We start from the raw sequence: 115,343 nt of genomic DNA, 5'->3' as shown, positions 1-115,343 counted from the left end.
AGCAGGTGTTCGTGCAGGGCAATGGGGTGCTGTTGGAGCGGATCGCGCTGAATCTGGTGCAGAACGCGGTGCGGTACAACGTGCCCGAGGGCGGTTGGGTGGAGGTGGCCACGGAGCCGCAGCCGGGGTGTGCGGTGCTGGTGGTCTCCAATACGGGGCCGGTGGTGCCGGCGTACGAGGTGGAGAACCTCTTCGAACCGTTCCGGCGGCTGCGTACGGAGCGGACCGGCAGCGACAAGGGCGTGGGCCTTGGCCTGTCCATCGTCCGGTCCGTGGTCCGCGCCCACGACGGCACCATCACCGCCGAACCCCGCGAAGGCGGCGGACTCGACATGCGCGTCGTCCTCCCGCTCTGAGACGGACGACAAGGCCCCTGTGCGGCCGCTGGCGGGGTCGTGCACCGCATCGGGAACTTTCCGGCTACCCGGTGGTACGGTCGCCCGTCCGGCGGCCGTACACCCGGATTCCACCCGGCCTCGTTCGACTTTCCGGTTTGACGAGGCGGGGGGTCTTTGGGGATCCTTCGCCGAGTTCGCTTTGCGCGGAATTCGGCGGGTCCGCCCGCCGCCTTCAGCGTGTGTGATCCCTCACAGAGGCCCCTTTCCGGCCATCTACCCTCCGTGATCGAATTGCCTGGTGGAAAGCCGGGAAAATCCGGGTTTCCCAAGGCCCTGATCACGGGAAGTACACGTGATGGGCTGCGCGAGGTGCGACATTCGGACCGTGTACGGTCCTGATCGCCATCCAAACCGATCACCTCTTCAGGGGTGCGGTTGGGTGTCGATTGAGTAACAGACCTTGATGTGAGGCAAAATCTCCGCCTCAGGTCGGGCACAAGTCCGGCCTCTCACGCGTTACGAGCGCTGAGACACCGCAGACACCCAGAGGGGGAGAGCGACAATGGCTACGGATTACGACACTCCACGCAAGACCGATGACGACCTCAACGAGGACAGCATCGAAGAACTGAAGTCGCGGCGGAACGACAAGTCCGCCTCGGCCGTCGACGTCGACGAGTTCGAGCAGGCCGAGGGCCTGGAACTCCCCGGCGCCGACCTGTCCAACGAGGAACTCGCGGTCCGTGTGCTGCCCAAGCAGCAGGACGAGTTCACCTGCATGAGCTGCTTCCTGGTCCACCACCGCAGCCAGCTGGCTGCGGAGGACAAGAACGGCAACCCGATCTGCCGCGACTGCGCGGCCTGATCGCGGCCTACGCCGTGCCGGGCGTAAACCCGTTCCGTAGGGGCCGCAAGGGCGGCAACGGTCCGGCGGCCGGCGCACGATCACGCGAGGAAACCGCGCCCGTGCCCGCCGACCCGACCGCCCTGCCCGAGGAACGGACCACCCGTGAACTCAAGCGGCGAGGCCGACCGGCCTCGCTCGCGGGCGCAGCCGTGCGGGGCGCCAGAAGGGGCCGCGACGGCGTACGGTCGGCGCTCGGCGTGATCGCTGACCGGATCATCGCCACCGCCCCCAGGATCCCGGTGCGCGACCTCGCCGCCCTGTGGGAACAGTTCCCCGGTCTGACCCCCGAGGAACTCGCCGACAAGCTGGTGGCGGGCGCCTGCGCGGGCACCGCCACCGTCGGCGCGGGCGTCGGTGCGGCCGCCATGCTGCCCGTACCGCCCGCCATGCCCGCCGAACTCGCCGCCGAGGTCGCCGGCATCGCCGCGGTCGAGATCAAACTGATCGCCGAACTCCACGAGGTCTACGGCCTGCGCCCCGCGGGGAACCTCACCCAGCGCGCCGCCGCCTACCTGACGTCCTGGACCCAGGAACGCGGCATCGACATCGCCGCACCCGCGTCCCTCAACGTCGCGCTCGGCGGGCAGATGAGACGCGAGCTCCGCCAACAGATCATGAAACGGACCCTGCGCAACCTCCCCAACCTCACGCCGTTCCTGGTCGGCGCCGCGGTCGGCGCGTTCCTCAACCGCCGCGACACCAGGAAACTCGCCCACACGATCCGCGCGGACCTGCGCCGCCACCAGATCCCCTGGGACGCCCTCCCCGACGCCCCGGCCGATCAGCCGCGCGCCGACGCCAGCGCCGCCACCAGCCGCTCCGGCTCCCGCGTCGACACATAGGCGTACGGCGTCGGATCCTCGGGATCGGTGATCTCGACCCGCACCGCCGTCGGCACATAGCTCCGCAGCACCATGAAGGCCCGCGCATCGGCCTTGTACGTGCGCCACGCCAGCGCCTCCGCCGCGTCCAGCGCCTCCGCCTCGCCCAGCGCCGACACCGGGATCTTCGCGTCCCCCGCGATCAGCGCGCCGCCCACCACCCGGATCCGCACCGAGCCGTACGAGCTCACCGCCACCGCCGACAGCGCCGCGCCGCCGATCAGCCCGCCGAGCATCGGGAGTGTCCCCAGCGGGAGCAACATCAGGGCACAGGCGACGCCGACGAGGGCGGCGATCACCCACCAGGAACGGGGCGCGGTGAGACGTTCTTCGTACGACTGCATGCCCCCAGCTTGGCACGGCGGCACTCACCCCTTATCCGCGCGGGTAGGGTCTGCACTCGTGAGTGGAACTGACCAACCCAGGACGCGGCTGACGCCACCCGAGGGCGCCACACCCCCGGTCCGGCACCCGGACGCGCCGGCCCCCGGAGAACTGCTCGGCGCGCACTACGACCGGTGCTTCGGCTGCGGCACGGGGCAGCCCCACGGGCTGCACCTGGAGGCCCGGGCCGGCGACGGCGTGAGCATCACCGCCGAATTCACCGTCAAGGAGGCCCACCAGGGCGCGCCCGGCCTGGCACACGGCGGCGTACTGGCCACCGCGCTGGACGAGACCCTCGGCTCCCTGAACTGGCTGCTGCGGGTGATCGCGGTGACCGGACGGCTGGAGACCGACTTCCTCGCGCCCGTCCCGCTGGGCACGGTGCTGCACCTCGAAGCGCGGGTCACCGCCGTACACGGCCGGAAGATCTATTCGACGGCGGTGGGCCGGATAGGCGCCCCCGACGGCCCGGTCGCGGTACGCGCCCAGGCGGTCTTCGTCGAAGTCAAGGTCGACCACTTCATCGACAACGGAAGGACCGAGGAGATCCAGGCGGCCATGGCCGACCCGGACCAGGTCAAGCGCGCACGTGCCTTCGAGGTGAACCCGTGAGTCAGCTACGGAATCCGGTGGACGTGCTCCTGCGCCGCCTGGACCCGGACGTTCCCGTTCCGTCCTACGCACACCCAGGAGACGCCGGCGTCGACCTCGTCACCACTGAGGCCGCCGAACTGGCACCGGGGGAGCGCACCGTCCTCCCCACCGGGGTGTCGATCGCCCTGCCCGACGGCTACGCGGCATTCGTCCACCCACGGTCCGGACTCGCGGCCCGCTGCGGATTGGCGCTGGTGAATGCCCCCGGGACGGTCGATGCCGGGTACCGTGGAGAGATCAAGGTGATCGTGGTCAATCTGGACCCGCGCGAGAGCGTGCGGTTCGGGAGGTACGACCGGATCGCCCAATTGGTCGTCCAGCAGGTCGAGAAGGTGCGCTTCCACGAGGTGGCGGAACTTCCCGGCTCGGCGCGGGCCGAGGGGGGATTCGGGTCCACCGGCGGTCACGCGGCGGTGGACGGCCCCACGGGCGGGAACGCATTCGCATCGGTCGGTGGCGACCGGGAAGGACAGTGACGTGTTCGGACGTCGCAAGAAGAACGAGGCTCCGGTAGAGCCGGCCGAGGACACGGTGCTCACCGACGAGGTCGAGACCGACGAGGGCGACGCGACGCACGCGCGGCTCAATCTCCCGCCCGCGCCGCGCCCCGACGGCCCCTGGGACGTGTCGGAGGTCAAGGAGCCCGGCGAGGGCCGGGTCGACCTCGGCGGCCTCTACGTGCCCGGCGTCGAGGGCATGGAACTGCGGGTCGAGGTCGCCGGCGACGCGATCGTGGCCGCCACGGTCGTCCTCCAGGACAGCGCCGTGCAGCTCCAGGCGTTCGCCGCCCCCAAGAACGAGGGCATCTGGGGCGAGGTCCGCGAGGAGATCGCCGGGGGCATCACCCAGCAGGGCGGCGTCATCGACGAGGTCGACGGCCCGCTGGGCTGGGAGCTGCGCGCCCAGGTCCCGGTGCAGCTGCCGGACGGCACCAACGGCGTCCAGGTCGTGCGCTTCGTCGGCATCGACGGCCCGCGCTGGTTCCTGCGCGGCGTGATCTCGGGACAGGGTGCGGTGCAGCCGCAGGCGGCCGGTGTACTGGAGCACATCTTCCGGGACACCGTCGTCGTCCGCGGCGAGGGCCCGATGGCGCCCCGCGACCCGATCGTCCTCAAGCTGCCCGACGACGCCCAGATGGTGCCGGACGGCGTTCAGCAGGAACAGGCCGAAGGGTCGCGCTTCGGCGGCGGCGTGGAGCGCCTGGAACGCGGACCGGAGATCACCGAGATCCGCTGACCCGCCCGCAACCCCGCAGGGTGCGAAAACGCCGCCGCGGCGGCTCAATCACGACGGTCACAAGGGGCCGTACTCCCGCACAGGAGTACGGCCCCTTGACGTTTGTGCAGGTCAGATCAGGAGGCGTAAGAAAACCGTCAACGGAACGCTAATGGCCGTAAGGGAGGCGTCAACAGCGTACAAGCGGCGCAGGAACGACGCTTTGCTCTAGGGGTCCCATTCCGTCTGCCCATCTAGGAGCACACGATGGCCGACGTGGCCTTCGTCGTCGCCACCCTCGCGGTCTTCGCAGTGGTGGCTCTCGTCGGCAAGGGGGTGACGAAGCTGTGACCATCGAGAACATCGTCGGCCTCATCGTGGCCGTCGCCCTCCTCGGTTACCTGGTCCTCGCTCTCGTCTTCCCGGAGAGGTTCTGAGGTGTCGACAGCTGCCAACGCAGCGGGCCACATGAGCCCCGCTCTCGCGGGCGTGCTCCAGCTCACGGCGCTCATCGCAGCGCTCGCCCTGGCGTACCGCCCCCTCGGCGACTACATGGCCGCCGTCTACAGTTCCCCCCGCCACCTGCGCGTGGAAAAGGTCATCTACCGCTGCATAGGCGCCAACGCGGACACCCAGATGCGCTGGCCCGCCTACCTCCGCGGCGTCCTGGCCTTCTCCCTCGCCGGAGTGCTCTTCCTCTACCTCATCCAGCGACTCCAGGGACACCTTCCGCTCTCCCTCGGATTCGCCGCCATCAGCCCCGACCAGGCCTTCAACACCGCCGCGTCCTTCGTCGCCAACACCAACTGGCAGTCGTACAGCGGTGAACAGGCCATGGGCCACGTCGTCCAAACCGGCGGCCTCGCGGTACAGAACTTCGTCTCCGCCGCCACCGGCATGGCCGTCGCCGTAGCCCTCGTCCGCGGCTTCGCCCGCTCCCGCACCGGCGAACTCGGCAACTTCTGGGCCGACCTGGTACGGGGCACCATCCGCGTCCTCATCCCCATCTCCATCATCGGCGCCCTCGTCCTCGTCGCCTGCGGTGCCATCCAGAACTTCTCCGGCATCCACGAAGTCGGCCAGTTCATGGGCGGCGCCCAGCAGACCAACGGCGGCGCCGTCGCCTCCCAGGAAGTCATCAAGGAACTCGGCACCAACGGCGGCGGCTACTTCAACGCCAACTCCGCCCACCCGTTCGAGAACCCCACCGCCTTCACCAACCTCTTCGAGATCTTCCTGATCCTCGTCATCCCCTTCGCGCTCACCCGCACCTTCGGCAAGCTCGTCGGGAACGTGAAGCAGGGCTACGCCATCCTCGCCACCATGGGCATCATCTGGCTCGGCTTCACCGCGCTCATGATGTGGACCGAGTTCGCCCACGGCGGCGCGGCACTCCAAGCCGCAGGCGCCGCCATGGAAGGCAAGGAAAACCGCTTCGGCGTCGGCTCCTCCGCGATCTTCTCGATCGCGACCACCCTGACGTCGACCGGAGCCGTCGACTCCTTCCACTCCTCCTTCACCGCATTCGGCGGCGGCCTCCAACTCCTCGGCATGATGCTCGGCGAAATCGCCCCCGGCGGCGTCGGCTCCGGCCTCTACGGCATGCTCGTCATGGCCGTCATCGCCGTCTTCATCGCCGGCCTCATGGTCGGCCGCACCCCCGAATACCTCGGCAAGAAGATCGGCACCCGCGAGATCAAACTCGCCGCCTGCTACATCCTCATCACGCCGACCCTCGTACTCGGCTTCACCGCCGCCTCCATGGTGCTGCCCGACGCACTCGGCTCCATGCTCAACACCAAGGCGGTCGGCGCCGGCCCGCACGGCTTCTCCGAAGTCCTCTACGCCTTCACCTCCGGCGCCAACAACAACGGCTCCGCATTCGCCGGACTCAACGCCAACACCCCCTGGTACAACACCACGATCGGCCTGGCCATGCTCCTCGGCCGCTTCCTCCCCATGGTGTTCGTGCTCGCCCTCGCCGGCTCGCTCGCCGAACAGCAGCCGATCCCCGAGACCGCAGGCACCCTCCGTACCGAGAAGCCGCTCTTCGCCGGGCTGCTCGTCGGCACGATCCTGATCATCACCGGTCTGACCTACTTCCCGGCGCTCGCCCTCGGGCCGCTGGCGGAGGGCCTGTCATGACCGCCCCCGTGAAACCGGAGGAGTCCGGCCCCATGTCCACCGCCACTCCGACCCGCGCTCCGCAGCAGGACGCCACCAGCGGGCAGCAGCCCGGCGACGGCCGCGTGGGCAGCGGTCTCTTCGACCCCAAGCAACTGCTCGTCTCACTGCCGGACGCCCTGCGCAAGCTCGACCCGCGTGTGATGGTCAAATCACCCGTCATGTTCGTCGTCGAGGTCGGCTCCGTCCTCACCACGATATTCGCCTGCGCCGCACCCACCGACTGGTTCGGCTGGGCCATCGCCGCCTGGCTCTGGCTCACCGTCATCTTCGCCAACCTCGCCGAAGCCGTCGCCGAAGGCCGCGGCAAGGCACAGGCCGACACCCTCCGCAAGGCCAAGACCGACACCGTCGCCCGCCGCCTCAACGGCACCGAAGAAGAACAGGTACCCGGCACCGAACTCCGCGTCGGCGACCTCGTCGTCTGCGAAGCCGGCGACATCATCCCCGGCGACGGCGACGTCGTCGAAGGCGTCGCCTCCGTCGACGAATCCGCCATCACCGGCGAATCCGCACCCGTCATCCGCGAATCCGGCGGCGACCGCTCCGCCGTCACCGGCGGCACCAAGGTCCTCTCCGACCGCATCGTCATCAAGATCACGACGAAGCCCGGCGAAACCTTCATCGACCGGATGATCAACCTCGTCGAAGGCGCCGCCCGCCAGAAGACCCCCAACGAGATCGCGCTGAACATCCTCCTCGCGTCCCTCACTATCGTCTTCCTGCTGGCCGTCGTCACCCTCCAGCCGTTCGCCATCTACGCCGGCGCCGAACAGCCCATGATCGTGCTGCTCGCCCTGCTGGTCTGCCTCATCCCCACCACCATCGGCGCACTGCTCTCCGCCATCGGCATCGCCGGCATGGACCGACTCGTCCAGCGCAACGTCCTGGCCATGTCCGGACGCGCCGTCGAAGCCGCAGGCGACGTATCGACATTGCTGCTCGACAAGACCGGCACCATCACCTACGGCAACCGCCGCGCCTCCGAGTTCGTCCCCGTCCACGGAGCCACCGAGGAAGAACTCGCCGACGCGGCCCAGCTGTCCTCACTCGCCGACGAAACCCCCGAAGGACGCTCCATCGTCCAACTCGCCAAGGAGAAGTACGGACTGCGCGAGGGTGACTTCACCGGCGACACGTTGACCGGCGCCGAATGGATCCCGTTCACCGCACAGACCCGCATGTCCGGCGTCGACGTCGACGGCCGCAAGATCCGCAAGGGTGCCACCGGATCCGTCCTCGCCTGGGTCCAGGAACGCGGCGGCACCCTCACCGACGACGCCCGGCAACTCGCCGACACCATCTCCCAGGCCGGCGGCACCCCGCTGCTCGTCGCCCTGGAAGACGAAAGCGGCCCCCGCGTCCTCGGCGTCATCCACCTCAAGGACGTCGTCAAGGACGGCATGCGCGAACGCTTCGACGAGCTGCGCAAGATGGGCATCAAGACGGTCATGATCACGGGCGACAACCCGCTGACCGCCAAGGCCATCGCCGACGAGGCCGGCGTCGACGACTTCCTCGCCGAAGCCACGCCCGAGGACAAGATGGCGCTCATCAAGCGCGAACAGGCCGGCGGCAAGCTCGTCGCCATGACCGGCGACGGCACCAACGACGCCCCGGCACTGGCCCAGGCCGACGTCGGCGTGGCCATGAACACCGGCACTTCCGCCGCGAAGGAAGCCGGCAACATGGTCGACCTCGACTCCAACCCGACCAAGCTCATCGAGATCGTCGAGATCGGCAAGCAACTCCTCATCACCCGAGGCGCCCTGACGACCTTCTCCATCGCCAACGACGTCGCCAAGTACTTCGCGATCATCCCCGCGATGTTCGCCGTGGCCTACCCCGGCCTGGACACCCTCAACATCATGCGGCTGTCCAGCCCCAACTCGGCCATCCTGTCCGCGATCATCTTCAACGCCCTGATCATCGTCGCCCTCGTGCCGCTCGCCCTCAAGGGCGTGCGCTACCGGCCCGTCAGCGCCGACAAGATGCTCCGCCGCAACCTCGCCGTGTACGGACTGGGCGGCCTCATCGCACCGTTCATCGGCATCAAAATCATCGACCTGCTGATCTCCCTCATCCCCGGAATCGGGTGACCGCCATGAACAACTCCGTACGCAACACCGCCCGGTTGCTGACCGCGGGCCTGCGCGCCCTGCTCGTCCTCACCGTGGTCTGCGGCGTGATCTACCCCCTGGTGGTCACCGGAGTCGCCCAGGCCGCCTTCTCCGGCAAGGCCAACGGCTCCGAGGTCACCTCCCACGGCAAGGTCGTCGGCTCCTCCCTCCTCGGTCAGCGCTACGACAAGGGCACCGACAAGCAGGGCAACCCGATCCCGGACCTGCGGTACTTCCAGCCCCGGCCCTCCGCCGGGCTGGGCAGCAACCGGAAGGCGACGCCCCCCGTCAACCCCCAGTACGACCTGCAGGTCTCCGGCGCCTCCAACCTGGGCGCCACCAACGCCGACCTCGTCAAGGCCGTCAAGGAACGCAAGCAGTGGGTCGCCACCACCTACGGCGTCCCCGAGTCCCAGGTACCGGCCGACGCCGTGACCTCCTCCGGCTCCGGCCTCGACCCGGACATCTCCCCCGAGTACGCGCTCCTCCAGGTCAACCGCGTCGCCAAGGAGAACCACCGCTCCGCCGACGCGATCGAGAAGCTCGTCCAGGACCACATCCAGGGACGCCAACTCGGCTTCATGGGAGAGCCCCGCGTCAACGTCCTGGAGCTGAACGTGGCACTCCGGGACCTGACACAGGGACAGCGGTGACGGACGGTGGCTTACTGAGACACCACACGCGACGCCTCACCGGCCGCACAAAGGGGCGGCCCCAGGGAAGCACTTCCCCGGGGCCGCCCCTTCGCGTGCCGCACCACCCGCAGTGTCCGGCGCTTCGCACACCCGCCGCGCCAGGACTACATCTGACCTGCTCTTTCTCCGAGTTGCCCCTGGGGCGCCCCCGGTCGTCCCAGGGTTATCCACAAGCGTTGCCGGCTCAAGTGCCCGATCCTCATACTGTTTCGCAACCGACGGACAACACGCCGACACGGGAGTCTCGTTCGGCCCTCTCCGAATCCAACTGAGGGGAAAGTCAGGTCAGTTGGAGGTGAAACGGGCGGTTCGTCGGCGAGACCAAGACGAGAGCGGGGGACGCATCATGGGCAGGAGCAGCAGGAGCAGCAGGAGCAGCAGGGGGAACGGCGGTACGGCGATCGCGGGCACGGCCATCGCCTCCGCCGACGTCGCGCCGGAGGAGGTGCAGGAGCAGGAGGCAGGGGAGGCGAAGGAGGCGGAGGCGATGGCCGTCGTCGAGGACCTCCACCGCAGCTACGGGACGGGTACGGGCGCCGTACACGCCCTGCGCGGCGTGACCTGCAGCGTCCCACGCGGCGAACTGGTCGCCCTGCGCGGCCGCTCCGGATCCGGCAAGACCACGCTCCTCAACCTCATCGGCGGCCTCGACACCCCGGACTCCGGGCGGATAACCGTCGACGGCACACCCTTGGCCGGTCTCAAGGAGAACGGACGGCTCACGATGCGCCGCGACCGCATCGGCTTCGTCTTCCAGACCTTCGGACTCATACCCATACTCAACGCCGCCGAGAACGTCGGAGTACCGCTGCGGCTGCGGAAGGTCCCAGCACGGGAGCGCGAAGCGCGCGTCGCACTCCTGCTGTCCCTGGTGGGCCTAGCCGACCACGCCGCCCAGCGCCCGGGAGAGCTCTCCGGCGGCCAGCAACAGCGCGTTGCCATCGCCCGCGCTCTCGCCAACCGTCCCGCGCTGCTCCTCGCCGACGAGCCGACGGGACAATTCGACGCCGAAACCGGTCTGGAGGTCATGGAACTGCTGCGTGCCGTCGTCCGCAGCGAGGGCGTCACGGCACTCGTCGCCACACACGACGCCACCCTCCTGACCTTCGCCGACCGGGTGCTGGAGCTGGAGGACGGGGTGGTCACGCTGGCGGGGGAGGGGTGAGGGGTGGGGTGAGAGGGGGGAGGGGGGAGGGGGGCTCCCCCGTGGGAGCCCCCCTGAGCCAAGCCCCCGCCCCCCCCGCTCCCCCTACCAAACATCCCCCTCACGCCAATCGCACGTCAGCTCACCCTCGAGGTCCAACGGCGCGGAGGTGGCGAGGACGTGGAGGGCGCCGTCCTCCTCCGGGGTGCGCTGGATGCCGTCCGGTGTGAGGGCCGAGGAGGGGCCGCGCCAGAGCTGCCAGCCGCGGGCGGCGTAGAAGGTGGCGGCCTCGTCGGCGGCGCCGAGCGCGCCGAGGTCGTAGGCGTTGTGGATGACCTGCTCCAGGGCGTCCATCATGGCCGCGCCGTGGCCCTGTCCGCGGCGGTCCGCGCGGACCCCGACGCCCTCCACGTAGCCGCAGCGCAGTGCCCGGCCGTTGTGCAGCAGCCGGCGCTGGACGACGGCGGCGTGTCCGATCAGCTCGCCGCCTTCGTGGACGAGGGCGTGCAGGCCGCCGAGGGAGTGCTCCCAGTCCTCGGCGGTCATGTCGTCGAAGACATCGTAGAGGAGGATGCGGGCGGCCTTGAGGGTGGCGGTGTCCAGCTCGGCGGTGTGGGCGAGGTGTATCTCGGTCGCTCCGGCGGGGCGTTCGGAGGGTGTGGGGGTCATGCGGGCATCGTTACAGCGGCCGATCGGCGGGCGCGATGGTTTTGTTTCGGCCAATCGCGCCGCTGGTGGGCACTTCTGAGGGGCGCCCGGCCGCCCCCGCACGCCACCCCGGCCGGGCATTGGGCCCGCCACCCACCCGTGCACCCACCCGCTCCCGTCGAGTCGCCCGCGTGGTCCTTTCGGCGGTCCCGCCGGGACCACTCCTTCCTCGCCGCCTGCCCTGCTCATGCCGTCGGCGTCACCCTTCTGCCCCGTCGTCACCCCTCGGCCGCCGACGTCCCTCCGGCCGCGGACGTTCCCCTCGCCCGCCGTGCCCCGCCCACCCCCGCAATCCCTGCCCGCAAGGGCCCGCCACCCCCGATCGGCCCCAGGTCAGAGGCTGTATCAGAGTCGCGTCAAGACCGGGCGGGAAGCCGCTACCTGGGCGTTTTTTCCAGGGAAGGGTCGGTAGGGTCGCATCAGGTCCAGCCCGGTGGGGGCGACCTTCACGTAAGACAATGGGGCCATGGCACGCGGCAAGCTACGGATATATCTCGGCGCGGCACCGGGCGTCGGCAAGACGTACGCGATGCTGTCCGAGGCACACCGGCGTGTGGAGCGCGGTACGGACGTCGTGGTGGCGTTCGTCGAGCACCACGGCAGGCCCCGCACCGAGGTCATGCTGCACGGGCTGGAGCAGGTCCAGCGCCGGGAGCTGGAGTACCGGGGTTCGACGTTCACCGAGATGGACGTCGATGCGGTGCTGGAGCGCAAGCCCGCCGTGGCGCTGGTGGACGAGCTGGCGCACACCAATGTTCCCGGGTCCCGCAACGGCAAGCGTTGGCAGGACGTGGAGGAGCTGCTGGAAGCCGGGATCACGGTGATCTCGACGGTCAACATCCAGCATCTGGAGTCGCTCGGGGACGTCGTCGAGTCGATAACGGGCGTGCGGCAGCGGGAGACGGTGCCGGACGAGATCGTCCGCCGCGCCGATCAGATCGAGCTGGTCGACATGTCCCCGCAGGCGATCCGGCGGCGGATGGCGCACGGCAACATCTACCAGTCGGACAAGGTCGACGCGGCGCTGTCGAACTACTTCCGGCCGGGCAACCTCACCGCGCTGCGGGAGCTGGCGCTGCTGTGGGTGGCCGACCGGGTCGACGAGTACCTCCAGCAGTACCGGGCGGAGCATTCGATCCGTTCGACCTGGCAGGCGCGGGAGCGGATCGTGGTCGGCCTGACCGGCGGTCCGGAGGGGCGGACGCTGATCCGTCGGGCCGCCCGGATGGCCGCGAAGGGCTCCGGCAGTGAGGTGCTCGCCGTCTACATCGCCCGCAGTGACGGGCTGACGTCGGCGTCGCCGAAGGAGTTCGCCGTTCAGCGGACGCTGGTGGAGGACCTGGGAGGGACGTTTCATCACGTCATCGGGGACGACATACCGGGTGCGCTGCTGGAGTTCGCGCGGGGGGTGAACGCCACCCAGATCGTGCTGGGGTCGAGCCGCCGCAAGACGTGGCAGTACATGTTCGGGCCGGGCGTGGGGGCGACCGTGGCCCGGGAGTCCGGGCCGGATCTCGACGTGCACATCGTGACGCACGACGAGGTGGCCAAGGGCCGGGGGCTGCCGGTGGCGCGGGGGGCGCGGCTGGGACGGTCCCGGATCATCGCCGGTTGGCTGATCGGTGTCGGCGGTCCGGTGCTGCTGTCGTTGCTGCTCACGCGGCTTTCGAACGGTCCGGGGCTGGCCAATGACGTGCTGCTGTTCCTGTTCCTGACGGTGGTGGCGGCGCTGCTCGGTGGGCAGCTGCCGGCGTTGGCGTCGGCGGCGGTCGGGTCGTTGTTGTTGAACTTCTACTTCACTCCGCCCACCCATACGCTCACGGTCAACGACCCGAAGAACATCGTGGCGATCGCGATCTTCTTCGCGGTGGCGGTGTCGGTGGCGTCGGTGGTGGATCTGGCCGCCCGGCGGACGCATCAGGCGGCCCGGTTGCGGGCCGAGTCGGAGATCCTGTCGTTCCTGGCGGGGAGCGTGCTGCGTGGTGAGACCACGTTGGACGCGCTGCTGGAGCGGGTGCGGGAGACGTTCGGGATGGACGCCGTGGTGCTGCTGGAGCGGCGCAGCGAGGTGGAGCCCTGGACGTGTGCCGGCCGGGCCGGCGGTGAGGGCGGTGTGTCGCCGCTCGCGCGCCCGGAGGACGCGGACGTCGATGTGCCGGTGGGGGACCACATGGCGTTGGCGTTGACCGGTCGGGTGCTGCCGGCGGAGGACCGTCGGGTGCTGTCGGCGTTCGCCGCGCAGGCCGCGGTGGTGCTGGATCGGCAGCGGTTGGTGGGGGAGGCCGAGCGGGCCCGGGAGCTGGCCGAGGGGAACCGGATCCGGACGGCGTTGCTGGCCGCGGTCAGCCACGATCTGCGGACGCCGCTGGCGGGCATCAAGGCGTCGGTGACGTCGTTGCGGTCGGACGACGTGGCGTGGTCGGAGGAGGACGAGGCGGAGCTGCTGGAGGGGATCGAGGCGGGCGCCGACCGGCTCGATCATCTGGTGGGCAATCTGCTGGACATGTCGCGTCTGCAGACCGGTACGGTGACGCCGCTGATTCGGGAGATCGATCTCGATGAGGTGGTGCCGATGGCGCTGGGCGGGGTCCCGGAGGGCAGCGTCACGTTGGACATCCCGGAGGAGCTGCCGATGGTGGCGGTGGATCCGGGGCTGCTGGAGCGGTCGGTGGCCAATCTGGTGGAGAACGCCGTGAAGTACAGCCCGGACGGTGAGGCGGTGCTGGTCGCGGCCAGTGCGCTCGGTGACCGGGTGGAGTTGCGGATCGCGGACCGGGGTCCGGGTGTGCCGGACAGCGCGAAGGACCGGATCTTCGAGCCGTTCCAGCGGTACGGGGATGCTCCGCGGGGCGCCGGGGTGGGGCTGGGGCTGGCCGTGGCGCGTGGTTTCGCGGAGGCGATCGGTGGGACGTTGGCCGCGGAGGACACTCCGGGGGGTGGGATGACGATGGTGCTGACGTTGCCGACCGCCGCGGGGGTTCCGCCGGTCCGTCCTGATCTTCCGGCGCAGGCGACGACATGAGTCGTGGCCACGGCGGAGGTACCTGCGGCGGTATACGGTCGCGTTCCGGTGACGGTGCGTGTCCGCCGCGCGGCCCGGGAGGGGGCCATGACACCGGCCGGGCGGTACCGGCCGCACACACCACTTGGCCGGCGGGCGTCGCCCGTCGGCGACCGACACCGCGAGGAGAACGCCAGTGAACCGGGTGCTTGTGGTTGATGACGAGCCGCAAATCGTTCGCGCCCTTGTGATCAACCTGAAGGCGCGCAAGTACGAGGTGGACGCGGCCCCCGACGGGGCCACCGCCTTGAAGCTTGCCGCGGCCCGCCATCCCGATGTCGTGGTCCTGGACCTGGGACTGCCCGATATGGATGGTGTGGAGGTCATCAAGGGGCTGCGGGGCTGGTCCCGGGTGCCGATCTTGGTGCTGTCCGCGCGGCAGACGTCGGACGAGAAGGTCGAGGCGCTGGACGCGGGGGCGGACGACTATGTGACCAAGCCGTTCGGGATGGACGAGCTGCTGGCGCGGTTGCGGGCGGCGGTGCGCCGGGCGGAGCCGACGGGGCCGGCGGACGACGAGGTGATCGTGGAGACCGAGGGGTTCACGGTCGATCTGGCGGCGAAGAAGGTCAACCGGGGTGGCCGGGACATTCGTCTGACGCCCACGGAGTGGCACCTGCTGGAGGTGCTGGTGCGCAACCAGGGCCGGCTGGTGAGCCAGAAGCAGTTGTTGCAGGAGGTGTGGGGTCCGTCGTACGGGACGGAGACCAATTACCTGCGGGTGTACATGGCGCAGCTGCGGCGGAAGCTGGAGAGCGATCCCTCGCATCCGCGGCACTTCATCACGGAGCCGGGGATGGGGTATCGCTTCGAGGGGTGAACGCGGGGGCGGTCCGGGTGCGGCCGGCGGTCGGGGCTGTTCGTGGGGGACGGCCCGGTGGCCGGTCCGTGGGCCGGTCGTCCCTTCGAGGGGTGAACGTGGGGGGTGGGGGGCTGGTGCGGGGTGCGGGGGAGGCCGCGCGGGCCCCGGTACGCTGGGTTTATGAGTGCTGGGACCCGACCCGAGAAGCCGGCCGGCCGGTTCCGCCGGATGCTCGACAGGCTGTCGTCCTCCGAGGAGGAGCTGCAGTCCGCCGAGTTGCAGGAGGATGCGCAGGCCACGGGGTGTACCCGGATATGCGACTGCGACGACCGTCAGATAGTGAAGGTCTCCGGCACCCTGCGGCATGTGACGCTGCGGCCGCGTGCCGGTGTGCCCGCGCTGGAGGCGGAGCTGTTCGACGGCTCCGCGGCGCTCGACGTGGTGTGGCTGGGTCGCCGTTCCATCGTCGGGATCGAGCCGGGCCGTAAGCTCATCGCCTCGGGCCGGATCTCGTTGAGTCACGGGCGCCGGGTGCTCTTCAATCCCAAGTACGAACTGCGACCGCTCGGACAGGAGTAGCCGGTGACGTCGTACGACCGACCGACCACTGAGCCTGAGGCTTCCGCCCCCGTTGATCGTCCCGTGGGCGTTCCGGCCGCCGCCGCACCGCCGGCGTCGGGTGGGGGCTCTGATGCCGAGGGCAGGCAGGTGACGGAGGCGGCGCTCTTCGAGGCGTTCGGTGGCGTGCGCGGCATGGTGGAGACGGTTCTGCCGGGTCTGCTGTTCGTCGCGATCTTCACGGTCAACAAGGATCTGCATGTCTCGGCGATCGCGGCGCTGGCCGTGTCGTTGGTGCTGTGTGCGGTGCGCCTGGTGCGGAGGGACACCGTCAAGCACGCCTTCAGTGGAGTCTTCGGGGTGGCCTTCGGCGTGGTCTTCGCGATGATGACCGGCAACGCCAAGGATTTCTATCTGCCGGGGATGCTGTACACGCTGGGCCTGGCCCTCGCCTACATCATCACCACCCTCGCGGGGGTGCCGTTGATCGGGTTGATCCTCGGGCCGGTGTTCAAGGAGAACCTCTCCTGGCGGACCCGTAATCCGGGGCGGAAGAAGGCGTATGCCAAGGCCAGCTGGGCGTGGGGCCTGATCCTGCTCGCCAAGTGCATGGTCCTGTTCCCGCTGTACTGGTGGGCGGACACCACGCAGCTGGGGTGGGTGCTGGTGGCGCTGAAGATCCCGCCGTTCCTGCTGGCGGTGTATCTGACGTGGCTGTTCCTGGTGAAGGCGCCGGCGCCGATCGATGTCTTCGCGGAGATGGAGGCGAAGGAGAAGGCCGAGCAGGACCTGCGGGAGCGGTTGGCGAAGCCGGGGCCGGCCGTCGCGGACCGGTCGCAGGAGGGGCCGCGGCATCGCCGCTGAGCCGCCGCGGCAGGTGTGACGAAGGGCCCGGGAGCCGTGTGGCTTCCGGGCCCTTCGCGTGGTGCGGGGCGGCTCAGCTGTCGTCGCGGCGGACCGACAGCAGGTCTTCGAGCTGTTCCTCGCGGGACTGGGCGGCGACGAAGAGGAGTTCGTCGCCGGCTTCGAGGGCGTCGTCCTTGTTGGGGGTCAGGACGCGGGTGCCACGGATGATCGTCACCAGGGAGGTGTCCTCGGGCCAGTCGACGTCGCCGACGCGGGTGCCGGCGAGGGCGGCCTCCGGGGGGAGGGTGAGTTCGACGAGGTTGGCGTCGCCGTGGCTGAAGCGCAGCAGTCGGACGAGGTCGCCGACGCTGACGGCCTCCTCGACCAGGGCGGACATCAGCCGGGGGGTGGAGACGGCGACGTCGACGCCCCAGGCTTCGTTGAACAGCCACTCGTTCTTGGGGTTGTTGACGCGGGCGACGACCCGCGGCACGCCGTACTCGGTCTTGGCGAGCAGGGAGACGACGAGGTTGACCTTGTCGTCGCCGGTGGCGGCGATGACGACGTTGCAGCGCTGGAGCGCGGCTTCGTCGAGCGAGGTGATCTCGCAGGCGTCGGCCAGCAGCCATTCGGCGAGCGGTACCCGCTCGACGGAGATGGCGGTGGGCGCCTTGTCGATGAGCAGGATCTCGTGACCGTTTTCCAGGAGCTCGCCGGCGATGGAGCGACCCACTGCGCCGGCGCCTGCAATGGCGACCCTCATGCGTGCGCCTCCTCGGGGCCCTGGGCGAATGCCGCCTCGACCTTTTCGACTTCGTCGGTGCGCATCATCACGTGCACCAGGTCGCCTTCCTGGAGGACCGTCTGGGAGGTCGGCAGCATGGCCTCGCCCAGGCGGGTGAGGAAGGCGACGCGAACTCCGGTCTCCTCCTGCAGTGTGCTGATCTTGTGGCCGACCCAGGACGGGGCGGTGTGGACCTCGGCCAGCTGGACGCCGCCGCTGGGGTCGCGCCAGAGGGGTTCGGCGCCGGAGGGGAGCAGCCGGCGCAGCATCTGGTCGGCGGTCCAGCGGACGGTGGCGACCGTGGGGATGCCCAGGCGCTGGTAGACCTCGGCGCGGCGGGGGTCGTAGATCCGGGCCGCGACGTTCTCCACGCCGAACATCTCGCGGGCCACTCGGGCGGCGATGATGTTGGAGTTGTCGCCGCTGGAGACGGCGGCGAAGGCGCCCGCCTCCTCGATGCCGGCTTCCCGGAGGGTGTCCTGGTCGAAGCCGACGCCGGTGACGCGGCGGCCGCCGAAGGCGGAGCCGAGGCGGCGGAACGCGGTCGGGTCCTGGTCGATCACCGCGATGGTGTGGCCCTGGCTCTCCAGGGTCTGCGCGAGCGCGGAGCCCACCCGGCCGCACCCCATGATGACGATGTGCATGCTGATTACCCCGTGCCCTGTACTAGCGCGCTGACCTGCCCAAACACCCTGCTCACTACTTCCTTCTCCGACGTACCGGCGACGCGGGGCCGCGGTCTGTGACCTCGGCCCGGTGCGTCAGACGGGAGCGCCGGCCGCACCGTGGTCCGGTACAACCGTAGCCGTAATGGCGGGTCCGGTAGGGGGCGCGGTAGGACCCGGTTGGTGGTGCGGGCCGGCGGCGGGTGGTGTGGGATCGTGCGGCGTGGCTGCGCCGGGGCGGGCGGGTAGGGCACGCTACGACGTGTGCCACAACTGCCACATCAGCCCCAACAGGGCTCTCCTGCGCCGCACATGGTGGTGTGCGGCGATGATGCGTTGGCCCATCGACTCGCCGTCGAGCTGCGCGACGTCTACCGCGAACGGGTGACGCTGATCGTGCCGTCCGCGCGGGAGCCGCAACGGCCCCGCGTCCCCGCGTCGTCCCGTGGTCTGGGCCGGGCCTCCGCGCTGCTCGGCCGGATGTCGGCGGCGGTGGCGCGGACCGGCCCGGGGGCGGCGCCGGGTCTGCCGCCGCCCACGGTGGCGCGCGAGGACGGCGAGGCGCCGCCGGAGCCGATACGGGTCCAGGTGGCGGCGCAGGTCGACGAGGCTGCGCTCACCGAGGCGGGCATCGCGGAGGCGGGCGCCCTGGCGCTGGTCCACGACGACGACGATCTCAACATCCATGCCGCGCTGCGGGCCCGCCGTCTCAATCCCCGGCTGCGGCTGGTCATCCGGCTCTACAACCGCAAACTCGGCCAGCATCTGGAGGAGTTGCTGGACCAGGCCGCGGCGGTCGCGGCGAGCGGCGGTGGGGGCGGTGCCCGGGCGCCGCGGGTCGATGCGTCGACCATGGTGCTGTCCGACGCGGACACCGTCGCGCCGGCGCTGGTGGCCACCGCGGTCGCCGGTACCAGCAAGGTCATCGAGGCGGACGGGCTGATGCTGCGCGCCGTGGAGCGTGCGCCGGGGCAGTCCGGTCCGGCGGGGGCGCGGCGGCTGTGCACCCTGGCGCTGCTGTCGCCGTCGCCCGGCGACCCGCCCGGTGATGCGGCCGGCCCGCCCGCCGCCGCGCCCGGCGCGGCACCCGGGGACGAGGGGCCGGTGCTGCTGCCGGACGACGCCACCGCCGGGGCGGCCACCGGCTGCGGCCGGGTCGTGCTGGAGACCGTCGCCTATACGGGGCGGACGGTGCGGCCGCGCCGGCTGCGGGGCCGGGGCGCGCCGCTCGCCTCCTTCTTCTCCCGGCGGTTGCGCTGGCCGCTGGCCGGCATCGTGGGGGCGGTGCTGGCGCTGGCCGTCGCCGAGTCGCTGACGACCCGTGTGCCGCCGTGGCACGCCGCGTACCTCACGCTGCTGGACCTGTTCGCGATCAACGAGCCGGCGCTCCGGGAGCCGCTGGCCCGCAAACTGCTCCAGCTGCTGTCCGGGCTGGTCGGGCTGTTGCTGCTGCCGGTGCTGGTGGCGGCGGCGTTCGAGGGGCTGGGGACGTTCCGCAGTGCCTCGGCGCTGCGCCGGCCGCCGCGCGGGCTGTCCGGGCACGTGGTGCTGCTGGGTCTGGGGAAGATCGGTACCCGGGTGTTGGCGCGGCTGCACGAGATGCGGATCCCGGTGGTGTGCATCGAGGCCGATCCGGAGGCACGCGGGATCGCCCTGGCGCGGCGGCTACGGGTGCCGACGGTCGTGGGGGACGTGACGCAGGAGGGGGTGCTGGAGGCCGCGCTGGCCGACCGGGCCCGCACCCTGCTGGCGTTGACCAGCGAGGACACCACCAATCTGGAGGCCGCGCTGTACGCCCGGTCGGTCAATCCGCGGTTGCGGGTGACCCTGCGGCTGTTCGACGACGGGTTCGCCGCCGCCGTGTACCGGACGTTGCGCGCGGCGCATCCGGGCGCGCGGACCCGCAGCCGCAGCGTCTCCTTCCTGGCGGCGCCGGCCTTCGCCGGGGCGATGATGGGCCGCGAGATCCTGGGGGCGATTCCGGTGGAGCGGCGGGTGCTGCTGGTCGCCCGCGTCGAGGTGCGCGGCCATGCCGCCCTGGAGGGGCGGACGGTGGGCGAGGTGCTGCGGCCGGGCCGGCTGCGGGTGCTGGCCGTGGACAATTCCGCGCCCGACGAGTCGGCGGTGGAGCCCGAGGCGGGTGCGCCGCGGCCGGGCGACGGGCCGGAGCCGGCGCACCTGGCGGACGAGCTGGACGACTACGTCCTGCGGCCGCAGGACGTGGTGCTGCTGGCGGCGACCCGGGAGGGGCTGGGCGATCTGCTGTCCCGTCGGCCGCGCCCGGCGTTGCGCGGGGAGTGAGCGCACGCCCCGCGACACGCCCGGGCGCCATGACGTCCACCACGGGATCCGGGCCCGCGGGGTTCCCTGTATCGACGGTGCCGCCGTGCACAAATCGTGTAGATGCTGTGGAGGTACCGCGCACCGGATGCGGAGTCGAGGGGTGTTGTGCATGGTGGCGCATTCGAGTGCCTCCACCCATCCGGGTTGCGGGTGGGCGCAGACCTTGACGAAGGCTTAGCATCCTCTGGTGTCCAAACTGACCGACGTGCCCAAACGGATCTTGATCGGGCGCGCACTGCGCAGCGACAGGTTGGCGGAGACCCTTCTCCCCAAGCGCATCGCACTCCCCGTCTTCGCCTCCGACCCGCTCTCCTCCGTGGCGTACGCGCCCGGCGAGGTGCTGCTGGTCCTGTCCGTCGCGGGAGTCTCGGCGTACCACTTCAGCCCGTGGATCGCGGTCGCGGTCGTGGTGCTGATGTTCACCGTCGTCGCGTCGTACCGGCAGAACGTGCACGCCTACCCGAGCGGCGGCGGCGACTACGAGGTCGCCACCACCAACCTCGGGCCGAAGGCGGGCCTGACCGTCGCCAGCGCCCTGCTGGTCGACTACGTCCTGACCGTCGCGGTCTCCATCTCCTCAGGAGTGGAGAACCTCGGCTCCGCGGTCCCGTTCGTCGTCGAGCACAAGACGCTGTGCGCCATCGCCATCATCGTGCTGCTGACCTTGATGAACCTGCGCGGCGTCAAGGAGTCCGGCAAGCTCTTCGCGATCCCCACGTACGTCTTCGTGGCCGGCGTCTTCATCATGATCCTCTGGGGCGCGATCCGCGGCCTGGTCCTCGGCGACACCATGAAGGCGCCCACCGCCGACTACACCATCCACGCCGAGCAGGGCGGCCTCGCCGGCTTCGCCCTGATCTTCCTGCTGCTGCGCGCCTTCTCCTCCGGCTGCGCCGCGCTCACCGGCGTCGAGGCGATCTCCAACGGCGTGCCCGCCTTCCGCAAGCCGAAGTCGAAGAACGCCGCGACCACCCTCGCCCTCATGGGCGGGCTGGCCGTCACCATGTTCTGCGGCATCATCGCGCTGGCCATGACCACCCACGTCCGGATGGCCGAGAACCCGGCCACCGACCTGTTGAACAACGGCAAACCGCTGGGCTCCGGCTACACCCAGAACCCGGTCATCTCGCAGGTCGCCGAGGCGGTCTTCGGCAAGGGCAGCTTCCTCTTCGTCGTGCTGGCCGCGGCCACCGCGCTGGTCCTCTTCCTCGCCGCCAACACCGCCTACAACGGCTTCCCGCTGCTCGGCTCGATCCTGGCCCAGGACCGCTACCTGCCGCGCCAGCTGCACACCCGCGGCGACCGGCTGGCCTTCTCCAACGGCATCGTCCTGCTGGCCGGCGCCGCCACCGTCCTGGTCTACCTCTACGGCGCGGACTCCACCCGCCTGATCCAGCTCTACATCGTCGGCGTCTTCGTCTCCTTCACCCTCAGCCAGATCGGCATGGTCCGCCACTGGAACCGCCACCTGGTGGGCGAGAAGGACCCCGTCAAGCGCCGCAAGATGTACCGCTCCCGCGCCATCAACGCCTTCGGTGCCTTCTTCACCGGCCTCGTCCTCGTCGTCGTCCTCCTGACGAAGTTCACCCACGGCGCCTGGGTCGCCCTCCTCGGCATGGTCATCTTCTTCGTGACCATGACCGCGATCCGCCGCCACTACGACCGGGTGTCCGACGAGATCGCCGCCCCGGACATGCCCGACGACGACGTGGTCCGCCCCTCCCGCGTACACGCCATCGTCCTGGTCTCCAAGCTCCACAAGCCCACCCTGCGCGCCCTGAACTACGCCAAGCTGATGCGCTCGGACTCCCTCGAAGCGGTCAGCGTCGACGTCGACCAGGCCGACACCCGGGCCCTGCGCGACGAGTGGGAGCGCCGCGGCATCGAGGTCCCGCTGAAGGTCCTCGCCTCCCCGTACCGCGAGATCACCCGGCCGATCATCGACTACGTCAAGTCGCTGCGCCGGGAGAGCCCCCGGGACGCCGTCTCCGTCTACATCCCCGAGTACGTCGTCGGCCACTGGTACGAGCACCTGCTCCACAACCAGTCCGCACTGCGCCTGAAGGGACGTCTCCTGTTCACCCCCGGCGTCATGGTCACCTCCGTGCCCTGGCAGCTCGACTCCTCCGAGGCCGCCAAGAAGCGCGCCCGCAAGCGCGCCGAGTGGAACGCGCCCGGCGCGGTCCGGCGCGGCCAGGTCACCGGGCCGAAGCAGGAATCCGCGGCCACCAAGAAGTGACCCGGTGCGCCGGCCCTCCGCCCGGGCCGGCGCACCGCACCACACCCCGTAAAATTGACGGTCGGCCTTCCTCCGAAGGCCGACCTTCACAGTTTTCGTCCCCCATCCCCAGGAGCTCCCCGCCATGCAGCCGGACACGCCGCCGGAACCCAGGAAGTCGCTGGTCGGCGAGGAGTACGAGGTCGAGATCGGCCCGGTCGCGCACGGCGGGCACTGCATCGCCCGCACGGAGTCCGGACAGGTGCTCTTCGTCCGGCACACCCTGCCCGGCGAACGCGTCCGTGCCCGCGTCACCGACGGCGAGGAGGGCGCCCGCTTCCTGCGCGCCGACGCCGTCGAGATCCTCTCCCCCTCCAAGGACCGCGTCGAGGCACCCTGCCCGTTCTCCGGCCCCGGCCGGTGCGGCGGCTGCGACTGGCAGCACGCCGCGCCCGGCGCCCAGCGCCGCCTGAAGGCCGCCGTCGTCAGCGAGCAGCTGGCCCGCCTCGCCGGCCTCACCCCCGAGGAGAGCGGCTGGGACGGCACCGTCGAACCGGCGCCCGGCGACAAGGTCGCCAAGGGCGAGGTCCCGGCCTGGCGCACCCGCGTCCAGTACGCCGTGGACGCCGACGGCCACCCCGGCCTGCGCAAGCACCGCTCGCACGACATCGAGCCGGTCACCCACTGCATGATCGCCGCCCCCGGCGTCTCCGAACTCGGCATCGAGCGGCGCACCTGGCCGCAGATCGCCACCGTCGAGGCGATCGCCGCCACCGGCTCCCACGACCGCCAGGTCGTCCTCACCCCCCGCCCCGGCGGCCGCCTCCCGATCGTCGAACTCGACAAGCCGGTCTCCGTCCTCCGCGTCAACGAGAAGGACGGCGGCGTCCATCGCGTCCACGGCCGCCCCTTCGTCCGCGAACGCGCCGCCGGCCGCACCTGGCGGGTCGGCAACGGAGGCTTCTGGCAGGTCCACCCCAAGGCCGCCGACCTCCTCGTCGAGGCCGTCATGCAGGGCCTGATGCCCAAGAGGGGCGACATGGCCCTCGACCTCTACTGCGGCGTCGGCCTCTTCGCCGGCGCCCTCGCCGAGCGCGTCGGCGACAAGGGCGCCGTCCTCGGCATCGAATCGAGCAAGCGCGCCGTCGAGGACGCCCGCCACAACCTCGCCGACCTCGACCGCGTCCGCATCGAACAGGGCAAGGTCGAGCAGATCCTCCCCCGCACCGGCATCACCGACGTCGACCTCGTCGTCCTCGACCCGCCCCGTGCCGGCGCCGGCAAACAAACCGTCCACCACCTCGCCACCCTCACCCCGCGCCGCATCGCCTACGTCGCCTGCGACCCGGCCGCGCTCGCCCGCGACCTCGCATACTTCCGCGAGGTCGGCTACGCACCGCGACGGATGCGGGCATTCGACCTCTTCCCGATGACGCACCACGTCGAGTGCGTGGTGATCCTGGAAAAGGTCGCAAAACGCTCCTGACCCGAGCTTTCGGCGTCGCCCCGACGAGCGCACCGCACCCCGCGGTGCGCTCGTCGCCGTTCCGCGGCCGGTTGCCTGCCCGCCTGGCACGTACGGCACGCACGACAGCCCTCAACGCTTGGATCCCTGGCCTTCCAGCGCCAGGAACCCCAGCCCAGACACCGCCCGTTCCCGGAATCTCCGGCAACGCAGAGGCGGCGGGGCGCCATGAAACAGGAAGAGCACTCCGGCCTCCGCCCCATGAGGAGCGGCCCCCTGCGGCAGCCCTTACGACGTGCGCCGGGGCCGACGAGGTCGCCGAAGCGAGACACAAGGCCCCTCGCAGCTGGCCCATCCCCGCGAGAGCGCTGACCGAGGACAGAACATCGGGCTGCGCCATGCCTCATGGGTGCCCGCTGACCAGGTGCTTTGTCGGCCAGGCGGACACGGCCCGGCGGTCCGGGCTCTCTCGAACCACCGCGGACAGGCCCCGGGTCGCGCCGCACCCATAGGATCGTGTAAGTTCTTCGAGTTGCCGCGGAGCCGACAGGCTCCACGGCGGCCATTCCGCCGCATCAGCGGCACACCACTACCGAACGGCCCCTCACCGGGAACAATTTCGGCATGCCGAAATTCGGAACGGGACTCGATTATGAGTCGCCGAGGGAATCCGCTAAAGTAGTGATCACGCCGAAAGGCGAACCCCTCCGACGAAAATCGGAACCGAATTCGAAGCTGGTAGCGCCCCTCGGGAAGCGGCCCGGAAACGAAAAAGGATCTGATAAAGTCGGAACCGCGAGGAAGCCGAAAGGCCGAATCGCACCGGCGAAAATCGGAGCCGAAAGGATCTGATAGAGTCGGAGACGCAAGACCGAAGGGAAGCGCCCGGAGGAAGCCCGAGAGGGTGGCCGAAGGAAGCGTCCGTTCCTTGAGAACTCAACAGCGTGCCAAAAGTCAACGCCAGATATGTTGATACCCCGTCTCCATCATGGAGATGAGGTTCCTTTGAAAAGTCCTTCCAATAGCTTTGGGAGGCGCACAGCGAGGACGCTGTGAACCGCGAGGATCATTCCTCCTTGTGGTTCCGCTCAACGCGAGTGTTGATACCGGCAGTTTTTAATTAAACGCAGGCCGGTAAGCATTCACGGAGAGTTTGATCCTGGCTCAGGACGAACGCTGGCGGCGTGCTTAACACATGCAAGTCGAACGATGAACCGGCTTCGGTCGGGGATTAGTGGCGAACGGGTGAGTAACACGTGGGCAATCTGCCCTTCACTCTGGGACAAGCCCTGGAAACGGGGTCTAATACCGGATATGACACGGGGTCGCATGATCTCCGTGTGGAAAGCTCCGGCGGTGAAGGATGAGCCCGCGGCCTATCAGCTTGTTGGTGAGGTAGTGGCTCACCAAGGCGACGACGGGTAGCCGGCCTGAGAGGGCGACCGGCCACACTGGGACTGAGACACGGCCCAGACTCCTACGGGAGGCAGCAGTGGGGAATATTGCACAATGGGCGAAAGCCTGATGCAGCGACGCCGCGTGAGGGATGACGGCCTTCGGGTTGTAAACCTCTTTCAGCAGGGAAGAAGCGAGAGTGACGGTACCTGCAGAAGAAGCGCCGGCTAACTACGTGCCAGCAGCCGCGGTAATACGTAGGGCGCGAGCGTTGTCCGGAATTATTGGGCGTAAAGAGCTCGTAGGCGGCTTGTCACGTCGGATGTGAAAGCCCGGGGCTTAACCCCGGGTCTGCATTCGATACGGGCAGGCTAGAGTTCGGTAGGGGAGATCGGAATTCCTGGTGTAGCGGTGAAATGCGCAGATATCAGGAGGAACACCGGTGGCGAAGGCGGATCTCTGGGCCGATACTGACGCTGAGGAGCGAAAGCGTGGGGAGCGAACAGGATTAGATACCCTGGTAGTCCACGCCGTAAACGTTGGGAACTAGGTGTGGGCGACATTCCACGTCGTCCGTGCCGCAGCTAACGCATTAAGTTCCCCGCCTGGGGAGTACGGCCGCAAGGCTAAAACTCAAAGGAATTGACGGGGGCCCGCACAAGCAGCGGAGCATGTGGCTTAATTCGACGCAACGCGAAGAACCTTACCAAGGCTTGACATACACCGGAAAACCGTGGAGACACGGTCCCCCTTGTGGTCGGTGTACAGGTGGTGCATGGCTGTCGTCAGCTCGTGTCGTGAGATGTTGGGTTAAGTCCCGCAACGAGCGCAACCCTTGTTCTGTGTTGCCAGCATGCCTTTCGGGGTGATGGGGACTCACAGGAGACTGCCGGGGTCAACTCGGAGGAAGGTGGGGACGACGTCAAGTCATCATGCCCCTTATGTCTTGGGCTGCACACGTGCTACAATGGCCGGTACAATGAGCTGCGATACCGCGAGGTGGAGCGAATCTCAAAAAGCCGGTCTCAGTTCGGATTGGGGTCTGCAACTCGACCCCATGAAGTCGGAGTTGCTAGTAATCGCAGATCAGCATTGCTGCGGTGAATACGTTCCCGGGCCTTGTACACACCGCCCGTCACGTCACGAAAGTCGGTAACACCCGAAGCCGGTGGCCCAACCCCTTGTGGGAGGGAATCGTCGAAGGTGGGACTGGCGATTGGGACGAAGTCGTAACAAGGTAGCCGTACCGGAAGGTGCGGCTGGATCACCTCCTTTCTAAGGAGCATCTAGGCAGTCGCAAGATTGTCCAGAGCCACTACGTCGGCGAGTGTTCGACGGTGGTTAGCTCATGGGTGGAACGTTGACTACTCGGCACACAGGGATCGATCGGGACGCTAGTACTGCCTTTGGGCGTGGAACGCGGATCGGGTCGGGTCTGGGTGTCGGGCACGCTGTTGGGTGTCTGAGGGTGCGGACTATGGTCTGAGCCTTCGGGATGCCGGCCCCAGTGAACTCAGCCTTCGGGTTGGGGTGGTGGGTGGCTGGTCGTTGTTTGAGAACTGCACAGTGGACGCGAGCATCTGTGGCCAAGTTTTTAAGGGCGCACGGTGGATGCCTTGGCACCAGGAACCGATGAAGGACGTGGGAGGCCGCGATAGGCCCCGGGGAGCTGTCAACCGAGCTTTGATCCGGGGGTGTCCGAATGGGGAAACCCGGCAGTCGTCATGGGCTGTCACCCGCTGCTGAACACATAGGCAGTGTGGAGGGAACGCGGGGAAGTGAAACATCTCAGTACCCGCAGGAAGAGAAAACAACCGTGATTCCGGGAGTAGTGGCGAGCGAAACTGGATGAGGCTAAACCAGTCACGTGTGATACCCGGCAGGGGTTGCGTGGTTGGGGTTGTGGGAGCTTTCTTGATCGGTCTGCCGGCCGGTCGGTGAGTCAGAAACCGTTGATGTAGGCGAAGGACATGCGAAAGGTCCGGCGTAGAGGGTAAGACCCCCGTAGCTGAAACGTCAGCGGCTTGCTTGAGAGCCACCCAAGTAGCACGGGGCCCGAGAAATCCCGTGTGAATCTGGCGGGACCACCCGTTAAGCCTAAATATTCCCTGGTGACCGATAGCGGATAGTACCGTGAGGGAATGGTGAAAAGTACCGCGGGAGCGGAGTGAAATAGTACCTGAAACCGTGTGCCTACAAGCCGTGGGAGCGTCGCCATGCAGTTTGCTGTGTGGTCGTGACTGCGTGCCTTTTGAAGAATGAGCCTGCGAGTTTGCGGTATGTTGCGAGGTTAACCCGTGTGGGGAAGCCGTAGCGAAAGCGAGTCCGAATAGGGCGTTGGAGTAGCATGCTCAAGACCCGAAGCGGAGTGATCTAGCCATGGGCAGGTTGAAGCGGAGGTAAGACTTCGTGGAGGACCGAACCCACCAGGGTTGAAAACCTGGGGGATGACCTGTGGTTAGGGGTGAAAGGCCAATCAAACTCCGTGATAGCTGGTTCTCCCCGAAATGCATTTAGGTGCAGCGTCGTGTGTTTCTTGCCGGAGGTAGAGCACTGGATAGGCGATGGGCCCTACCGGGTTACTGACCTTAGCCAAACTCCGAATGCCGGTAAGTGAGAGCGCGGCAGTGAGACTGTGGGGGATAAGCTCCATGGTCGAGAGGGAAACAGCCCAGAGCATCGACTAAGGCCCCTAAGCGTGTGCTAAGTGGGAAAGGATGTGGAGTCGCAGAGACAACCAGGAGGTTGGCTTAGAAGCAGCCACCCTTGAAAGAGTGCGTAATAGCTCACTGGTCAAGTGATTCCGCGCCGACAATGTAGCGGGGCTCAAGTACACCGCCGAAGTCGTGTCATTGCAGCATGAGGGCTAACGCCTGTTGTGATGGGTAGGGGAGCGTCGTGTGCCGGGTGAAGCAGCCGTGGAAACGAGTTGTGGACGGTTCACGAGTGAGAATGCAGGCATGAGTAGCGATACAAGAGTGGGAAACTCTTGCGCCGATTGACTAAGGGTTCCTGGGTCAAGCTGATCTGCCCAGGGTAAGTCGGGACCTAAGGCGAGGCCGACAGGCGTAGTCGATGGACAACCGGTTGATATTCCGGTACCCGCTTTGAAGCGCCCAATACTGAATCAGGCGATGCTAAGTCCGTGAAGCCGCCCTGGATCCTTCGGGTGAAGGGGAGTGGTGGAGCCGACGGACCAGACTTGTAGTAGGTAAGCGATGGGGTGACGCAGGAAGGTAGTCCAGCCCGGGCGGTGGTTGTCCCGGGGTAAGGGTGTAGCCCGAGAGATAGGCAAATCCGTCTCTCATGCAGGGTGAGACCTGATGCCGAGCCGATTGTGGTGAAGTGGATGATCCTATGCTGTCGAGAAAAGCCTCTAGTGAGTTTCAAGGCGGCCCGTACCCTAAACCGACTCAGGTGGTCAGGTAGAGAATACCGAGGCGTTCGGGTGAACTATGGTTAAGGAACTCGGCAAAATGCCCCCGTAACTTCGGGAGAAGGGGGGCCATTTCCGGTGAGGGAACTTGCTTCCTGAGCTGGGGGTGGCCGCAGAGACCAGCGAGAAGCGACTGTTTACTAAAAACACAGGTCCGTGCGAAGCCGTAAGGCGATGTATACGGACTGACGCCTGCCCGGTGCTGGAACGTTAAGGGGACCGGTTAGCTCCATTTCGGTGGGGCGAAGCTGAGAACTTAAGCGCCAGTAAACGGCGGTGGTAACTATAACCATCCTAAGGTAGCGAAATTCCTTGTCGGGTAAGTTCCGACCTGCACGAATGGCGTAACGACTTCTCGACTGTCTCAACCATAGGCCCGGTGAAATTGCATTACGAGTAAAGATGCTCGTTTCGCGCAGCAGGACGGAAAGACCCCGGGACCTTTACTATAGCTTGATATTGGTGTTCGGTTCGGCTTGTGTAGGATAGGTGGGAGACTTTGAAGCGCCAACGCCAGTTGGTGTGGAGTCGTTGTTGAAATACCACTCTGGTCGTGCTGGATGTCTAACCTGGGTCCGTGATCCGGATCAGGGACAGTGTCTGGTGGGTAGTTTAACTGGGGCGGTTGCCTCCTAAAGGGTAACGGAGGCGCCCAAAGGTTCCCTCAGCCTGGTTGGTAATCAGGTGTTGAGTGTAAGTGCACAAGGGAGCTTGACTGTGAGACTGACGGGTCGAGCAGGTACGAAAGTAGGGACTAGTGATCCGGCGGTGGCTTGTGGAAGCGCCGTCGCTCAACGGATAAAAGGTACCCCGGGGATAACAGGCTGATCTTCCCCAAGAGTCCATATCGACGGGATGGTTTGGCACCTCGATGTCGGCTCGTCGCATCCTGGGGCTGGAGTCGGTCCCAAGGGTTGGGCTGTTCGCCCATTAAAGCGGTACGCGAGCTGGGTTTAGAACGTCGTGAGACAGTTCGGTCCCTATCCGCTGCGCGCGTAGGAGTCTTGAGAAGGGCTGTCCCTAGTACGAGAGGACCGGGACGGACGGACCTCTGGTGTGCCAGTTGTTCTGCCAAGGGCATGGCTGGTTGGCTACGTTCGGAAAGGATAACCGCTGAAAGCATCTAAGCGGGAAGCCTGCTTCGAGATGAGGGCTCCCACCCACTTGATGGGGTAAGGCTCCCAGTAGATGACTGGGTTGATAGGCCAGATATGGAAGCGCCGTAAGGTGTGGAGTTGACTGGTACTAATAGGCCGAGGGCTTGTCCTCAGTTGCTCGCGTCCACTGTGTTGGTTCTGAAGCCACGAACAGACCAACGGTTGTTTAGTGTTTCATAGTGTTTCGGTGGTTATAGCGTTAGGGAAACGCCCGGTTACATTCCGAACCCGGAAGCTAAGCCTTTCAGCGCCGATGGTACTGCAGGGGGGACCCTGTGGGAGAGTAGGACGCCGCCGAACTAATTTTAGAAGAAGCCCTGTTGGGAACCTCGGTTCCCAACAGGGCTTTTTTGCGTTTCGGAACGGGGACCCGCGGCACGAGGTGGTGCCGACTTGGCAGTCCTGCTCCACTTGCTCCTCCGGTTCCATATCGCCGAGCCTTTGTGCCTCTCCCCTGGGAAGAGGCAACCAGGAAGCCAACGCGGCCTGAGAGGCCGGCTCCTAACGATCCGCCGGTGAAACCGTCCTGCCGCAGTACCCGACATTCGCGGGGAGGTCCGGGTGACCGGTCTGTTCGTCGCGGCGCGGATGCGTCTACCGAACCTGGGCTGGGCCGGAGTCTCCCCCGGGGAGGGGCGGCGCGCAGCCGATGGGTCTCAACGTGCGCTTGGTGACGGGGTGTTGAAGGCAGGGGTGGGGTTGGGGGGGGTAGGCGTATGGGCTGGTTGAACCGGATAGTTCAGGGTATTGGGGGCGTAGGTATGCTGGCGGGGTGAGTGGAGCCAATCTCTCAGCGTCCTCGGCCTCACGGCGGGCCGGGCGTGGGCGGATCGACAAACGTCACGCCATCCTCGATGCGGCCTTCGTCGTGTTCGCTCGTGAGGGCTACGGGAAGGCGAGCGTCGATGCGATCGCCGATGAGGCCGGTGTGGCCAAGCCGACGCTCTACAACCACTTCGGGGGCAAGGAGGACCTCTTCCGGGAGGCCATGGCCGCCACCGCCGAGCAGGCCACCGCCAAGAGTCTCGCGGTTGTCGCGGGTCTCGCCAGTGACGTCGAGGACCTGTCCGGTGTGCTCGCCGACGTCGGGTACCGCCTGCTGCTGTGCCACTCCAGCGACGAAGCCTGGGCCCTGCGACGGTTGCTGTACGCGGAGATCTCGCGGTTCCCGGAGCTCTTCGACAAGGTGTGGGGGCACGGCCCGAACCAGCTGTCGGAGGCGCTCGCGGACCGGTTGGCCCGGCTGGCTCTGGCCGGCCGACTGCGCCTGACCGATCCGGTGCGGGCCGCCGAGCAGTTCGTCGCGCTGCTCACCGGCCCGCTGGAGGGGCGCACTGTCCTCGGCACCCGTACTGTCTCCGACGATGAACTGCGCGCCACTGTTGCCGCCGCGGTGGGTACCTTCATCAGCGCGTTCGCGGTGGCGGTTGAGTAGGCCGGTGGTGAACGGCGGGGGAGTGGGCGCGGCCGGTGTGGCGCGTCGTGCACATGCTTGACGAGCCGCCCCGCGACGGCTCGTCAAGTCAGGCTCACTGCCCAGGGATTCGAGCTGCGTGCTCCGCGGCTCAGTTCGGCGACGACGTCCAGGTGCCCAGGGACATTTCCGCGGTGATGCCGGGGCCGAAGCCGGCCAGCAGGCCGCGCTGACCGTCCTGTGCCGACGCCTCGTCGAACATGCGGGCCAGGGCGTCGAGCACCACCGCACTGGCGATGTTGCCGTACTCGGTCAGCGTCGCCCGACTGAAGCGGAATGCCTCGGGCGGCACTTCCAGGAAGCGGCAGAGGTCGTCGAGGATGCGCGGGCCGCCTGCGTGGATGATGTAGAAGTCCAGGTTCCCCGCGTCCCACTTGTGCTCCTCCGCGAGGGCGCGGAGCGCCGGCGCGAGCGGCTCCATGGTGCCCGGGACCCGCTTGTCCAGCTGGAAGTGGAACCCGGTGGAGCGCACCGCGTAGGAGATCCAGTCCTCGGTGTGCGGTATGAGGTACGAGGCGTTCCGCTGCAGATGGACGCCCGTACCGCCCTTGCCGCGCATCACGGCCGCCGCCACCGCGTCCCCGAACAGGCCGTTGGACAGCAGCGATCCGACTCCGTCATCGTCGGGCTGGTAGCACAGCGAGCAGAACTCGCACGCGACGATCAGGACGTTGGCGTCCGGATACGCCTGGCAGAAGTCGTGTGCGCGATTTACCGCGGCACCGCCTGCGGCACAACCGAGTTGGGCGATCGGAATCTGACGCGTGTCCGACCGGAACCCCATGTGGTTGATGAGCCACGCCGTCAGCGACGGCATCATGAAGCCGGTGCACGACACGTAGATGATCAGGTCGATCTCCCGTGGCTCCAGCTCCGCGTGGTCGAGTGCCCGGCGCACGACAGCGGGGACGCGCGCCTTGGACTCCTCTTCGTAGATGGCGCTGCGGGCGTCGAATCCCGGATGCTCCAGCACCTTGTCGATCGGCTGGATCAGATGCCGCCGTACGACGCCCGTGTGCTCGATCAGTCTCAGCACGAGATTCAGCTGCGAGTGGTTGGCGTGCAGCTGACGTGCCAGTTCGAGGGTGTCGTCCCTGGTGATGATGTATTCAGGGACCGCGATTGCCGGCTTGCACAAAACGGCCATCGGATGCACTCCTTGCAGACTGTGGTCCGCTCAGTGCTGTTCTCGCGCTGCATTTCGCGTCTTTGTCGCTTCCATGTCGACCGGCGAAATCTTCGTCGATTCCGTCGATCTCACGACACAGACCCCTGGAAGGACGCGAGCGGGCCATCCGTCGAAGAATGAACTCTCCCCGTGCAGATGGGTCATTCCTAGACCGTACGCCAAGGGAGTGAGTTCCGCATTCTGCAGCCGGGGCCGCGGAATTACCGCGGCCCCGACAACTCACCACACCACCGGCAAAGCCAGCGGATAGCGCCAGATCGCCGTGGTGTTCCACCGGACTTCCTCGGCCGGCTTTGCCAGCTTCAGGTCGGGGAACCGCTTCAGCAGGGTGCTGAGTGCGACCTGAAGCTCCGTGAGGGCCAGCGGGGCCCCCAAGCAGTGGTGCGCGCCCCAGCCGAACGTCATGTGCCCGGTGGGCTCGCGCGAGAGGTCCAGCTCGTCGGGGCGTTCGAACTTCGCGCCGTCCCGGTTGGCGGTCAGATACGAGACGTGCACGATGTCCCCGGCCCGGATCGTCACCCCGCTCAGCTCCACGTCCTCCAGCGCGACGCGTGGGATGCCAACTCCCTTGCGGAACGGGATGAACCGCAGCATCTCCTCGATCGCCTGAGGCAGCGCCTCGGGGTGCTGCCGCAGCATCGCCAGGTCCTTGGGCCGGGTCAGCAGCGTGTACGAGAGGTTGCCGATCTCGTAGGTGGTGGTGTCCTGGCCGGTGATGAGGAGCACCATCGCCATGACGGTGAGTTCCTTCGCGTCGAGGACCTCGTCCCCGACGCGGGCCGTCGCCAGCGCGCTGATCAGGTCGTCCCCGGGGTCACGCCGGCGCCGTGCGGTCAGCTCCGTGAAGTACTCGCGCATCTCGGACTTGGCGCGGATGGCGTTGTCCTTGTTGTCGAGGCTGACGTTCATCATGGTCCGGGCGTACCCGCGCAGCTGCGCGCGCTCGTCCTCCGGGATGTCCAGCACCTCGCAGATCGTGGTCAGCGGCAGCGGCTGCGCGAGGTTGTCCATCAGGTCGCCCGGCGCCCCGTCCTCGGCCATCCGGTCCAGCAACTCGTCCACGACGCGCTGCGTGCCCTCCCGCATGCGTTCCACCTGCTTCGGGGCGAACGCCTTGGCCACCAGGCTCCGCAGCCGGCTGCTCGCGGGCGGGTCCATCACGTTGATCGCCTCGTCCTGGACGATCGGTTCCGGCGTCATCCGTGGGAAGTCCCGGCCGATGATTGCGTGCCGGCTGAACCGCCGGTCCGTCGTCACCGTCCGCACATCCTCGTACCGCGTGACCAGCCACGCCTCGCCCTCGCCGTAGGGCAGTCGAATACGTGCGACCGGTTCTTCGGTCATGATGCGTCGGAGCGTCGGATCGAACTCCAGCGCCTCGGCGTAATCGAATGGGCAGTTCCAGACGGTGTTATCGGCTTCCTGTGCCATTCCGGACTCCTGGAGTGAGACGGACGGGGTGGATTCGTCGGAGAGCTGAATTGTTGCGAGCGACGAGCGAATTGCCGCCCGCGGTCACGGGCGGCAAGAAGGCATGCGTGCCCTCGCTGGTCGGCCAGAAAGGCCCTTTTCGTCCCGGTTATCGTACGCAGGCGGTACCGGCCCCGCCTTGGCCGTTCCCGTGCGGGACCGGTGGGCGCGGCGCGTGACGACCCCGCTTCACCCGTTACCGCCGGGGCACTCGACGCCGGGTGCCGGTGACCGCCCTGCTACGCCAAACGGGTGATGGGGTGGCCGGAAGCCCGGCGGGCGGGCCGTATGACCCTCTCCACCGTGAGGACGGTCGTCGCCCCGAGCAGCGCTCCGATGAGCGAGATGGCGATGCGCATGCTCTCCACCGTGATCGTTCGGCGGACCGGACGGCGGGTGGTGCTTGTCGGGCAGGTGACCGCTGTTTCGTGGCGCCGTTCCCGTACTGACGACACCAGGGCCATCCCGGAGGGCCGTGGTGATGGTCGACGGGGCCTTCGCCGGGTGGGGCCCGGTGGCGCGTAGGTCGTGGTGATCCGGTTGCGGGGCGTTTTAGGTGCTGTGGCGACGTCTACGAGTTCGACGGGTTGCGGGGACGTACCCAAGGGTTGCGGGGACGTACCCAACGGTCGCGGGCCAGCGAGATCGCCCCGTTACCGGACAGCCTGGACTGGAGGAGCTCGACCTGGCGGCAGTGGCGCATGCGGTGGTCGCCGACCCGGAGTGGGCGGACGAGGCGCTGCACGGCCGGCTCGGCGAGGTCGCCCCGTGTGACGCGGAGATCCTCGACCGGCTCGTGTGAGGATCCGGGGTATGGGGCCTTCGGGGCGCGTTCTCTCCCCGCCTGGGGGTGCTCAGTCTGTCTGGTGTGCGTCCCGGGCCGAGTCCACGAAGTTCTCCAGCGCCTTCCAGAAGGGGGTGTACGCGGCGTTGAACACCTCCTGGCAGTCCGCGCCGTCCGCGCGGCCCGCCCTGAGCGCCTCGTAGAACGGTCCGGTCGCCTTCTGGAGGGCGAGTGCCGCGGCCGCGGCCGACGGCGGGCCCTCCAATTCCACGACCCGCGCACAGCGGCGGATCTTCGCGTACTCCGCGATCTCCCGGTCGAGCAGGGCGTCGAGCCTGGTGTTCCGCGTCGACGAGGCGGACTCCCGAAGCTCCGCGGAGATCTCCCAGTACAACTCGCCGATGCGGTGGGTCTGTTCGATCAGGTCCAGATAGGCGGTGCGTCGGCTCTCCCGCAGCCTCTCCGCGCGCTGCGAGCGCGCCGCCGTCTCTGCCTGGATCTTGGCGGCCTGCGTACTGCCGCGACTGGTCACCCAGCTGGCCAGGACCGCCGTTCCGCCTGTCACTGCCGCAATTGCCAAGGTCCACACCGTGCTGTCGCCCACGCGGCGCCACAATACCCACTGGATGCCCCGCGGTTGGCTTCCCGGCCTCCTGTTCCTTGCCTGGTCGGACTTTCCGTCGGTGCCGTGCCACCGATGTGCTGCCGCCTTCCGCCTCCTGACTGATCTGTCCCCGCGTCCGCCCACCGCCACTCCCTCGCCGGCCCTGACGCATCCCTGAGTCGACCCTGATCCCCACCCGAACTCCGACCCCGACTCCGACCCTGACGCCTCCCTTTGCCAACCAGCTGGTTCCCGCACCAGCACCTCACACTCGGCGCCCGCACCCTGCGCCCGCACCGGCCCCTCTCGCCAACTCCTTGGCCACGGAAGGAACGAAAGGGCCGGTGCGCAACCACCCGCGCGCCCGTAGAGTCCCGCCATGGCAGCTCTGAGCGATCTCCTCCCCGTCGCGGCGGTGCGCCTGGACGTACCGGTTCCGGACTGGCGGGCATCGATCCGGGTGGCGGGCGGACTGTTGGTGGAGACCGGCGCCACCACCGCCGCGTACACCACAGAGATGATCGGGAACGTGGTGGAGAACGGTCCGTACATCGTCATCGCGCCCGGCTTCGCCCTCGCCCACGCCCGCCCCTCGCCCGCCGTGCTCCGGACTGCGCTGTCCTGGGTCCGGCCGGCGCGACCCGTGGAATTCGGGCACGAGTCGAACGACCCGGTGTCTCTCGTCGTGGCCCTGGCCGCGCGGGATCAGGGCGCCCATACGGCGGCGCTCGCCGCTCTGGCGCGGTTGCTTGCCGACCCCGATATCGCCCGGGCGCTGCGGGAGGCTCCGGACCCCGCATCGCTGCGCGCGCTGTTGGCCGCGCCAGAGGCGCGCAGCCCGGCCGAAAGCGCCGAAGTTCCCGTCGTGCACAAGATCTTGACGGTCTGCGGCAATGGACTCGGCACCAGCCTCTTCCTCAAGACCACGTTGGAGCGGGTACTTGCCCAGTGGGGCTGGGCCCGCCACGTCACCGTGGAGGCGACCGACACCATCTCCGCCAGGGGCAAGGCGGCCGAGGCCGTCGCGATCCTCACGTCCCGGGAGATCGCCGGGACGTTGGGCGAGATCGACGTCCCGGTGGTGGCCGTCGAGGACTTCACCAGCGCCGGAGAGGTCGACCGGGTACTGCGCGACATCTATGACGTCTGACGCCGATATGGCATCCGGAAGCAACACGCTTCCCGGAGGTGGTGCGTTGTGCGGAAGTGACCTGACGTCCGAAGCCGACGGCGCTCGTCGCCGCGCCGAGAGGGGAGACCGCCCGTGACCGTGCTCCTGTCCATCGCCACGTTCCTCGTCGACGAGGTGCTCAGCCGGCCCGCCTGCCTGATCGGCCTGATCACGGCGGCGGGGCTGATCGCACTCCGCAAACCGGTCGGGCAGATAGCCGGTGGTGCCCTCAAGGCCACGCTCGGCTTTCTGCTCATCGGTGCGGGGGCGGGGCTGGTCGTCAGCGCGCTGGGTCCACTGGGCGGCATGATCCAGGGCGCCACCGGGGCACACGGGGTGATCCCGGCCAACGAGGCGATCGTCGGCATCGCCCAGGAGCGGTTCGGTGCGCGGGTCGCCTGGTTGATGATCCTCGGCTTCGCCGTCGCCCTGTTGCTGGCCCGGTTCACACCCCTTCGCTACGTATTCCTGACAGGGCACCACATCCTCTTCATGGCCACGTTGCTGACGATGGTGTTGAGTGCCGCCGGGCAGCCGACGTCGGTAGTGGTTGCCGTCGGCGCCGTCCTGTTGGGCATCCTGCTGGTCGCGCTGCCCGCGTTCGTCCACCCCTGGACCAGGCGCGTCACGGGCAACGACTCGATCGCCATCGGCCACTTCGGCACCGCCGGTTACCTCCTCGCCGGCGCCACGGGGCGGCTCGTCGGCCAGCGCAGCCGCAGTACCGAGGACATGAAGCTGCCCGAGAGCCTGCGCTTCCTACGGGACTCGATGGTCGCCACCGCACTGTCCATGGTGCTGATCTACGTGGTCATGGCGCTTGCCTACCTGGCCAAGGCGGGACGGGGCGCCGCCTTCCAGGCGTTCGCGGTCGCCGGTGGCAGCATGGCCGGGAACCTCGGCAACTACCTCATGCAGTCCGTCATGCAGGGACTGCAATTCGGAATCGCGGTCGCCGTGATCCTCTTCGGAGTCCGAACGATCCTGGGCGAACTCGTCCCCGCCTTCCAGGGCATCGCCGGCAAGTTGGTGCCCGGCGCGGTGCCGGCCCTGGACGCGCCGATCGTCTTCCCGTACGCCCAGAACGCGGTGCTGATCGGCTTCCTCGCCAGCTTCACCGGGGGCCTGGCCGGTCTTGCTCTCCTCACCTGGCTGCTCCATCCCGCCCTCGGACTCGCGCTCGTTCTGCCCGGTCTCGTACCGCACTTCTTCACGGGTGGTGCGGCCGGCGTGTACGGCAACGCGACCGGCGGCCGGCGCGGCGCGATCGCCGGCGCCTTCCTCAACGGCGTCCTGATCACCTTCCTGCCCGCGCTGCTGCTCAAGGTGCTCGGCGCGTTCGGGAAGGCCAACACCACCTTCGGCGATGCCGACTTCGGCTGGTTCGGCACCCTCATCGGCTATGCGGCCAAGGCGGGGCCCACGGGCGGGGCGATCATGATGCTGGTGATCGGCGGCGCCGTACTGGGCGGCGCGATCGTCTTCCAGAAGCGGGTGGTGGACTCGGGGTGGGACCCCGGTGCCGGGCGCCCCGTGACCCGTTCGGGCACCGTCGCGCCCGCTGCTCCCGAGGGGGCCGATGCGCGCACGTCACTTCGTCGTCACCGCAGGATCGCGCCGCCCGTAGGAGCTCCGGCCCCGCCTCCTCCTCCGGGACACTGACCGGCGAGGGACGGCCGGGGTGGGTCGGCGACCGTCAGCCGTCGGCGTGTTAGTCGGGCGTCGCCCTGCCCGCCCCGGCATCCGCGGCGTCGGCGGACTCGGCGCGGAAGACGCTCAGTGCCTGGTCCACGGCCTCGATCAGGTACTCCCGGTCCGCGGCCTTCTCCATCACCCGCAGCCCCTGGGTGAACGTGACGAGGAACCGCGCCACGCTCTTCACGTCCGTACCCGGCGCGAGTTCACCGTTGGCCCGGGCCCGCAGCAGCAGGGCGGTGTAGGCGTCCTCCATCCCGCGCAGGGCGGCTCGCAGCCGTGCGGTGGCCTCGGGGTCGCAGGGAACGCGTTCCATCACGCCGTGGGTGACCAGGCACCCGTTGCGTTCGGGGTCCGTCAGGGCGGCGTCCACGTAGGACAGCAGGAAGGCGCGCAGGGCGGGCAGCGCGGGACCGTCGCCGGCGAGATCGTTCTCCGCCTTGGCCTTCTCGTCCGCGCTGTAGCGTTCCAGGGCCTTGAGATAGAGGTCGTGTTTGGAACCGAAAGCGGCGTACATACTGGAGCGATTGATCCCCAACGCGTCCACGAGATCCTGCACGGACGTGCCCTCGTACCCCCGGCGGCGGAACGTCTGCATCGCCACTTTGAGCGCGGCGTGCGGATCGAACTCTTTGGGCCTGGCCATGGAGCGCGATGCTACCGCCCTGCCTCGTCGCACCCGTGGTGGACGATGGGCCACGAGCGCCGGCCCGCCCCGTCGCCTACCGATCCGGCATCGGTACCTACCGCTCCGGGATCGGCCGGCGTCCCACCCCGTCGACGAGTCACCACCTGCCTTGCCTCTCAATGAGAGTTAAAGTCGATATATGGCTAATGGGGACCTCCCCGACGAGCTGGCCGACGTACTGGCGGGTATCCAACGCCTGATCCGCCGGCGGCTCCGGCCCGGCCTGCCCGGCCCTCGCCTGCGCGGCGCGGAGGTCGAACTCCTGCGGTTGGTCGCCATCCGGCCCGGCATCCGCGTCTCCGCCGCCGCGCAAGAGCTCTACCTGGCGGGCAACTCGGTCTCCACCCTGGTCAACCAGCTCAGTGGAACCGGGTACCTCCGCCGGGAGACCGACCCCGCCGACCGACGCTCGGCCCTGCTCTTCCCGACCCCGGCGGCCCGGTCGCGGCTGCATGACTGGGAGACCCGCCGCAGCGCCCTCGTCCGCGAACAGCTCGAACGCCTCCCGGAAGCCGACCGGACCGCGCTGGAGGCCGCTCTTCCGGCGCTGCGCCAGCTCGCCCGCAACCTGCATCAGCAGACGGAGGGACCATGACCAGCGAAGACCCGGTCCGGCCGGTCCCAGGGGCCGCCCCCGGCCAGTCCCTGCACGCCGCGCCGTCCCGGCACACCGCGGAGTACCTGCACACGGCGGGCACACCGACCGGCTGGCCGACGGCCCCCGACCCGGACCGGGCTCCCGACCCGGACCGGACTTCCGCCCCGGACCCGGCTCCCGTTCCCGACGCCCTCGCCTGTCGCGGCCTCCGCTACGCCTTCGGTGAGACCCGCGCCGTGGACGGGGTGGACCTGTCCGTCCGCCCCGGTGAGGTCTTCGGCCTGCTCGGGCCGAACGGCGCGGGCAAGACCACCGCCATCCGCTGCATCACCACCCTCCTGCCCGTCCCCACGGGCATGGTGCGAGTCTTCGGGCATGACGCGGCACGGGAGCGGATGGCCGTCCGGCGACTCCTGGGCTACGTGCCGCAGCAGCTGTCCGCCGACGCCGGACTGACCGGCCGGGAGAATGTCGCACTCTTCGCCCGGGTCTTCGACATACCCCGCCGCGAGCGCGCCGCCCGCGTCGGCCAGGCGCTGGAGGCTGTCGGCCTCACCGACGCCGCGAATCGGCTCGCCAGTACGTACTCCGGCGGCATGATCCGCCGACTGGAACTCGCCCAGGCACTGGTCAGCGCACCCCGCCTGCTGATGCTCGACGAACCGACGATCGGCCTCGACCCGATCGCCCGCACCACCGTCTGGGAGCACATCAACGTGGTCCGCGCCGCAACGGGCATGACCGTCCTGGTCACCACCCACTACATGGACGAGGCCGAGCAGTACTGCGACCGCGTCGCCCTGATGCACCGCGGCCGGATCCGCGCACTCGGCACACCCGCCGAACTCCGCTCGGACCTGCGTACCCGTCGGGCACAGGCCGCGCGCACCACCACGACGACACCGTCCGCACCCCGCACTTCTGTCTCGTCCGATGTCGAGCCGACGCTGGAGGACGTCTTCCGCGACGTCGCCGGCACCGGACTCGACGAGCAGTCAGGAGACTTCCGCGATGTCAGAAGCACCCGCCGCACCGCAACCAGGGTCGGTTGAGCCCCCGGCCGCCGCCCGCCACTTGGACCTGCTGCTGATTCCACCGCGCCCGCGCACGGGTTGGCGGGTGCTGCCCGCCAGAGTCGTCGCGATGTGCGTGGTCGAGCTGCAGAAACTGCGCCATGACCGCACGGAGCTCTACACCCGCGCCGTCCAACCCGCCCTGTGGCTCGTGGTCTTCGGCGAGACCTTCACCCGTATCAAGGCCATTCCCACTGGTGGCACCCCCTATATCGACTATCTGGCGCCCGGGATCATCGCCCAGTCCGCCATGTTCATCGCGATCTTCTACGGCATCATGATCATCTGGGAGCGGGACGCCGGGATCCTCACCAAACTCCTGGTCACCCCCACCCCGCGGTCCGCCCTGATCGCCGGCAAGGCGTTCGCCGCCGGACTGAAGGCACTGCTCCAAGCCGTGGTGGTCATCGTCATCGCCGCCCTGCTCGGTGTGGCCATGACCTGGAATCCGCTACGGCTGCTGGGCGTGGCCGTCGCCGTGATCCTCGGCTCCGCGTTCTTCTCCTGCCTGTCGATCTCGATCGCCGGCATCGTGCTGACCCGAGACCGCCTGATGGGCATCGGCCAGGCCATCACCATGCCGCTCTTCTTCGCCTCCAACGCCCTCTACCCCGTGGCGGTCATGCCCGGCTGGCTACAGACCGTCAGTCGGATCAACCCCCTCAGCTATCAGGTCGACGCCCTCCGTGGGCTGCTCCTGGGGACCCCCTCTCATCTGGCCCTCGATTTCGCCGTCCTCGTCGCCGCCTCGGTCGCCGGTATCGCCGCGGCCTCGGCTCTCCTCGGTCGTCTGGCCCGCTGACCCGCAGGCCGCCACGACCCGCCGAGCGATCCGCCCCGTCTCTCGCACGGCGGGCGCGACCCTGCCCACGCCAACCCTTCTCGGACACTCTCCGTACTCATGCATCCACCGTAAGAGACCCCACTGACAATGCCCTCGACCTGCGTCAACGCCCGGCCCGTCGTCTCCGCCCGGACCGTGCACCGCCGCGTGGTGGCAACGAACGTGAGTCCTCTACCGGTTGCGGACCGCCTCGGGTCCGTCGCCCGTCCGCCGCGCCGTCCCCGTGACGAACGACACGTCTTCCCTCGTGGCGGTGCACACCACACATCCGCCCGGGGGGCAGGAGCTCACGAACGCTCAGGGATGCATGGCGCCCGGCAGCGTGAGTAGTTGTCAGGCACGCCCGCAACATGGCCTTGGGGGCGGGCGCGTGCTCCGTCACAAGAGAGGATGAACAGGCATACAGAAACTCGACCCGGTGGATTCACCGAGCTGTCCGCACTGGTCAGGGCTATGAGGCAGGATGGGAACGGCTGCGCCGCCTCGTGTGTCGCAGTCAGCGACGTTTGTAGGTTTATCTCTAGAATCGTGCGATGCACATACCGCAGAAAGCCAGCGCTCCTCTGGGTGAGGTGATTCGGTGAACGGCCCCGATGCCACCGACGAGCAGTGGGAAGGGCTCGCTGAAGTCGTACCGCTACGCGGCGGCAGCGAATGGCCCTCGTGGCCCGACCACCGCGCGCTCCCGGACGACGAACCGACCGAAGAAACACGGCGGTTCATCGTCATCCGTGTCCAGACCTTCGCGGATGCCCGGGAAGTGGCCGAGTACCTCATGGCGCAGTTGCCGGTCCTGCTGGACCTCAGCAGCGCGGACACCGATGTCGCCAAGCGCATCCTGGACTTCGCCAGCGGCGTCGTCTTCGGCCTCGGCAGCGGGATGCACCGCGTGGACACCAATGTGTTCCTGTTGGCGCCGGTCGGCACCGAGGTCGCGGAACCGGCAACGGGCTCCGTCCCCCATTCGTAGGAAGAGCAGTTGGGCGTAACGGTTCTCCGTGCGTGCGACTGCGTAGCGTCCCCGCATGGATACCGACAGTCCGCGTCCGGCCGTCATCGAATTACGGCTGTCCGCCTTCAAGTCTCATCGCGGCACCACCCTCCCGCTCGGCCCGTTGACCCTGCTCAGCGGCGACAGCGGAAGCGGCAAGTCCAGTGTGCTGCAGGCGTACGAGATCCTCGCCCGGCTCGGCAGCGGAGACCCACTGGAACGGGCCGTGGGGGTGGTGGCGGGTGGGGCCTCTGCCTGCGTACCGGCCGGCGCGCGCCCCGATGACCAGGGGCGGCGCGGCTTCCGTCTCGGCTGTACGGTCGACGGCCCGGTGGGCCCCGTCCACCTCGACCTCGCCGTACAGGCCGAACCCGAACTCCGCATCGTCGGCGAGCGGTTGACGGGTCGCGGCGAGACCTTGCTCACCACCGCTCTCACCGACCCCGCCCGTCACGCCGTCCAGGCTGCCTGGCACACCGCGGGTGCGACGCCGGTGACCCGTGCGCCGCTGCCCGACGACCGGCTGGCCACCTCCCTCCTCCCGCTGCGTGTGGCGGGCAAGACGGAGGGGCAGCGCCTCGTCCTGGCCGCCGCGGAACAAGTCGTGGTGGCGCTGCGTTCAGCCTTTGTGTGCGATCCGCGACCGGAGGTCATGCGGGGCCAGCCGGCGGATGGCGGTGCGCCTGACGGCGGTATCGGAGGCGGTACGTCAGGCACGGGAGGCGCGGGGCGTGGTGCCGGCACGCGCGCCGGTGGTCGGGGTGGTGGCTCCGGCCGCCCGGGGAAAGGAGGGGGATCCGGCGGTTCCGGCGGTACGACGGGTACGCGCGGACGCAAAGGCGCACGGAACGGCGCTGGGGCCAGCGGTTGGGGTGAGGAGGCAGAGCGCGACGAAGGGCGGCTGCGATCGTCCTGCGACAACCTGTCCGCCGTACTGGAGCGCACCAGCCGCGAATGCTCCCGGAGGCACGCCGTGCTGGTGGCGGCCGTACGGGAGGCGTGTTCCGGGCCCGTTGACGGGCTGCGTGCGGTTCCCCGGCAGCCGGACGCGGCGACGGCGGCGGACGCCGCGGCCACCGGAGAAGCAGATGGTGCCGCGGTGCAGGGTCGGCAGGCGACTCCGGATCCGCGGGACCTCCGGACCGTCCTCGACCGTGGTGTTCTGGGAGAGATGCCCGTCGAGCAGCTCGGCGACGGCGAACTGAGGTTCCTCGCGCTGGCGCTGGTGCTCCTGACCGGTCCCGGGGTGCTTGCCATGGATCCGGCGGGGGAGATCCCGTCGGCGCTGCAGCAGATGACGGTGATGGCGGACGGCATGGACCGGTGCATGGATCGCCGGCAGGTGCGGGAACTGGTGTCGTTGGCGGTGCGGATGGCCGAACGCGGACACGTCAGGCTGCTGGGCACGGTGCGGGACCCGTCGGTCGCCGAGGGGCTGCCCGAGGTGCAGGTGCTACACCTAGGGGTATGAGTGAGGATCTTCATGCCCTGCAGCGACGCCTGGCCGAGTTCGCGGCCGCCCGGGACTGGCAGCAATACCACACACCCAAGAACCTGGCCGCGGCGCTCAGTGTCGAGGCCGCGGAACTGGTCGAGATCTTCCAGTGGTTGACGCCGGAGGAGTCGGCGAAGGTGATGTCCGACCCGAAGTCCGCCGGCCGGGTGGCGGACGAGGTCGCGGATGTCCTGGCGTATCTCCTGCAGTTCTGCCAGGCACTGGGGATCGACCCGCTGACCGCGCTCGCCGCGAAGATCGAACGCAATGAGACGCGGTTCCCGGCGGTTCGGCAGGCACCGCCGGACCGGCCGCGGGGCGACGAGTAGCCGTCGGACGGACCAGCGGCGGGCGTCGCCCGAGGGGATACGGCCGGCGGGGCGGGGCAAGGACCTCCACCCCGCCGGCTTTTTCGCGCCGGTCGTGGGACGGCTCGCGCTGCCTGCCGTGCGCCGGCCCGTGCGCCACTGCGGCCACTGCCGCCGCTGTCGCCCGCACCGCCACCTCCGCGCGGCGCGCCGTGAGTCGTGATTTATGCGGAATGGGAACGACGTCCAACGGCAGGGATTGCGGTGGCTGGTGTGTCGAAAGTGCTTTGAGTGCCGTACGTGGCGCGATTCATGCTGGGATATGGGTGGGAGCACAGTCACGTGAGGTGCCCGTGGGGGCCGAAACTTCCGCCGCGATCGTTCCGAAATCGCCTCTCGTCACTCTATGGAGTCATAGATCTTTCCACAGCGCCTTGGTTGTCCACAGATTTGCGAATTCCTCTGGCGTTTTTGGCTGTTGACCCTCACTCTGGGTAGTGGAAGGAGAGCGGGGTGAATGCACATGGAGAAGGAAGGAGGAACGCAGATGGACGCGGTGCGGATCATCGCGGCCAGTCGGCGCAGTCTGGCACAGGCGAACACGGTGCATGACGTGCTCGTCGAGGCGTGGCAGGCACAAGCCTTGGCAGAGGCGATAGGTAGCCATCTCGCGATATTCGGTCCGTACGAAGTGCGGTCCAGAGCCCGGGGATTGGGCGATGCGAGCGGGCGGTTCAGCGGGGGACTGCTGTGCTCGACAGCGACCACCGACGGGTTGCGGGCGGCTCAGCTGACCGAGATACGTGACGTCAAGGCAGTCCTTGTCGGCCTCTGCCAACTGCTCCGAGAGGTGTGCGAGGCGCTGGTGGGAGTGGTGATCTCGGCCGAGGAGGAGGGGATGTACTGGACCTGCGTCGAGGCCATGGACACCGCCGACGAATCGAGAGACCACGCCGCCGGAATACTGGAGAAACTGGAGGTACGCGACCGGCATCTTGCCTGACGAAGGGCGGGCCGCCTCCCGCCCTGCCCTCGGGAACCACCCTCGGCCCAGCTGGCACCCCATGCTGGCCGACCAGTTCAACCGGCTTGCCCGGGTAGAGGCGCGTCACCCGTGCCCCCGGCAGGCCATGCCCGGAACGGGCAAACGTCCGCGCCCCTCCTGCCCTTGCCCTCGCCTGTTCCCGCTTCCCCTGCACCCCTCCCTCCTCACCTCCGCGTCCCTCCGCGGCTTCGTTCCGGCGGCAGCCAGTAGGTGACACGGATCTGACGGGGCAGGGCCCCGTTACCGTCATCGTGCTCGTCGGGTTCCTCGTCACCGCCCGTTCCCTCTCCCGCTTCCTCCTCCTTCCACCTCCCGCTTCCTCTCATGTTTCTTCTGCGCCCTCGCTGCTTGTCGCTGCACCTTTGCTCGGGTGGGGCATGCGACCGGGGCCGGGGCCCGGAGCCGGGACGTGGGTTGAGGCAAGGGCGGAGTCGCCTCCCGCGCAGGGAGCCGCGCCGGCGGGTTCTCGTTCTTCACCTTCTTCACCTTCTTCACCGCACGCCCAGTCGCCCGCTCACCCCGCCGGCCAGGCAGCTTCGCTCCCGCCCACTCGGCATGCCGGACCGACTACGCACTCCACATATGCCAAAACGAGCCCACCCGATGGGCTGGTAGGCACCGGCGACTGTTTCGCCGACCACCATGCAGGATGGAGGTATGGATCTACGCATCTTCACCGAGCCCCAGCAGGGGGCTTCCTACGACACCCTTCTGAAGGTCGCCAAGGCCACCGAAGACCTCGGGTTCGACGCCTTCTTCCGCTCCGACCACTACCTGCGGATGGGCAACGTCGACGGGCTGCCCGGTCCGACGGACGCCTGGATCACCCTGGCCGGTCTGGCCCGCGAGACCAAGCGCATTCGGCTCGGCACGCTCATGACGGCCGGTACCTTCCGCCTGCCTGGCGTGCTGGCCATCCAGGTGGCCCAGGTCGACCAGATGTCCGGCGGTCGGGTCGAACTCGGCCTCGGCGCAGGGTGGTTCGAGGAGGAGCACAAGGCGTACGGCATCCCGTTCCCCAAGGAGAAGTTCGCGCGGCTTGAGGAGCAGTTGGCGATCGTCACCGGACTGTGGGCCACGGAGGTCGGAAAGGAGTTCTCTTACGACGGGACGCACTACCAACTGGAGAAGTCGCCCGCGCTGCCCAAGCCCGCCCAGGGCAAGGTGCCGGTGCTGATCGGGGGACACGGCGCGACGCGCACCCCGCGACTGGCGGCGCGGTACGCCGACGAGTTCAACATGCCCTTCGCCTCACTCGAAGACAGTGAGCGCCAGTTCGGACGGGTGCGGGCGGCCGCCGAAGCCGCCGGGCGCAAGGGCGAGGACCTGGTGTACTCCAACGCTCTGGTCGCCTGTGTCGGCAAGGACGACGCCGAGGTTGCGCGGCGGGCCGCGGCCATCGGGCGCGAGGTGGACGAACTCAAGGCCAACGGTCTGGCGGGCTCGCCTGCCGAGGTCGTGGACAAGCTCGGCCGCTACTCCGCCATCGGCGCGTCCCGGGCCTATCTGCAGATCCTGGATCTGGACGACCTGGATCACCTGGAGCTGATCTCCGCGCAGGTTCAGTCCCAGCTGAGCTGACGGCGGTGCCGTGGCGGCCGGGACGGTATGGCTGTCCGGTTGGGCGGTGCCGTGGGGCCGGCCGCTGTCGGTGCGTTGCCGTAGGGCGGGAGGCGGGAGGCGGGAGGCGGGAGGCGGGAGGCGGGAGGCGGGGTGTGGGGCGTGGAGTCGCGGGTTGCGGAGCGGGGGGGGAGGGGGAGGGGGAGGGGAGGGGCGAAGCAGGTGGCAGAGCTGGGAAAATCGGTGGGGAATCAGCGCCACACACATCGATACTCAAGGTGTGTTTCTGACCATAACCACCACCGGTACGACCGACCGCCCCGCGACCGACCTCGGGTTTCTGCTGCACAAGCATCCCGACCGGGCGCAACAGTTCTCGACGGCGCACGGCACCGCGCATGTCCTCTACCCGGAGGCCGACGCGGAACGGTGCACGGCGGCGCTGCTGCTGGAGGTCGATCCCGTCGCCCTGGTGCGGCGTGGGCAGGGCAAGGGGCGAGGCGGGGCCCCGGACGCGGCGCTCGGGCGGTATGTGAACGACCGTCCCTACGCTGCGTCGTCGCTGCTGGCGGTGGCGTTGCGGAGTGTTTTCGCGAGTGCGATGAAGGGGCAGTGTGCGGCCCGTCCCGAGCTGGTGGGGCGGCCGATCCCGCTCCGTATCGAGGTGCCGGCGCTGCCTGCTCGCGGCGGCGCGGCGCTGGTGGAGCGGCTGTTCCGGCCACTGGGTTGGTCGGTACTGGCCGAGCCGCTGCCGTTGGACGAGACGTTTCCCGAGTGGGGTGACTCGCGCTACGTACGGCTGGTGCTGGAGGGCGCATGTGAACTCGCCGTCGCGCTGCGGCACTTGTATGTGCTGCTGCCGGTGCTGGACGAGGCCAAGCACTACTGGGTGGCGCCCGACGAGGTCGACAAGTTGCTGCGAGCCGGTGAGGGCTGGCTGGAGCACCACCCGGAGCAGCGGTTGATCGTCGGCCGCTATCTCGCCCGCCGCCAGTCGCTGACGCGTGAGGCGATGGCGCGGCTGGAGCTGGAGCGGCTCGCCGAGGCGGATGACGCGGCCGTCGAGGAGATCGACAACGCGGTGGACGAGGAGGCGGACACCGAGGAGAAGCCGGTGCCGCTCGCCGTGCGGCGACGGGAGGCCGTCCTCGGAGTGCTGCGCTCGGCCGGAGCCGCCCGGGTCCTCGATCTCGGTTGCGGACAGGGGCAGTTGGTCGGCGCGCTCCTCAAGGAAGGACAGTTCACCGAGATCGTCGGGATGGACGTGTCGATGCGGGCCCTCCAGGAGGCCCGGCGCAGGCTCCGCCTCGACCGGATGCCGGAGCGGCAGGCGCGGCGCGTGCGGCTCGTCCAGGGTTCGCTGGCGTACACGGACAGCAGGCTCAAGGGGTTCGACGCTGCGGTGCTCAGCGAGGTCGTCGAGCATGTGGATCCGGAGCGGCTGCCGGCGCTGGAGCACGCGGTCTTCGGGGTGGCCAGGCCCCGAACGGTCGTGGTGACCACACCCAACGTCGAGTACAACGTGCGCTGGGAGTCGTTGCCCGCCGGGCGGGTGCGGCACGCGGACCACCGGTTCGAGTGGACGCGGGACGAGTTCCGGCGCTGGGCGGGGGAGGTCGCCGCGCGGCATGGCTATGCGGTGACGTTCGGCCCGGTGGGGCCGGAGGACCCGGAGGTCGGGCCGCCGACCCAGCTTGCGTGCTTCGTCCGCGAGGGCGGCGAGGAAGGCGTCAAGGGCAGCGAAGGTACGAACGGCAGCAATGGTGTGGGTGTGGGTGTGGGTGCGGGTGTGAGCGGAAGCGGGGGATGGGGCCGGGGCGAAAGTGTCGGTGGTGTGGCCGACGGGGGTCACAATGGTGACATCAGGGATGGTCAGGGCATTGAGGCTGGCGATGGCAACAGCGGACCGGGTGATTCCGGTAGTTCCGGCAGTCCTGGCAGTTCCGGCAGCGGGAAGGCGGTAGCGGCATGAGTGAGTCGGACCGTATGTCGCGGCCCCAGGCCGGGCAGCCGTCCGTCGGGCCGGCACCGCTTGAGCAGCCGTCCGTCGAGTCGTCGTCCGTCGAGGGGGCGGTTGGTGAACGGGCGGTTGGTGAGTCGGCGTCTCGTGGTCCTCGTGAGGTGTCGCATGTGCTTGCCGTGCCCGATCTGTCGCTGGTGGTGCTGATCGGGGCGACGGGCTCCGGTAAGTCGACCTTCGCCGCCCGGCATTTCAAGCCGACCGAGGTGATCTCGTCGGACTTCTGCCGTGGGCTGGTCAGCGACGACGAGAACGACCAGAGCGCCAGCGGCGATGCGTTCGAGCTGCTGCACTTCATCGTGGGCAAGCGGCTCGCGGCCGGGCGGTTGACGGTGGTGGACGCCACCAATGTGCAGACGGAGTCGCGTGCCCGGCTGGTGCAGCTGGCGCGCGAGCATGACGTCCTGCCGGTGGCGATCGTGCTGGACGTGCCCGAGCACGTCTGTGCCGAGCGCAACGCGGCGCGTGCCGACCGGGCCGGGCTGCCGCTCCGCGTCATCCAGCGGCACCAGCGTGAACTGCGGCGCTCGCTCGGCAAGTTGGAGCGTGAAGGCTTCCGCAAGGTGCATGTGCTGCGCGGCGAGCGGGAGGCCGAGGCCGCGGAGGTCGTCAGGGAGCGGCGGTTCAACGACCTGCGCCACCTCACGGGTCCGTTCGACATCGTCGGCGACATCCACGGGTGCCGCTCCGAACTGGAGACGTTGCTGGGCCGGCTCGGGTACGAGCTCGCCCGGGACGGCCAGGGGCGGGCCGTGGACGCGGTGCCCCCCCGAGGGGCGCACGGCGGTCTTCGTCGGCGACCTCGTCGACCGGGGGCCGGACAGCCCCGGCGTGCTGCGCCTGGTGACGGGAATGGTGGCGGCCGGTCACGCACTGTGCGTTTCCGGGAATCATGAGAACAAGCTCGGACGTTACCTCAACGGTCGCGCTGTTCAGCACACGCACGGTCTCGCCGAGACCATCGAGCAGTTGGAGAAGGAGGACGAGGCGTTCCGCGCCGGGGCCGCGGAGTTCATTCGGGGACTGGTCAGTCACTACATCCTGGACGGGGGTGGATTGGTGGTGTGCCATGCCGGGCTGCCGGAGAAGTACCACGGCCGCACGTCGGGCCGGGTGCGGTCCTTCGCGCTGTACGGCGACACGACGGGCGAGACCGACGAGTTCGGCCTGCCCGTGCGGTACCCCTGGGCGGAGGAGTACCGCGGCCGCGCCGCCGTCGTCTACGGTCACACGCCGACCCCGCGCGCCGGTTGGGTCAACAACACCATCTGCCTGGACACCGGTTGTGTCTTCGGCGGGAAGTTGACCGCGCTGTGCTGGCCGGAGCGCGAGGTGGTGGACGTGCCGGCGGAGCGCGTCTGGTACGAGCCCGCCAAGCCGCTGGCCACGGAGGCGCCGGGCGGGGCGGACGGCCGGCCGCTGGATCTGGGCGACGTGGCCGGCCGGCGGGTCGTGGAGACCCGTCACATGGGCCGCCTCGCCGTCAGGGAGGAGAACGCCGCTGCCGCGCTGGAGGTGATGAGCCGTTTCGCGATAGACCCGAGGCTGCTGCCGTATCTCCCGCCGACCATGGCTCCGTGCGCGACCGCCAAGCCGTCCGAGGAGGCGGATGCGCGCGGCGAGGGATTCCTGGAGCACCCGCGGGAGGCGTTCGCCGAGTACCGGGCGGCGGGCGTCCGCGAAGTGGTCTGCGAGGAGAAGCACATGGGCTCCCGGGCCGTGGTGCTGGTCTGCCGGGACGAGACGGTGGCCCGCGAGAGGTTCGGGGTGTCGGCGGCGGGGGTCTCGGGTGCGCTGTACACCCGCACCGGGCGTCCGTTCTTCGACGACCGGGAGACGACCGAGCGGATACTGCGGCGGGTCCGCGACTGCGTGGAGCGGGCCGGGCTGTGGTCGGAGCTGGACACCGAATGGCTCCTGATGGACGCCGAGTTGATGCCGTGGTCCCTCAAGGCGACGGGTCTGCTGCGCACGCAGTACGCGGCGGTGGGTGCGGCCTCCCGGGCCGCGTTCCCGGGGGTGCTCGGCGCGCTGGAGGCGGCGGCCGACCGCGGGGTCGAGGTGGCGGCGCTGCTCGACCGGCAGCGCGGCCGGGCCGCCGACGCCGCGGCGTTCACCGACGCGTACCGGCGCTACTGCTGGCGGGTGGGGGAGCCTGCGCCGTCGCCCGCGGAGGCCGGGCCGGGGCTGGCCGGGATCCGGCTCGCGCCGTTCCAGATCCTCGCGGTCGAGGGGCGCAGCCTGGCCGGCCTGCCGCACACCGAGCAACTGGCCCTGATCGACCGGCTGATAGCGGCGGATCAGTCGCTTCCGTCGGGGGAGGGCGCGACGGTGGCGGATCCGACGACGGACGATCCGACGGTGACGGACCCGACGGTGGGGAACGCGCCTGCCGGGTCCGCTGCCGACCGCATACGGTTGCTCGCGCCGACCCGGCGGTTGGTCGTCGACACGGAGGACGAGGCGTCGGTCGCGGCCGGTGTGGAGTGGTGGCTGGACCTGACCGCGGAAGGCGGTGAGGGCATGGTCGTCAAGCCGGTCCGGGCGCTGGTCCGGCAGGCGGACGGCCGGCTCGTCCAGCCGGGCATCAAGTGCCGCGGCCGGGAGTACCTGCGGATCGTCTACGGTCCGGAGTACACCCGCCCGGAGAACCTGCGGCGCCTGCGCGTCCGCCACCTCGGCCACAAGCGTTCGCTGGCCCTGCGCGAGTACGCGCTGGGGCTGGAGGCGCTCGACCGGCTGGCGGACGGGGAGCCGCTCTGGCGGGTGCACGAAGCGGTCTTCGCGGTGCTCGCGCTGGAGTCGGAGCCGGTGGACCCGCGGCTGTAGCGGGGCGAGGCGTGGCGGGCCGCGGCGAGGAGTCGCCGGCACGTACGACGCGCCGCGCCCCGGGTCTGGGCCAGGGTCTTGGTCTGGGCCTGGGGCGGGCAAGCCCCAGGGCCCAGGCACGGGGCGCCCCCGTTGGTCTCACGCCACCCGTGCCGCCCGGTACGTGCGTCGGTAGTCGACCGGGGGCACGCCCATCGCCCGGGTGAAGTGGCGGCGGAGGTTGGCGGCCGTCCCCAGGCCGGCGATCTCCGCCACCCGGTCCACGGGTAGGTCGGTGCTCTCCAGCAACTCCCGTGCCCGTGCGATGCGTTGGGACTGGAGCCACTGCATCGGCGTGGTCCCGGTCGTGGCGTGGAAACGCCGGACGAGGGTGCGCGGGCTGGTGTGCGCATGCCGGGCGAGGTCGGCGACGGTCAGCGGCTCGCGGAGCCGTTCGGCGGCCCAGTGCAGGACCGGCGCGAGGGAGTCGTCGCGGCGTTCCGGCAGCGGTGTCTCGATGTACTGTGCCTGGCCGCCGGGGCGGTGCGCGGGCGCGACCAGTTGTCGGGCGAGCGAGTTGGCGACGCCGGTGCCGAAGTCCTCGCGGATCAGGTGCAGGCAGACGTCGATGGAGGCGGTGGCGCCCGCGCCGGTGAGCACGTCGCCGTGGTCGACGTAGAGGACCGTCGGGTCCACGCTCACCGTCGGATGGCGCTCGGCGAGCAGAGCCGCGTACATCCAGTGCGTGGCGGCGGTCCGGCCGTCGAGCAGCCCGGCCGCGGCGAGGGTGAAGGCGCCCGAGCAGAACGAGACCACGCGCGCGCCGCGACGGTGGGCCTCGCGCAGCGCCACGACGAGTTCGTCCGGTGGGTCGCCGTGGACGTCGGCGGACGCCGGCACGATGACCGTGTCGGCGGAGACCAACTCCTCGACGCCGTACGGGGTCCGGGTGTTGAACCACGCGCCGGCGAGGCTCGTCTCCCCCGCCCCGTCGCCGATCACGCAGACCCGGACGTCGTACCAGTCCGGGGGCGGTTGGAGTCGGTCGAAGCCGAAGATGTGGCAGGGGACGGCGAGTTCGAAGAACGGCATTCCGGCGGTGACGGCGATCGCGAGGGAGGGCATGGCGTGAGTGTGGCAGAGCGCGTGGCAGAAATGTAGCGGGTGGTGGCAGTGCTGCCACTCGTGACGGGGGAGCGCACGGCCGATGCTTGATCGACATGACCACTCCTCTTCCGAGCGACCGGGGGACGGGTGCGCCCACGGGCGCGGCCCCCGTTCCCCGCCCCACCGATACCGACGGGCACCCCGCCACCCGGACCGCCGACCCGCGGACCGACGCCTCCTCCGCCCCACAGACCGACGCCTCCTCCGCCGCGCGCAAGGCCACTCGCGATCTGCCCGGCTCCACAGTCACCCGCGAAGCCCCCGACCCCCGCCGCTGGCTGATCCTGGCGATCGCCTCCGCGGCGCAGTTCCTCGCCGTGCTCGACCTGATCGCGGTCACCATCGCGTTCCCGGCCATCGGCCAGGACTTCGCGCCGGCGCCGGCCGCCGCGCGCTCCTGGGTGCTCAACGGCTACACCGTCGTGCTCGCCGCACTCCTCGTGCCCGCCGGCCGACTCGCCGACGAGGCCGGGCGGCGGCGCTGCTTCCTGGTCGGCATGGTGCTGTTCGGTCTGGCGTCGGCGGCCTGCGGGGCGGCGCCCACGCTCACCCTGTTGATCGTGGCGCGGGTGGTGCAGGGCGTGGCCGCCGCGGTACTGATCCCCACCTCGCTCTCCCTGGCACTGCCCGCCTTCCCGGCCCGCGAGCGGGCGACCGCGGTCGGCGCGTGGACGGCGGTCAGCGCGGTGGCGGCGAGTTCCGGCCCGGTGATCGGCGGGCTGCTCACCGCCGTCGACTGGCGGCTGATCTTCCTGATCAACGTCCCGGTGGTGCTGCTCGCGGTCGTCGCGGGCGTCCGGCTGCTGCCCCGATCGGTGCGCGGGCCACGGCAGGCGCTGGACCTGCCCGGCACGGCGCTGGTGCTGGTGTGTGTCGGTGCGCTGGTGACCGCGTTCGTGGAGGCCCCCGAGTGGGGCTACACCGCGCCGGCCACGCTCGCCGTCCTCGCCGCCGGCGTGCTGGCCGGCGTACTGGGCGTCCGCCACGTCCGGCGGGCCGAACACCCCGTCGTGCATCCGGCGCTCTTCCGCACCCCCGGTTTCACTCCGGCCACCCTGGGGCTGCTCGGCTACTTCGTCGCCTACGGGGTGATGATGCTCGCCGCGAGCCTGCTGTTCACCGACGTCTGGCACTACCCGGTGCGGACCGCGGGTCTGGCGATGGCGCCCTGGCCGCTGACCGTGCTGGTGGTCTCGGCGGTCTCCGGCCGGATCGTCGCGGCGGTCGGGAACCGGGGGACGGCGGTGATCGGCGCGGTGTGCTTCGTGGTGGCGGCGCTGTGGTGGTCCTTCCTGGCCGGCGACGGGAGCGGGGGGACGCACTACGCGACGCGGTTCCTGCCCGGACTGATCCTCGCCGGGTTCGGCACCGGGCTCTACCAGCCGGTGATGTTCGCCGCCACGGGATCGCTGCCCAGCGGCCAACTCTCCCTCGGTTCGGGCGTCCTGATGGTGTCCCGGCAGGCCGGTACCGCGCTCGGCGTCGCCGTCCTGGTCGCCGCCATGGGCGGCCAGCAGCATCCGGAGCTCGGGGCGCTGCGCGGCGGCTGGATCATCGCGGCGGTGACCGCGGCGGGCGCGGTGGTGGCGGCGTTGGCCCTGGGGCGGGACGGGCGGCCGCGGCGGTAGACGGGAGCGACGGGCGGCCGGGAGTGACGGGTAGGCGGGAGTGACGGGTAGACGGGAGCAGACGGGGCGAGGGGAAAGGGCGGGCCGGCCGGCCAACATCCCTCGACATCCCTCGACATCCCCCGACTCCCGGCACTTGGCGCCCGGAGCCGACAAGATGGGGAGATGGGATTCCATGTCGACTCAGAGGCCGGGCGGCTGCGCCGGGTGATCCTGCACCGCCCCGATCTGGAACTGAAGCGGCTCACCCCTTCCAACAAGGACACCCTGCTCTTCGACGACGTGCTGTGGGTGCGGCGGGCGCGGGCCGAGCACGACGGGTTCGCGGACGTGCTCCGCGACCGGGGTGTCGAGGTGCACCTCTTCGGGGATCTGCTGGCCGAGAGCCTCCAGATCCCCGAAGCGCGGACGCTCGTCCTGGACCGGGTCTTCGACGAGAAGGAGTACGGGCCGCTGGCGACCGACCACTTGCGGGCGGCGTTCGACGAACTGCCGGTGCCCGAACTCGTCGAGGCGCTGGTCGGCGGGATGACCAAGCGCGAGTTCCTCGAACGCCACCCCGAACCCACCTCGGTCCGCTTCCACGTGATGGACCTGGACGACTTCCTGCTGGGGCCGCTGCCCAACCACCTCTTCACCCGCGACACCTCCGCCTGGATCTACGACGGCGTGTCGATCAACTCCATGCGCTGGCCCGCCCGGCAGCGCGAGACCGTGCACTACGAGGCCATCTACCACCACCACCCGCTCTTCCGCGACGAAGCGTTCCACGTCTGGTCGGAGGGCCAGGCGGACTTCCCCTCGACGATCGAGGGCGGTGACGTCCTGGTGCTGGGCAACGGGGCGGTGCTGATCGGCATGAGCGAGCGGACCACTCCGCAGGCGGTGGAACTCCTGGCCCGCGGGCTGTTCGCGGCGGGATCCGCGCAGACGATCGTGGCGCTGGACATGCCCAAGCGGCGGGCGTTCATGCACCTGGACACCGTGATGACCATGATCGACGGGGATACCTTCACCCAGTACGCGGGCTTGGGCATGCTCCGCTCGTACACCATCGAACCGGGCGCGGGCGCGCAGGACCTCAAGGTCACCGACCATCCGCCGGAGCACATGCACCGCGCCATAGCGGCCTCCCTGGGCCTGTCCGACATCCGGGTGCTCACCGCGACCCAGGACGTGCACTCGGCCGAGCGGGAGCAGTGGGACGACGGCTGCAACGTGCTGGCGGTGGAGCCCGGCGTGGTGGTGGCCTACGAGCGGAACGTCACCACCAACACCTTCCTGCGCAAGCGCGGCATCGAGGTGATCACGATTCCCGGGAGTGAGCTCGGCCGGGGCCGTGGCGGCCCGCGCTGCATGAGCTGCCCGGTGGCCAGGGACGCGGTGCCGGGGCTGGGCTGAGCCGGGTTTCCGGGGAGGTCGGGCCGGCCGCCGGAGGGTATCCGTATACAGATGCGATGACTCGTATAGACTTCCAGTGCGGGAGGAGGTCGAGCGAGCTGTCGATGCGTCGAGTCACCGACTCGTCGAGCCGGCGGCCCGTCGATGAGGCGGTCCGCCACCCGCTCGACGCATCGGTGAATCGATGTACCGGGGGATCGATGTATCGGTGAGCCGGTAAGTCGACGTGCCGGTGAGCCGGTGAGCCGAAGCATCGAGGAACCGAGGAGTCGGTGAATCGGTGGCGCGTCGCTCCGATCCTGCCACCGGTCCGATTCCGGCATCGACCCGCTTCCCGTCCCTCCACCCGCCTCTCCCGCCACCCACTCGCCCACTCACGCACCCGCCCCACCCTGACCCGCCGCGAACGAGGAGCCCACCCATGGCGATAGACCTCACGGGCCGCCACTTCCTCAAGGAGCTGGACTTCAGCGCCGAGGAGTTCCGCCGACTGATCGACCTGGCCGCCGAGCTGAAAGCGGCCAAGCGTGCCGGCACCGAGGTCCGCCGCCTGAACGGCCGCAACATCGCGCTGATCTTCGAGAAGACCTCGACCCGGACCCGCTGCTCCTTCGAGGTCGCCGCCGCCGACCAGGGCGCGTCGACCACCTACCTGGACCCGTCCGGCTCGCAGATCGGACACAAGGAGTCGGTCAAGGACACCGCCCGCGTCCTCGGCCGGATGTTCGACGCCATCGAGTTCCGCGGCAGCCGCCAGGCCGACGTCGAGGAGCTCGCGGCGCACGCCGGGGTGCCCGTCTACAACGGGCTCACCGACGACTGGCACCCGACCCAGATGCTCGCCGACGTCCTGACCATGGTCGAGCACGGCGGCGACCGCCCCCTGGAGGAGACCGCCTTCGCCTACCTCGGCGACGCCCGCAACAACATGGGCAACTCCTACCTCGTCACCGGCGCGCTGCTCGGCATGGACGTGCGGATCGTGGCGCCCCGGCAGCTGTGGCCGGAGGACGCCGTCGTCGCCCGGGCGCGGGCCCTCGCGGAGGCCAGCGGGGCCCGGATCACCCTCACCGAGGAGGTCGCCGAGGGCGTCCGGGACGCGGACTTCGTCGCCACCGACGTCTGGGTCTCCATGGGCGAGCCCAAGGAGGTCTGGGACGAGCGGATCGCGCTGCTCGCCCCGTACGCGGTCACCATGGACGTGCTGCGCGCCACCGGCAGGCCCGGGGTGAAGTTCCTGCACTGCCTGCCCGCCTACCACGACCTCGGCACCGCCGTCGGCCGGGAGATTCACGCCCGCCACGGCCTGACCTCGCTGGAGGTCACCGACGAGGTCTTCGAGTCCGCGCACTCGGTCGTCTTCGACGAGGCGGAGAACCGGATGCACACCATCAAGGCCGTGATGGTGGCGACGCTGGGCCGCTAGGACCTGGCGCATAGCCATTCGGGGGCCCGGGCGCTCATGCGACCCGGGCGGTTACCATCGAGCCGCTGACGGGGCCCGGACCCACCGGTCCGGGCCCCGCTGCGTGCCCGGCCCACCCGCGCCGCGCGCCTCGCACCACCAGAGAGAGAACCACCCCATGCCCCGCTCAGGCGCGTCCGGACTGCGCATCAAGTCCCCCGACCTCCTCATCGCCGAATCAGGGGCGGACCTCCAGGGCCATGGCCTGCGGCGCAGCATGGGCCTGTTCCAGCTCATCTGCTTCGGCGTCGGTGCCATCGTCGGCACCGGCATCTTCGTCGGGCTCTCCGACACCGTCGCCCAGGCCGGCCCCGCGGTCGTCGCCTCCTTCGTGCTGGCGGCCGTCACCTGCATCTTCACCGCCTTCGCCTTCGCCGAGCTGGGCGGTGCGATCCCGGTCTCCGGCAGCTCGTACTCCTACGCCTACGCCACCCTCGGCGAGCGCGCCGCCTTCCTCGTCGGCTGGTGCCTGCTGCTCGAATACGGCGTCTCGGTCTCGGCGGTCGCGGTCGGCTGGGGCCAGTACCTCAACCAGCTGCTCGGCAGCCTGACCGGCTGGCAGTTGCCCGCCGCGCTCGCCAACCCGCCGGGCGACGGCGGCGTCGTCAACCTCCCGGCGGTGCTCGTGGTGCTGCTGGCCGCGGTGCTGCTGGTCCGCGGCGTCCGGGAGAGCGCCCGCGCCACCGCCGCGATGGCGGTGCTCAAGCTGCTGGTCCTGGTGCTGTTCTGCGTGATCGGCTTCGGCGCCTTCCGCAGCGGGAACCTCTCCCCGTTCGCCCCGGAGGGCCTGGCCGGGATCACCTCCGGCGCCTCCGTCGCGTTCTTCTCGTACATCGGCTTCGACTCGATCACCACCGCCGGCGAGGAGGCACGGAACCCGCGCCGCGACGTCCCCGTCGCGATCATGGTCTGCATCGGGGTGGTCACCGTCCTGTACTGCCTGGTCGCGCTCGCCGCCATCGGCGCGCTCTCCGCCGGGCAGGTCGCGGGCCGCCCCGCCGCGCTGTCGCTGATCGTCGACCGGGTCACGCACTCCGGCATCGGCGGCACGGTGATCGCCTTCGGCGCGGTCGTCGCCATCGCCTCCGTGGTCCTGGCCGTGATGTACGGGCAGACCCGCATCCTGATGTCGATGGCGCGGGACGGGCTGGTCCCCGGGGTCTTCGCGCGGGTCTCGCCCCGGACCGCCACGCCCGTCGCCAACACCTGGATCGTCGCCGGGGTCTTCGCCCTCCCGGCCGCGGTCGTCCCGCTGGACATGGTGATGAACCTGAGCAGCGCCGGCACGCTGGTGGCCATGGCGGCGGTCAACGTCAGCGTGCTGATCCTGCGCCGCAACCGGCCCGACCTGCCGCGCCGCTTCCGGGTGCCGCTCTACCCGCTCAGCCCGCTGCTCGGCATCGCCTTCTGCGGCTACCTCGTCTACGGCACCGGCCCGGCCACCTGGCTCCAGCTGGCCGTGTTTCTCGCCGTCGGCGTGGTCGGGTACGAGCTGTACGGGCGCCGGCACTCGCGCCTCTCGGCCGCAGCCGTCGGGGACGGAACCCCCGGGTCCGGGACGGGCACCGCCCAGGAGAGTCAGGAGGGTGCGGAGCCGCCCCGGGGAGGCGCCGCCGGTGCTGCACCGGCCACCGACCCGGACGGGCGGTCCGCTGGTGCGCCCGCGGTCACGGCAGCCGCGGCTCCCGCAGCGCCGGAAGCGTGAACCACACCGCCTTGCCGTGCGGCGTCCGCCGGCAGCCGGCGGCCGTGCTCAGCCCCCGCACCAGCCGCAGCCCCCGCCCGACGACCGGCGAGCGCTGACCGACCGCGGCCCCCGGACTCCCGGCGGCCGGACCCGCCGTGCGCCCCGTCCGCTCCGCGTCGCAGGCCGCGGCGAGCAGCCCCACCACCGGCGTGGGATCCGCGTCGTGCACCTCCACCTCGCAGCCCGCCGCCCGCGCCCGCACCACCAGGGCGACGGGCCCGGGGCCGCGGGTGTGCGCGACGGCGTTGGCGACGAGTTCGGCGGCGAGCAGCGCGGCGGTCGCCCGGTCCGCGGTGGCCCGCAGATCGCGGAGCGCGGCGCCGGTCAGCGCACGGGCGAGGGACACCGCGGACGGGGCGTGCGGCAGCTCGATCCGCCAGCACTCGGGGCCGGACGGCTCGGACCCGTGCCGCGCGGTCGGTTCCTTCGTCTGCGCCACCGGCATGCGCCGCTCCCTTCGCGGCGGGCCGGGGCGGGCGCCCTCGGCCCTGTGGACGCCTCCACGCTAGGCCGCGCGCCCCGGCCGCAGCAGGGCCGGGAGACCGTGGCGACCGGGACGTGCGACCCGCGGAGGACGGGACTTCCGGCCCGGTCGCCGCCCCGGCGTGCGGCACGCCGCACCCCGACCAGATATCGCGCCCTCGTGACGACAGTCACAGAGCGGTGATAGCTTCGAAGGGCATCTCGCACGTCCCGCACCGCATCCGCGGCCACCGCACGCACCAGCCGTCCGGCTGAAGGGGGCAGGCAGTTCGATGAGCCCGTTCGCAGGATCCGCCCGCAGCACCGGCGCATGGCAGCACATCCGGGTCAGCAGAGGGGACGGCGTCGCCACCGTCACCCTCGCCCGCCCCGAGAAGCTCAATGCGCTCACCTTCGAGGCATACGCCGACCTCCGCGACCTGCTCGCCGAACTCTCCCGGGAGCGCTCGGTGCGCGCCCTGGTCCTGGCCGGCGAGGGCCGCGGCTTCTGCTCCGGCGGCGACGTCGAGGAGATCATCGGTGTCACCCTCGGCATGGACACCGCCCAACTCCTGGACTTCAACCGGATGACCGGGCAGGTCGTCCGGGCGATCAGGGAGTGCCCCTTCCCGGTCGTCGCGGCGGTGCACGGGGTGGCCGCCGGCGCCGGCGCGGTGCTCGCCCTGGCCGCCGACTTCCGGATCGCCGACCCCTCCGCCCGCTTCGCGTTCCTCTTCACCCGGGTCGGCCTCTCCGGCGGCGACATGGGCGCGGCCTACCTCCTCCCGCGCGTCATCGGCCTCGGCCACGCCACCCGGGTGCTGATGCTCGGCGACCCGGTCCGCGCCCCCGAGGCCGAACGCCTCGGCCTGATCAGCGAGTTGGCCGAGGAGGGCCGCGCCGACGAGCGGGCCGCCGCGCTCGCCCGCCGGCTCGCCGAGGGCCCGGCGCTCGCCCACGCCCAGACCAAGGCGCTGCTCACCGCCGAACTCGACATGCCACTGGCCGCCGCCGTCGAACTGGACGCATCCACCCAGGCGTTGCTGATGAACAGCGCCGACTACGCCGAGTTCCACGCCGCCTTCACCGAGAAGCGGCCGCCCAAGTGGCAGGGGAAGTGACCGCGCCCGCCGGCCCGGGCCACCGGCCGCTGAAGGTCGCCGTCCTCGGCGGCGGCCCCGGCGGGCTCTACGCCGCCGCGCTGCTCAAACGCCTCGATCCGGCCCGCGAGATCACCGTCTGGGAGCGCAACGCCCCCGACGACACCTTCGGCTTCGGCGTCGTCCTCTCCGACGAGACCCTCGGCGGCATCGAACACGCCGACCCGGTCGTCTACCGCGCCCTGCAGGCGGAGTTCGTGCGCTGGGACGACATCGACATCGTGCACCGCGGCCGCACCCTCACCTCCGGCGGCCACGGCTTCGCCGCCCTGGGCCGCCGCCGGCTGCTGGCGGTCCTCCACGAGCGCTGCCGCGCGCTGGGCGTCCGGCTGCGCTTTCGCACCGAGGCCCCGCCGGCCGCCCATCTCGCCCGCGACCACGACCTGGTGATCGCCGCCGACGGAGTGCACAGCACCACCCGCACCGCGCACGCCGACGTCTTCCGGCCCCGGCTGACCACCCACCGCTGCCGCTACATCTGGCTCTCCGCCGACTTCGCCCTGGACGCCTTCCGCTTCGAGATCGCCGACACCGGCCACGGCATCGCCCAGCTCCACGCCTACCCCTACGCCCGCCCGTCGCCCGACCTTCCCCAAGCTCTCCACCCTGTTCGAGCAGGGGAGACCCCACTCCCCTCAACGACGCCTCAGCGGCACCCCCACCCGTCGCCCGCCCGGCCCGGCGCGTCCGACGGCGGCGCCAGCACCGTCATCGTCGAGATGCGCGAGGAGGTCTGGCGCGCCAACGGCCTGGACACCAGCGACGAGCACGCCTCGGCCGCCTGGTGCGCCGAGCTCTTCGCCGACACCCTGCGCGGCCGTCCGCTGCGCACCAACAACTCCACCTGGAGCGCCTTCCGTACGGTCGTCAACGAACGCTGGTCGCACGGCCGGATCGTGCTGCTCGGCGACGCCGCGCACACCGCCCACTTCTCCATCGGCTCCGGCACCAAGCTCGCCGTCGAGGACGCCCTCGCGCTCGCCGCCTGCCTCCGGGAACAGCCCACCCTGCCGGACGCCCTCGCCGCCTACGAGGACGAGCGCCGCCCCGTCGTCGCCTCCACCCAGCGCGCCGCCCGCGCCAGCCTCGCGTGGTTCGAAGACCTGGCCACGTACACCGCGCAGCCGCCGCACCAGTTCGCCTTCAACCTGCTCACCCGCAGCCGCCGGGTCACCCACGACAACCTGCGGCTGCGCGACGCGGGCTTCACCGACACGGTGGCCCGGGAGGCGGGCGTCCCCGACGGGACGCCGCCGATGTTCACCCCCTTCCGGCTGCGCGGGCTGACCCTGCGCAACCGGGTCGTGGTCTCCCCTATGGACATGTACTCCGCGGACGGCGACGGCACCCCCGGCGACTTCCACCTCGTCCACCTCGGCGCCCGGGCGCTGGGCGGCGCCGGCCTGGTGATGACGGAAATGGTGTGCGTCAGCCCCGAGGGGCGGATCACCCCGGCCTGTTCCGGGCTGTACGCGCCGGAACACGAACGGGCCTGGCGGCGCGTCACCGACTTCGTGCACGCCCAGGCCCCCGGCACCGCCCTCGGCGTCCAGCTCGGCCACTCCGGCCGCAAGGGCTCCACCCGGCGCATGTGGGAGGGCATCGACCAGCCGCTCCCGGACGGCAACTGGCCCGTCGTCGCCCCCTCCGCACTGCCCTACCGCCCCGACGTCAACCAGATCCCGCACGCCCTGAGCGCCGTCGAACTCGCCGCCGTGCGCGAGCAGTTCACCCGTTCCGCGGCCGCAGCGGCGCGCGCCGGCTTCGACCTCCTCGAACTCCACTGCGCACACGGCTACCTCCTCTCCGGATTCCTCTCGCCGCTGACCAACCGGCGCACCGACGCCTACGGCGGTTCGCTCGCCGGCCGTCTCCGCTTCCCCCTGGAGGTCTTCGACGCGGTACGGGAACAATGGCCGGCGGACCGCCCCATGACGGTGCGGATCTCCGCCACCGACTGGGCGGAGGGCGGCACCACCCCGGACGACGCGGTGGCCATCGCGGCGGCCTTCGCCGAGCACGGCGCCGACGCCATCGACGTCTCCACCGGGCAGGTCGTGCCCCATGAACGCCCCGACTTCGGCCGCTCCTACCAGACCCCGTTCGCCGACCGCATCCGCAACACCCTCGGCATCCCGGTCATCGCGGTCGGCGCCATCTCCTCCTGGGACGACGTCAACTCCCTGATCCTGGCCGGCCGCGCCGACCTGTGCGCGCTGGCCCGACCCCACCTCTACGACCCGCACTGGACCCTGCACGCCGCCGCCGAACAGAGCTACACCGGACCGGGCGCCCCCTGGCCGCTGCCCTACCAGGCCGGCAGCCGCACCCCGCCGACCGGCCGGACCGACGCGCCGAAGCCCCGCCTCACGCTGCACTGACGAACCGCATGGTCTGTTTTCCGGTGCCGGGAGCGCCGCCGACCTCGTCGGAGCGGCCACGGACGGGCGTTCAGCCGGCGACCTTCCGGGGCCGGCCCTGCGGGTCCAGACGGCTCAGTGCGCCCGGCGATGCCAGGCCGGGCAAGGTGTGTCTCCACAGCGCCGTGACCCGCTCGGGGAGGTCGGCGCGGTTGGAGGCGGCGTGCGAGTACAACTGCACGCCCAGGTACGCGGCGACGAAGAACTCCGCGGCCCGGTCCGGCGCGACGGCGGGCAGTAACTCGCCGTTGCTCTGGGCGTCGGTGAATATCGCGGTCATGATGTCGGTCCACGCCTGGTAGGGGACCAGCGGCTCCTCGGTGAACGTCGTCTCGACCGCGATCCGGGTGCCGGCCTGCAACATCGGGTCGCTGCGCAGGGCCAGCGCGACCTGGTGGGAGAAGTCGATGGCGTCCTGGAGCCGGGAGTCGCTGACCGGGGGGACGAACGGATCGGTCTGTTCCTCGATGACCGCACGCGCCAGCGCGTCCTTGGACCGGAAGTGGAAGTAGACCGCGCCCTTCGTGACCCCCGCGCGCTGGATGATCTTCGCGATCGTCGCCCCCCGGTACCCACGGGCGCCGATGACATGGGCCGCGGCCTCCAGGACGGTGCGTCGGGTGCGCACTGCGCGTTCCTGTGTGACCACCGGTCGTCCTCCGCATGCTGTCGTGATGGTGTTGCACCTGGGGAGACCTGCCGTCGTGGTCGCGCGATCTCTTGGCGCATCATAAGGAAGCCAACTGTGCGGTATGCGGGAGTCCGCGACGCCGACAGCCGGTGTACGCACGACCGTTGTGCCGGGATGCGGATATGACGGATCGTCACGTATCCATGTCGTCGCCGAGATGCCGCCGAGTGCGATGGATCGGGCCGGGCGAGCGGTGCTGCGCGGCCGCCGTCGCGGCGGTCGCCGGGGCCCCGCGGGCGTGGCCGACCGAGGCTTCCGGCGGTGCCCTCACATCCGTGAACGTGCCCACCGGCCCTACGGCAGGCGGGAGTTCACGGCAGACGACGAAGGGGGCGCCCCTCACGTGCCGCGGGGCGCCGCACGGCTGCGGGCGTGCGCACACCCCGGGCTGCCGGCGGAAGGGGCCGCGGAAGGCGGCCGAGGGCTGCGGGGCGGCTGCCTCGTCTTCTCGTGCGCGCCGCCGGTGGGTGAGCGGGGGTCAGGGTGCTCCGGCGCTCACCAGGGGGGTGTCTGGGGGCGGTCCTGGTCGGGTGGGGAGGCCGGCACGGAGCCGGGGTGCGGCGCGGACCGCCGGTCGCCGCGGGACGGTCAGCCGGCCGGGACCTGCGCCGGCGCGGGGATGTCGGCGGTCGTGACCCGGCCGCAGACGGTCGGCAGCAGGCCCCACAGTCCGGTGACCGCCTCCGCGTCCCACCATGTCTGGTCCCCGCCGCCGAGGTGCAGCAGCCCCACCACGATCGACGTCAACAGCTGGGCGGTGCGCCGGGGTTCGGCGTCGGAGGGGTGCGGGCCGGTGAGCCCGCCCCCGACGCCGACCGGCTCACCGGTGCCGCAGGTGACCGCCTTGTCGAGGAAGAGCGCGTACCAGCGCTGCTCCAGGGCGTGGATGTCCAGACCGGGCGCGGTCTCCGGGCGCAGCCGGAGCCCGGCGCGCAGCACCGCGTCCGACTGCACCCGGTCGAACAGCTCGACCGTGAAGTCCCGGACGGCGACGGTCAGCGGCTCGGGGGAGCGCTGGAAGCCCTCCTCGATCTCGTTGAGCGTGGCCAGGGCGGCGTCCCGTACCGCGAGGGTCAGGTCGTCCTTGGACGTGAAGTGGAAGTAGAGGGCGCCCTTGCTGAGGCGGGCCCGTCGACTGATCTCGACCATGCCCGCGGCGGGCACTCCCTTTTCCAGGAAGGTCTCTGCGGCCGAGCGGATGAGCGCCTGACGGCTCTGGATGGCGCGATGCTGCGTGGGCACGGTGTCCGTCCCGTCTCTCGTACGACTGCAACGTGAACGTAGTCTACAAAGAAAACCAACCGCGCGGTTCGCTACCCCCGAAGGGAATCGGCCAGATCCCCCCGCCTCTGTCGAGAAGTGATCGTTTGCCCTTGGTTCGGACCTGAATGGCGGACGGCTGGGCTCCGGCGCGTTCAGTCTGGCCGGGCGGGGAATGCTTGTCGAGCGTCAGGGAGGGGCTAAGGCGCATTGACAAACAGCGCAGGCGGTTTTTAAATCTCCGGAGGCGGTAAACGGGACGATCCCTCCCGATGCCGCCGCTTCGACGGGTCGCGTACCGCCCTTGGACAACGGTGCGCCCGGCGAGACCGACTCCGCCGCCACAGTCGTCGACCGCAGGCACGCCCGACCAGCTGAGCCCGCACAGTCACCCGAGCCCCCGCACCCATCGGAAACCGGAAAGGTCCCCATCCATGCGCGTATCAATGGAAGTCGGCGAACGTCCTGTGAGAGGCGCGCGGAGCGCCGGCGGCGAAACGCTCAGGGCCGCCGTCTTCGATCTGGACGGCACTCTCGCCAACACCCTGCCCGCGATCAGCAAGCTGCTGGTCAAGGTTGCCGCGGAGCAGGGCTGTTCGGTGACCGCGCGGCAGGCGGCCGCGGCCATCGGCAAGCCCCCGTCCGCCGCGTTCGGGCGGCTGCTGGGCCGGCCCGAGGACGACGGCCGGGTGCAGGCCGCCCTCACCCGCTACCGGGAGCTGTTCTCCTACGAGGTCCTGTGCCAGGGTCCGCAGCTGCTCTACCCGGGAGTGACGGCCGGTCTGTCCGCGCTGCGCGCCCACGGCGTCGAACTGGCCGTCGCCACCTCCAAGACCACCCGCAGCGCCGAGGCCCTGCTCGATGTGATGGGCATCCGCGACCTGGTCGGCCCGGTCGTCGGGCAGGACATGGTCCGGCGCGGCAAGCCGCACCCGGAGATGGTGCTGCGCGCGGCCGGCCGGCTGGGGGTCCCGGCCTGGCAGAGCGCGTATGTAGGGGACACCGTCGGGGACATGAGGATGGCGGTGACGGCGCGCATGGAGCCGGTCGCGGTCACCTACGGCAGCGGAACGTTCGGTGAGCTCGCCGCGGTCGCCGGGACGCGGATGTGCAGCTCCTTCAAGGACGTGGTGTCGGTGATCGCCGCCGCCCGGCCGCGCCCGGCGTCCGCCGCCGGTCCGGTCGTCCGGCAGCGCCGGGCCGCCGCCGTCCCGGTGGGAGCGCAGCAGCGGCGACGCTGACACAGGGGGCACGGGGAGTGTCCGCGGCCCAGGGGAACGGGGCCGCGGGCCGGCGGTGAGGGCGACGGGCGGATGGGGACGCGGGCGTGCTCCCGCTCCTGGCGGTGCCGGGAGCGGGGGAGTTCAGCCGGTGTTCCGGGTGCGGTACGACCCGTCCGTCGCCTCGCCCACATAACGGGCGCCCGCCGCCCACAGCTTGTCGTGCAGCCGGGCGAACACCTCCGCCGCGCGGCCGCCCGGCCAGTCCTCCGGCAGGAGGGCCGGGGGCAGACCGGGATCCGCATAGGGCAGGCGGCGCCAGGCGTCCAGGGCGAGCAGGTAGTCGCGGTAGGCCGGTTCGGGGGGCAGCGAGCGGCGCCGGGTCCAGCGGGACAGGACCGGTTCGTGCGCGGTCAGGAAGGCGCGGTGCCCGGCGGCGAGCGCGTCCAGGTCCCACCAGCGCGCCACGGCCCGCGCGGTGGGCGTGAAACCGGCGTGGGTGCCGGTGAACAGGTCGACGTAGTCGGCCAGTCGCAGTCGTTCCAGGGTGTGCCGGGTCTCCTCGTAGAGAGGGGCGGGGGCGATCCACACACCGGGTGCCGCGGTGCCGAAGCCCAGCCGGGCCAGCCGGGAGCGCAGCAGATGGCGCTTGTGCCGCTCCTCCTCGGGGACGGAGAAGACGGCCAGGACCCATCCCTCCGGCGAGCCGGCCGGCCGGCCGAATATCCGGCGGTCGCCGTCCTCCAGCAACTGGCGGCCCGCGTCGGAGAGCCCGTACGCGGCGGCGCCCGCGGGGGTGCGCTCCGGGATCAGCAGTCCGCGTCGCTTGAGCCGGGAGACCGCCGAGCGCACCGACGGCGGATCCACGCCGAGCACGCCGAGCAGCCGGATCAGCGCGGCCACCGGCACCGGGCCGGGCGCACCGCCGGAGCCTTCCGCGGTGCCGCGTCCGTAGGCCCCGTAGAAGGTGACGATCAGGGACCGCGGGGTGTGCTGGGCTTGCTCGTCGCTCACCGGTTCACTCTAGATCGCGGTCGCGCAGCCGGAAGCGCTGGAGCTTGCCGGTCGGGGTGCGGGGCAGCGCGCGGTGGAAGACCACCTCGCGCGGGCACTTGTAGGGCGCGATCTCGGCTTTGACGAACGTCCGCAGCGCGGCGACGGTCTCCGCCCCGGGCGGTACGCCGTCCCGCAGCACCACATGGGCGACGACCACCTGGCCGCGCTCCTCGTCGGGCCGTCCGACCACCGCCGCCTCGGTGACGTCCGGGTGCCGCAGCAGGGCGTCCTCCACCTCGGGGCCGGCGATGTTGTACCCGGCCGAGATGATCATGTCGTCCGCGCGGGCCACGTAGCGGAAGTAGCCGTCCCGGTCCCGTACGTAGGTGTCGCCGGTGAGGTTCCAGCCGTCGCGGACGTAGGCGGTCTGCCGGGCGTCGGCCAGGTAGCGGCAGCCGGTCGGGCCGCGGACCGCCAGCAGCCCCGGTTCGCCGTCCGGCACCGGCCGGCCGTCCGGGCCCACCACGCGCGCCTCGAAGCCGGGCACCGGCAGCCCGGTCGTCCCCGGGCGGATCGCCTCGTCGGCGGCGGACAGGAAGATGTGCAACATCTCGGTGGCGCCGATGCCGTTGATGATCCGCAGGCCGGTGGCCTCGTACCAGGACCGCCAGGTCGCGGCGGGCAGGTTCTCGCCGGCGGACACACAGCGGCGCAGCGAGCCGAGGTCGTGCCCGTCGAGGTGCGCCAACATCGTCCGGTAGGCGGTCGGGGCGGTGAACAGCACCGAGATCCGGTGGGCCGCGATGTCGCCGAGCAGCCGTTCCGGCCCGCCCCAGTCGGCCAGGTACGCCGAGGCGCCGGCGCGCAGCGGGAAGACGACCAGCCCGCCGAGCCCGAAGGTGAAGCCGAGCGGCGGACTGCCGGCGAACACGTCGTCCGGTCGCGGCCGGAGCACCTGCGCCGAGAAGGTGTCGGCCATGGCGAGCACATCGCGGTGGAAGTGCAGGCACCCCTTGGGGCGGCCGGTGGTGCCCGAGGTGAAGGCGATCAGCGCGACGTCGTCGGCGGCGGTCGGCACCGCCCGGTACGGCGCGCCGTCGGGCCGGGCGCACCGCGTCAGGTCGTCCGGGCCGTCCCCGCCGAACGTCGCGATCCGCAGCCCCGGGACCTTCGCCCGGTCCAGATCGGCGACCGCGGCGGCGTCGCACAGCGCGTGCCGGACCCGGGCGATCCGGCAGAAGGTGGCGAGTTCGTCCGGCCGGTGCGCGGCCAGGACGGTCACCGCCACCGCGCCGGCCTTCATGACGGCGAGCCAGCAGGCGGCCAGCCAGGGCGTGGTGGGGCCGCGCAGCAGCACGCGGTTGCCGGGCACGACGCCGAGCCGGTCGGTGAGCTGCCGGGCGAGCGCGTCCACCCGCGCCCGCAGCTCCCCGTAGGACCACACCAGGCCGTGTGCGTCGCGGAGCGCGGGCCGGTCCGGGCCCAGCCGGGCGATGGTGCCGTCGAGGAGTTCCGCGCCGCAGTTCAGCCGGTCGGGATAGCCCAGGTCGGTGAGGTGCGGCCACTGCTCGGGCGGTGGCAGCCGGTCGCGGGTGAAGGTGTCGGTGTGGGCCGAGGACCGTAGCTCCATGCGGGGTGTGCCCCCTTGCGCCGGAGGGCCGCCGGGCGGCCGGGGAGGGGTGGAGGTGTGGGGGAGGGGACCGGGAGGACTGCCGTACGGATGCTCGTCAGCGTAACGTCTTCGTGACGGCAGTCAACAGACCGCGATAGCCGGCCGTGCGAGCCGTCGCCGCGTCCGGTACCGCTACCAGGGGAGCCGCCTCGTGACCGCATTCGCGCTGGGACCGGAGGAACAGGAATGGTGCGCCCGGCTGCGCGCCCGGACGGCCGAACGGCTGCGTCCCCTGGCGGAGGAGGGGCAACCGGGCCGGGTCAACCGCCCGCTGGTCGCCGCCCTCGGCGAACTGGGCCTGCTGGCGCGGCTCTTCCCCGACGGCGGCAGCCCGCGGGCGCTGGACCTGTGCCTGCTGCGGGAGTCGCTGGCCCAGGAGTGCACGGAGGCGGAGACCGCCCTGGCGCTCCAGGGGTTGGGGACCTGCCCGATCGTGCAGTCCGGGACGGACGCCCAACGGGCCCGCTGGCTGCCGGAGGTGACCGCCGGCCGGGCGGTCGCGGCCTTCGCGCTGAGCGAGCCGGGCGCGGGTTCGGACGCCGCGGCGCTCGCGCTGGCCGCCGAGCCCGACGGCCCCGGCCGCTGGCGGCTGTCCGGCGAGAAGTGCTGGATCTCCAACGCCCCCGAGGCCGACTTCGCCACGGTCTTCGCCCGCACCGGCGGCGCCGACGGGGCCCGCGGCATCACCGCCTTCCTCGTCCCCGCCGACCGCCCGGGGCTGGGCGGCGAGCCGCTGGACATGCTCAGCCCGCACCCGATCGGCACCCTCGCCTTCGACGGCACCCCGGTGACCGACGCCGACGTGCTCGGCGAAGTGGGCGGCGGGTTCGGGGTGGCGATGCGCACCCTGAACCTCTTCCGGCCGAGCGTGGGCGCGTTCGCGGTCGGCATGGCGCAGGCCGCGCTGGACGCCGCGCTGGCGCACGCCGGCACGCGCACCGCGTTCGGCGGGCCGCTCAAGGACCTCCAGTCCGTCGGCCACCGGCTCGCCGAGATGGCCACCCGCGTCGAGGCCGCCCGGCTCCTGGTCTACGCGGCGGCCGCCGCCTACGACCGCGGCGCCCCGGACATCGCCCGCCGCGCGGCGATGGCCAAGCTCCTGGCCACCGAGACCGCCCAGTACGTCGTCGACGCCGCCGTCCAGATCCACGGCGCCCGCGCCCTGCGCCGCGGCCACCTCCTGGAACACCTCTACCGCGAGGTCCGCGCCCCTCGCATCTACGAGGGCGCCACGGAGGTCCAACGCTCCCTCATCGCCAAGGAGTTGTACCGCGACGCCGACCGACACCCGACGGACGTCGGCACCTGACCGACGCCGGCCGGGCCGCGCCACCGCCGGCCCGGACCCGTGCGCCGGTCCGCTCGCCGATCGTGTGCCGGATGCTCAGATGTACCGGGAGAGACCAGCGGATGCGGTGGCCTGCGGCGATGTGCGGTCGCAGGTCACTGACCTGAGCGAATGGCCCTTCGGATGTTTCACGCTCGTATCCGTTGATGCAGCCGGAAGTCCCAGAGAACTCCCCTACCGGCAGCCACTCTTTCGGCTCCATGCAGGGCGTGCGGGCCGTCTGGGCTGGTGTTTGTGCATCGGTGGTCCGCCCTGAACGAACGGCTCGCGGCCTGTGAAGATCCCGCGGCCCGGGATCAGGATCAAGCAGCCGCCAGTCTCCCGTGATCACCGCCGAAGTCAGGCGGTGGGGCGAGGTCGAGTGTTTGCAGGCGGTGTGCACCGAACTCCTCGGGATCGTCGCCAACTTCGGCTGCGTGATGACTGCTTCGTAGGTTTCCCAGGAACTGCCTGCCCTGCGCGGTGCCCAGGACGGCACCTCCGAGTGTGTGCTGGCAGCACTGTCTATGGCTCCTGTGCCCGAGGGGGCCCGCCCACAGGGCCTGCATCTGGACGGATAGCCGGTCGAGGCGCTGCGCCACGACGGGGAGCTGGCTTACCTGGACGGAGAATTCCTCAAATTGTCTGCGTAGACGGCGAGAAGAGGCCCGTTTGTCAGTGAGAACAGCAAGGATACGGTCACGGGGGCGATCACGAAGTGCCGTGAATACGAGGACGAGTACCTGGAGTTCCTTGAGAAGTTGCAACAATCCCGACGACATGACGGGGAATGGTCGTTCACGCGCCAGCGTGACCTGTGGCCGAAGGGCCGTCACCTGCTCTTGATCGCCTCCACGGACACTTACGGGCGGTACGAGATCACCGCGTGGGAAAGTCCGTTCGCCGACGCGGGGCCAGGGACCAGGAGCAGCAACTGCGCGTCACCCATGTGAGCCGGCTGCGCAGGCCCCTCCCGCTCGACGAGCTGCTTGACCGATTGACCGCGGCCCAGCGGCGCCATCTGGTCGAGGAGGGCCAGCAGAGCAAGAGGACCGGCGAGGCGATACGCGCCCTGCTGCTGCGGCGCCGGCCCGAACTGACCGAAGCGGTCAAACTGATCGAAGGGGTCATCGAGTCCTGGGGCTTCGGCGACTCGCGGGCTGCAGGGGAAGTGGCTCTGCAACGCGACGCGACACTGGCCGTCGCACGCATGGCCGGGACGCAGGCGGAAATCGCCGTCCTGACGAGCTGCTCGACCCACCGGAGCCGCTTCTACAGGACCGTCCCGCCCGCTCCGATATGCTGAGCGATCAGCCTCCACCCGAGGACCATTTCGTCATGCACGACACCCGTACGATGCACGGGTGGCTCGGCGACGAGACAAACCATGTGGCTTGGCGACAGTTCCGCGAGCACGGCCGCACGTTGCTGGTCGCGAACGCCAACCGCACCCCGGCGGAGCAGGCCCTCGGCTGCGACGTCTTCTACAACGTCACGCGCCACAGCCTCGTCCTCGTGCAGTACAAGAAGCTCAACGCCGAGCGGGGCGGCTTCTACTACCCGAACAGCGACCGGAACCCCGCCAAGGAACTGGTACGGATGAGGAGCCTGGACCGGTACGCGGAGATGCAGGCCGGTCTGGCCGACGAACAGCGGCTGGACCCCGGCCCGAGCTGGATCAAGCTCTGCCATCCGCGTTCCGTGCCGCCGCACACGACGGAGATGATCCGCGGTATGTACTTCTCCCGTCGGCAGTTCGAATCGCTTTGCGACGACGACCGATTGAAGGACGGGCGAGGCGGCGCGGTCCGGTTCGGCTACAAGAACGTTCCGGCCTACCTGGACAACACGCTGTTCACACGCCTAGCCGAGACGGGTCAGATCGGCACGACCGGTACGAGTACCGATCTCGTCCGCCAGCAGGTCATCCGCAGCTTCCGAGGACAGCGCAGCCTCGTTCTCGCCACGCTGAGTGGCGAGGAGGCGCCGCAGGCGGCGCGGAACGCGCAGCGCCGACAGGCACGTTGAGCGAAGAGCGCTCCCCGGAAGGGGTTGCGGCCCCGCTCAGACGGGCATCCAGGGGACGCCGCCTCAGCGGCTGATATCGAAGCCGAGGCCATCAAAGTGCCTGGCCACGTGCCTGCGCGACGACCTCAAACAGGAACTGAATCAGGGCAAGACGCTGATCACCCACGGCCGCGCCGGGCGGCCCGCTTCCTCGGCTGCGAGATCAATGACCAGCACGCAGACGCCAAGGTCTCCCGCCGGCCGCGTCAATCGCAGCCTGCGCTCGATCAACGGAGGTCCTGTCCACAGACGGGGTGCCTCTCGCACACGGGTCTGTCCGCCCTGCGGGGTACCCCGAGCCCGCCGACGAGGAGCCGCGATGCCCGGCTTCGCGCCCTGGCCCACTGTCCTGACCGATCGGGCCGTCACCGCGGGATCACGGACGGTAGGGTGAGGGCCGATCGGAGCGGACACGGTGATCCCGCATGGCATCAGGGGGAGGGCGACGAGACGACATGGCCGCGCTGGAGGAGAGCCAAGGGCGTACACGGGACCAACGGTCGGTGTTCGAGCGGTATCAGGACGCGGCGGCCGAGGTCGGGGAACTCGATTCCGTTCTGTTCTCCGTGGAAGTCACCGCAGACGGCCGGCCGACCGACATCGAGCGCGAGGAGGCCGAGGATGTGGTGATCGAACAGATCACCTCTCCCTTCGATCCCGAGCACATCGACATCGACACCCGGACGACGACCGTCGATCTGATGCTGTCCCGGCTGCGCAACGAGATGATCGACCTCGCCCCGGACTTCCAGCGCAAGGCGGGCATCTGGACCGACGGCAAGCAGAGCCGACTCATCGAGTCGCTGCTGCTGCGTATCCCCATCCCGTCCTTCTACGCCGCTGAGAAGAAGGACGGCAGTTGGGCCATCGTCGACGGCATCCAGCGCCTCACGTCCATCGCCCGCTTCGTGGAGCCGGAGACGGTCGGCGCCGACCCGCTGAAACTGACGGGCCTGGAGTACCTGCGCAACTTCGAGGGGGCGGGCTTCGCGAACCTCTCCGGAAAGCTCCAGATCCGGCTGCGCGAGACCGAGGTCGTCGTCCACGTCATCCGGCGCGGTACCCCCGAGCCGGTGATGTTCAACGTCTTCGCACGCATCAACACCGGAGGCGAGCCCCTCACCCGGCAGGAGATCCGGCACGCACTCATCTCGGGTCGGGCGCGCACGCTCCTCGCGGAGCTTGCGGGGACCGATGAGTTCCGGCGGGCCACGGGCTACAGCGTGGTCGGCGACCGGATGGCCGACCGCGAGATGGTTCTGCGCTTCCTGGCGTTCCGGATGACTTCTCCGCATGCCTACAAGCCCGGGGACTTCGACGCGTTCCTTGCCGAGGCGATGCACCAGGTGAACCGTCTCGACAGAGCGGAAGAGGACCGGCTGCGGACCGAGTTCCTCACGGCGATGCTTGCGGCCGAGAAGATCTTCGGCCACCACGCCTTCCGGAAGTACCGCCGGAACCAGCAGCGCAAGTCACCCATCAACAAGGCCCTCTTCGAGGCGGTCTCCGTCAATCTCGCCGGCCTTGGTGACGGTGATCGCCAGGTGCTGCGGCAGATCGACGTCCTCGACGCCTTCGCGGAGCTCATGGAGGACGCCGAGTTCGAACGCGCCATCTCCGTGGGCACCGGCGACGCCAGGAAGGTGCGGAAGCGGTTCGATGCCGTCAAGGAACTCTTCGAGGGCGCGCTCGACGGGGAACGGAGCGGGACCGAGCAGTGATCAACCGCATCGCACTGAGCAACTTCAAGGCGTTCCGCCGTCTGGAACTCCCCCTCGGCCCGCTGACGCTCCTCACCGGCCTCAATTCCTCCGGCAAGAGCAGCGTCCTGCAGGCGCTGGGGCTGCTGCGGCAGTCGTACGAGACGCAGATGCTCACCCGGACCAAGCGGGCCGGGGGCGGGCTGCTGCTCAACGGAGATCTTGTGGCCCTAGGCACGGCCCAGGACGTGCTGCACGAAGACTTCGGGCCCGTCGAGGAATTTGCCGCCGTCAACGAGCCGCTCGTCGGCTTCGTCATCGAGGAGGACGGCGAGCAGCGCACGTGGGCCGCCGCGTACGACATTCGTCATCCCGACCGGGACGTCATGCCGCTGGCGGAGGGATCGGTCCGCTCGCACCTGGCCGAGCAGCCCTTTCAGTACCTGCACGCCGATCGCATCACCCCGGCGGTCACCTACCCCCGCTCCCACCAGATCGCCGTTGCGCGCGGGTTCCTCGGCGTGCGGGGTGAGCACACCGTCAACTACCTGCGTCACCATACAGATCAGGAAGTACCGACGGAGGTGCCCGACGGTCCGCTCCGTCATCGCGGCGCCACCTCACCCCAACTCCTGGACCAGACGATCGCCTGGATGCAGGAGCTGTGCCCGGGCGTCAACATCGAGATGGACGCCATCGAAGGCACCGACTCGGTCCGTCTCTCCTACGGCTTCGGCGGCACCGCCGGCATCAACGCCACCCGTCGCCGGCGCCCCACCAACGTTGGCTTCGGCCTCACCTACGCGCTGCCCGTCGTCGTTGCCTGCCTCACCGCGACGCCCGAGAGCTTGATCCTGCTGGAGAACCCCGAGGCCCATCTGCACCCGAAGGGGCAGAGCAGGATGGCCGCGCTGCTCTCCGCGGCCGCCGCAACCGGCGCCCAGCTGATCGTCGAGACACACAGCGACCATGTGCTGAACGGTGTCCGCATCGCCGTGAAACAGGGTGTCCTGCAGCCGGAAGACACGGCAGTGCACTACTTCAGCGGCAATGGAGCGGGTGCCGAGGTCGTCACCCCCCGCATCGACAAGGACGGCATGCTCGAACAGTGGCCCGAGGGCTTCTTCGACGAGTGGGAGAACTCGCTCGACCAGCTGCTGGACTGACGCCACGGGCCGACACAGGGGGAGGAAAGCGTGCCACTGCTGTTTCTGAACGAGAAGTCCTGGGGCACGGCCTGCGATCCGGCGCGCGCCGAGCGGGCCATGGCCGACTTCGTGGACGCTGTGCGTGCCGCCGCGGCCGCGGGCGGATCGGGCACGGCGCTGGTGAGCGAGGTGGACGTCAAGGCGCTGGAGATCGCCGAGGGCTATCCCGTCAACAAGTGGATCGGCGCCAGCCCGCGCAACCGCGTGCTCTGGCAGCGCCTCCGGGGCTTACAGGGCAGATCTCCCGTGCGGAGCGTCTTCCCGGCGGAAGATGCCGCCGACCATCTCGAATACCGCCACGACGGTGAGGTGATCCTCGGCCTGGGCGCCGCGCACTTCATGGACGGCATCGCGGTCAGCCTTCCGGTGGCCCGGCAGTGGCAGGCCGATCGTGTCCCCCTGGAGCGAAGCGAACTCGTCGAAGACGACGACGGCACGCTGGAGATGCGGCACGATACCGTCGACGTCCGGCACCTGTCCGCCGAGCCGCATCTCGACGGGCACCTGGACTGGATCCGGGAGACCCGCCGGCAGGGTGTCACCACCGGCTCGCGGATCTGGGACGACCAGGCCGACCTCTACCCGCACCTCACGTTCCTGCCGCGCGTCGAGGGCCAGCTCCGCGGCCTGAATCCGCACTGGGTGGTGCCCGTACGGCGGGTTCTGGAAGGGCTGGAGGAAGCCGTCGCAGCCTGGGACCCGGCGACCATGGCTGAGCCCGAGTGGCGGACCAAGGTCACCCCGGAGGGCGAGACCCGCAAGCGCGTGTGCCGTTTCACCGATCTGGACGGGGAAACACGCACCTTCGACCTGCACGCCCGGTTCACCCCGGGCGCCGGCCGTATCCACCTCCGCCTGGTCCCGAAGGAACGGACGATCCGCCTGGCCCACATCGGCGGCAAGATCCGCCCGGACCTGTGACCCTTAGGCACGGCGAGCCCCGGCCCGCTGCTGGGAGGTCTGGCTGCTGCCGCCGGCCCCGCTGACCAGATGCCGATGGTGCGGCATCAATCCCTGGCGCATGACGGCGGCCGGCTACCGCGCGGCGGTCGCCCGCACCCCGCACGGCCCTGTCCCGGTCGCCTCACCGCAGCACCTTGGGGATCCGGCATCGACCCAGGCCATGACCGAGCACGGTACCGCTGTGGTCGAGGAACTGGTGGCTGACGTGGTACTGGAAGCCCTCGCCGGCAATTGGTCCCCAGTCCCCTGAGGCCGACAGGCTCTCGGTCCGGGCCCAAAGTCCCAGAGAAGTCCCACAGAAGCCGCCGAATCCCCTCCCGACTCGCATCCGTTCAGGTCAGGAGGGGCGTAGCGGCGTCGCTTCTGAAGACTTTCAGATGTCCCGGAAGATCTCGATCTGCGCGCCGATCGAGTTGAGGCGTTCCGCGAGGTCCTCGTAGCCGCGGTTGATGACGTAGACGTTGCGCAGGACCGAGGTGCCCTCGGCGGCCATCATCGCCAGCAGGACGACGACGGCGGGGCGCAGCGCCGGGGGGCACATCATTTCCGCGGAGCGCCAGCGGGTGGGGCCGTCGACCAGGACGCGGTGCGGGTCGAGCAGTTTGACCTGGGCGCCGAGCCGGGTGAGGTCGGTGAGGTAGATGGCGCGGTTGTCGTAGACCCAGTCGTGGATCAGGGTCTGGCCCTGGGCGGTGGCCGCGATGGCGGCGAAGAAGGGGACGTTGTCGATGTTCAGGCCCGGGAACGGCATCGGGTGGATCTTGTCCAGTGGGGCCTGGAGCTTGGAGGGGCGGACGGTCAGGTCGATGAGGCGGGTGCGGCCGTTGTCGGCGGGGTACTCGGCGCTGCGCTCGTGGTCCAGGCCCATCTCCTCCAGGACCGCCAGCTCGATCTCCAGGAACTCCACCGGGACCCGACGGATCGTCAGTTCCGACTCGGTGACGACCGCGGCGGCCAGCAGGCTCATCGCCTCGACCGGGTCCTCGGAGGGCGCGAAGTCCACATCGCGGTCGATCTTCGCCACGCCGTGGACGGTGAGGGTGGTGGTGCCGATGCCGTCGACCCGCACGCCCAGCTCCTCCAGGAAGAAGCACAGGTCCTGGACCATGTAGTTGGAGGAGGCGTTGCGGATGACCGTGACGCCGTCGTGTCGGGCGGCGGCGAGCAGCGCGTTCTCGGTGACGGTGTCGCCGCGCTCGGTCAGGACGATGGCGCGCTTGGGCGCGACGTCGCGGTCGACCTCGGCGAGGTAGGTGCCGTCGGTCGCGGTGATTTCCAGGCCGAAGTGCCGCAAGGCGGTCATATGGGGCGTGACCGTGCGGGTGCCGAGGTCGCAGCCGCCCGCGTAGGGCAGCTTGAAGTGGTCCATCCGGTGCAGCAGCGGACCGAGGAACATGATGACGCTGCGGGTGCGTCGGGCCGCCTCCGTGTCCATGGCGTCCAGGTCGAGTTGGGCCGGCGGCACGATCTCCAGGTCGTTGCCGTCGTTGATCCAGCGGGTGCGGACGCCGATGCTGCCCAGCACCTCCAGGATCCGGTAGACCTCCTCAATGCGGGCCACCCGGCGCAGAGTTGTGCGGCCCGCGTTGAGCAGGGTCGCGCACAGCAGCGCGACGCAGGCGTTCTTGCTCGTCTTGACGTCGATGCTGCCGGACAGTCGGCGCCCGCCGACCACCCGCAGATGCATCGGTCCGGCGTATCCGAGCGAGACGATTTCGCTGTCCAGGGCTTCGCCGATGCGGGCGATCATCTCAAGGCTGATGTTCTGGTTGCCGCGCTCGATCCGATTGACCGCGCTCTGGCTGGTGCCGAGCGCCTCGGCGAGCTGCGTCTGTGTCCAGCCACGGTGCTGCCGGGCGTCACGGATGAGCCTGCCGATGCGTACGAGGTAGTCGTCTGCCATGGGGTGACCGTATCTCAGATATGAGATTGATGTGTCGTTGGCGAGTGCTCTCCGGGTTGTTCTACTACTATGCGAACAACTGGAGGTTGTCATGAAGCGATCCACGCCGTTCGCCGGCCCCGTGAACACCCGCCCGCGGGGCTGGATAGCGGCCCTGCCGTTCATCCTCGTCACGCTGACCCTCGGCGCCTGTTACGCGTGCGTCGCCGGGCGGCTCCCCGAACGGCTCGCCACCCACTTCGCCACCGATGGCCGCCCCGACGGCTACTCCTCGCCCCAGGGCTTCCTCGCGGAGTGCCTGGTGGGCCTGCTCGTCCTCGGCGTCGGCCTCGGTCTGTTCGTCCAGCGGGGGCTGCCCGCGCGGGCCGGGCGCTGGATGGTCGCCACGGCCTACTTCACCGCCGTCTGCCTCGGTGGGGCGTCGGTGGCGATCCTGCTCGGCAACGCCCGAGGCGGTGACCCCGTCGGGCTCCGGCTGCCCGCCTGGCAGGTGGCCGTGATGCTGGGGGCGGGCCTGGTCGCCGGGGCGCTGGGCTGGCTGCTGGCCGGCGCCGAACCGGAGGCATCCCGTCCGCAGGGCGGGACCGTCCGCCGTCTGGACCTGCCCGCCGGGACCCGGGCCGGTTGGTCCCGCACCGTCAGTTCGCCGCCGATGGCCCTGCTGGCCGCCGCGATGACGTGCGCCGGGGTCCTGCTCGGGGTGTTCGCCGGCTGGGTGGGCGGCACGGTGATGCTCCTCGGCGGCCTGACGGTCGCGGTCCACTGCTCCGTGCGGGTGACCGTCGACCGGCGCGGGCTGAGCCTCACCCCGACGCTGCTGCCGGTCCCGCTGCACCGCATCCCGCTCGCCAAGGTGGCGGAGGCGACCAGCCGCCGGATCGGGGCGCTCGCCGAGTACGGTGGCTGGGGGTACCGCATCCAGCCCGGCCGCAGCGGCCTGTTGCTCCGTTCGGGCGAGGGTGTGGTGCTGCGGCTCACCAGCGGCCGGGAGTTCGTGGTGACGGTCGACGACTCCGCCACCGCCGCCGCGCTGCTCAACGCCTACCTCGACCGCCACCGCTCGGGAGAAGGGAGCTGACGTGCTGTTCCGTGTCGACCCCGGCTCGTCCGTCCCGCTCGGCGACCAGATCGCCGCCTCGGTGCGCGGCGCGATCGCCGACGGCTCGGTGCGCGCCGGGGAACGCCTGCCCGCAGCCCGGGCACTCGCCGCCTCCCTCGGCGTCAACGTCCACACGGTGCTGCGCGGTTACCAGCGGCTGAAGGAGGAGGGGTTGATCGAGCTCCGCCGTGGCCGCGGCGCGGTGGTCACCGGCGCCGCCTCGCCGGCCCGCGCCCGCCTCGGGGAAACCACCGAGCGGCTCATCTCCGAGGCCCGCGACCTGGGACTGACCGACGACGAGATCGTGCGGGTGGTGCGGCTGGGGCTGGACGGCGGGTGACCGCCGCCGGCCCGGCGCCGCACGGGGTTTGGGCCGGTGCGGGCGGGGCAGTGGGGCGGGGACGGGTACCCGGAGGCCGCTGCGGTGGCCGGGCAGAAGAGGACGGCGATGCAGTCGGCGATGCGGACGGCGACGGAGGCACGCCGACCGGCACCGGCACCGCCACCGTCCACCGCCGCCCTGCTCCGCGCCTTCCTGACGGGGCTTCAGGAGCGGGTGCCACTGCGGGCGCTGTGGGCGCACGGCTCGCTGGCCGGCGGCGACTACCAGGAGGGCCGTAGCGACCTCGACCTGATCGCGGTCCTCGCCCGCCCCGCCACACCGCAGGAGGAGCGTCGCCTGGCGGAGCTCCACCGCGGTCTCGCCGCCACCGGCGGCCCGCCGGCCCGCGCGCTGCACTGCGCCTATCCGGACCGCACCGCGCCGGACGACCCCGCACACCCCCATCTCGCCTGGGCCCATGACGAGTTGACGCACCGCCCCCTGACCCCGGTCACCCGCCGCGAACTCCACTCCTTCGGCCTGGTGCTGTACGGCGACGGCCCCGCCGCGCTCCTGCCCCCGGTGACCGACGCCCAGTTGACCGCCTTCGTCCTCGCCGACCTGCGCGGGTTCTGGCGGCCCGCGCTGGAGCACCCGGAATACTGGCTGCGCGACATCTGGGTGGACCTCGGGCTGCTGACCCTGGCCCGGGCGACGGTGACGCTGCGGAACGGCACCCTGATCAGCAAGGGCCATGCCCTGCCCGTCCTGGCGGGCCTGGGCGCGCCGGCACAGGTCCTCGCCGACATCCGGCACCGGCGCTACGGCCCGCCGGCCAGCTCGCCGGCGCCGGCCGCGGCCGCCACGGCCGGCGCGCCCGAAGCCCACCGCGCGGACTGGCCGGCCCGGCGCGCCGAGCTCACCCGGGCCTTCCTCGGCCCGGCCATCGACCGGACGCTGGCGGCGTACGGGAACGGCTGAGCCGTACCGGCAAGTGGTGGCGCAAGGGAGCGCGGCCCGGCGGAGAACCGTCTTCTCCTCCGACAGAGCTCAACACCCGAACGGAAGGAACTCCCGTGCCCGTCATACGCGTTCCCCGGCGGCCGACCGCGCCGCGGCTCATGGCCGTGACCGCCGCGGTCCTGCTCGGACTTGTCGGCTGGTACCTGTTCTCGGGCCGCGGCGCGGGGCTGCTGCCGCGGGACAGCTGGGGGCCGTGGCGAGAGAAGCGGGTGCACGACTGGTCGGTGCGGGTGCGGGTCAACTCCTGGAGCGACGCCGCCGAGGCGGACGGGCACTACGGCAAGGCGGACGGCTTCACGCTGAAGGCATACGGCACCTCGGCCACCACCACGTCCGCGATGGACGGCGTCCGGTTCACCCTGGCACCCGACGGCGAGCTCACCGTTGACGGGCCGCGCGCGAGCTGAGGCGCGACGCGTCGACATCGATGTCCGTGGCCGGCCCCAGTGACTCGACCGGCAGTCCCTCGGCGGCTGCCTCCTGGAGCCGGCGCGGCCGGAACGGCTGCGAGGCGATCCCGGCCGGGTTCGCCGGCAAGGAGGCCGAAGCGGCCGGGTTCGCCGTCGACGACTCGATTGGATGACAGCGGTCAGGACGGCAGGGCATGACCAGGCAGCAGCGATGTATTAGAGTTATCTCGACATCGAGATATCTGCCGGGAGGCGTACCGCGGCCGGATGAGTAAGGCGAGCCTAACTTAGGTTCACCTTAGCGGATCGGCGACGAACCTGTGACGGCAGGATTGCGGTGGTACGCGCGAAATCATTGAAGGAGACTGTCGTGTCGGCGAACAGCTTCGACGCCCGTAGCACGCTGCAGGTGGGCGACGAGTCGTACGAGATCTTCAGGCTGGACAAGGTGGAGGGCTCGGCCCGTCTGCCCTACAGCCTCAAGGTGCTGCTGGAGAACCTGCTTCGCACCGAGGACGGCGCCAACATCACCGCCGACCACATCCGGGCGCTCGGTACCTGGGACTCCCAGGCGCAGCCGAGCCAGGAGATCCAGTTCACGCCGGCCCGCGTGATCATGCAGGACTTCACCGGTGTGCCGTGCGTCGTGGACCTGGCGACCATGCGTGAGGCCGTGAAGGAGCTGGGCGGCGACCCGGCGAAGATCAACCCGCTGGCGCCGGCCGAGCTGGTCATCGACCACTCCGTCATCGCCGACAAGTTCGGCACCAAGGACGCGTTCGGCCAGAACGTGGAGCTGGAGTACGGCCGCAACAAGGAGCGCTACCAGTTCCTGCGCTGGGGCCAGACCGCCTTCGACGAGTTCAAGGTCGTCCCGCCCGGCACCGGCATCGTCCACCAGGTGAACATCGAGCACCTGGCCCGCACCGTCATGGTGCGAGGCGGCCAGGCGTACCCCGACACTCTCGTCGGCACCGACTCGCACACCACCATGGTCAACGGCCTGGGCGTGCTGGGCTGGGGCGTCGGTGGCATCGAGGCCGAGGCCGCGATGCTCGGCCAGCCGGTCTCCATGCTGATCCCGCGCGTCGTCGGCTTCAAGCTGACCGGCGAGCTTCAGGCCGGCACCACCGCCACCGACCTGGTCCTGACCATCACCGAGATGCTGCGCAAGCACGGTGTCGTCGGCAAGTTCGTGGAGTTCTACGGCGAGGGCGTGGCCGCCACCTCCCTGGCCAACCGCGCCACCATCGGCAACATGTCGCCGGAGTTCGGTTCCACCGCGGCGATCTTCCCGATCGACGACGAGACCCTGAACTACCTGAAGCTGACCGGCCGCAGCGAGCAGCAGGTCGCCCTCGTCGAGGCGTACGCCAAGGAGCAGGGCCTCTGGCTGGACCCGAAGGCCGAGCCGGACTTCTCCGAGAAGCTGGAGCTGGACCTGTCGACGGTCGTCCCGTCGATCGCCGGCCCGAAGCGCCCGCAGGACCGTATCGTCCTGGCGAACGCCGCCGAGCAGTTCAAGCAGGACGTCCGCAACTACGTGGACACCGCCGACGAGGCGGGCAAGGAGTCCTTCCCGGCCTCCGACGCCCCGGCGTCCATCAACGGCGTCCCATCCAACCCGGTCACCGTGACCGCCCCCGACGGCTCGACGTACGAGATCGACCACGGCGCGGTCACCGTCGCGGCCATCACCTCCTGCACCAACACCTCGAACCCGTACGTCATGGTCGCCGCCGCGCTGGTGGCCAAGAAGGCGGTCGAGAAGGGCCTGACCCGCAAGCCGTGGGTCAAGACCACGCTCGCCCCGGGCTCCAAGGTCGTCACCGACTACTTCGACAAGGCGGGCCTGACCCCGTACCTCGACAAGGTCGGCTTCAACCTCGTCGGCTACGGCTGCACCACCTGCATCGGCAACTCCGGCCCGCTGCCGGAGGAGGTCTCCAAGGCCGTCAACGACCACGACCTGGCCGTCACCTCGGTGCTCTCCGGCAACCGCAACTTCGAGGGCCGGATCAACCCCGACGTCAAGATGAACTACCTGGCGTCCCCGCCGCTGGTCGTCGCCTACGCCCTCGCCGGCTCCATGAAGGTGGACATCACCAAGGAGGCCCTGGGCGCCGACCAGAACGGCAACCCGGTCTACCTCAAGGACATCTGGCCGACCGAGGCCGAGGTCAACGACGTGGTCGCGAACGCGATCGGCGAGGACATGTTCAACAAGTCCTACGCCGACGTCTTCGCGGGCGACGCCCAGTGGCAGGCGCTGCCGATCCCGACCGGCAACACCTTCGAGTGGGACGCGCAGTCCACCTACGTCCGCAAGCCCCCGTACTTCGAGGGCATGGCGATGGAGCCGACCCCGGTCACCGACATCGCCGGCGCCCGCGTCCTCGCCAAGCTGGGCGACTCGGTCACCACCGACCACATCTCCCCGGCCGGTGCCATCAAGGCCGACACCCCGGCCGGCCAGTACCTCACGGAGCACGGCGTCGAGCGCCGCGACTTCAACAGCTACGGCTCCCGCCGCGGCAACCACGAGGTCATGATCCGCGGTACGTTCGCCAACATCCGCCTGCGCAACCAGATCGCGCCGGGCACCGAGGGCGGCTACACCCGCGACTTCACCGTCGAGGGTGCCCCGGTCTCCTTCATCTACGACGCCTCGCGCAACTACATCGACCAGGGCATCCCGCTGGTCGTGCTCGCGGGCAAGGAGTACGGCTCCGGCTCGTCCCGCGACTGGGCGGCCAAGGGCACCGCGCTGCTCGGCGTCAAGGCCGTCATCGCCGAGTCCTACGAGCGCATCCACCGCTCGAACCTGATCGGCATGGGCGTGCTGCCGCTGCAGTTCCCCGAGGGCACCTCGGCGCAGTCCCTCGGCCTGACCGGCGAGGAGACCTTCTCCTTCGCCGGCGTCGAGGAGCTCAACAACGGCACCACCCCGCGCACGGTGAAGGTCACCACCGACACCGGTGTCGAGTTCGACGCGGTCGTCCGCATCGACACCCCCGGTGAGGCGGACTACTACCGCAACGGCGGCATCATGCAGTACGTGCTGCGGAGCCTGATCCGTAAGTAAGCACCGCCGCACGTAGGCGGTACGGCAGGGCAGACGAGGGCCGCACTCCCCGGAAGGGGGGTGCGGCCCTCGCGTTGCACGCCGTCGGCAGTGCGGTCGGCGGGCCCGGCCGGCCGGGCCGGCCGGGCCCGCCGCACCGGTCAGGAGAACAGCTTGGTGTAGATGTTCCAGCCGGTGCCGATCTGGACGCGTGCCTGGTACGGGCTGGCGGCGTTGCCGGTGCCGTAGTAGACGAAGAGGCGGCCGGAGCCGTCGCGCGCGATGAAGTCGGTCTTGCCGTCGAGGTTCACGTCGCCGGAGGAGAGCAGGGCGTTGTAGCCGCCCCAGCCGGTGCCGATCTTCTGGCGGGCCGCGAACGGCGCGCTCGCGTTGCCGGTGCCCTTGTACAGGTACAGGTCGCCGGTGGCCTTCTCGCGGGCGATCAGGTCGGGCTTGCCGTCACCGGTCAGGTCGCCCTTGCCGGCGATCTGGTCGTAGATCTGCCAGCCGGCGCCGACCTTGGTGCGCGCGGTGACCTTGCCGTCGGGGTAGCCGAGGTACAGCCACAGCACGCCGCTGCGGTCGCGGGCGATGATGTCGTACTCCTTGGCGCCGCCCAGGTTGCCCGGGGAGAGCACCTTGTCGTAGGTGTTCCAGCCGCCGCCGATCCGGACGCTGTCCGGGGTGGCGTCGTTGCTGAAGTACAGGTCGCCGCCGGGCTCCCAGAGCCAGACGCCGTCGCCGATGCCGTCGGCGTCGTTGTCCACCGCCTGCTGGTTGGCGCGGACGTCGCCGAGGTCGTCGACCTTCTCGCGCGCCGTGTACTTGCCGGAGCCGTCGACGTCGTAGACGTAGGTGGCGCCGGAGGACTCCACACCGAAGAGGGTGAAGATCGGGTTGGCCGCGTTCCCGGTCGAGCCGGTGGTGCCGCTGGTGATCGCCTTCGGGGCGCTGGTGGGCGCCTGCGGGGCGCCCTGCACGGCGTTCTGGGCCGCCGAGCCGGGGTTGTCCGCCGCGTGGGAAGTGCCGGCAGCGGTGCCGGCGAGCGCGACGGCGATGGCCGCGGTGGCGAGACGGGACAGAGCACGTCCGCGCTTGCGGCCGGAGAGTATTGCCACGTAGTTCTCCGTGGTGGGGATCGATGGGATCCGGTACGACGACGGCGCGCCCCCGTGGGGCGCGCCGAAGGTGTCCGGAGCTCAGGATCTTGTCACGGCTTCTTCACCTGTCAACTACTTCGGCGGCAGGCGCGGAATCTCCCGTTCCGGCCGTACAACCATTTCCCGGGCGACAATTCGGCAGTGCTGGACGGAACCCCGCGAAACGCGCGAGAAGACCCGCGTCCGACACCCCCGGGCGCGGCAGGCCCCGGGCCGTCTGTCCGACTCCGCCCCTGTTGTTCCGCCCTGTGATCCTTCCAACACGTGCCGTCCGGGGGCCGTCCCGCGCCCGTCAGGGCCGCGACGCCCCGACTCGGGCGCCTCCCCCCAGCAGTTCCGTCTCGGCGAGGGTGGCCGGGTGGGGCAGGGTGAGGCGGTAGTGGCGGTGGGTGCTGGGGGTGGGCAGGGCGAAGGGGCGGGTCTGGTGGTCCCAGGGGAAGCGCTGGCCGCTCCGGTGGTCCAGGGCGACCCAGTGCTCGCCGTCGTCGGAGCCCTCCAGCAGCCACTCCCCGGGGGCCTTCCCCGCGGTGGCGGAGGTGAGGGTGTACGAGGAGACGGTGGCGCCGGCGGGGACGGTGAAGGTCGCGCGGGAGACCGTGGCGGCGGTGTCGGACGTGTCGTCGGTCAGCGGGCCGCCGTCCGGGACGGTCAGGTCGGTGGGCGGCGCGGGCACCTTGTCGTCCCCGGTGATCGAGGTGGGCGCGGCGTCCGGGCCGGTGGCCCAGCGGGAGGGGCGGGGGCCCATGGCGAAGTCCAGGGTCCCGCCGCGGGCGAGCAGCGCGTGCGGCAGGGCGGTGGAGTTCCACGGCTTCCCGTTCACCCGGAGGCCCTGCACATAGACGTTCCGGGCGCTGTTGCGGGGCGCGTTGACGACCAGGTCCCGGCCGTTCTCCAGGTGGACGGTGGCCTTGGTGAACAGCGGCGAGCCCACCGCGTACTCGCCCTGGCCCATCACCAGCGGGTAGAAGCCCAGGGCGCTGAAGACGTACCACGCGGACATCTCGCCGTTGTCCTCGTCGCCGGGGTACCCCTGGCCGATCTCGCTGCCGAGGTAGAGCCGGGAGAGCACCTCGCGGACCTTCTCCTGGGTCTTGTACGGCTGCCCGGCCGCGTCGTAGAGGTAGGCGATGTGGTGCGAGGGCTGGTTGCTGTGCCCGTACATCCCCATCCGCACGTCGCGGGCCTCGGTCATCTCGTGGATGACGTCGCCGTAGGAGCCGGCGAACCGCTTCGCGGCGGTCTCCGGGGTGCTGAAGTAGGCGTCCAGCTTCTTCGCCAGGCCGGCCCGGCCGCCGTAGAGGTTGGCCAGTCCGCGGGTGTCCTGCGGGGCGGCGAAGGCGAAGGTCCAGGCGTTGGTCTCGGTGTAGTCGTAGCCCCAGACGCGGGGGTCGAAGCGGTCCGGCGGCAGCCGCCAGCCGCCCCGGGCGTCCTTCCCCTGGAAGAAGCCGGTGCGGTCGTCGAAGAGGCGCACGTAGTTGCGGGCCCGGCCCAGGAAGTAGGCCGACTCCTCCTTGTAGCGGGGGTTGTGGGTCTTGGCGTAGAGGGCCTGTCCCATCCGGGCGATGCCGAAGTCGTTGAGGTAGCCCTCCAGCGCCCAGGACGCGCCTTCGCGGGTGTCGGTGCTGGTGTAGCCGAGGAACGGGGCGGTCGCCATGCCCTTCCGGCCGACGCCGGCGGACGGCGGGGCGACCGTGGCGTTCTTCACCGCCGCGTCGTAGGCCGCCTCGGCGTCGAACCGCACGCCCTTGACGTAGGCGTCGGCGAACGCGACGTCCGAACTGGTCCCGGTCATCAGGTCCGCGTAACCGGGCGAGGACCAGCGGGAGATCCAGCCGCCGTCCTTGTACTGCTGGACGAACCCGTCCGCCATCTTGCCGGCCCGGTCGGGGGTCAGCAGCGCGTAGGCCGGCCAGGTCGTGCGATAGGTGTCCCAGAAGCCGTTGTTGACGTACACCGCACCGTCGACGATCTTCGCGCCGGTGCGCGTGGGGGTGTCCGGGCCGACCGGCGGGGAGAACGGGCTGGCGTAGCGGACCCGCGAACCGACCTGCTCGGAGCCGGAGTTGGGGTAGAGGTAGAGCCGGTAGAGGCTGGAGTAGAGGGTGGTCAGCTGGTCGCGGGTGGCGCCCTCGGCCTCGACGCGGCCCAGCAGCGCGTCCCACTGCGCACGGGCGCGGTCCCGGACGGTGGCGAAGGAGGTGCCGTCGGGGATCTCCCGGGCGAGGTTGGCCTTCGCCTGCGCGACGCCGATCAGCGAGGTGGCCAGCCGCAGCGTCACCGTGCGGTCGGCGCCCGGCCGCAGCCGCAGATAGCCGGTGACGTCCTTGCCCCCGCCTCCCGGTAGCGGTCCGCTCGCGGTGACCGGTGCGTCCACCACGCCGTAGACGAACAGCCGGGTGGCGCCGACCGAGAGGCCGCTGCGGACGTCGGAGTAGCCGGAGACGACGCCGTGCGCGGAGTCCAGGGTCAGGCCGCCCTTGTTGCTGACGTTGTCGAAGATCAGGTTGGCGTCGGCGCCGGGGAAGGTGAACCGCATCGCCGCGGCGTGGTCGGTCGGCGCGATCTCGGTGCGCAGGCCGTTGTCGAAGGTCACCGCGTACTGGTACGGCCGCGCGGTCTCCCGCTCGTGGTGGAAGGGCAGCGCGCGCCCGGTGCGCGAGGCGTCCGGGGTGCCGGCCGCGAGGGACGGCATGACCTGGAAGGTCTGCCGGTCGCCCATCCAGGGGCTCGGCTCGTGGCTGGCGCCGAACGCCTGGAGGGTGGGGAGGTTGTCGGCGTTGTTCTTCCGCGCGTACTCGTAGAGCCAGTCGGTGGAGCCGGCGTTGGTCACCGGGGTCCAGAAGGTGAAGCCGCCCGGCATGGCGGTCGCGGGGAAGGTGTTGCCGCGCGAGAAGCCGCCGCTGGAGAGGGTGCCGCGGGTGGTGACCGCGTAGTCGGAGGGGTGGCCGAGCGGCTTCTCCGGGGCTTTGGGGGCGATGACGAGGTCGTCGAGCCAGCCGCGGAAGGCGGGCGCGGTGCGCGGGGCCCGCGGCGCGTCGTAGCCGAGCAGGACGCGGGCGATGGTCTTCCCGGCGGCGACGGCGCCGATCCGCGACTCCCGGTTGTTCCACTGGTTGACGTAGAGCGTCTTGGCGGCGGCCTGGCCCTGCGGGGTCAGCGGGGCCCCGTACTGGTCGGTCGCGGCCAGCTCGCTCAGGTACGTGCCGTCGGTGAAGGCCAGATCGACCGCGACGTGGGTGGCGGGGTAGTCGAGATCGGTCTCCGCCAGCTCCGGGAAGAGCTTGTACGAGAGCGTGGTGGCGGGGGTGACGGGGAGGTGCACCGCGAACAGCTTGTTGTACGAATAGGCCCGGCCGGCGGCGGTGTGGGTGCCGGCGTAGCGCAGGGCGTGGCCGCCGGTGAATCCGGCGTGCGCCTTGGCGGTGGGGGAGTCGGCGGGGCCGGTGCCGGGGGCGGTGTCCATACCGGGCCCGCCGGGGGAGGTGGAGGGGGCGACGCCGGAGGCCCTCGGCCGGCCGTCCGGGCCGGTCTCGACGGCGTCGGTCCAGTCCGGGGCCGGCTGGCCCGGTTCGAAGGAGGAGCGGAACTCCGCCGCGGTACCGGGCGGTTGAGGCCGGGGCGGGGCTGCCTGGGCGGCGCCGGTTGCGCCCGGGGCGGAGACGACGAGCAGGGCGGCCGCCACGAGGGCGGCGGGACGGGCGATCCTCCGCAGTGGACCGTGCCGGTGTCTGTGCTGCCGGTGTCTGTGCCGCACGCGAGCCCTCTCAACGGGATTGACATCGTTGTCAGTTGCGTAGTGCAGGAGATAAGTAAGGTGCCCGGGGGCATGGGTGTCAAGGGTGCGCCGGGGCGGCGCCGGCCGTGTCGCGAAGTCCGGTGCGCGCACCGGCTCGGACCGCCGCCCGGTACGGGCGCCGGCCCCACGGGGACGGCCGACGTCGCACCCCGGCCGAGCGTCGCCGGTCGCGCGCTCCCGGCCGCGCCCCCGAGGAGGGCTGCCGAAGGCGCATACCGGGGAGGTCTCAACTAGGGAAAGACTCCCGACCAACCCGGTATCCGATCTTGCCCGTTCGGCCGGAAGTGGACTATACCTATCGGCGTCCGAAACCGGCCGTACGACCGCCAGGCCGGAATCCGGGGGGAAAGCGGGGACGGACGAAATCCCCCGCACATCCCTAGCTCGCCCGGTGCACATCCCGTACAACTCAGCTTCATCTGACCCGCGGTGCCGGGGTGGCTCCGGTACACCGCCTAAAGTCCTGAAGAAGGCGAGGACTTGAGCATGGGATCCACCTCAGAAGTAGGCCGTCGCGATCTGGTCAAGCGGGCCGCGGCCCTGGGAATTCTCGCGGTACCGGCCGTGGGCACCCTGACCTCCTGCGCCACCGGGGGCGGCGGCGGCTCGGACGACGGCATCAAGAACAAGGGCACGACCTCCGCCAAGAATCCGCTCGGCGTGAAGAACGGCGCCCCGCTGGAGGCATTCATCTTCAAGGGCGGTCTGGGCGACCAGTACGCCAAGGACGCCGAGGCCGACTACAACAAGACCTACGGCGTCACGGTCAAACACACCGGCACCCAGCAGATCGGCCCCAAACTCCAGCCGCGATTCGCCGGCGGCAATCCGCCCGACCTGATCGACAACTCCGGCGCCGACCACCTGGATATGAACAAGCTGTCCGCGCAGGGGCAGTTGCAGGACCTCACCGCGCTGCTCGACGCCCCGTCACTGGACGACCCGAAGAAGAAGGTCCGGGACACGCTCTACCCGAGCACCGTCGAAAAGGGCAAGCACAAGGACACCTTCGACGTCTTCTACTACGCCTTCACGGTGTACGGCACCTGGTATTCCCACAAGCTGCTGAAGGAGAAGGGCTGGGCCTATCCCACCTCCTTCGACGACATGATCAAGCTCTGTGCCGAGATCAAGAAGGCCGGCATCGCCCCCTGGACGTATCCGGGGAAGTACCCGTACTACGTCCACTTCAACTTGTTCGCGCAGATCGCCAAGATCGGCGGCCTGGACAAGTGGATCGCCATCGACAACCTGGAGCCGGGCGCCTGGACCTCCAACGACGCCGTCAAGCAGGTCGTCGGGCACTACGAGGAACTGGCCGCCAAGGGCTACTTCCTGGAGGGCAGCCAGGGCCTGACGCACATCCAGTCGCAGACCGCCTGGACCCGCGGCAAGGCCGCCTTCATCCCCAACGGCTCCTGGGTGGAGAACGAGGCCGCGCCCACCACCCCGGCCGACTTCGGCATGGCCGTCGGCGCGCTCTTCGACGGCGGCAGCGGCGACAAGATGCCGCACGGCACCCTGCGCGCCGAACCCAGCGAGCCGTTCATCGTCGCCAAGGGCGGCAAGAACCCGCTCGGCGGAATGGAGCTGCTGCGCATCCTGGTCTCCAAGAAGCACGCGCAGAATTTCGCCACCAAGGTCAAGTCGCTCACCGCCGTCCAGGGCGCCACCGACGGAATGCAGCTCTCGCCCGGCCTGGCGTCCGCCGCCAAGGCCGTCAAGGAGGGCGGCAAGAACCTCCTGATGATCCAACTCCAGGAGTGGTACCCGAAGCTGACCGACGAAAAGCTCGGCGGTCTCACCAGCCAGCTGCTCACCGGTGAGCTCAAGGCGGCCGACTGGATCAAGAAGGCGCAGCAATACGCGGACGAGGTCGCCAAGGACAGTTCGGTCACCAAGTTCCACCGCGCTTCCTGACCGCGTTTCCCGACCGGGCCTCGTGACCGGGAATCCGTCCACGTACCACCGCTGACCAGGGAGGGCCGGGGAGCTCATGCGACACGGCAAGTACCGATTCATCGTGGGGTTCCTGGCCCTGCCGCTGCTCATCTACGGGATCTTCGTGATCTCGCCGTTCGTCCAGGCGTTCCAGATTTCCACCACGGAATGGAGCGGACTGCGCGGCACCGCCAAGAGCGTCGGGCTGGCCAACTACGGCAAACTCCTGCACAGCGATGAATTCTGGAATGCGCTCAAACACAACGTCGTCATGCTGGTGTTGGTGCCGATCGCCACACTGGCGCTGGGACTGTTCTTCGCGTTCATGCTGAACGTCGGCGGCCGGGCCCGCCGCGGCGCGGTCATCACCGGCGTCCGCGGCGCGACGTTCTACAAATTCGTCTACTTCTTCCCGCAGGTCATCTCGATCACCATCATCTCGGTGATCTGGTTCAACATCTACAATCCGGATCCGCACGACGGCATGCTCAACTCGCTGCTGGGCGTGGTCGGTCTGGATTCCTTCCAGAGCGCGTGGTTGGGGGAGGGGAGCCTGGCGCTGGCCTGCATCATGCTGGTGATGGTCTGGGCCAACGTCGGCTTCTATGTCGTGCTGTTCTCCGCCGCCATGGCCTCCATTCCCCGGGAGATCTACGAGGCCGCGCTGCTGGACGGCGCCGGCCGCTCGCAGACCTTCTTCCGGATCACCCTGCCGCTGCTGTGGGACACCGTGCAGACGGGCTGGGTCTACATGGGCATCATCGCGATGGACGCGTTCGCGCTGGTGCAGATCATGTCGGTCAACATGGGCGGTCCGGACGGCGCGACCGACGTCGTCCCGCTCCGCCTCTACCTGACCGCCTTCCGCGACAGTCAGTTCGGCTACGCGGCGGCGATGGGCGTCGCGATGCTCGTCGTCACGCTGCTGTTCGCCGTCCTCACGATGCGCTTCGCGCGCCGTGAGCGGATCGAGTACTAGGGGCAGGGCGCATGACGACGACAGAGACCACCGAGGCGCGACCGCGCCGGGCCACCGCGGCACGGCCGCGCCGGACCTCCGAGGGCGGCACGCTCAACGTCTTCTCGCACGGCATGCTCGTCGTGTGGGCGCTGATGGTGGGCATGCCGCTGCTGTGGGTGCTGTGGAGCTCGTTCAAGAGCAGCGGCGACATCCTCACCACCCCCTGGTCCCTCCCGGGCAAGCTCCACTTCGAGAACTGGATCAACGCCTGGGAGAAGGCCAACATCGGCAAGATGTTCCTCAACACCCTCATCGTGGTGGGCGGTTCGCTCACCGGGACGATGGTGCTGGGCTCCATGGCGGGCTACGTCCTGGCCCGCTTCGAGTTCCCCGGCAACCGCCTCATCTACTACCTCTTCGTCGCCGGCATGTCCTTCCCGGTCTTCATGCTGGTGATCCCGCTGTTCTTCGTGCTGCGGGACTTCCCGGGCGTGCCGCTGCTGGCGACGTACCAGGGCCTGATCGCCGTCTACATCGCCTACTCGCTGCCGTTCACCGTCTTCTTCATGACGGCGTTCTTCCGCACCCTGCCGACCTCGGTGGCGGAGGCGGCGATGATCGACGGTGCCTCGCACGCCCGGACGTTCTTCCAGGTCATGCTGCCGATGGCCAAGCCCGGCCTGATCAGCGTCGGGATCTTCAACTTCCTGGGGCAGTGGAACCAGTACCTGCTGCCGATGGTCCTCAACCAGGACGAGGACAAGTACGTGCTCACCCAGGGCCTGGCCAACCTCGCGCTCCAGCAGGGCTACCAGGGCGACTGGGGCGGCCTGATGGCCGGCATGATGATCGCGATGCTGCCGGTGCTGCTCGTCTACGTCATCTTCCAGCGGCAGGTGCAGGCCGGGCTGACGGCCGGCGCGCTCAAGTAGCGCCCGCCGCGTGGCGCAGGGCGGTCCCGCACCGGGCGGGACCGCCCTGCCCGTATGTCCGGCCGTCCCGATGCTGCTCGGGCTCAACGCCTTGACGAGACTTCCCCGCTGGAGTTCTGCTTAGAGTTCACATGTTGAAATCGGTTGCCGTCCCCCGATGACGTGGGTGCGGCCGGCGGGCAGTCGTCGCACTGTCCGCCCCAGGCGGGAGTGGATGAGTCGATGGAGACTCCGGGGTCGCAGTCCTCGCTGCACCGGGCCAATCTGGAGCGGGTCGTCCGAGCGGTGCGCATGGCGGGCTCGCTCACCCAGGCGGAGATCGCCCGGAGCACGGGGCTGTCCGCGGCCACCGTCTCGAACATCGTTCGCGAATTGAAGGACGGCGGGACGGTCGAGGTGACGCCCACCTCCGCGGGCGGCCGACGGGCGCGCAGCGTCTCGCTCTCCGGCGACGCCGGCATCGTCGTGGGCGTCGACTTCGGCCACTCCCACCTGCGGGTGGCGGTCGGCAACCTCGCCCACGAGGTGCTCGCCGAGGAGGCCGAGCCGATCGACGTGGACGCCTCCGCGGCCGAGGGCTTCGACCGGGCCGAGCAGCTGGTCAGTCGGCTGATCGCGCGCACCGGGGTCAGCACCGACAAGATCATCGGCGTCGGGCTGGGCGTCCCCGGTCCGATCGACGTGGAGTCCGGCACCCTGGGCTCCACCGCGATCCTGCCGGGCTGGTCCGGGACCAATCCGGGCGAGGAGCTGTCCGGGCGGCTCGGCGTCCCCGTCTACGTCGACAACGACGCCAACCTCGGCGCGCTCGGCGAGCTGGTGTGGGGCGGCGGCCGCGGCGCGGCGGACCTGGCGTACATCAAGGTGGCCAGTGGCGTCGGCGCCGGCCTGGTGATCAGCGGGCAGATCTACCGCGGCCCGGGCGGCACGGCGGGCGAGATCGGGCACATCACCCTGGACGAGTCCGGCCCGGTCTGCCGCTGCGGCAACCGCGGCTGCCTGGAGACCTTCACCGCCGCCCGCTACGTCCTCCCGCTGCTCCAGCCGAGCCACGGGCCCGATCTGACCATGCCGCGCGTGGTCCAGCTGGCCCGCGAGGGCGACCCCGGCTGCCGCCGGGTCATCGCGGACGTAGGACGCCATATCGGTAGTGGTGTGGCGAATCTGTGCAATCTGCTCAATCCCAGTCGGGTGGTGCTCGGCGGGGACCTCGCCGAGGCCGGCGAGCTGGTGCTCGGCCCGATCAGGGAGTCGGTGTCGCGGTACGCGATCCCCAGCGCCGCACGGCAGTTGGGCATCGTGCCGGGCACCCTCGGGGGCCGCGCCGAGGTGCTGGGCGCGCTCGCCCTGGTGCTGAGCGAGATGGGCGATTCGACCCTGCTCGACGGGGCGCGCGGCGCGGACGCGGCAGCCATAGCGTGAACGGCTTACGTTCACACACCTAACGCATGGCACCGTTGTCATCTCGTTAAGAATTTACTCCTTGACGGTCGGCTGGCGGCCGAGTTGACTTCCAGCCACCTCGGCCGCAACGACGCGGCCACGTCAGGGAGGCACCCCCAATGAATGTGCTCAATGTGTGGACGCGTCGCGTCGTCATAGGCACCGCGGCGGTTTCGATGGCGCTCTCCGTGGCCGCCTGCGGCAAGGCCGGCGACGGCGCCAAGGGCGGCGGTGGCGACGGCAAGACCATCGGTCTGCTGCTGCCGGAGAACAAGACCACCCGCTACGAGACCTTCGACCGCCCGCTGATCACCAAGAAGATCCAGGCGCTCTGCCCGGACTGCAAGGTCAAGTACAACAACGCCGACCAGGACACCCAGACCCAGAAGAAGCAGTTCGACGCCCTGATCACGCAGGGCGTCAAGGTGATCGTCCTGGACCCGGTCGACTACAAGGCCACCAGGTCCTGGGTGGACCAGGCCGCCAAGCAGGGCGTCAAGGTCGTCGCCTACGACCGCCTGGCCGAGGGCCAGATCTCCGCCTACGTCTCCTACGACAACGAGAAGATCGGCCGCCTCCAGGGCGAGGCACTGGTCAAGGCGCTCGGCGACCAGGCCAAGGACAGCAATGTCGTCATGATCAACGGCTCGCCGACCGACCCCAACGCGCCGTTCTTCAAGCGGGGCGCCCACAGCGTCCTCGACAAGCAGGTCAAGAAGGTCGTCTACGAGCAGGACATCCCGGACTGGTCGTCGGACGAGGCCAACAAGAAGATGAACGCGGCCATCGACTCGCTCGGCAAGGACGGCATCCAGGCCGTCTACTCCGCCAACGACGGCATGGCCGGCGGCATCATCACCGCCCTCAAGCAGCGGGGCATGACCGTCCCGGTCGGCGGCCAGGACTCCGAGCTCGCGGGACTCCAGCGGGTCCTCAAGGGCGAGCAGGCGTTCACCATCTACAAGCAGATCCAGCCGCAGGCCGACACCACCGCCGAGATCGCGGTCAAGCTGCTCAAGGGCGAGAAGGCCGACTCCCTGACGCCCACCAAGGTGGACAGCCTCAGCGGCGAGGTCAAGGGCATCCCCGCCAAGCTCTACGACGCCCAGGTCGTGACCAAGGACAACATCAAGGACACGATCCTGAAGGACAAGGTCTACCAGGCGAGCCAGATCTGCACCGCCGACGTCAAGGCGGCGTGCGAGGCGGCGGGCATCAAGTAGGGCGGGCGGCGGGCCCCGTCCGGCCCGCTTCCGTCCCGCCCCCGCCCCCGGCCCGGTGGCCCCGGTCGCCGCGCCGGGGGCCCGCACACCCCCGCACTCGCACCACCGTTCCCGCCGCAGCGACGGCGGTGAAGGAGATGATTCACGTGTCCGCTACGCCTGTCCTGGCGTTGCGCGGGGTCTCCAAGCGGTTCGGCGCCGTCCAGGCGCTCACCGACGTCACGCTGGAGATCCGCGCCGGTGAGGTGGTCGCCCTCGTCGGCGACAACGGCGCCGGAAAGTCCACCCTCGTCAAGACCATCTCGGGCGTCCACCCGGTCGACGACGGCGTCATCGAATGGGAGGGCGCGCCGGTCCGCGTCACCAAGCCGCACGACGCCCAGGAACTCGGCGTCGCCACCGTCTACCAGGACCTCGCGCTCTGCGACAACCTCGACGTCGTCGCCAACCTCTACCTCGGCAACGAGCTCAGCACCGCCGGCGTCCTCGACGAGATCGCCATGGAGAAGCGGGCCAAGGAACTGCTGGACACCCTGTCCATCCGGATCCCCAGCGTCCGGATCCCCGTCGCCGCGCTCTCCGGCGGTCAGCGGCAGGTCGTCGCCATCGCCCGCGCGCTGATCGGCGACCCGAAGATCGTCATCCTCGACGAGCCGACCGCCGCCCTCGGCGTCGAGCAGACCGCGCAGGTCCTCGACCTCGTCGAGCGGCTCCGCGAGCGCGACCTCGGCGTCATCCTGATCAGCCACAACATGGCCGACGTGCTGGCCGTCGCGGACCGGGTGGCGGTCCTGCGGCTGGGCCGCAACAACGGTGTCTTCGACGTCGCGGACACCTCCCACGAAGAGATCATCGCCGCCATCACCGGTGCCGACGACAACGCCGTCACCCGCCGCAAGGCGCGCACCGACCAGCTCAAGAAGGAGGCCGGGGCATGAACGAACAGCAGACTGCCGAGGCCACGCCGGAGACCCCGCAGCCGGCCGCCGTCGACCCCCGGCTGCTGGTCAGACAGAAAGGATTCGCCGGCTACTTCGGCGAGTTCGTGCGCCGGATCCGCGGCGGTGAGCTGGGATCCCTGCCGGTCATCGTCGGCCTGGTGATCATCGCGGTCGTCTTCCAGCTCAAGAACAGCAGCTTCCTGTCCGCGGGCAGCCTCGCCAACATCGGCGTCTACACCTCCGGCCTGGGCATCATGGCGGTCGGCATCGTCTTCGTCCTGCTGCTCGGCGAGATCGACCTCTCGGTCGGCTCGGTCGCCGGCGTGGGCGCGGCCGTCTGGGCGGTGCTGAGCGTCACCCACGGCGTCAACGACTGGCTCGCGGTCCTGATCGCGATCGCCGCCGGCGCCGTCATCGGCGTCCTGCACGGCTTCTTTTTCGCCAAGATCGGCGTGCCCGCTTTCGTCGTCACCCTGGCCGGATTCCTCGGCTGGAGCGGCCTGCAGATCTGGATGATGGGCAAGGAAGGCTCCATCAACACGCCCAGCGGCAGCCTGGTGGAGAACCTCACCGGCTACTACTTCGAGGACAAGGCCGCCGCCTACGGCCTGGCCCTGATCGCGGTCCTCGCCTACGCGGGCTCCCTGCTGCTGGACAGCCGGCGCCGCCGGGCCGCGACCCTGCCGTCCCGGCCGTTCAGCGAGATCCTGCTGCGCACCGGCGTGGTCGCGGTGATCGCCTTCGCCGTCGCCTACGTCCTCAACGAGCCGTCCGGCGCCCGCGGGCTGCCGCTGGCCCTGGTGCTCTTCCTCGGCGTCCTGGTCGTCGCGGACTTCGTGGTGCGCCGCACCGGCTACGGCCGGCAGATCTTCGCGGTCGGCGGCAACGCCGAGGCGGCCCGCCGCGCCGGCATCAACGTCAACCGGGTCCGGATCACCGTCTTCGCGATCTCCGGGATGCTCGCCGCCTTCGGCGGGCTGTTCATCGCCAGCCTCTCCGGCGGCGCCACCAAGAACCTGGGCTCCGGCAACACCCTGATGAACGTCATCGCCGCGGCGGTCATCGGCGGCACCAGCCTCTTCGGCGGCCGCGGCAAGATCTGGTCCGCGCTGCTGGGCATGCTGGTGATCCAGTCCATCCAGCAGGGCCTGAACCTGCTCGGCATGGCGAGCGAGATCCAGTACATGATCACCGGCGCGGTGCTGCTGGCCGCCGTGGTGATCGACTCGGTGTCCCGGCGGACCCAGAAGACCGCCGGGCGGACCTAGGCCCTGTCGCGTCTCCGCCGGGGCGCCCCGGCGCACTGAGGCCGCGCAATGTCGTAAGACTGCAACAGTCTGCGCGACAGGGCGGAAACCGGCCCCCATCGGACGTCTTCCGATGGGGGCCGTGCCGTGCCCGGGGAACTGCCGGGGCGGCTGGAAACAGGCGTTCGAGGCGGCTGTCACCCGAGTGACATACATCGCCGGGCCCGGCCGCGCCGGCGGCGGACGCAACATTAGACTCATCTGATCGGCAAGCTCGACCTACGGCAGCAAGGAGGCATGGGGTGGCATTGCTGACCCGTATCAAGGGGCCGCGCGACTTGGACCGGCTCTCCCCGGAGCAGCTCACGCAGCTCGCGGGCGAGATCCGCGGCTTCCTCGTCGACGCGGTCTCCAAGACCGGCGGACACCTCGGCCCGAACCTCGGCGTGGTCGAGCTGACCATCGCCCTGCACCGTGTTTTCCATTCCCCCAAGGACAAGGTCCTCTGGGACACCGGACACCAGTCCTACGTCCACAAGCTGCTGACCGGCCGCCAGGACTTCGGCAAGCTCAAGGCCAAGGGCGGCCTCTCCGGCTACCCCTCCCGCGCCGAGTCCGCGCACGACGTCATCGAGAACAGCCACGCCTCCACCGTCCTGGGCTGGGCCGAGGGCATCGCCAAGGCCAACGAGGTCCGCCGCCGGGACGACCGGGTGGTGGCCGTCATCGGTGACGGCGCCCTCACCGGCGGGATGGCCTGGGAGGCGCTCAACAACATCGCCGCCGCCAAGGACCGCCCGCTGGTCATCGTCGTCAACGACAACGAGCGCTCCTACGCGCCGACCATCGGCGGCCTGGCCAACCACCTCGCCACGCTCCGCACCACCGACGGCTACGAGCGCTTCCTGGCCCGCGGCAAGGACATCCTGGAGCGCACCCCGGTCGTCGGCAAGCCGCTCTACGAGACGCTGCACGGGGCCAAGAAGGGCCTGAAGGACTTCATCGCGCCGCAGGGCATGTTCGAGGACCTGGGCCTGAAGTACGTCGGCCCGATCGACGGCCACGACATCGAGGCGCTGGAGTCCGCGCTGGCCCGCGCCAAGCGCTTCGGCGGCCCGGTGATCGTCCACTGCCTCACCGAGAAGGGCCGCGGCTACAAGCCCGCCGAGCAGGACGAGGCCGACCGCTTCCACGGCATCGGCCCGATCCACCCCGACACCGGCCTGCCCCTCTCCTCCGGCGGCAAGGACTGGACCGGCGTCTTCGGTGACGAGATGGTCGCGCTGGGCAAGGAGCGCGAGGACATCGTCGCCATCACGGCGGCCATGCTCCAGCCGGTCGGCCTGGAGAAGTTCGCCAAGGCGTTCCCGGACCGGGTCTACGACGTCGGCATCGCCGAGCAGCACGCCGCGGTCTCCGCCGCCGGCATGGCCACCGCCGGGCTGCACCCGGTCTTCGCGGTCTACGCCACCTTCCTCAACCGCGCCTTCGACCAGGTCCTGATGGACGTCGCGCTGCACAGGTGCGGCGTCACCTTCGTGCTGGACCGGGCCGGCGTCACCGGCACCGACGGCGCCTCGCACAACGGCATGTGGGACATGTCGATCCTCCAGGTCGTGCCCGGCCTGCGGCTGGCCGCCCCGCGCGACGCCGAGCAGGTGCGCCTCCAGCTGCGGGAGGCCGTCGAGATCGACGACGCGCCGACCGTGGTGCGCTACTCCAAGGGCGCGGTCGGCCCGGCCGTCGAGGCCGTCGACCGGGTCGGCGGCATGGACGTGCTGCGCCGGCCGGCCGACTCCGTCGCGCGCCCGGACGTCCTGCTGGTGTCGGTCGGCGCGCTCGCCCCGATGTGCCTGGAGGTCGCCGACCTGCTCGACAAGCAGGGCATCTCCACCACCGTCGTGGACCCGCGCTGGGTCAAGCCGGTCGACGAGGCGCTGCCGGGCCTGGCCGCCGAGCACCGGGTGGTCGTCACCGTCGAGGACAACATCCGCACCGGCGGCGTCGGTTCGGCCGTCGCCCAGGCGCTCCGGGACGCCGGCGTGGACATCCCGCTGCGCGACTTCGGCATCCCCGAGCGGTTCCTGGACCACGCCTCCCGCAAGGAGGTCATGGCCGAGATCGGGCTGACCGCGCCGGACATCGCCCGCCAGGTGACCGGGCTGGTCGCCAAGATGGACAACCGCGACGACGACGCCGCGGGCGCCGGGCGCACCGCCGGCGTCCCGGCCGCCGCGGAACCGGTCGCCCCGGAGGCGGTCGGCGGCGGGGCCGCGACCGCGCCCGCCGAGGTGGCCCGCGACTGACCCGCGGCCCGCACCGCCCGCCCGATGGGCCGGCCGGACGTCCTTACGGATGTTCCGGCCGGCCCATCGGCATCTCCGCCATTCCCCACCCCATCGGGTGAATCCCCGGGCCCGGAGGCCCCGCCGACGATGACCATTTCCAGACATTGCGGAAACTCGGTCAGTTCAGGAGAGTTGCGAGGGCAGTCCAGGCGGAGGTTCGCCCATGAGCACACAGCACGGACCACAGGGACACGGACCAGGGGGCGGGACGCGCCGCGATCGCGGCGTCCTGCGGACGAAGAGCATCGAGCAGTCGATCCAGGACACCGAGGAGCCGGAACACGCCCTCAGGAAGTCCCTCTCGGCGCTGGACCTCACCGTCTTCGGCGTCGGTGTCGTCATCGGCACCGGCATCTTCGTCCTCACCGGGAAGATCGCCAAGGAGCAGGCGGGACCCGCCGTCGCGCTCTCGTTCGTCGTCGCCGGCGTGGTCTGCGCGCTGGCGGCGCTGTGCTACGCGGAGTTCGCCTCCACCGTGCCGGTCGCCGGCTCGGCGTACACCTTCTCGTACGCCTCGCTGGGCGAACTGCCCGCCTGGATCATCGGCTGGGACCTGATCCTGGAGCTGGCCCTGGGGTGCGCGGTGGTCGCCGTCGGCTGGTCGGGCTACGTCCGTTCGCTGCTCGACACCGGGGGGCTGCACCTGCCGTCGATGCTGTCCGGCAGCCACGGCGGGCAGTTCGGCTTCGACCTGCTCGCCTGTGTCCTGGTCCTGGTGATCACCGGCATCCTGGTGCTCGGCATGAAGCTCTCGTCCCGGGTGACGACGGTGGTCGTGGGCGTCAAGGTCACCGTCGTGCTGCTGGTGATCATCGCCGGCTCGTTCTTCGTCTCGGGTGCCAACTACGACCCGTTCATCCCGCCCAGCCGGCCCAGCACGGCAGGCGGCGGCCTGACCGCGCCGCTCTCCCAGCTGATGTTCGGCTTCGCCCCGTCCGACTTCGGGGTGATGGGCATCTTCGCGGCGGCCGCGGTGGTCTTCTTCGCCTTCATCGGCTTCGACATCGTGGCCACCGCGGCCGAGGAGACCCGCGTCCCGCAGCGCGACGTGCCGCGCGGCATCCTCGGCTCGCTGGCCATCTGCACCCTGCTGTACGTCGCCGTGTCGGTCGTCGTCACCGGCATGGAGAGATACGACCAGCTCTCCGTCGACGCCCCGCTCGCCGACGCCTTCAAGCACGTCGGCCACCCCTTCTACGCGGGCCTGATCAGCTTCGGCGCGGCGGTCGGCCTGACCTCGGTGTGCATGATCCTGCTGCTCGGCCAGAGCCGGGTGTTCTTCGCGATGAGCCGGGACGGGCTGCTGCCGCAGCTCTTCTCCCGCGTGCACCCGAAGTTCGGCACCCCGCACCGCTCGACCATCGTCCTGGGCGTCGTCGTCGCGGTGGTCGCCGGCTTCACCTCCATCGACGTGCTGGCCGAACTCGTCAACATCGGCACGCTCTTCGCCTTCGTCGTGGTCGCCATCGGCGTCGTCCTGCTCCGCCGCGCCCGCCCCGATCTGCCGCGCGCCTTCCGCACCCCGTTGGTCCCGTTCGTCCCGCTGCTGTCGGTGCTCGCCTCGCTCTGGCTGATGCTCAACCTGCCGGCCGAGACCTGGATCCGCTTCGCGATCTGGATGGCGCTCGGGTTCGCCGTCTACTTCGTCTACGGGCGCACCCACAGCCGCCTCGCCGTCCGCCAGCGACAGCGCGACACGGCCTAGCGCGGTCCGATCCGGCCCGGGTCCGCAACGCCCTCGCCCGCCGCCCGGCGCGTACCTCCCCGGGCGGCCGCAGGCGCCGCTCTCGGCGGCTACGGAGCCCCGCTCCGCCCCCTGCCGCCCCACACCGCCCGCGGGCCCGTCACGCGGGCGCCCAGCGCTTGTACGCGTTCGCGCAGCCCGCGGTCCGCGGTGACCACCAGGCAGTCCCGTCCCGCGCCCTCTTCGGCGACCAGGCGCACGATCGTGTCGTCGCCGCTGCCGTCCGCCGACACCACCCGCACACCCGGCACCGACGCCACCCCGCGCGCGGCGCCCTCCACCACCAGCAGCAGTTCCAGCGGCGGTTCGACCAGCCCCGGCAGGCCCGCCTCGGCACAGCCGGGCAGCGCGTCCCGCAGCCGCTCGGCCGCGCCGCGCCGGTCCCGCCACCAGCCGTCGGGCACCGAGCCGACGACGTTCGCGGCATCGACAACGACCAAGGAATCCATGCCGTCAGCCTGCCACGGACGGCACCGCCCGGGGCCCCGCCCGCCGCACGCGAAAGACGCGCGGACCGGCTCCACCCAGCCGGTCCGCGCGCCAACTTCCCTGTGGCGGGAGTCCCTTACGCGGGAACGCTCGCGACGCCCGGGGCCAGGAACTTCTTGCCCGTCACCCGCTCGGAGACGCCCTCACGGTCCAGGTACGGCGTGATGCCGCCCAGGTGGAAGGGCCAGCCGGCGCCGGTGATCAGGCACAGGTCGATGTCCTGCGCCTCGGCCACCACGCCCTCGTCCAGCATCAGCCGGATCTCCTGCGCGACGGCGTCCAGCACCCGGTCGCGGACCTGCTCCTCGGTCAGCACCGCGTCGCCCTGCTTGAGCAGCGCGGCGACCTCCGGGTCCAGCTCCGGCTTGCCGGAGTCGTAGACGTAGAAGCCGCGCTTGCCGGCCTCGACGACGGCCTTGAGGTTCGGGGAGACCGTGAAGCGCTCCGGGAACGCGCCGTGCAGCGTCTCGGAGACGTGCAGGCCGATCGCCGGGCCGACCAGCTCCAGCAGGACCAGCGGCGACATCGGCAGGCCCAGGGGCTCGACCGCCTTCTCGGCGACCTCGACCGGGGTGCCCTCGTCGATGACGTTCTGGATCTCGCCCATGAAGCGGGTCAGGATGCGGTTGACGACGAACGCCGGGGCGTCCTTCACCAGCACGGCCGTCTTCTTCAGCGACTTGGCGACCGCGAAGGCGGTGGCCAGCGACGCGTCGTCGGTCTGCTCCGCCCGGACGATCTCCAGCAGCGGCAGGATCGCGACCGGGTTGAAGAAGTGGAAGCCCACGACCCGCTCGGGGTGCTTCAGCTTCGAGGCCATCTCGGTGACCGACAGCGAGGAGGTGTTGGTGGCGAGGATGGCGTGCTCCGGCACCACCGCCTCGACCTCGGCGAACACCTGCTGCTTGACGCCCATCTCCTCGAAGACGGCCTCGATGACGAAGTCCGCGTCGCCGAACGCCGCGGCCTTGTCGAGGTGGCCGCTGACCAGGCCCTTGAGGCGGTTCGCCTTGTCCTGGTTGACCCGGCCCTTGAGCAGCAGCTTGTCGATCTCGCCGTGGACGTACTGCACGCCCTTGTCGATCCGCGCCTGGTCGATGTCGGTGAGGACGACCGGGACCTCCAGGCGGCGGGCGAACAGCAGCGCCAGCTGGGAGGCCATCAGGCCGGCGCCGACGACGCCCACCTTGGTGACCGGCCGCGCCAGCGACTTGTCCGGCGCGCCGGCCGGTCGCTTGGCGCGCTTCTGCACCAGGTTGAACGCGTAGATGCCGGACCGCAGTTCGCCGCCCATGATCAGGTCGGCGAGCGCCTGGTCCTCGGCGTCGAAGCCCTGCCGCAGGTCGCCGTTCTTGGCCGCCGCGATGATGTCCAGCGCGCGGTAGGCGGCCGGGGCCGCGCCGTGCACCTTGCTGTCCGCGATCGCCTTGCCGCGCTGCACGGCGGCGTCCCACGCCTCGCCGCGGTCGATCTCGGGACGGGCGACCTCGGTCTCGCCCTTGAGCACCGCCGCGGTCCAGTCCAGCGACCGCTCCAGGAAGTCCGCGCCCTCGAAGAGCGCGTCCGCGATGCCCAGGTCGAAGACCTGCTCGCCCTTGAGTTGCTTGTTCTGGTTGAGCGAGTTCTCGATGATCACGCTCACCGCGCGGTCCGCGCCGATGAGGTTCGGCAGCAGCGCGCAGCCGCCCCAGCCGGGGACCAGGCCGAGGAAGACCTCGGGCAGCGAGAACGCCGGCAGTGCCTTGGAGACGGTGCGGTAGGTGCAGTGCAGACCGACCTCGACACCGCCGCCCATCGCGGCGCCGTTGTAGTACGCGAAGCTCGGCACGGCAAGCGCCGACAGCCGCTTGAAGACGTCGTGGCCGCCCTTGCCGATGGCCAGCGCGTCCTCGTGCCGCGCCAGCAGCTCGACGCCCTTGAGGTCGGCGCCCACGGCGAAGATGAACGGCTTGCCGGTGATGCCGGCGCCGACGATCTCGCCGTCCGCGGCCTCCTTCTCGACCTGGTCGATCGCGACGTTGAGGTTCGCCAGCGACTGCGGGCCGAAGGTGGTCGGCTTGGTGTGGTCCAGGCCGTTGTCCAGCGTGATGAGCGCGAACCGGCCCGCGCCTTTGGGGAGGTCGAGGTGGCGCACGTGCGCCTGCGTCACGACCTCGTCCGGGAACAGCTCGGCCGCACCCTTCAACAGTTCAGCGGTGGTGCTCACTTGCCCTCCCAGTGCGGGTTTTCCCAGATGACCGTGCCGCCCATGCCGAAGCCGACGCACATGGTGGTGAGGCCGTAGCGGACCTCGGGCTGCTCTTCGAACTGCCGCGCCAGCTGCGTCATCAGACGCACGCCGGACGACGCCAGCGGGTGACCGAAGGCGATCGCGCCGCCGTACTGGTTGACCCGCGGGTCGTCGTCGGCGATGCCGTAGTGGTCGAGCAGCGAGAGCACCTGGACGGCGAACGCCTCGTTGATCTCGAACAGGCCGATGTCGTCGATCGTCAGACCGGCCTTGGCCAGCGCCTTCTCGGTCGCCGGGACCGGGCCGATGCCCATCACCTCGGGCTCGACGCCCGCGAAGGCGTAGTCCACCAGGCGCATCTTGACCGGCAGGCCCAGCTCGCGGGCCACGTCCTCGGCGGCGATCAGCGAGGCGGTGGCGCCGTCGTTGAGGCCGGCGGCGTTGCCCGCGGTCACCCGGCCGTGCGGCCGGAACGGGGTCTTCAGGCCGGCGAGGTTCTCCAGCGTCGTGCCCGGACGCATCGGCTCGTCGGCGGTGGCCAGGCCCCAACCGGTCTCGCCGGCCTCGGCGTTGGTGCGGCGCACCGAGATCGGCACCAGGTCGGCCTGGATCTTGCCGTTGGCGTACGCCTTCGCGGCCTTCTCCTGGCTGCGCACCGCGTACTCGTCGGCGCGCTGCTTGGTGAGGTGCGGCAGCCGGTCGTGGAGGTTCTCCGCCGTCATGCCCATGAAGAGCGCGGACTGGTCGACCAGCTTCTCCGACACGAAGCGCGGGTTGGGGTCCACGCCCTCGCCCATCGGGTGGCGGCCCATGTGCTCGACACCGCCGGCCACGGCGATGTCGTACGCGCCGAAGGCCACCCCGCCGGCGACGCTGGTCACCGCGGTCATCGCACCGGCACACATCCGGTCGACGGAGAAACCGGGCACGGACTTCGGCAGCCCCGCCAGGATGGCGGCGGTGCGGCCCAGGGTCAGGCCCTGGTCGCCGATCTGGGTGGTGGCGGCGAGGGCGACCTCGTCGATCCGGGCCGGGTCCAGGTCCGGGTTGCGGCGCAGCAGCTCCCGGATGCACTTGACGACCAGGTCGTCGGCGCGGGTCTCGTGGTAAATGCCCTTCGGGCCCGCCTTGCCGAACGGGGTGCGGACGCCGTCGACGAAGACGACGTCCCTAGCGGTACGAGGCACGTTGGCTCTCCTCCAGGTGCGGGATGGCACTGCTGCAAGCGCGCCCCGGAGGACGCGTCACATGCCCATGCTACTTACGGGTAACCAAGCTGCACACCCCCCTCGCCCGGAGCGGCGAACGTCACACCGCCCGGTGGCCGGAACCCTCCGGGTGTCGCGGATGCGAAGGCCGCCGGGAACGCGGACGGCCCCGGCCGCGCGGTGCTGCGCGGCCGGGGCCGTCGGTGGTGTCGCGGGGCCGGTCAGGAACCGCCTGCCACCAGTGCCTCAGTGAGGAGTGGTGCGACCAGCTCGATCTGCCAGGGACGGGCGCCGTGTCCGGCCAGGACTTCGGCGACCGTCTCCGGGGTCGGGCCGGCCGGCGGCTCCCAGCAGAGCCTGCGGACGGTGTCTGGGGTGATGAGGTTCTCCTGGGGGAGGTTCAGCTGCTCGGCGAGCGCGGTCACCGCCGTGCGGGCGGCCGACAGCCGGGCGGCGGCGGCCGGGTCCTTGTCGGCCCACGAGCGGGGCGGCGGCGGGCCGTTGAACGGCTGGCCGGGCTGCGGCAGCTCGTTGTCCGGCAGCGCCCGGGCGCGGTCCACGGCGGCCTGCCACTGCTCCAGCTGGCGCCGGCCCATCCGGTGCCCGAACCCGGACAGCGCGGCCAGCGCGTGGGTGTTGGGCGGGAGTTGGAGCGCGGCCTCGATGATCGCGGCGTCGCCGAGCACCTTGCCGGGGGAGACGTCGCGCCGCTGCGCGACCTGGTCGCGCAGCGTCCACAGCTCCCGCACGACCGCCATCTGCCGACGCCGGCGCACCTTGTGCATACCGGACGTGCGGCGCCAGGGGTCCTTGCGGGGCGGCGGCGGGGGAGCGGTGGCGATGGCCGCGAACTCCTGCCGGGCCCACTCCAGCTTTCCCTGGCGGTCCAGCTCCTCCTCCAGCGCGTCGCGCAGGTCCACCAGCAGTTCGACGTCGAGCGCGGCGTAGCGCAGCCACGGATCGGGCAGCGGGCGGGTGGACCAGTCGACGGCCGAGTGGCCCTTCTCCAGGGCGTAGCCGAGGACGTTCTCGACCATGGCGCCCAGGCCGACCCGGGCGAAGCCGGCCAGTCGCCCGGCCAGCTCGGTGTCGAACAGCTTGGTGGGGACCATCCCTATGTCGCGCAGACAGGGCAGGTCCTGGGTGGCGGCGTGCAGCACCCACTCGGTGTCGCAGATCGTCCCGCCGAGCGCGGAGAGGTCGGGGCAGCCGACCGGGTCGATCAACACGCTGCCGGCGCCCTCACGGCGCAGCTGGACCAGGTAGGCGCGCTGGCCGTAGCGGTAGCCGGAGGCACGCTCGGCGTCCACGGCGACCGGACCGCGACCGGCCTGGAAGGCGGCGACGACCTCGGCGAGCGCCTCGGGTGTGGCGGTCACCGGGGGGATGCCCTCGCGGGGTTCCAGTAGGGGTTCCGGCGCCGGTCGGGAATCCGGAGGCGATTCTCCGGGTGCTCGCAGTGTCGTGTCTGCTGCGGTCTTTTGGGCGTCGGTCACCAGTCAAGGGTATCTGTGTATGCACGTCGCCCGTCGGGGGAATGTTCCCTCGACGGGCGAGAAGGGTCGGGAAGCGGGGTTCAGTGGATGATGCCGGTGCGCAGTGCGACCGCCACCATCCCGGCCCGGTCGCCGGTGCCGAGCTTGCGCGCGATCCGGGCGAGGTGGCTCTTGACGGTCAGCGCCGACAGCCCCATCGACACCCCGATGGCCTTGTTGGACTGGCCCTCCGCCACCAGCCGCAACACCTCCACCTCGCGCCCCGACAGCTCGCGGTAGCCGCCGGGGTGGCCCGGCGCGCCCGGCGGGCGGCGCTGCATCCGGGCCGCGTTGGCGCCGATCGGCGCGGCGCCCGGCCGGCCCGGCAGGCCCAGGTTGGTGCGGGTGCCGGTGACGACGTAGCCCTTGACGCCGCCGGCGAGGGCGTTGCGCACGGCGCCGATGTCGTCGGCGGCGGACAGCGCGAGGCCGTTGGGCCAGCCGGCCGCCCGCGTCTCGGACAGCAGGGTCAGGCCGGAGCCGTCGGGAAGGTGGACGTCGGCCACGCAGATGTCGCGTGGGTTGCCGACGCGGGGACGGGCCTCCGCGATGGACGACGCCTCGATCACGTCACGTACGCCGAGGGCCCACAGGTGACGGGTGACGGTGGAGCGAACGCGAGGGTCGGCTACGACGACCATGGCGGTCGGTTTGTTCGGGCGGTAGGCGACCAGGCTCGAAGGCTGCTCAAGGAGAACTGACACCGGGCCTCCTGGGGAGTGGCGGGGACGGAAGCCGGCTGGGGAAAGCCGGAATGATCCGTGTTTGAAGGGTCACTGACCTCTTCGGCAGCAATCCGGCAGGACTTTAGAGTTTGATCACGATTTAGTTAGGGGCAATTCGGGCAAATCGGATGCGTGAGCGATCAAGGTGAGCATGGAGTGCACACTGAGGTGATCACAGGCGTACGGAAACGGCGAGGTGCCGCACTTCCGGACATCCCGGACGTGCGGCACCTCGCCGTCGTATGGACGGGGCGGACGACTCCTCAGCGGGCCTGCGGGCCGCGGCGCTGCGGCAGCGCCACCACCCCGCCGCGCGGCGGGGGGTCGACCGGGGCCGGCGGCAGCCCCGCCACCTGGCACAGCAGATCGCACCACGCCGACAGGTGCGCCGCGAGATCGGGCACCCCGCCCGGCCCCTCGGCCGGCGTCCACGAGGCCCGGATCTCGATCTGGGTCGCCGGCTCCCGCGCCGCGAGCCCGCCGAAGTAGTACGACCCGGCCCGGGTGACCGTGCCGCTCGGCGCGCCGTACTGCACCCCGCGCGCCTCCAGCGCCCCGGTCAGCCAGGACCACGAGACCTCGGGCAGCAGCGGATCGGCGCCCATCTCCGGCTCCAGTTCCGCGCGGGCCAGCGTCACCACCCGGAACGTGCCCTGCCAGGTCTCGTCGCCGGCCGGCTGATGGAGCACCACCAGCCGGCCGTCCGCCAGGTCCCGGTCCTCGCCGTCCGGCCCCGCCCCGCGTTCGACGACCGCGGCCTCCAGCGCGTAGGCGTACGGGGCGAGGCGTTTGGGTGCGGGTGTCGGGCCGGTCTCGATCTCCGGCCGCAGTCGTGCCGCGCGAAGCGCCTCGACCGCCTGACGGAAGGGGATCGGGGTCTCGTCCGCGCTGTCCGCGAGGTGTTCTTGAGCCGCAGCCATGCCCGGAAGGGTAGGCGGAAGACGCCCCTCATACGCGGAGGACACCCGGTGCGCGCGTCGCCCATTCGGAGGTGCCGTCGGGCGCGTGCGAAGATTTGGCGCGTGAGCGCCAACGATGCCCTTACGGGCCAGCAGCAGACCGCTACGTACGACTCGGCTTTCCTCAGGGCGTGCCGGCGTGAACCGGTGCCGCACACGCCGGTGTGGTTCATGCGCCAGGCCGGTCGTTCGCTCCCCGAGTACCGCAAGGTCCGCGAGGGCATCGCCATGCTCGACTCCTGCATGCGGCCGGAGCTGGTCACCGAGATCACGCTGCAGCCGGTGCGCCGGCACGGCGTGGACGCCGCGATCTACTTCAGCGACATCGTGGTGCCCCTGAAGGCCATCGGCATCGACCTCGACATCAAGCCCGGCATCGGCCCGGTCGTCGAGAACCCCATCCGCAGCCGCGCCGACCTGGAGCAGCTGCGCGCGCTGGAGCCCGGCGACGTCTCCTACGTCACCGAGGCCATCGGCATGCTCACCCGTGAGCTGGGCACCACCCCGCTCATCGGCTTCGCCGGCGCCCCGTTCACGCTCGCCAGCTACCTCGTCGAAGGCGGCCCGTCCCGCAACCACGAGCGCACCAAGGCCCTGATGTACGGCGACCCGCAGCTGTGGGCCGATCTGCTCGACCGGCTCGCGGACATCACCGCCGCCTTCCTCAAGGTCCAGATCGAGGCCGGTGCCAGCGCCGTCCAGCTCTTCGACTCCTGGGTCGGCGCGCTCTCCCCGGCCGACTACCGGCGCTCGGTGATGCCGGCCTCCGTCAAGGTCTTCGACGCGGTCGCCGGCTACGGCGTCCCGCGGATCCACTTCGGCGTGGGCACCGGCGAACTCCTCGGCCTGATGGGCGAGGCCGGCGCGGACGTGGTCGGCGTCGACTGGCGGGTCCCGATGGACGAGGCGGTCCGCCGGGTCGGCCCCGGCAAGGCGCTCCAGGGCAACCTCGACCCGGCCGTGCTCTTCGCCCCCCGCGAGGCCGTCGAGACCAAGGCCCGCGAGGTCCTCGACGCCGCCGCCGGCCTCCCCGGTCACGTCTTCAACCTCGGCCACGGCGTGCTCCCCAACACCGACCCGGAGGCGCTGACCCGCCTCGTCGAGTACGTCCACACGCAGACCGCGCGCTGAGCGGCTGAGCCGGGGGCGGGCCGGGCCTGCGGGGCGGGCCCACCCCCGGCTAGCGCGGGCCGGTGCTCCCGGCCGCCCGCACCGCCGCGTCCGCCTTGCGGGCCGCCACCAGGACCGGGTCCCAGACCGGCGAGAACGGCGGGGCGTACCCCAGGTCCAGGGCGGTCATCCGCTCCACCGTCATCCCCGCGGTGAGCGCCACCGCGGCGATGTCCACCCGCTTCGCGGCGCCCTCCCGTCCGACGATCTGCACCCCCAGCAGCCGTCCGGTGCGCCGTTCGGCGAGCATCTTCACGTGCATCGGGCGGGCTTCGGGGTAGTAGCCGGCGCGGCTGGTCGACTCGATGGTGACCGTGACGAACCGCAGCCCCGCCGCCCGGGCCTGGCTCTCCAACAGCCCGGTGCGGGCGATCTCCAGGTCGCAGACCTTGCTGACGGCCGTGCCGACGACACCCGGGAAGGTCGCGTAGCCGCCGGCCACATTGGCGCCGATCACCTGGCCGTGCTTGTTGGCGTGGGTGCCCAGCGCGATGTGCCGGTGCTCCCCGGTGACCAGGTCACGCACCTCGACGCAGTCCCCGCCCGCCCAGACGTGCTCCTGGCCGGCCACCCGCAGCGCCAGATCCGTGCGCAGTCCCCCGGACGCGCCCAGCGGCAGCCCGGCCGCCTCGGCCAGGGCGGTCTCCGGACGGACGCCCAGCCCCAGCACGACCACGTCGGCCGGGTACTCGGCGTCCTCCGTGACCACCGCCCGGGCCCGGCCCTCGTCCTGGTCGGTCAGCACCCCGGTCACCCGCGCACCCGTCACCACCTCGATGCCCATGTCGCACATCGCGGTGCGCACCAGCGCCCCCATGTCCGGGTCGAGGGTGGACATCGGCTGCGCGCCCTGGTCCAGGACCGTGACCTGGAAGCCGCGGTGGACCAGCGCCTCGGCCATCTCCACGCCGATGTACCCGGCGCCGATCACCACCGCCCGCCGGCCCGCCGCGCCGCGCAGGCCGTACAGCAGCCGCTGTCCGTCGTCCAGCGTCTGCACCCCGTACACGCCCGGTGCGTCGATGCCCGGCAGCGGCGGGCGCAACGGGCGCGCCCCGGTCGCCACCACCAGCTTGTCGAAGCCGGTCCACGCCTCGCGGCCGCCGTCCGCCAGGTCCCGGCTGCGCACCCGGCCCCGGTCCAGGTCGATCTCGGTGACCTCGGTGCGCAGCCGCAGGTCGATGTCCCGGGCCCGGTGCTCCTCGGCGGTGCGGGCGATCAGCGCGTCCGGGCCGTCCACCACGCCGCCCACCCAGTACGGGATGCCGCAGGCCGAGTACGAGGTGAAGTGGCCGCGTTCGAAGGCCGTGACGGTCAGTGCCTCGGGCCCTTTGTGGCGGCGGGCCTGTGAGGCGGCGGCCATCCCCGCCGCATCGCCGCCGATGACCACCAGCCGCTCCGGCGTCGCCATCCCCGTTTCCTTTCGTCCGTTGTCGCTCTTCCGCGGCGTTCGGTTCGTTTCCGCGCGCTCCGGTCCGTTCCATGATCGCGGTGCGCCGTTCCGTCGCGCGGCACCGGCGGTTCCCGGGCGGACCGCGCGGGCCGGCTCAGAAGGGGTAGGCGGCCGGGGTGGCGCGCACCGTGGTCCAGCGGGTCTCGGTGAACGCGTCGAGGTTGGCCTCGCCGCCGAAGCGGGAGCCGGTACCGGAGTCCGCCAGTCCGCCGAAGGCGGCCACCGGCTCGTCGTTGACGGTCTGGTCGTTGATGTGCAGCAGACCGGTGGGGATCCGGTCGGCCAGCTCCAGGGCGCGGGCCGCGTCGCGGGTGACGACGCCCAGCGCCAGCCCGTAGGACGACTCGTTGGCCAGCGCCACCGCCTCGTCGAGGGTCCGGAAGGCGCGGACCGGGGCCACCGGGCCGAACACCTCCTCGCAGTACGCGGGGGACGCGCCCACCGAGCCGGGCCCGGTGGCGTCCGGGTCCGCGTCGGCGAGGACCGTCGGCCGGTAGAACAACTCGTGATGGGTGCCGCCGGCGGCGATCCGCACGCCCGCGGCGGCGCTCTCCCGGACCAGCGCGTCGATCCTGCCGAGCTGTCCGCGGTCGATGACCGGGCCGAGGTGGACCTGCGCGCGGAACGGGTCCCCGACGGTCAGCGCGTCCGCCTTCGCCGCCAGCCGCGCCACGTACTCCTCGTAGCGCGAGGCGTGGACGAGGTGACGGCCCGCCGTCATGCAGACCTGTCCCTGGTGGAAGAACGACGCCCAGGCGGCGGTGGACATCGCGGCGTCCAGGTCGGCGTCCTCCAGCACCAGGAACGCGCTGTTGCCGCCCAGTTCCAGATGGGCCCGCTTGAGGTGCTGCGCGGCCAGCGCGCCGACGCTGCGGCCGGCCGCGGTCGAGCCGGTGAAGGAGATGACCCGTACCCGCGGGTCCGCCACCAGCGTCCGCCCGACGTCCGCGCCGCCGGGCAGCACGTGCAACAGCCCCGCCGGCAGGCCGGCCTCGGCGAAGACCGCCGCGAGGACGTGCCCACCGCACACCGCGGTGCGCGGATCGGGCTTGAGCACCACGGCGTTGCCCAGCGCCAGGGCCGGTGCGACGGACCGGACGGCGAGGATCAGCGGGACGTTGAACGGCGCGATCACCCCGACCACGCCGGCCGGCACCCGGGTGGTGTACGACAGCCGCGGCGCCGCCGACGGCAGCACCTGGCCGAGCGGACGGTGGGCGAGCGCGGCGGCCTCGTAGCACTCCTCGGCCGCGGTGCGGAGCTCGAAGTCGGCCTTGCCGCGGACGCTGCCGGCCTCCCGGACGATCCACTCGCCGATCTCCGCGGCGTGCTGCTGGAGCAGATCGCCGGCCCGGCGCAGCACCGCGGCCCGCTCCGGGTACGGCCTGCGCGCCCAGTCCCGCTGCGCCGCGGCGGCCGTGGCCGCGGCGTCCGCGACGTCGGTGGGCGCGGCCAGCGTCAGGGTGGCCAGCACCTCGCCCGTCGCGGGCTCCACCGCCTCGGCGGGGTCGCCGTGCAGGGAGAGCCAGTCCTTGGGATCGAGCAGGGCCATCGCGCCAACCTCCGTGAGCACCGGGACAGTTGATTGATGAACGAGTGTGCCCCATGACGGCGGCGCGCGCCCGCCGGACGGCCGACCCCGACCTCCCGGCGGGCCGTCCGGGTCGAAGCGCCCTGAGACGCCAGAGGTGCCCTAGCGCTCCAGCACCATCGCCAGCCCCTGCCCCACCCCGATGCACAGTGCCGCCAGCCCGGTGCCCGAGCCCTGTGCGGCGAGTTGGTGGGCCACCGCGCCGGCGAGCCGGGCCCCGGAGGCGCCCAGCGGGTGCCCGATGGCGATGGCGCCGCCGCGCGGATTGACCACGGTGGGGTCGAGATCCGGCCACTGGGCGAGGCAGCCCAGCGCCTGGGCCGCGAACGCCTCGTTCAGCTCGCAGACCGCCAGATCGCCGAAGCTCCGCCCGGCCCGTTCCAGCGCCCGCCGGACCGCCTCCACCGGGCCGAGCCCGAACAGCTGCGGCTCGATACCGGTCACCGCGCTCGCCCGTACCCGGGCCAGCGGCTCCCGCCCGGTGGCCCGCAGCCCCTCCTCGCTGACCAGCAGCAGCGCCGCCGCGCCGTCGTTGAGCGGCGAGGAGTTGCCGGCGGTGACCGTGCCGCCCTCACTGCGGAACGCCGGCTTCAGCCGGGAGAGCGCCTCCAGCGAGGAGTTCTCCCGGACGGTCTCGTCGCGTGCCGGCTCCGCCCCCGGCACCGGCACGACCTCCGCGTCGTAGGCGCCCGCCGCCCAGGCCCGGGCCGCCTTCTGGTGGCTGGCCAGCGCGAACACGTCCTGCTGTTCGCGGGTGATGCCGTGCTTGTCGGCGATCAGCTCGGCGCCCTCGCCCAGCGGGACCGTCCACTCCGGCGCCATCCGCGGATTGACCATCCGCCAGCCCAGCGTCGAGGAGAACATCTCCTGATGGCCCGCGGGGAAGGCCCGGTCCGGCTTGCGCAGTACGTACGGCGCCCGGCTCATCGACTCCACGCCGCCGGCCACCGCGATCTCCGCATCGCCGTGCGCGACGGCGCGGGCCGCCTGGATGACCGCCTCCAGCCCGGACCCGCACAGCCGGTTGACGGTCACCCCGGGGACGCCGACCGGCAGCCCGGACAGCAGCACGGCCATCCGCGCGACGTTGCGGTTGTCCTCGCCCGCGCCGTTGGCGTCGCCGAAGTAGACGTCGTCGATCCGCCCCGGATCGAGCTCCGGGGTGCGGTCCACCAGCGCGCGCACCACATGGGCGGCGAGGTCGTCGGGGCGCAATCCGGCCAGCGCGCCGCCGTATTTGCCGACCGGGGTCCGTACCGCGTCGACGATGTAGACGTCCCGTACGGCGTTCGGTGCGTGTGGCTCGGTCATCAGGCTGTGTCCTCGCTGTCTTCGCTGTCTGCGCTGTCCTCGCGACACCGGCTCGGCGGCCGGGCGGTACGAAGATCGCCACCCGCCGCCCCGAGTCTTTGCCCGGCACCGCCCGGTGTCAACGGGGCGTCCGGCCACCTTCACCGGACGCGCCGGACCGGCCGGTCTCCCCGGTTCCGCCCGACGCGCCCGCCGCCCCGGCAACCCGCCGAAGAGGTCGCGGTCCCGCTGCCCGGACCGGCTCCCGGGCGCCGGAACCGGCTCTGAGAGAGTGGAGGACATGAGCACAGCGCACAGCGGTACGGGCGGCGCGCCCGGTCATGTCGTGGTCATCGGCGGCGGTATCGCGGGGCTGGCCGCCGCGCACCGGCTGCTGGCGGGCGGGGCCCGGGTGACCCTCCTGGAGGCGTCGGAGCGCCTCGGCGGCAAGCTGCTGGCCGGTGACATCGCGGGCGTACCGGTCGATCTCGGCGCCGAATCGATGCTGGCCCGGCGGCCGGAGGCGGTGGAGCTGGCGCGGGCCGTGGGCCTGGCCGACCGGCTCCAGCCGCCCGGCACCGCCACCGCCTCCCTGTGGACCCGCGGTGCGCTGCGCCCGATGCCCAAGGGGCACGTCATGGGCGTCCCCGGCGACCTCGGGCCGCTCGCCGCCTCCGGCGTGCTCTCCCCGGAGGGCCTGGCGCGCATCGAGGACGACCGGACGCTGCCGACGACCGAGGCCGGCACCGACATCGGGGTCGGCGCGTACGTCGCGGCCCGGCTCGGCCGGGAGGTCGTCGACCGG

Annotated in this window: 87 protein-coding genes, 3 rRNA genes and 1 pseudogene (2 of these 91 running past the window's edge); 65 read left to right on the top strand and 26 right to left on the bottom strand. The window is 70.5% G+C overall.

Translation table 11 applies throughout. The features are described from left to right. From MOV08_RS12175 to MOV08_RS12165, 3 genes are all read left to right on the top strand, one after another. Positions 1-356: the final stretch of a sensor histidine kinase gene (locus tag MOV08_RS12175; RefSeq protein WP_039631997.1), read on the top strand. 913 nt of this gene lie to the left of the window's left edge; the window shows 356 of its 1,269 coding nt (coding positions 914-1,269); its start codon lies beyond the left edge, outside the window; the stop codon is at positions 354-356. A gap of 544 nt (positions 357-900) precedes the next feature. Beyond that, positions 901-1,203 carry a DUF4193 domain-containing protein gene (locus tag MOV08_RS12170; RefSeq protein WP_016575747.1) on the top strand — a complete coding sequence of 101 codons (303 nt, stop codon included), beginning with the start codon at positions 901-903 and terminating at the stop codon, positions 1,201-1,203. Between the two features lie 101 nt (positions 1,204-1,304). Further along, the gene (locus MOV08_RS12165) at positions 1,305-2,087 is read left to right on the top strand and encodes a hypothetical protein (protein ID WP_275307485.1); all 783 of its coding nucleotides are present in this window, start codon (positions 1,305-1,307) and stop codon (positions 2,085-2,087) included. Here the strand turns inward: MOV08_RS12165 and MOV08_RS12160 are convergent. Then, positions 2,027-2,470, bottom strand: a complete 444-nt coding sequence (locus MOV08_RS12160) for a DUF3093 domain-containing protein (protein WP_039631995.1) — start codon at positions 2,468-2,470, stop codon at positions 2,027-2,029. The two genes, MOV08_RS12165 and MOV08_RS12160, sit on opposite strands and share 61 nt — an antisense overlap. A 58-nt stretch (positions 2,471-2,528) precedes the next feature. Between MOV08_RS12160 and MOV08_RS12155 the strand changes: the two genes are divergently transcribed. The 8 genes from MOV08_RS12155 (at position 2,529) to MOV08_RS12120 (ending at position 10,543) form a co-directional block, all read left to right on the top strand. Continuing rightward, positions 2,529-3,122 (top strand): PaaI family thioesterase, encoded by a 594-nt coding sequence (locus MOV08_RS12155; RefSeq protein WP_039631993.1) that lies wholly within the window; start codon positions 2,529-2,531, stop codon positions 3,120-3,122. Further along, complete coding sequence (gene dut, locus MOV08_RS12150; protein ID WP_275307484.1) at positions 3,119-3,640, top strand: dUTP diphosphatase; 522 nt, start codon at positions 3,119-3,121, stop codon at positions 3,638-3,640. Before MOV08_RS12155 ends, dut begins: the two co-directional genes overlap by 4 nt. A gap of 55 nt (positions 3,641-3,695) precedes the next feature. After that, entirely contained in the window at positions 3,696-4,400 is a 705-nt protein-coding gene (locus tag MOV08_RS12145) for a DUF3710 domain-containing protein (protein WP_420834290.1), read from the top strand. Between the two features lie 326 nt (positions 4,401-4,726). Next, positions 4,727-4,816: a K(+)-transporting ATPase subunit F gene (kdpF, locus tag MOV08_RS12140; protein WP_016575741.1), complete on the top strand. Its 90-nt coding sequence runs from the start codon at positions 4,727-4,729 to the stop codon at positions 4,814-4,816. Between the two features lie 31 nt (positions 4,817-4,847). Further along, positions 4,848-6,524: a potassium-transporting ATPase subunit KdpA gene (gene kdpA, locus MOV08_RS12135; protein ID WP_275307483.1), complete on the top strand. Its 1,677-nt coding sequence runs from the start codon at positions 4,848-4,850 to the stop codon at positions 6,522-6,524. A gap of 32 nt (positions 6,525-6,556) precedes the next feature. Then, positions 6,557-8,662 carry a potassium-transporting ATPase subunit KdpB gene (kdpB, locus tag MOV08_RS12130; RefSeq protein ID WP_275307482.1) on the top strand — a complete coding sequence of 702 codons (2,106 nt, stop codon included), beginning with the start codon at positions 6,557-6,559 and terminating at the stop codon, positions 8,660-8,662. A gap of 5 nt (positions 8,663-8,667) precedes the next feature. Beyond that, positions 8,668-9,336, top strand: a complete 669-nt coding sequence (gene kdpC / locus MOV08_RS12125) for a potassium-transporting ATPase subunit KdpC (protein ID WP_275307481.1) — start codon at positions 8,668-8,670, stop codon at positions 9,334-9,336. A 529-nt stretch (positions 9,337-9,865) separates the two neighbouring features. Further along, positions 9,866-10,543, top strand: coding sequence for an ABC transporter ATP-binding protein (locus tag MOV08_RS12120; protein ID WP_275311767.1), 678 nt, complete (start codon positions 9,866-9,868; stop codon positions 10,541-10,543). Positions 10,544-10,627: 84 nt separating this feature from the next. Here the strand turns inward: MOV08_RS12120 and MOV08_RS12115 are convergent, their stop codons facing one another. Beyond that, positions 10,628-11,191 carry a GNAT family N-acetyltransferase gene (locus MOV08_RS12115; RefSeq protein ID WP_052286701.1) on the bottom strand — a complete coding sequence of 188 codons (564 nt, stop codon included), beginning with the start codon at positions 11,189-11,191 and terminating at the stop codon, positions 10,628-10,630. Positions 11,192-11,696: 505 nt separating this feature from the next. Here MOV08_RS12115 and MOV08_RS12110 point away from each other — a divergent pair. The 4 genes from MOV08_RS12110 to MOV08_RS12095 all read left to right on the top strand — a co-directional run bounded on the left by MOV08_RS12110 (position 11,697) and on the right by MOV08_RS12095 (position 16,515). Beyond that, positions 11,697-14,252, top strand: a complete 2,556-nt coding sequence (locus MOV08_RS12110) for a sensor histidine kinase (protein ID WP_275307480.1) — start codon at positions 11,697-11,699, stop codon at positions 14,250-14,252. A 175-nt stretch (positions 14,253-14,427) separates the two neighbouring features. After that, positions 14,428-15,111 (top strand): response regulator, encoded by a 684-nt coding sequence (locus MOV08_RS12105; RefSeq protein WP_039631982.1) that lies wholly within the window; start codon positions 14,428-14,430, stop codon positions 15,109-15,111. Positions 15,112-15,273: 162 nt separating this feature from the next. Further along, positions 15,274-15,672 (top strand): OB-fold nucleic acid binding domain-containing protein, encoded by a 399-nt coding sequence (locus tag MOV08_RS12100; RefSeq protein ID WP_052286700.1) that lies wholly within the window; start codon positions 15,274-15,276, stop codon positions 15,670-15,672. Positions 15,673-15,675: 3 nt separating this feature from the next. Continuing rightward, a complete protein-coding gene (locus MOV08_RS12095; protein WP_039631980.1) occupies positions 15,676-16,515 on the top strand; it encodes a DUF3159 domain-containing protein in 840 nt (279 codons plus the stop codon). A 73-nt stretch (positions 16,516-16,588) separates the two neighbouring features. Here the strand turns inward: MOV08_RS12095 and MOV08_RS12090 are convergent, their stop codons facing one another. After that, complete coding sequence (locus MOV08_RS12090) at positions 16,589-17,260, bottom strand: potassium channel family protein (protein ID WP_039631978.1); 672 nt, start codon at positions 17,258-17,260, stop codon at positions 16,589-16,591. Beyond that, the gene (locus MOV08_RS12085; RefSeq protein ID WP_039631976.1) at positions 17,257-17,925 is read right to left on the bottom strand and encodes a potassium channel family protein; all 669 of its coding nucleotides are present in this window, start codon (positions 17,923-17,925) and stop codon (positions 17,257-17,259) included. Before MOV08_RS12085 ends, MOV08_RS12090 begins: the two co-directional genes overlap by 4 nt. Positions 17,926-18,258: 333 nt before the next feature. On the opposite strand from MOV08_RS12085, the gene MOV08_RS12080 reads away from it, so the two are divergent. From MOV08_RS12080 to MOV08_RS12050, 7 genes are all read left to right on the top strand, one after another. Beyond that, entirely contained in the window at positions 18,259-20,247 is a 1,989-nt protein-coding gene (locus MOV08_RS12080) for an NAD-binding protein (RefSeq protein WP_275311766.1), read from the top strand. Positions 20,248-20,476: 229 nt separating this feature from the next. Then, positions 20,477-22,528: an APC family permease gene (locus MOV08_RS12075; protein WP_275307479.1), complete on the top strand. Its 2,052-nt coding sequence runs from the start codon at positions 20,477-20,479 to the stop codon at positions 22,526-22,528. 124 nt (positions 22,529-22,652) lie between these two features. Beyond that, entirely contained in the window at positions 22,653-23,993 is a 1,341-nt protein-coding gene (locus MOV08_RS12070) for a class I SAM-dependent RNA methyltransferase (protein WP_039631971.1), read from the top strand. Positions 23,994-25,113: 1,120 nt separating this feature from the next. Continuing rightward, positions 25,114-26,642 (top strand): 16S ribosomal RNA (locus MOV08_RS12065). Between the two features lie 309 nt (positions 26,643-26,951). Then, a 23S ribosomal RNA gene (locus MOV08_RS12060) occupies positions 26,952-30,072 on the top strand. A 71-nt stretch (positions 30,073-30,143) separates the two neighbouring features. Continuing rightward, a 5S ribosomal RNA gene (rrf, locus tag MOV08_RS12055) occupies positions 30,144-30,260 on the top strand. The 16S, 23S and 5S rRNA genes sit together here, the layout of an rRNA operon. Before the next feature lie 472 nt (positions 30,261-30,732). Next, positions 30,733-31,395, top strand: coding sequence for a TetR/AcrR family transcriptional regulator (locus tag MOV08_RS12050; RefSeq protein WP_275307478.1), 663 nt, complete (start codon positions 30,733-30,735; stop codon positions 31,393-31,395). A gap of 130 nt (positions 31,396-31,525) precedes the next feature. Here the strand turns inward: MOV08_RS12050 and MOV08_RS12045 are convergent, their stop codons facing one another. From MOV08_RS12045 to MOV08_RS12035, 3 genes are all read right to left on the bottom strand, one after another. Continuing rightward, a complete protein-coding gene (locus tag MOV08_RS12045) occupies positions 31,526-32,581 on the bottom strand; it encodes a type III polyketide synthase (protein ID WP_039631966.1) in 1,056 nt (351 codons plus the stop codon). A 261-nt stretch (positions 32,582-32,842) separates the two neighbouring features. Next, positions 32,843-34,054 carry a cytochrome P450 gene (locus MOV08_RS12040; RefSeq protein ID WP_275307477.1) on the bottom strand — a complete coding sequence of 404 codons (1,212 nt, stop codon included), beginning with the start codon at positions 34,052-34,054 and terminating at the stop codon, positions 32,843-32,845. A gap of 893 nt (positions 34,055-34,947) precedes the next feature. Continuing rightward, the gene (locus MOV08_RS12035; RefSeq protein ID WP_275307476.1) at positions 34,948-35,481 is read right to left on the bottom strand and encodes a hypothetical protein; all 534 of its coding nucleotides are present in this window, start codon (positions 35,479-35,481) and stop codon (positions 34,948-34,950) included. A gap of 379 nt (positions 35,482-35,860) precedes the next feature. On the opposite strand from MOV08_RS12035, the gene MOV08_RS12030 reads away from it, so the two are divergent. Together MOV08_RS12030 and MOV08_RS12025 are read left to right on the top strand one after the other, a co-directional pair. After that, entirely contained in the window at positions 35,861-36,631 is a 771-nt protein-coding gene (locus tag MOV08_RS12030; protein WP_275307475.1) for a PTS sugar transporter subunit IIAB, read from the top strand. A 114-nt stretch (positions 36,632-36,745) separates the two neighbouring features. Continuing rightward, positions 36,746-38,314 (top strand): PTS ascorbate transporter subunit IIC, encoded by a 1,569-nt coding sequence (locus tag MOV08_RS12025; RefSeq protein ID WP_275307474.1) that lies wholly within the window; start codon positions 36,746-36,748, stop codon positions 38,312-38,314. 49 nt (positions 38,315-38,363) lie between these two features. On the opposite strand, the gene MOV08_RS12020 is transcribed toward MOV08_RS12025, so the two are convergent. Beyond that, positions 38,364-38,993, bottom strand: coding sequence for a TetR/AcrR family transcriptional regulator (locus MOV08_RS12020; protein WP_275307473.1), 630 nt, complete (start codon positions 38,991-38,993; stop codon positions 38,364-38,366). A gap of 181 nt (positions 38,994-39,174) precedes the next feature. On the opposite strand from MOV08_RS12020, the gene MOV08_RS12015 reads away from it, so the two are divergent. The 11 genes and pseudogenes from MOV08_RS12015 (at position 39,175) to MOV08_RS11965 (ending at position 51,798) form a co-directional block, all read left to right on the top strand. After that, the gene (locus MOV08_RS12015) at positions 39,175-39,630 is read left to right on the top strand and encodes a MarR family winged helix-turn-helix transcriptional regulator (RefSeq protein ID WP_073449894.1); all 456 of its coding nucleotides are present in this window, start codon (positions 39,175-39,177) and stop codon (positions 39,628-39,630) included. Then, positions 39,627-40,685, top strand: coding sequence for an ABC transporter ATP-binding protein (locus MOV08_RS12010; RefSeq protein ID WP_275307472.1), 1,059 nt, complete (start codon positions 39,627-39,629; stop codon positions 40,683-40,685). The genes MOV08_RS12015 and MOV08_RS12010 overlap by 4 nt, the downstream gene beginning before the upstream one ends. Next, positions 40,645-41,508, top strand: coding sequence for an ABC transporter permease (locus tag MOV08_RS12005; protein ID WP_039631952.1), 864 nt, complete (start codon positions 40,645-40,647; stop codon positions 41,506-41,508). Before MOV08_RS12010 ends, MOV08_RS12005 begins: the two co-directional genes overlap by 41 nt. Positions 41,509-42,130: 622 nt before the next feature. Next, on the top strand, positions 42,131-42,520 hold the full coding sequence (locus tag MOV08_RS12000; protein ID WP_039631950.1) for a cell division protein SepF: 390 nt from the start codon (positions 42,131-42,133) through the stop codon (positions 42,518-42,520). Between the two features lie 55 nt (positions 42,521-42,575). Further along, the gene (locus MOV08_RS11995) at positions 42,576-44,012 is read left to right on the top strand and encodes an AAA family ATPase (RefSeq protein ID WP_039631948.1); all 1,437 of its coding nucleotides are present in this window, start codon (positions 42,576-42,578) and stop codon (positions 44,010-44,012) included. After that, on the top strand, positions 44,009-44,365 hold the full coding sequence (locus MOV08_RS11990; protein WP_039631946.1) for a nucleotide pyrophosphohydrolase: 357 nt from the start codon (positions 44,009-44,011) through the stop codon (positions 44,363-44,365). The genes MOV08_RS11995 and MOV08_RS11990 overlap by 4 nt, the downstream gene beginning before the upstream one ends. Positions 44,366-44,861: 496 nt before the next feature. Beyond that, the gene (locus MOV08_RS11985) at positions 44,862-45,347 is read left to right on the top strand and encodes a DUF6099 family protein (protein WP_239010032.1); all 486 of its coding nucleotides are present in this window, start codon (positions 44,862-44,864) and stop codon (positions 45,345-45,347) included. Between the two features lie 699 nt (positions 45,348-46,046). After that, entirely contained in the window at positions 46,047-46,970 is a 924-nt protein-coding gene (locus tag MOV08_RS11980) for an LLM class F420-dependent oxidoreductase (protein ID WP_039631945.1), read from the top strand. 259 nt (positions 46,971-47,229) lie between these two features. Then, the gene (locus tag MOV08_RS11975; protein WP_275307471.1) at positions 47,230-48,921 is read left to right on the top strand and encodes a 3' terminal RNA ribose 2'-O-methyltransferase Hen1; all 1,692 of its coding nucleotides are present in this window, start codon (positions 47,230-47,232) and stop codon (positions 48,919-48,921) included. Further along, positions 48,918-49,430: pseudogene (locus MOV08_RS11970) on the top strand (AAA family ATPase); the annotation flags it as partial. The gene MOV08_RS11975 and the pseudogene MOV08_RS11970, both read left to right, overlap by 4 nt. After that, entirely contained in the window at positions 49,318-51,798 is a 2,481-nt protein-coding gene (locus MOV08_RS11965; protein WP_338057156.1) for a polynucleotide kinase-phosphatase, read from the top strand. The pseudogene MOV08_RS11970 and the gene MOV08_RS11965, both read left to right, overlap by 113 nt. A gap of 138 nt (positions 51,799-51,936) precedes the next feature. On the opposite strand, the gene MOV08_RS11960 is transcribed toward MOV08_RS11965, so the two are convergent. Continuing rightward, positions 51,937-52,902, bottom strand: a complete 966-nt coding sequence (locus MOV08_RS11960; RefSeq protein WP_275307469.1) for a GlxA family transcriptional regulator — start codon at positions 52,900-52,902, stop codon at positions 51,937-51,939. A gap of 95 nt (positions 52,903-52,997) precedes the next feature. On the opposite strand from MOV08_RS11960, the gene MOV08_RS11955 reads away from it, so the two are divergent. The 4 genes from MOV08_RS11955 (at position 52,998) to MOV08_RS11940 (ending at position 59,143) form a co-directional block, all read left to right on the top strand. Beyond that, positions 52,998-54,572, top strand: coding sequence for an MFS transporter (locus tag MOV08_RS11955; RefSeq protein ID WP_275307468.1), 1,575 nt, complete (start codon positions 52,998-53,000; stop codon positions 54,570-54,572). A 165-nt stretch (positions 54,573-54,737) separates the two neighbouring features. Beyond that, positions 54,738-55,973, top strand: coding sequence for an arginine deiminase (locus MOV08_RS11950; protein WP_039631938.1), 1,236 nt, complete (start codon positions 54,738-54,740; stop codon positions 55,971-55,973). Positions 55,974-56,394: 421 nt separating this feature from the next. Beyond that, entirely contained in the window at positions 56,395-57,399 is a 1,005-nt protein-coding gene (argF, locus tag MOV08_RS11945) for an ornithine carbamoyltransferase (protein WP_275307467.1), read from the top strand. A 157-nt stretch (positions 57,400-57,556) separates the two neighbouring features. Continuing rightward, on the top strand, positions 57,557-59,143 hold the full coding sequence (locus tag MOV08_RS11940; protein WP_275307465.1) for an amino acid permease: 1,587 nt from the start codon (positions 57,557-57,559) through the stop codon (positions 59,141-59,143). Here the strand turns inward: MOV08_RS11940 and MOV08_RS11935 are convergent. Beyond that, positions 59,106-59,630, bottom strand: a complete 525-nt coding sequence (locus MOV08_RS11935; RefSeq protein ID WP_275307464.1) for an ATP-binding protein — start codon at positions 59,628-59,630, stop codon at positions 59,106-59,108. The genes MOV08_RS11940 and MOV08_RS11935 overlap by 38 nt on opposite strands. Before the next feature lie 310 nt (positions 59,631-59,940). Here MOV08_RS11935 and MOV08_RS11930 point away from each other — a divergent pair, with 310 nt between their 5' ends. Then, positions 59,941-60,768: an enoyl-CoA hydratase family protein gene (locus MOV08_RS11930; protein WP_275307462.1), complete on the top strand. Its 828-nt coding sequence runs from the start codon at positions 59,941-59,943 to the stop codon at positions 60,766-60,768. Continuing rightward, positions 60,765-63,188 (top strand): oxidoreductase, encoded by a 2,424-nt coding sequence (locus tag MOV08_RS11925; RefSeq protein WP_275311765.1) that lies wholly within the window; start codon positions 60,765-60,767, stop codon positions 63,186-63,188. Before MOV08_RS11930 ends, MOV08_RS11925 begins: the two co-directional genes overlap by 4 nt. A gap of 70 nt (positions 63,189-63,258) precedes the next feature. Here MOV08_RS11925 and MOV08_RS11920 read toward each other — a convergent pair whose 3' ends face one another. Together MOV08_RS11920 and MOV08_RS11915 are read right to left on the bottom strand one after the other, a co-directional pair. Next, complete coding sequence (locus MOV08_RS11920; RefSeq protein WP_275307460.1) at positions 63,259-63,855, bottom strand: ScbR family autoregulator-binding transcription factor; 597 nt, start codon at positions 63,853-63,855, stop codon at positions 63,259-63,261. 651 nt (positions 63,856-64,506) lie between these two features. Beyond that, positions 64,507-65,160: a TetR/AcrR family transcriptional regulator gene (locus MOV08_RS11915; RefSeq protein WP_205367086.1), complete on the bottom strand. Its 654-nt coding sequence runs from the start codon at positions 65,158-65,160 to the stop codon at positions 64,507-64,509. 485 nt (positions 65,161-65,645) lie between these two features. On the opposite strand from MOV08_RS11915, the gene MOV08_RS11910 reads away from it, so the two are divergent. Next, positions 65,646-66,419, top strand: a complete 774-nt coding sequence (locus MOV08_RS11910) for an HAD family hydrolase (RefSeq protein ID WP_275307458.1) — start codon at positions 65,646-65,648, stop codon at positions 66,417-66,419. A gap of 123 nt (positions 66,420-66,542) precedes the next feature. Here the strand turns inward: MOV08_RS11910 and MOV08_RS11905 are convergent, their stop codons facing one another. Beyond that, positions 66,543-67,412, bottom strand: a complete 870-nt coding sequence (locus MOV08_RS11905) for a PaaX family transcriptional regulator (protein ID WP_275307457.1) — start codon at positions 67,410-67,412, stop codon at positions 66,543-66,545. Between the two features lie 4 nt (positions 67,413-67,416). Further along, positions 67,417-69,024, bottom strand: coding sequence for an AMP-binding protein (locus tag MOV08_RS11900; RefSeq protein ID WP_275307456.1), 1,608 nt, complete (start codon positions 69,022-69,024; stop codon positions 67,417-67,419). A gap of 193 nt (positions 69,025-69,217) precedes the next feature. Here MOV08_RS11900 and MOV08_RS11895 point away from each other — a divergent pair, with 193 nt between their 5' ends. From MOV08_RS11895 to MOV08_RS11865, 7 genes are all read left to right on the top strand, one after another. Continuing rightward, complete coding sequence (locus tag MOV08_RS11895; protein ID WP_275307454.1) at positions 69,218-70,375, top strand: acyl-CoA dehydrogenase family protein; 1,158 nt, start codon at positions 69,218-69,220, stop codon at positions 70,373-70,375. Between the two features lie 904 nt (positions 70,376-71,279). Next, positions 71,280-71,699 (top strand): hypothetical protein, encoded by a 420-nt coding sequence (locus MOV08_RS11890; protein WP_275307452.1) that lies wholly within the window; start codon positions 71,280-71,282, stop codon positions 71,697-71,699. A 32-nt stretch (positions 71,700-71,731) separates the two neighbouring features. After that, the gene (locus MOV08_RS11885) at positions 71,732-72,421 is read left to right on the top strand and encodes a hypothetical protein (protein WP_275307450.1); all 690 of its coding nucleotides are present in this window, start codon (positions 71,732-71,734) and stop codon (positions 72,419-72,421) included. Positions 72,422-72,885: 464 nt separating this feature from the next. Continuing rightward, positions 72,886-74,181 (top strand): DUF262 domain-containing protein, encoded by a 1,296-nt coding sequence (locus tag MOV08_RS11880; protein ID WP_275307448.1) that lies wholly within the window; start codon positions 72,886-72,888, stop codon positions 74,179-74,181. After that, positions 74,178-75,326, top strand: coding sequence for an AAA family ATPase (locus MOV08_RS11875; RefSeq protein ID WP_275307447.1), 1,149 nt, complete (start codon positions 74,178-74,180; stop codon positions 75,324-75,326). The genes MOV08_RS11880 and MOV08_RS11875 overlap by 4 nt, the downstream gene beginning before the upstream one ends. Positions 75,327-75,356: 30 nt before the next feature. Next, on the top strand, positions 75,357-76,289 hold the full coding sequence (locus MOV08_RS11870; protein ID WP_275307446.1) for a hypothetical protein: 933 nt from the start codon (positions 75,357-75,359) through the stop codon (positions 76,287-76,289). A 43-nt stretch (positions 76,290-76,332) separates the two neighbouring features. Then, complete coding sequence (locus MOV08_RS11865) at positions 76,333-76,581, top strand: DUF2399 domain-containing protein (protein ID WP_338057387.1); 249 nt, start codon at positions 76,333-76,335, stop codon at positions 76,579-76,581. Between the two features lie 123 nt (positions 76,582-76,704). On the opposite strand, the gene MOV08_RS11860 is transcribed toward MOV08_RS11865, so the two are convergent. Continuing rightward, on the bottom strand, positions 76,705-78,234 hold the full coding sequence (locus tag MOV08_RS11860; RefSeq protein ID WP_039631918.1) for a helix-turn-helix domain-containing protein: 1,530 nt from the start codon (positions 78,232-78,234) through the stop codon (positions 76,705-76,707). Positions 78,235-78,325: 91 nt separating this feature from the next. On the opposite strand from MOV08_RS11860, the gene MOV08_RS11855 reads away from it, so the two are divergent. From MOV08_RS11855 to acnA, 5 genes are all read left to right on the top strand, one after another. Beyond that, positions 78,326-79,312 carry a DUF1648 domain-containing protein gene (locus MOV08_RS11855; protein WP_275307444.1) on the top strand — a complete coding sequence of 329 codons (987 nt, stop codon included), beginning with the start codon at positions 78,326-78,328 and terminating at the stop codon, positions 79,310-79,312. Position 79,313: 1 nt separating this feature from the next. Then, positions 79,314-79,673, top strand: coding sequence for a GntR family transcriptional regulator (locus MOV08_RS11850; protein ID WP_039631915.1), 360 nt, complete (start codon positions 79,314-79,316; stop codon positions 79,671-79,673). Positions 79,674-79,793: 120 nt separating this feature from the next. Then, the gene (locus MOV08_RS11845; RefSeq protein ID WP_275311763.1) at positions 79,794-80,636 is read left to right on the top strand and encodes a nucleotidyltransferase domain-containing protein; all 843 of its coding nucleotides are present in this window, start codon (positions 79,794-79,796) and stop codon (positions 80,634-80,636) included. Between the two features lie 95 nt (positions 80,637-80,731). Further along, the gene (locus MOV08_RS11840) at positions 80,732-81,085 is read left to right on the top strand and encodes a hypothetical protein (RefSeq protein ID WP_039631913.1); all 354 of its coding nucleotides are present in this window, start codon (positions 80,732-80,734) and stop codon (positions 81,083-81,085) included. Between the two features lie 373 nt (positions 81,086-81,458). Then, a complete protein-coding gene (gene acnA, locus MOV08_RS11835) occupies positions 81,459-84,173 on the top strand; it encodes an aconitate hydratase AcnA (protein WP_275307443.1) in 2,715 nt (904 codons plus the stop codon). 140 nt (positions 84,174-84,313) lie between these two features. On the opposite strand, the gene MOV08_RS11830 is transcribed toward acnA, so the two are convergent. Together MOV08_RS11830 and MOV08_RS11825 are read right to left on the bottom strand one after the other, a co-directional pair. After that, positions 84,314-85,270 carry an FG-GAP repeat domain-containing protein gene (locus MOV08_RS11830; protein WP_052286694.1) on the bottom strand — a complete coding sequence of 319 codons (957 nt, stop codon included), beginning with the start codon at positions 85,268-85,270 and terminating at the stop codon, positions 84,314-84,316. Between the two features lie 334 nt (positions 85,271-85,604). After that, positions 85,605-89,066, bottom strand: a complete 3,462-nt coding sequence (locus tag MOV08_RS11825) for a GH92 family glycosyl hydrolase (protein WP_275307441.1) — start codon at positions 89,064-89,066, stop codon at positions 85,605-85,607. A gap of 528 nt (positions 89,067-89,594) precedes the next feature. On the opposite strand from MOV08_RS11825, the gene ngcE reads away from it, so the two are divergent. From ngcE to MOV08_RS11780, 9 genes are all read left to right on the top strand, one after another. Beyond that, on the top strand, positions 89,595-91,028 hold the full coding sequence (gene ngcE, locus MOV08_RS11820) for an N-acetylglucosamine/diacetylchitobiose ABC transporter substrate-binding protein (protein WP_275307439.1): 1,434 nt from the start codon (positions 89,595-89,597) through the stop codon (positions 91,026-91,028). A 76-nt stretch (positions 91,029-91,104) separates the two neighbouring features. Continuing rightward, positions 91,105-92,028: a carbohydrate ABC transporter permease gene (locus tag MOV08_RS11815; protein WP_039631905.1), complete on the top strand. Its 924-nt coding sequence runs from the start codon at positions 91,105-91,107 to the stop codon at positions 92,026-92,028. Positions 92,029-92,039: 11 nt separating this feature from the next. Further along, positions 92,040-92,942 (top strand): carbohydrate ABC transporter permease, encoded by a 903-nt coding sequence (locus MOV08_RS11810; RefSeq protein WP_039631903.1) that lies wholly within the window; start codon positions 92,040-92,042, stop codon positions 92,940-92,942. 222 nt (positions 92,943-93,164) lie between these two features. Then, positions 93,165-94,364, top strand: a complete 1,200-nt coding sequence (locus tag MOV08_RS11805) for an ROK family transcriptional regulator (protein ID WP_039631902.1) — start codon at positions 93,165-93,167, stop codon at positions 94,362-94,364. A gap of 197 nt (positions 94,365-94,561) precedes the next feature. After that, positions 94,562-95,608, top strand: a complete 1,047-nt coding sequence (locus MOV08_RS11800) for a sugar ABC transporter substrate-binding protein (protein ID WP_275311762.1) — start codon at positions 94,562-94,564, stop codon at positions 95,606-95,608. Between the two features lie 137 nt (positions 95,609-95,745). Beyond that, a complete protein-coding gene (locus MOV08_RS11795; protein WP_078875711.1) occupies positions 95,746-96,546 on the top strand; it encodes an ATP-binding cassette domain-containing protein in 801 nt (266 codons plus the stop codon). After that, positions 96,543-97,817 (top strand): sugar ABC transporter permease, encoded by a 1,275-nt coding sequence (locus MOV08_RS11790; protein WP_275307437.1) that lies wholly within the window; start codon positions 96,543-96,545, stop codon positions 97,815-97,817. The genes MOV08_RS11795 and MOV08_RS11790 overlap by 4 nt, the downstream gene beginning before the upstream one ends. A 281-nt stretch (positions 97,818-98,098) precedes the next feature. Next, complete coding sequence (gene dxs / locus MOV08_RS11785) at positions 98,099-100,102, top strand: 1-deoxy-D-xylulose-5-phosphate synthase (protein ID WP_275307435.1); 2,004 nt, start codon at positions 98,099-98,101, stop codon at positions 100,100-100,102. A 205-nt stretch (positions 100,103-100,307) separates the two neighbouring features. Next, entirely contained in the window at positions 100,308-101,849 is a 1,542-nt protein-coding gene (locus MOV08_RS11780; RefSeq protein ID WP_275307434.1) for an amino acid permease, read from the top strand. A gap of 89 nt (positions 101,850-101,938) precedes the next feature. On the opposite strand, the gene MOV08_RS11775 is transcribed toward MOV08_RS11780, so the two are convergent. The 6 genes from MOV08_RS11775 to MOV08_RS11750 all read right to left on the bottom strand — a co-directional run bounded on the left by MOV08_RS11775 (position 101,939) and on the right by MOV08_RS11750 (position 108,995). Then, positions 101,939-102,337: a PIN domain-containing protein gene (locus MOV08_RS11775; protein WP_039631895.1), complete on the bottom strand. Its 399-nt coding sequence runs from the start codon at positions 102,335-102,337 to the stop codon at positions 101,939-101,941. A gap of 116 nt (positions 102,338-102,453) precedes the next feature. Next, entirely contained in the window at positions 102,454-104,583 is a 2,130-nt protein-coding gene (locus tag MOV08_RS11770; RefSeq protein ID WP_275307432.1) for a 3-hydroxyacyl-CoA dehydrogenase NAD-binding domain-containing protein, read from the bottom strand. Further along, on the bottom strand, positions 104,580-105,794 hold the full coding sequence (locus MOV08_RS11765) for a thiolase family protein (RefSeq protein ID WP_275307431.1): 1,215 nt from the start codon (positions 105,792-105,794) through the stop codon (positions 104,580-104,582). Before MOV08_RS11765 ends, MOV08_RS11770 begins: the two co-directional genes overlap by 4 nt. A 242-nt stretch (positions 105,795-106,036) precedes the next feature. Next, positions 106,037-107,311 (bottom strand): ribonuclease D, encoded by a 1,275-nt coding sequence (locus tag MOV08_RS11760; protein ID WP_275307430.1) that lies wholly within the window; start codon positions 107,309-107,311, stop codon positions 106,037-106,039. A gap of 80 nt (positions 107,312-107,391) precedes the next feature. Beyond that, positions 107,392-108,054 carry a response regulator transcription factor gene (locus MOV08_RS11755; protein ID WP_016573641.1) on the bottom strand — a complete coding sequence of 221 codons (663 nt, stop codon included), beginning with the start codon at positions 108,052-108,054 and terminating at the stop codon, positions 107,392-107,394. A gap of 284 nt (positions 108,055-108,338) precedes the next feature. Then, a complete protein-coding gene (locus MOV08_RS11750; protein WP_039631886.1) occupies positions 108,339-108,995 on the bottom strand; it encodes a DUF3000 domain-containing protein in 657 nt (218 codons plus the stop codon). A 102-nt stretch (positions 108,996-109,097) separates the two neighbouring features. On the opposite strand from MOV08_RS11750, the gene hemE reads away from it, so the two are divergent. After that, positions 109,098-110,165 carry a uroporphyrinogen decarboxylase gene (gene hemE / locus MOV08_RS11745; protein WP_039631884.1) on the top strand — a complete coding sequence of 356 codons (1,068 nt, stop codon included), beginning with the start codon at positions 109,098-109,100 and terminating at the stop codon, positions 110,163-110,165. Between the two features lie 49 nt (positions 110,166-110,214). Here the strand turns inward: hemE and MOV08_RS11740 are convergent, their stop codons facing one another. From MOV08_RS11740 to MOV08_RS11730, 3 genes are all read right to left on the bottom strand, one after another. Beyond that, entirely contained in the window at positions 110,215-111,615 is a 1,401-nt protein-coding gene (locus tag MOV08_RS11740; RefSeq protein ID WP_275307428.1) for an FAD-dependent oxidoreductase, read from the bottom strand. A 136-nt stretch (positions 111,616-111,751) separates the two neighbouring features. Next, the gene (locus MOV08_RS11735; RefSeq protein ID WP_039631880.1) at positions 111,752-113,209 is read right to left on the bottom strand and encodes an aldehyde dehydrogenase family protein; all 1,458 of its coding nucleotides are present in this window, start codon (positions 113,207-113,209) and stop codon (positions 111,752-111,754) included. 141 nt (positions 113,210-113,350) lie between these two features. Next, the gene (locus tag MOV08_RS11730; protein ID WP_275307426.1) at positions 113,351-114,559 is read right to left on the bottom strand and encodes a thiolase family protein; all 1,209 of its coding nucleotides are present in this window, start codon (positions 114,557-114,559) and stop codon (positions 113,351-113,353) included. A 280-nt stretch (positions 114,560-114,839) separates the two neighbouring features. Between MOV08_RS11730 and hemG the strand changes: the two genes are divergently transcribed. Beyond that, a protein-coding gene (gene hemG, locus MOV08_RS11725; protein ID WP_275307425.1) for a protoporphyrinogen oxidase crosses the window boundary here: on the top strand, positions 114,840-115,343 show its 5' end (the start). The gene runs 960 nt beyond the window's last position; 504 of the gene's 1,464 nt are visible here — the first part of the coding sequence; its start codon is at positions 114,840-114,842; its stop codon lies off the right edge, out of view.

Source organism: Streptomyces yunnanensis, assembly GCF_029011865.1.
Classification (GTDB): domain Bacteria; phylum Actinomycetota; class Actinomycetes; order Streptomycetales; family Streptomycetaceae; genus Streptomyces; species Streptomyces yunnanensis.
This window is presented reverse-complemented; position numbering and strand designations above follow the sequence as displayed.

Excerpts from the sequence above, each read along its gene's own strand:
- MOV08_RS11885 (WP_275307450.1), top strand. The coding sequence starts at position 71,732 with ATGCACGACACCCGTACGATGCACGGGTGGCTCGGCGACGAGACAAAC.
- MOV08_RS11990 (WP_039631946.1), top strand. The coding sequence starts at position 44,009 with ATGAGTGAGGATCTTCATGCCCTGCAGCGACGCCTGGCCGAGTTCGCG.
- MOV08_RS11805 (WP_039631902.1), top strand. The coding sequence starts at position 93,165 with ATGGAGACTCCGGGGTCGCAGTCCTCGCTGCACCGGGCCAATCTGGAG.
- MOV08_RS12170 (WP_016575747.1), top strand. The coding sequence starts at position 901 with ATGGCTACGGATTACGACACTCCACGCAAGACCGATGACGACCTCAAC.
- MOV08_RS12040 (WP_275307477.1), bottom strand. The coding sequence starts at position 34,054 with ATGGCACAGGAAGCCGATAACACCGTCTGGAACTGCCCATTCGATTAC.
- MOV08_RS11860 (WP_039631918.1), bottom strand. The coding sequence starts at position 78,234 with ATGGCAGACGACTACCTCGTACGCATCGGCAGGCTCATCCGTGACGCC.
- MOV08_RS11940 (WP_275307465.1), top strand. The coding sequence starts at position 57,557 with ATGCCCCGCTCAGGCGCGTCCGGACTGCGCATCAAGTCCCCCGACCTC.
- MOV08_RS12045 (WP_039631966.1), bottom strand. The coding sequence starts at position 32,581 with ATGGCCGTTTTGTGCAAGCCGGCAATCGCGGTCCCTGAATACATCATC.
- MOV08_RS12020 (WP_275307473.1), bottom strand. The coding sequence starts at position 38,993 with ATGGCCAGGCCCAAAGAGTTCGATCCGCACGCCGCGCTCAAAGTGGCG.
- MOV08_RS11810 (WP_039631903.1), top strand. The coding sequence starts at position 92,040 with ATGACGACGACAGAGACCACCGAGGCGCGACCGCGCCGGGCCACCGCG.
- MOV08_RS11780 (WP_275307434.1), top strand. The coding sequence starts at position 100,308 with ATGAGCACACAGCACGGACCACAGGGACACGGACCAGGGGGCGGGACG.
- MOV08_RS11995 (WP_039631948.1), top strand. The coding sequence starts at position 42,576 with ATGGATACCGACAGTCCGCGTCCGGCCGTCATCGAATTACGGCTGTCC.
- MOV08_RS11750 (WP_039631886.1), bottom strand. The coding sequence starts at position 108,995 with ATGGCTGCGGCTCAAGAACACCTCGCGGACAGCGCGGACGAGACCCCG.
- MOV08_RS11800 (WP_275311762.1), top strand. The coding sequence starts at position 94,562 with ATGGCGCTCTCCGTGGCCGCCTGCGGCAAGGCCGGCGACGGCGCCAAG.
- MOV08_RS11730 (WP_275307426.1), bottom strand. The coding sequence starts at position 114,559 with ATGACCGAGCCACACGCACCGAACGCCGTACGGGACGTCTACATCGTC.
- MOV08_RS11740 (WP_275307428.1), bottom strand. The coding sequence starts at position 111,615 with ATGGCGACGCCGGAGCGGCTGGTGGTCATCGGCGGCGATGCGGCGGGG.
- MOV08_RS11735 (WP_039631880.1), bottom strand. The coding sequence starts at position 113,209 with ATGGCCCTGCTCGATCCCAAGGACTGGCTCTCCCTGCACGGCGACCCC.
- MOV08_RS12090 (WP_039631978.1), bottom strand. The coding sequence starts at position 17,260 with ATGAGGGTCGCCATTGCAGGCGCCGGCGCAGTGGGTCGCTCCATCGCC.
- MOV08_RS11960 (WP_275307469.1), bottom strand. The coding sequence starts at position 52,902 with ATGCCCTCCCTCGCGATCGCCGTCACCGCCGGAATGCCGTTCTTCGAA.
- MOV08_RS11930 (WP_275307462.1), top strand. The coding sequence starts at position 59,941 with ATGAGCCCGTTCGCAGGATCCGCCCGCAGCACCGGCGCATGGCAGCAC.
- kdpB (WP_275307482.1), top strand. The coding sequence starts at position 6,557 with ATGTCCACCGCCACTCCGACCCGCGCTCCGCAGCAGGACGCCACCAGC.
- MOV08_RS12160 (WP_039631995.1), bottom strand. The coding sequence starts at position 2,470 with ATGCAGTCGTACGAAGAACGTCTCACCGCGCCCCGTTCCTGGTGGGTG.
- MOV08_RS11965 (WP_338057156.1), top strand. The coding sequence starts at position 49,318 with ATGTGCAGACGGAGTCGCGTGCCCGGCTGGTGCAGCTGGCGCGCGAGC.
- MOV08_RS11845 (WP_275311763.1), top strand. The coding sequence starts at position 79,794 with ATGCGGACGGCGACGGAGGCACGCCGACCGGCACCGGCACCGCCACCG.
- MOV08_RS11935 (WP_275307464.1), bottom strand. The coding sequence starts at position 59,630 with ATGCCGGTGGCGCAGACGAAGGAACCGACCGCGCGGCACGGGTCCGAG.
- MOV08_RS11950 (WP_039631938.1), top strand. The coding sequence starts at position 54,738 with ATGGGATTCCATGTCGACTCAGAGGCCGGGCGGCTGCGCCGGGTGATC.
- MOV08_RS12030 (WP_275307475.1), top strand. The coding sequence starts at position 35,861 with ATGGCAGCTCTGAGCGATCTCCTCCCCGTCGCGGCGGTGCGCCTGGAC.
- MOV08_RS12070 (WP_039631971.1), top strand. The coding sequence starts at position 22,653 with ATGCAGCCGGACACGCCGCCGGAACCCAGGAAGTCGCTGGTCGGCGAG.
- MOV08_RS12015 (WP_073449894.1), top strand. The coding sequence starts at position 39,175 with ATGGCTAATGGGGACCTCCCCGACGAGCTGGCCGACGTACTGGCGGGT.
- MOV08_RS12100 (WP_052286700.1), top strand. The coding sequence starts at position 15,274 with ATGAGTGCTGGGACCCGACCCGAGAAGCCGGCCGGCCGGTTCCGCCGG.
- argF (WP_275307467.1), top strand. The coding sequence starts at position 56,395 with ATGGCGATAGACCTCACGGGCCGCCACTTCCTCAAGGAGCTGGACTTC.
- MOV08_RS11815 (WP_039631905.1), top strand. The coding sequence starts at position 91,105 with ATGCGACACGGCAAGTACCGATTCATCGTGGGGTTCCTGGCCCTGCCG.
- kdpA (WP_275307483.1), top strand. The coding sequence starts at position 4,848 with ATGAGCCCCGCTCTCGCGGGCGTGCTCCAGCTCACGGCGCTCATCGCA.
- MOV08_RS11790 (WP_275307437.1), top strand. The coding sequence starts at position 96,543 with ATGAACGAACAGCAGACTGCCGAGGCCACGCCGGAGACCCCGCAGCCG.
- ngcE (WP_275307439.1), top strand. The coding sequence starts at position 89,595 with ATGGGATCCACCTCAGAAGTAGGCCGTCGCGATCTGGTCAAGCGGGCC.
- MOV08_RS11795 (WP_078875711.1), top strand. The coding sequence starts at position 95,746 with ATGATTCACGTGTCCGCTACGCCTGTCCTGGCGTTGCGCGGGGTCTCC.
- MOV08_RS11775 (WP_039631895.1), bottom strand. The coding sequence starts at position 102,337 with ATGGATTCCTTGGTCGTTGTCGATGCCGCGAACGTCGTCGGCTCGGTG.
- MOV08_RS12085 (WP_039631976.1), bottom strand. The coding sequence starts at position 17,925 with ATGCACATCGTCATCATGGGGTGCGGCCGGGTGGGCTCCGCGCTCGCG.
- MOV08_RS11900 (WP_275307456.1), bottom strand. The coding sequence starts at position 69,024 with ATGGAGCTACGGTCCTCGGCCCACACCGACACCTTCACCCGCGACCGG.
- MOV08_RS12110 (WP_275307480.1), top strand. The coding sequence starts at position 11,697 with ATGGCACGCGGCAAGCTACGGATATATCTCGGCGCGGCACCGGGCGTC.
- kdpC (WP_275307481.1), top strand. The coding sequence starts at position 8,668 with ATGAACAACTCCGTACGCAACACCGCCCGGTTGCTGACCGCGGGCCTG.
- MOV08_RS11955 (WP_275307468.1), top strand. The coding sequence starts at position 52,998 with ATGACCACTCCTCTTCCGAGCGACCGGGGGACGGGTGCGCCCACGGGC.
- MOV08_RS11855 (WP_275307444.1), top strand. The coding sequence starts at position 78,326 with ATGAAGCGATCCACGCCGTTCGCCGGCCCCGTGAACACCCGCCCGCGG.
- MOV08_RS11985 (WP_239010032.1), top strand. The coding sequence starts at position 44,862 with ATGCACATGGAGAAGGAAGGAGGAACGCAGATGGACGCGGTGCGGATC.
- MOV08_RS11980 (WP_039631945.1), top strand. The coding sequence starts at position 46,047 with ATGGATCTACGCATCTTCACCGAGCCCCAGCAGGGGGCTTCCTACGAC.
- MOV08_RS12005 (WP_039631952.1), top strand. The coding sequence starts at position 40,645 with ATGTCAGAAGCACCCGCCGCACCGCAACCAGGGTCGGTTGAGCCCCCG.
- MOV08_RS12115 (WP_052286701.1), bottom strand. The coding sequence starts at position 11,191 with ATGACCCCCACACCCTCCGAACGCCCCGCCGGAGCGACCGAGATACAC.
- MOV08_RS12010 (WP_275307472.1), top strand. The coding sequence starts at position 39,627 with ATGACCAGCGAAGACCCGGTCCGGCCGGTCCCAGGGGCCGCCCCCGGC.
- MOV08_RS12080 (WP_275311766.1), top strand. The coding sequence starts at position 18,259 with ATGGTGGTGTGCGGCGATGATGCGTTGGCCCATCGACTCGCCGTCGAG.
- MOV08_RS12120 (WP_275311767.1), top strand. The coding sequence starts at position 9,866 with ATGGCCGTCGTCGAGGACCTCCACCGCAGCTACGGGACGGGTACGGGC.
- MOV08_RS11880 (WP_275307448.1), top strand. The coding sequence starts at position 72,886 with ATGGCATCAGGGGGAGGGCGACGAGACGACATGGCCGCGCTGGAGGAG.